The sequence below is a fragment of the Paenibacillus amylolyticus genome (genome assembly GCF_036894225.1).
In the GTDB taxonomy this organism is placed as follows: Bacteria; Bacillota; Bacilli; order Paenibacillales; family Paenibacillaceae; genus Paenibacillus; species Paenibacillus amylolyticus.
The window spans coordinates 4,786,726-4,902,068 of sequence record NZ_CP145892.1; the positions used below are offsets into that span (position 1 = coordinate 4,786,726).

Annotated in this window: 99 protein-coding genes and 1 other annotated feature (2 of these 100 only partly in view); of the genes, 15 read left to right on the forward strand and 84 right to left on the reverse strand. The window is 47.1% G+C overall.

The window, feature by feature from the left end; genetic code table 11:
• From glyS to V6668_RS21400, 18 genes are all read right to left on the reverse strand, one after another.
• Window positions 1–1,599: the 5' portion of a glycine--tRNA ligase subunit beta gene (glyS, locus tag V6668_RS21315; protein ID WP_338706596.1), read on the reverse strand. It extends 477 nt beyond the left edge of the window; the window shows 1,599 of its 2,076 coding nt (coding positions 1–1,599); its start codon is at window positions 1,597–1,599; its stop codon lies beyond the left edge, outside the window.
• The gene (glyQ, locus tag V6668_RS21320; RefSeq protein ID WP_017687252.1) at window positions 1,592–2,479 is read right to left on the reverse strand and encodes a glycine--tRNA ligase subunit alpha; all 888 of its coding nucleotides are present in this window, start codon (window positions 2,477–2,479) and stop codon (window positions 1,592–1,594) included. The genes glyS and glyQ overlap by 8 nt, the downstream gene beginning before the upstream one ends.
• Before the next feature lie 410 nt (window positions 2,480–2,889).
• Window positions 2,890–3,642, reverse strand: a complete 753-nt coding sequence (gene recO / locus V6668_RS21325; protein WP_211080806.1) for a DNA repair protein RecO — start codon at window positions 3,640–3,642, stop codon at window positions 2,890–2,892.
• 33 nt (window positions 3,643–3,675) lie between these two features.
• On the reverse strand, window positions 3,676–3,816 hold the full coding sequence (locus tag V6668_RS21330) for a YqzL family protein (protein ID WP_074095877.1): 141 nt from the start codon (window positions 3,814–3,816) through the stop codon (window positions 3,676–3,678).
• A gap of 104 nt (window positions 3,817–3,920) precedes the next feature.
• Window positions 3,921–4,820: a GTPase Era gene (era, locus tag V6668_RS21335; RefSeq protein WP_338706597.1), complete on the reverse strand. Its 900-nt coding sequence runs from the start codon at window positions 4,818–4,820 to the stop codon at window positions 3,921–3,923.
• A gap of 39 nt (window positions 4,821–4,859) precedes the next feature.
• Window positions 4,860–5,273 (reverse strand): cytidine deaminase, encoded by a 414-nt coding sequence (locus V6668_RS21340; RefSeq protein ID WP_338706598.1) that lies wholly within the window; start codon window positions 5,271–5,273, stop codon window positions 4,860–4,862.
• Between the two features lie 291 nt (window positions 5,274–5,564).
• Window positions 5,565–5,936: a diacylglycerol kinase family protein gene (locus tag V6668_RS21345; protein WP_017687246.1), complete on the reverse strand. Its 372-nt coding sequence runs from the start codon at window positions 5,934–5,936 to the stop codon at window positions 5,565–5,567.
• Entirely contained in the window at window positions 5,936–6,433 is a 498-nt protein-coding gene (ybeY, locus tag V6668_RS21350) for an rRNA maturation RNase YbeY (protein ID WP_036674804.1), read from the reverse strand. Before ybeY ends, V6668_RS21345 begins: the two co-directional genes overlap by 1 nt.
• A gap of 115 nt (window positions 6,434–6,548) precedes the next feature.
• On the reverse strand, window positions 6,549–8,798 hold the full coding sequence (locus V6668_RS21355; protein WP_036615038.1) for an HD family phosphohydrolase: 2,250 nt from the start codon (window positions 8,796–8,798) through the stop codon (window positions 6,549–6,551).
• Between the two features lie 16 nt (window positions 8,799–8,814).
• Window positions 8,815–9,786: a PhoH family protein gene (locus V6668_RS21360; RefSeq protein WP_017687243.1), complete on the reverse strand. Its 972-nt coding sequence runs from the start codon at window positions 9,784–9,786 to the stop codon at window positions 8,815–8,817.
• 6 nt (window positions 9,787–9,792) lie between these two features.
• Window positions 9,793–10,986 carry a sporulation protein YqfD gene (yqfD, locus tag V6668_RS21365; RefSeq protein ID WP_338706599.1) on the reverse strand — a complete coding sequence of 398 codons (1,194 nt, stop codon included), beginning with the start codon at window positions 10,984–10,986 and terminating at the stop codon, window positions 9,793–9,795.
• A complete protein-coding gene (gene yqfC / locus V6668_RS21370) occupies window positions 10,983–11,276 on the reverse strand; it encodes a sporulation protein YqfC (RefSeq protein WP_076318859.1) in 294 nt (97 codons plus the stop codon). Before yqfC ends, yqfD begins: the two co-directional genes overlap by 4 nt.
• A gap of 180 nt (window positions 11,277–11,456) precedes the next feature.
• Entirely contained in the window at window positions 11,457–12,056 is a 600-nt protein-coding gene (locus V6668_RS21375) for a hypothetical protein (RefSeq protein ID WP_076318858.1), read from the reverse strand.
• Between the two features lie 13 nt (window positions 12,057–12,069).
• Complete coding sequence (gene floA / locus V6668_RS21380; protein WP_036615045.1) at window positions 12,070–13,080, reverse strand: flotillin-like protein FloA; 1,011 nt, start codon at window positions 13,078–13,080, stop codon at window positions 12,070–12,072.
• Window positions 13,081–13,238: 158 nt separating this feature from the next.
• Entirely contained in the window at window positions 13,239–14,561 is a 1,323-nt protein-coding gene (locus tag V6668_RS21385) for an NfeD family protein (protein WP_051450046.1), read from the reverse strand.
• Window positions 14,562–14,843: 282 nt separating this feature from the next.
• A complete protein-coding gene (locus V6668_RS21390) occupies window positions 14,844–15,287 on the reverse strand; it encodes a GatB/YqeY domain-containing protein (protein ID WP_017687237.1) in 444 nt (147 codons plus the stop codon).
• Window positions 15,288–15,302: 15 nt separating this feature from the next.
• A complete protein-coding gene (gene rpsU, locus V6668_RS21395) occupies window positions 15,303–15,476 on the reverse strand; it encodes a 30S ribosomal protein S21 (RefSeq protein WP_005547957.1) in 174 nt (57 codons plus the stop codon).
• Window positions 15,477–15,708: 232 nt separating this feature from the next.
• Complete coding sequence (locus V6668_RS21400; protein WP_024628477.1) at window positions 15,709–16,068, reverse strand: histidine triad nucleotide-binding protein; 360 nt, start codon at window positions 16,066–16,068, stop codon at window positions 15,709–15,711.
• A gap of 221 nt (window positions 16,069–16,289) precedes the next feature.
• Between V6668_RS21400 and V6668_RS21405 the strand changes: the two genes are divergently transcribed.
• Both V6668_RS21405 and V6668_RS21410 read left to right on the forward strand, forming a co-directional pair.
• A complete protein-coding gene (locus tag V6668_RS21405; RefSeq protein ID WP_422395224.1) occupies window positions 16,290–17,240 on the forward strand; it encodes a PLP-dependent cysteine synthase family protein in 951 nt (316 codons plus the stop codon).
• A gap of 1 nt (window position 17,241) precedes the next feature.
• Window positions 17,242–18,375, forward strand: coding sequence for a bifunctional cystathionine gamma-lyase/homocysteine desulfhydrase (locus V6668_RS21410; RefSeq protein WP_338706600.1), 1,134 nt, complete (start codon window positions 17,242–17,244; stop codon window positions 18,373–18,375).
• Window positions 18,376–19,100: 725 nt separating this feature from the next.
• On the opposite strand, the gene V6668_RS21415 is transcribed toward V6668_RS21410, so the two are convergent.
• The 6 genes from V6668_RS21415 to V6668_RS21440 all read right to left on the reverse strand — a co-directional run bounded on the left by V6668_RS21415 (window position 19,101) and on the right by V6668_RS21440 (window position 34,196).
• Entirely contained in the window at window positions 19,101–19,445 is a 345-nt protein-coding gene (locus V6668_RS21415; protein WP_036674796.1) for a hypothetical protein, read from the reverse strand.
• Between the two features lie 593 nt (window positions 19,446–20,038).
• A complete protein-coding gene (locus V6668_RS21420) occupies window positions 20,039–23,458 on the reverse strand; it encodes an SMC family ATPase (RefSeq protein ID WP_338706601.1) in 3,420 nt (1,139 codons plus the stop codon).
• Window positions 23,455–24,639: an exonuclease SbcCD subunit D gene (locus tag V6668_RS21425; protein ID WP_036615059.1), complete on the reverse strand. Its 1,185-nt coding sequence runs from the start codon at window positions 24,637–24,639 to the stop codon at window positions 23,455–23,457. The genes V6668_RS21420 and V6668_RS21425 overlap by 4 nt, the downstream gene beginning before the upstream one ends.
• Before the next feature lie 53 nt (window positions 24,640–24,692).
• Window positions 24,693–29,120, reverse strand: coding sequence for a helicase-exonuclease AddAB subunit AddA (gene addA / locus V6668_RS21430; protein WP_036615061.1), 4,428 nt, complete (start codon window positions 29,118–29,120; stop codon window positions 24,693–24,695).
• A complete protein-coding gene (gene addB / locus V6668_RS21435; protein ID WP_338706602.1) occupies window positions 29,117–32,620 on the reverse strand; it encodes a helicase-exonuclease AddAB subunit AddB in 3,504 nt (1,167 codons plus the stop codon). The genes addA and addB overlap by 4 nt, the downstream gene beginning before the upstream one ends.
• Window positions 32,621–32,819: 199 nt before the next feature.
• Complete coding sequence (locus V6668_RS21440) at window positions 32,820–34,196, reverse strand: class I SAM-dependent rRNA methyltransferase (RefSeq protein WP_338706603.1); 1,377 nt, start codon at window positions 34,194–34,196, stop codon at window positions 32,820–32,822.
• Window positions 34,197–34,531: 335 nt separating this feature from the next.
• On the opposite strand from V6668_RS21440, the gene V6668_RS21445 reads away from it, so the two are divergent.
• Complete coding sequence (locus V6668_RS21445; RefSeq protein ID WP_076250688.1) at window positions 34,532–35,533, forward strand: Na/Pi cotransporter family protein; 1,002 nt, start codon at window positions 34,532–34,534, stop codon at window positions 35,531–35,533.
• 57 nt (window positions 35,534–35,590) lie between these two features.
• Here the strand turns inward: V6668_RS21445 and V6668_RS21450 are convergent, their stop codons facing one another.
• The 18 genes from V6668_RS21450 to gpr form a co-directional block, all read right to left on the reverse strand.
• Window positions 35,591–36,025: an NUDIX hydrolase gene (locus V6668_RS21450; RefSeq protein ID WP_036668572.1), complete on the reverse strand. Its 435-nt coding sequence runs from the start codon at window positions 36,023–36,025 to the stop codon at window positions 35,591–35,593.
• Between the two features lie 113 nt (window positions 36,026–36,138).
• Complete coding sequence (gene mtaB / locus V6668_RS21455; protein WP_338706604.1) at window positions 36,139–37,485, reverse strand: tRNA (N(6)-L-threonylcarbamoyladenosine(37)-C(2))-methylthiotransferase MtaB; 1,347 nt, start codon at window positions 37,483–37,485, stop codon at window positions 36,139–36,141.
• Between the two features lie 2 nt (window positions 37,486–37,487).
• A complete protein-coding gene (locus tag V6668_RS21460; protein ID WP_036615075.1) occupies window positions 37,488–38,252 on the reverse strand; it encodes an RsmE family RNA methyltransferase in 765 nt (254 codons plus the stop codon).
• 137 nt (window positions 38,253–38,389) lie between these two features.
• Window positions 38,390–39,070 carry a site-2 protease family protein gene (locus tag V6668_RS21465; RefSeq protein ID WP_338706605.1) on the reverse strand — a complete coding sequence of 227 codons (681 nt, stop codon included), beginning with the start codon at window positions 39,068–39,070 and terminating at the stop codon, window positions 38,390–38,392.
• 3 nt (window positions 39,071–39,073) lie between these two features.
• On the reverse strand, window positions 39,074–40,039 hold the full coding sequence (gene prmA, locus V6668_RS21470) for a 50S ribosomal protein L11 methyltransferase (protein ID WP_338706606.1): 966 nt from the start codon (window positions 40,037–40,039) through the stop codon (window positions 39,074–39,076).
• A 190-nt stretch (window positions 40,040–40,229) separates the two neighbouring features.
• Complete coding sequence (locus V6668_RS21475; protein ID WP_338706607.1) at window positions 40,230–40,622, reverse strand: hypothetical protein; 393 nt, start codon at window positions 40,620–40,622, stop codon at window positions 40,230–40,232.
• Window positions 40,615–40,794: a YfhD family protein gene (locus V6668_RS21480; RefSeq protein ID WP_017687220.1), complete on the reverse strand. Its 180-nt coding sequence runs from the start codon at window positions 40,792–40,794 to the stop codon at window positions 40,615–40,617. The genes V6668_RS21475 and V6668_RS21480 overlap by 8 nt, the downstream gene beginning before the upstream one ends.
• A 221-nt stretch (window positions 40,795–41,015) precedes the next feature.
• Window positions 41,016–41,384, reverse strand: coding sequence for a hypothetical protein (locus V6668_RS21485; RefSeq protein WP_017687219.1), 369 nt, complete (start codon window positions 41,382–41,384; stop codon window positions 41,016–41,018).
• Between the two features lie 240 nt (window positions 41,385–41,624).
• A complete protein-coding gene (dnaJ, locus tag V6668_RS21490) occupies window positions 41,625–42,749 on the reverse strand; it encodes a molecular chaperone DnaJ (protein ID WP_036615086.1) in 1,125 nt (374 codons plus the stop codon).
• Between the two features lie 129 nt (window positions 42,750–42,878).
• Complete coding sequence (gene dnaK / locus V6668_RS21495) at window positions 42,879–44,723, reverse strand: molecular chaperone DnaK (RefSeq protein ID WP_047843796.1); 1,845 nt, start codon at window positions 44,721–44,723, stop codon at window positions 42,879–42,881.
• 161 nt (window positions 44,724–44,884) lie between these two features.
• On the reverse strand, window positions 44,885–45,448 hold the full coding sequence (grpE, locus tag V6668_RS21500; RefSeq protein WP_036668567.1) for a nucleotide exchange factor GrpE: 564 nt from the start codon (window positions 45,446–45,448) through the stop codon (window positions 44,885–44,887).
• Window positions 45,449–45,492: 44 nt separating this feature from the next.
• Window positions 45,493–46,524: a heat-inducible transcriptional repressor HrcA gene (gene hrcA, locus V6668_RS21505; RefSeq protein ID WP_036615092.1), complete on the reverse strand. Its 1,032-nt coding sequence runs from the start codon at window positions 46,522–46,524 to the stop codon at window positions 45,493–45,495.
• Window positions 46,525–46,778: 254 nt separating this feature from the next.
• Window positions 46,779–47,249 carry an N-acetyltransferase gene (locus V6668_RS21510; protein ID WP_017687214.1) on the reverse strand — a complete coding sequence of 157 codons (471 nt, stop codon included), beginning with the start codon at window positions 47,247–47,249 and terminating at the stop codon, window positions 46,779–46,781.
• 118 nt (window positions 47,250–47,367) lie between these two features.
• Complete coding sequence (gene hemW, locus V6668_RS21515) at window positions 47,368–48,552, reverse strand: radical SAM family heme chaperone HemW (protein WP_036668565.1); 1,185 nt, start codon at window positions 48,550–48,552, stop codon at window positions 47,368–47,370.
• A 222-nt stretch (window positions 48,553–48,774) separates the two neighbouring features.
• Window positions 48,775–50,589, reverse strand: coding sequence for a translation elongation factor 4 (gene lepA, locus V6668_RS21520; RefSeq protein ID WP_215076479.1), 1,815 nt, complete (start codon window positions 50,587–50,589; stop codon window positions 48,775–48,777).
• Between the two features lie 145 nt (window positions 50,590–50,734).
• On the reverse strand, window positions 50,735–51,094 hold the full coding sequence (locus V6668_RS21525) for a hypothetical protein (RefSeq protein WP_338706608.1): 360 nt from the start codon (window positions 51,092–51,094) through the stop codon (window positions 50,735–50,737).
• Window positions 51,095–51,147: 53 nt separating this feature from the next.
• A complete protein-coding gene (locus V6668_RS21530) occupies window positions 51,148–52,443 on the reverse strand; it encodes a stage II sporulation protein P (protein WP_338706609.1) in 1,296 nt (431 codons plus the stop codon).
• Window positions 52,444–52,589: 146 nt separating this feature from the next.
• A complete protein-coding gene (gene gpr / locus V6668_RS21535) occupies window positions 52,590–53,591 on the reverse strand; it encodes a GPR endopeptidase (protein ID WP_036615103.1) in 1,002 nt (333 codons plus the stop codon).
• Between the two features lie 175 nt (window positions 53,592–53,766).
• Between gpr and rpsT the strand changes: the two genes are divergently transcribed.
• A complete protein-coding gene (gene rpsT / locus V6668_RS21540; protein WP_024628504.1) occupies window positions 53,767–54,039 on the forward strand; it encodes a 30S ribosomal protein S20 in 273 nt (90 codons plus the stop codon).
• A 188-nt stretch (window positions 54,040–54,227) separates the two neighbouring features.
• On the opposite strand, the gene holA is transcribed toward rpsT, so the two are convergent.
• The 3 genes from holA to V6668_RS21555 all read right to left on the reverse strand — a co-directional run bounded on the left by holA (window position 54,228) and on the right by V6668_RS21555 (window position 57,330).
• A complete protein-coding gene (gene holA, locus V6668_RS21545) occupies window positions 54,228–55,244 on the reverse strand; it encodes a DNA polymerase III subunit delta (protein ID WP_036668560.1) in 1,017 nt (338 codons plus the stop codon).
• A gap of 257 nt (window positions 55,245–55,501) precedes the next feature.
• On the reverse strand, window positions 55,502–56,785 hold the full coding sequence (locus V6668_RS21550) for a zf-HC2 domain-containing protein (protein WP_338706610.1): 1,284 nt from the start codon (window positions 56,783–56,785) through the stop codon (window positions 55,502–55,504).
• Window positions 56,782–57,330: an RNA polymerase sigma factor gene (locus V6668_RS21555; RefSeq protein ID WP_017687205.1), complete on the reverse strand. Its 549-nt coding sequence runs from the start codon at window positions 57,328–57,330 to the stop codon at window positions 56,782–56,784. Before V6668_RS21555 ends, V6668_RS21550 begins: the two co-directional genes overlap by 4 nt.
• Before the next feature lie 351 nt (window positions 57,331–57,681).
• On the opposite strand from V6668_RS21555, the gene V6668_RS21560 reads away from it, so the two are divergent.
• Window positions 57,682–57,984 (forward strand): hypothetical protein, encoded by a 303-nt coding sequence (locus V6668_RS21560; RefSeq protein ID WP_017687204.1) that lies wholly within the window; start codon window positions 57,682–57,684, stop codon window positions 57,982–57,984.
• Window positions 57,985–58,120: 136 nt separating this feature from the next.
• On the opposite strand, the gene V6668_RS21565 is transcribed toward V6668_RS21560, so the two are convergent.
• From V6668_RS21565 to V6668_RS21580, 4 genes are all read right to left on the reverse strand, one after another.
• Window positions 58,121–58,510, reverse strand: coding sequence for a hypothetical protein (locus V6668_RS21565; RefSeq protein ID WP_338706611.1), 390 nt, complete (start codon window positions 58,508–58,510; stop codon window positions 58,121–58,123).
• A gap of 1,133 nt (window positions 58,511–59,643) precedes the next feature.
• The gene (locus V6668_RS21570) at window positions 59,644–62,511 is read right to left on the reverse strand and encodes a ComEC/Rec2 family competence protein (protein WP_338706612.1); all 2,868 of its coding nucleotides are present in this window, start codon (window positions 62,509–62,511) and stop codon (window positions 59,644–59,646) included.
• A 102-nt stretch (window positions 62,512–62,613) separates the two neighbouring features.
• Window positions 62,614–63,132 (reverse strand): deoxycytidylate deaminase, encoded by a 519-nt coding sequence (locus V6668_RS21575; protein WP_017687196.1) that lies wholly within the window; start codon window positions 63,130–63,132, stop codon window positions 62,614–62,616.
• 39 nt (window positions 63,133–63,171) lie between these two features.
• The gene (locus tag V6668_RS21580) at window positions 63,172–63,807 is read right to left on the reverse strand and encodes a helix-hairpin-helix domain-containing protein (protein WP_338706613.1); all 636 of its coding nucleotides are present in this window, start codon (window positions 63,805–63,807) and stop codon (window positions 63,172–63,174) included.
• Window positions 63,808–63,991: 184 nt separating this feature from the next.
• Here V6668_RS21580 and comER point away from each other — a divergent pair, with 184 nt between their 5' ends.
• Window positions 63,992–64,837 carry a late competence protein ComER gene (gene comER, locus V6668_RS21585; protein ID WP_036615122.1) on the forward strand — a complete coding sequence of 282 codons (846 nt, stop codon included), beginning with the start codon at window positions 63,992–63,994 and terminating at the stop codon, window positions 64,835–64,837.
• On the opposite strand, the gene leuS is transcribed toward comER, so the two are convergent.
• The 17 genes from leuS to spoVAC all read right to left on the reverse strand — a co-directional run bounded on the left by leuS (window position 64,818) and on the right by spoVAC (window position 81,772).
• Complete coding sequence (leuS, locus tag V6668_RS21590; RefSeq protein WP_338706614.1) at window positions 64,818–67,262, reverse strand: leucine--tRNA ligase; 2,445 nt, start codon at window positions 67,260–67,262, stop codon at window positions 64,818–64,820. The two genes, comER and leuS, sit on opposite strands and share 20 nt — an antisense overlap.
• A 78-nt stretch (window positions 67,263–67,340) precedes the next feature.
• Window positions 67,341–67,610 (reverse strand) — a binding site (T-box leader).
• Window positions 67,611–67,722: 112 nt separating this feature from the next.
• Window positions 67,723–68,679 carry an aminoglycoside phosphotransferase family protein gene (locus tag V6668_RS21595; protein WP_338706615.1) on the reverse strand — a complete coding sequence of 319 codons (957 nt, stop codon included), beginning with the start codon at window positions 68,677–68,679 and terminating at the stop codon, window positions 67,723–67,725.
• 221 nt (window positions 68,680–68,900) lie between these two features.
• Complete coding sequence (locus V6668_RS21600) at window positions 68,901–69,671, reverse strand: class I SAM-dependent methyltransferase (protein ID WP_338708984.1); 771 nt, start codon at window positions 69,669–69,671, stop codon at window positions 68,901–68,903.
• A gap of 129 nt (window positions 69,672–69,800) precedes the next feature.
• Window positions 69,801–70,706, reverse strand: a complete 906-nt coding sequence (locus V6668_RS21605; RefSeq protein ID WP_315370658.1) for a CvfB family protein — start codon at window positions 70,704–70,706, stop codon at window positions 69,801–69,803.
• A complete protein-coding gene (gene rsfS / locus V6668_RS21610; RefSeq protein WP_036615136.1) occupies window positions 70,703–71,050 on the reverse strand; it encodes a ribosome silencing factor in 348 nt (115 codons plus the stop codon). The genes V6668_RS21605 and rsfS overlap by 4 nt, the downstream gene beginning before the upstream one ends.
• Before the next feature lie 17 nt (window positions 71,051–71,067).
• The gene (gene yqeK, locus V6668_RS21615) at window positions 71,068–71,634 is read right to left on the reverse strand and encodes a bis(5'-nucleosyl)-tetraphosphatase (symmetrical) YqeK (RefSeq protein WP_338706616.1); all 567 of its coding nucleotides are present in this window, start codon (window positions 71,632–71,634) and stop codon (window positions 71,068–71,070) included.
• On the reverse strand, window positions 71,618–72,208 hold the full coding sequence (locus tag V6668_RS21620) for a nicotinate-nucleotide adenylyltransferase (protein ID WP_076328126.1): 591 nt from the start codon (window positions 72,206–72,208) through the stop codon (window positions 71,618–71,620). The genes yqeK and V6668_RS21620 overlap by 17 nt, the downstream gene beginning before the upstream one ends.
• A gap of 15 nt (window positions 72,209–72,223) precedes the next feature.
• Entirely contained in the window at window positions 72,224–72,517 is a 294-nt protein-coding gene (gene yhbY / locus V6668_RS21625; RefSeq protein WP_017687186.1) for a ribosome assembly RNA-binding protein YhbY, read from the reverse strand.
• An 82-nt stretch (window positions 72,518–72,599) separates the two neighbouring features.
• A complete protein-coding gene (aroE, locus tag V6668_RS21630; RefSeq protein WP_338706617.1) occupies window positions 72,600–73,469 on the reverse strand; it encodes a shikimate dehydrogenase in 870 nt (289 codons plus the stop codon).
• A 42-nt stretch (window positions 73,470–73,511) separates the two neighbouring features.
• Window positions 73,512–74,639, reverse strand: a complete 1,128-nt coding sequence (yqeH, locus tag V6668_RS21635; RefSeq protein ID WP_036615146.1) for a ribosome biogenesis GTPase YqeH — start codon at window positions 74,637–74,639, stop codon at window positions 73,512–73,514.
• On the reverse strand, window positions 74,636–75,163 hold the full coding sequence (locus V6668_RS21640; RefSeq protein WP_036615148.1) for a YqeG family HAD IIIA-type phosphatase: 528 nt from the start codon (window positions 75,161–75,163) through the stop codon (window positions 74,636–74,638). Before V6668_RS21640 ends, yqeH begins: the two co-directional genes overlap by 4 nt.
• Window positions 75,164–75,273: 110 nt before the next feature.
• Window positions 75,274–77,487 (reverse strand): transglutaminase domain-containing protein, encoded by a 2,214-nt coding sequence (locus tag V6668_RS21645; protein ID WP_338706618.1) that lies wholly within the window; start codon window positions 77,485–77,487, stop codon window positions 75,274–75,276.
• Window positions 77,484–78,731, reverse strand: coding sequence for a DUF58 domain-containing protein (locus tag V6668_RS21650; RefSeq protein WP_179086484.1), 1,248 nt, complete (start codon window positions 78,729–78,731; stop codon window positions 77,484–77,486). The genes V6668_RS21645 and V6668_RS21650 overlap by 4 nt, the downstream gene beginning before the upstream one ends.
• A 3-nt stretch (window positions 78,732–78,734) precedes the next feature.
• On the reverse strand, window positions 78,735–79,691 hold the full coding sequence (locus tag V6668_RS21655) for an AAA family ATPase (RefSeq protein WP_036615157.1): 957 nt from the start codon (window positions 79,689–79,691) through the stop codon (window positions 78,735–78,737).
• 208 nt (window positions 79,692–79,899) lie between these two features.
• Window positions 79,900–80,250, reverse strand: a complete 351-nt coding sequence (spoVAE, locus tag V6668_RS21660) for a stage V sporulation protein AE (protein WP_036615159.1) — start codon at window positions 80,248–80,250, stop codon at window positions 79,900–79,902.
• A gap of 5 nt (window positions 80,251–80,255) precedes the next feature.
• Complete coding sequence (spoVAD, locus tag V6668_RS21665) at window positions 80,256–81,272, reverse strand: stage V sporulation protein AD (protein ID WP_338706620.1); 1,017 nt, start codon at window positions 81,270–81,272, stop codon at window positions 80,256–80,258.
• Window positions 81,269–81,772, reverse strand: coding sequence for a stage V sporulation protein AC (gene spoVAC, locus V6668_RS21670; RefSeq protein WP_370739100.1), 504 nt, complete (start codon window positions 81,770–81,772; stop codon window positions 81,269–81,271). The genes spoVAD and spoVAC overlap by 4 nt, the downstream gene beginning before the upstream one ends.
• A gap of 645 nt (window positions 81,773–82,417) precedes the next feature.
• On the opposite strand from spoVAC, the gene V6668_RS21675 reads away from it, so the two are divergent.
• Together V6668_RS21675 and V6668_RS21680 are read left to right on the forward strand one after the other, a co-directional pair.
• On the forward strand, window positions 82,418–83,491 hold the full coding sequence (locus V6668_RS21675; protein WP_338706622.1) for a M42 family metallopeptidase: 1,074 nt from the start codon (window positions 82,418–82,420) through the stop codon (window positions 83,489–83,491).
• 179 nt (window positions 83,492–83,670) lie between these two features.
• The gene (locus tag V6668_RS21680) at window positions 83,671–83,994 is read left to right on the forward strand and encodes a hypothetical protein (protein ID WP_074095924.1); all 324 of its coding nucleotides are present in this window, start codon (window positions 83,671–83,673) and stop codon (window positions 83,992–83,994) included.
• Window positions 83,995–84,220: 226 nt separating this feature from the next.
• Here V6668_RS21680 and V6668_RS21685 read toward each other — a convergent pair whose 3' ends face one another.
• Window positions 84,221–84,928, reverse strand: coding sequence for a metal-dependent hydrolase (locus tag V6668_RS21685; RefSeq protein WP_100527005.1), 708 nt, complete (start codon window positions 84,926–84,928; stop codon window positions 84,221–84,223).
• Between the two features lie 275 nt (window positions 84,929–85,203).
• Here V6668_RS21685 and nirB point away from each other — a divergent pair, with 275 nt between their 5' ends.
• From nirB to V6668_RS21705, 4 genes are all read left to right on the forward strand, one after another.
• Window positions 85,204–87,633, forward strand: a complete 2,430-nt coding sequence (gene nirB / locus V6668_RS21690; RefSeq protein ID WP_338706624.1) for a nitrite reductase large subunit NirB — start codon at window positions 85,204–85,206, stop codon at window positions 87,631–87,633.
• Window positions 87,634–87,690: 57 nt separating this feature from the next.
• Entirely contained in the window at window positions 87,691–88,017 is a 327-nt protein-coding gene (gene nirD, locus V6668_RS21695) for a nitrite reductase small subunit NirD (RefSeq protein ID WP_076254401.1), read from the forward strand.
• Between the two features lie 43 nt (window positions 88,018–88,060).
• Window positions 88,061–88,843: a formate/nitrite transporter family protein gene (locus V6668_RS21700; protein ID WP_076214272.1), complete on the forward strand. Its 783-nt coding sequence runs from the start codon at window positions 88,061–88,063 to the stop codon at window positions 88,841–88,843.
• A gap of 285 nt (window positions 88,844–89,128) precedes the next feature.
• Window positions 89,129–89,758: a YfbR-like 5'-deoxynucleotidase gene (locus V6668_RS21705; RefSeq protein ID WP_074095934.1), complete on the forward strand. Its 630-nt coding sequence runs from the start codon at window positions 89,129–89,131 to the stop codon at window positions 89,756–89,758.
• Here V6668_RS21705 and V6668_RS21710 read toward each other — a convergent pair whose 3' ends face one another.
• On the reverse strand, window positions 89,759–90,568 hold the full coding sequence (locus V6668_RS21710; protein WP_338706628.1) for a response regulator transcription factor: 810 nt from the start codon (window positions 90,566–90,568) through the stop codon (window positions 89,759–89,761).
• Between the two features lie 4 nt (window positions 90,569–90,572).
• Window positions 90,573–92,534 carry a cache domain-containing sensor histidine kinase gene (locus tag V6668_RS21715; RefSeq protein ID WP_338706629.1) on the reverse strand — a complete coding sequence of 654 codons (1,962 nt, stop codon included), beginning with the start codon at window positions 92,532–92,534 and terminating at the stop codon, window positions 90,573–90,575.
• Between the two features lie 93 nt (window positions 92,535–92,627).
• On the opposite strand from V6668_RS21715, the gene V6668_RS21720 reads away from it, so the two are divergent.
• The 3 genes from V6668_RS21720 (at window position 92,628) to V6668_RS21730 (ending at window position 95,731) form a co-directional block, all read left to right on the forward strand.
• Complete coding sequence (locus V6668_RS21720; RefSeq protein ID WP_338706631.1) at window positions 92,628–93,929, forward strand: ABC transporter substrate-binding protein; 1,302 nt, start codon at window positions 92,628–92,630, stop codon at window positions 93,927–93,929.
• Window positions 93,930–94,032: 103 nt separating this feature from the next.
• Window positions 94,033–94,905: a sugar ABC transporter permease gene (locus V6668_RS21725; protein WP_338706633.1), complete on the forward strand. Its 873-nt coding sequence runs from the start codon at window positions 94,033–94,035 to the stop codon at window positions 94,903–94,905.
• Window position 94,906: 1 nt separating this feature from the next.
• Window positions 94,907–95,731, forward strand: coding sequence for a carbohydrate ABC transporter permease (locus V6668_RS21730; protein ID WP_338706635.1), 825 nt, complete (start codon window positions 94,907–94,909; stop codon window positions 95,729–95,731).
• A 162-nt stretch (window positions 95,732–95,893) separates the two neighbouring features.
• On the opposite strand, the gene V6668_RS21735 is transcribed toward V6668_RS21730, so the two are convergent.
• The 15 genes in view from V6668_RS21735 to V6668_RS21805 are tightly spaced (at most 60 nt apart) and all read right to left on the reverse strand, a layout consistent with a single transcriptional unit that may run on beyond the window.
• On the reverse strand, window positions 95,894–97,222 hold the full coding sequence (locus tag V6668_RS21735; RefSeq protein WP_074095940.1) for an MFS transporter: 1,329 nt from the start codon (window positions 97,220–97,222) through the stop codon (window positions 95,894–95,896).
• Window positions 97,223–97,242: 20 nt separating this feature from the next.
• Complete coding sequence (locus V6668_RS21740; RefSeq protein ID WP_036615194.1) at window positions 97,243–97,878, reverse strand: TetR/AcrR family transcriptional regulator; 636 nt, start codon at window positions 97,876–97,878, stop codon at window positions 97,243–97,245.
• 60 nt (window positions 97,879–97,938) lie between these two features.
• On the reverse strand, window positions 97,939–98,706 hold the full coding sequence (locus V6668_RS21745; RefSeq protein WP_047843824.1) for an ABC transporter ATP-binding protein: 768 nt from the start codon (window positions 98,704–98,706) through the stop codon (window positions 97,939–97,941).
• A gap of 12 nt (window positions 98,707–98,718) precedes the next feature.
• Complete coding sequence (locus tag V6668_RS21750; RefSeq protein ID WP_338706638.1) at window positions 98,719–101,052, reverse strand: ABC transporter permease; 2,334 nt, start codon at window positions 101,050–101,052, stop codon at window positions 98,719–98,721.
• Window positions 101,053–101,087: 35 nt separating this feature from the next.
• Window positions 101,088–101,828 carry a thioesterase II family protein gene (locus tag V6668_RS21755; protein ID WP_036615200.1) on the reverse strand — a complete coding sequence of 247 codons (741 nt, stop codon included), beginning with the start codon at window positions 101,826–101,828 and terminating at the stop codon, window positions 101,088–101,090.
• 25 nt (window positions 101,829–101,853) lie between these two features.
• Window positions 101,854–102,738, reverse strand: a complete 885-nt coding sequence (locus V6668_RS21760) for a hypothetical protein (RefSeq protein WP_179086485.1) — start codon at window positions 102,736–102,738, stop codon at window positions 101,854–101,856.
• Window positions 102,735–102,998 (reverse strand): acyl carrier protein, encoded by a 264-nt coding sequence (locus V6668_RS21765; RefSeq protein WP_017687156.1) that lies wholly within the window; start codon window positions 102,996–102,998, stop codon window positions 102,735–102,737. The genes V6668_RS21760 and V6668_RS21765 overlap by 4 nt, the downstream gene beginning before the upstream one ends.
• A gap of 15 nt (window positions 102,999–103,013) precedes the next feature.
• On the reverse strand, window positions 103,014–104,093 hold the full coding sequence (locus V6668_RS21770; RefSeq protein WP_422395225.1) for an HAD-IIIC family phosphatase: 1,080 nt from the start codon (window positions 104,091–104,093) through the stop codon (window positions 103,014–103,016).
• Window positions 104,083–104,934, reverse strand: coding sequence for a 3-hydroxyacyl-CoA dehydrogenase family protein (locus V6668_RS21775; RefSeq protein ID WP_211080858.1), 852 nt, complete (start codon window positions 104,932–104,934; stop codon window positions 104,083–104,085). The genes V6668_RS21770 and V6668_RS21775 overlap by 11 nt, the downstream gene beginning before the upstream one ends.
• 28 nt (window positions 104,935–104,962) lie before the next feature.
• Window positions 104,963–106,282 (reverse strand): aspartate aminotransferase family protein, encoded by a 1,320-nt coding sequence (locus V6668_RS21780; RefSeq protein ID WP_338706640.1) that lies wholly within the window; start codon window positions 106,280–106,282, stop codon window positions 104,963–104,965.
• Entirely contained in the window at window positions 106,279–107,259 is a 981-nt protein-coding gene (locus V6668_RS21785; RefSeq protein WP_338706642.1) for an ACP S-malonyltransferase, read from the reverse strand. Before V6668_RS21785 ends, V6668_RS21780 begins: the two co-directional genes overlap by 4 nt.
• Window positions 107,256–108,407 (reverse strand): acyl-CoA dehydrogenase family protein, encoded by a 1,152-nt coding sequence (locus tag V6668_RS21790; protein ID WP_036615204.1) that lies wholly within the window; start codon window positions 108,405–108,407, stop codon window positions 107,256–107,258. Before V6668_RS21790 ends, V6668_RS21785 begins: the two co-directional genes overlap by 4 nt.
• On the reverse strand, window positions 108,404–108,661 hold the full coding sequence (locus V6668_RS21795) for an acyl carrier protein (RefSeq protein ID WP_036668520.1): 258 nt from the start codon (window positions 108,659–108,661) through the stop codon (window positions 108,404–108,406). Before V6668_RS21795 ends, V6668_RS21790 begins: the two co-directional genes overlap by 4 nt.
• Window positions 108,658–112,857 (reverse strand): beta-ketoacyl synthase N-terminal-like domain-containing protein, encoded by a 4,200-nt coding sequence (locus V6668_RS21800; RefSeq protein WP_338706646.1) that lies wholly within the window; start codon window positions 112,855–112,857, stop codon window positions 108,658–108,660. The genes V6668_RS21795 and V6668_RS21800 overlap by 4 nt, the downstream gene beginning before the upstream one ends.
• Window positions 112,847–115,343, reverse strand: the final stretch of a protein-coding gene (locus V6668_RS21805) for a non-ribosomal peptide synthetase/type I polyketide synthase (RefSeq protein WP_338708985.1). 14,285 nt of this gene lie beyond the right edge of the window; 2,497 of the gene's 16,782 nt are visible here — the last part of the coding sequence; the start codon falls outside the window, past its right edge; its stop codon occupies window positions 112,847–112,849. The genes V6668_RS21800 and V6668_RS21805 overlap by 11 nt, the downstream gene beginning before the upstream one ends.

Consider the following 115,343-nt stretch of genomic DNA (forward strand, 5'->3'; position numbering starts at 1 on the left):
ACCAAAGAAGTCTTGCAGATCTTTACGAACCTCTTCATCTGCACGTTTCAACAGGTTCATCTGGGCATGTACTTGAAGTGCTACTCCGAACACGTCAGACAATGTCAGCGGAAGCTTGTGATCCAGCAAAATCTGTACAATACCTGCAGCCTGACGGCGCAGCGCGTACGGATCCTGTGAACCCGTTGGAATGATGTTGATGGAGAAACAACCCACGATTGTGTCCATTTTATCCGCAGCACTGACAATGGCACCGACAAGAGAAGCAGGGGATTGATCTCCAGCGAAACGTGGCTGATAGTGTTCAAATACCGCTTTGGCCACTTCTTCTTTTTCGCCAGCTTTACGAGCGTAATCCTCACCCATCACACCTTGCAGTTCCGGGAATTCTCCCACCATCAGTGTCACCAGATCGAATTTGCAGATATCTGCTGAGCGGCTAACGGATTCAGCAACATCACCGGATACTTGCAGTTTGGCAGCAAGTCCATCGGCAATCTTGCGAATACGACGTACTTTATCTCCAACTGTTCCCAATTCTTCCTGGAAGACGATACTTTCCAGCTTCGACAATGCATCCTTAATCTGTAGCTTCTGATCTTCCTCATAGAAGAACTTGGCATCAGACAGACGTGCACGCAGAACTTTTTCATTCCCTTTGGCAATAACGTCCAGTGAATCACTTCCACCGTTACGTACCGTCACGAAGAATGGCAACAATTGTCCTTCATTGTCCAGTACAGGGAAATAACGCTGATGCTCACGCATGGAAGTAATCAATACTTCTTGTGGAATATTCAAGAATGAGGAGTCAAATGTCCCGAACAATACGGTAGGTGTTTCCACCAGGAACAGAACTTCCTCCAGCAAGTCTTCCTTAATCGCAATATCCCATTTTTTCTCAGCAGCCAGTGCCTGAATCTGGGATACAATCATCTGTTCACGTTCCTGGATATCAGCAATGACATGTTCGGAACGCAACACTTCCACGTATGAAGACGGAGTGGAGATCACAGCCTCCTTACCGAGGAAACGATGTCCGCGAGTTACATTACCCGACTTAACACCTGTCACTTCCAGATCGATAACCTCACTGCCGAGCATAGCCACAATCCAGCGGATTGGACGTACAAATTTGAAATCATAGGAAGCCCAACGCATGAATTTCGGGAACGTCATGGCATGTAATACAGAAAGTAATCCTTCACCAACTACAGAAGCTGTTTCCACACCTTTGCTGCTCTTTGTTGCATAGATATATTCCACACCGTTCAGTTCCTTGAACGTGAACTGGTCGGGTTCAACACCTTGACTGCGGGCGAATCCGAGTGCAGCTTTGCTCCAATTGCCACTGTCGTCCAGGGCAATTTTGCGTGAAGGACCTTTCACTTCTTCCTCGATATCTTCCTGCTTTTCAGCCACATTGTGAATCAAAACAGCCAGACGGCGCGGTGTAGCATATGCATTCACTTCACCATAAGCAATGCGGGATGCGTCAAGCCATTTCACGAGACGCTCTTGCAGCTGTGCGATTGCTGCGCGCATAAAGCGTGCAGGTACTTCTTCCAACCCGATTTCGAACAATAGATCCTTAGACATGCTCGGCTCCCCCTTTCTTGATCAGCGGGAAGCCTAGCTTCTCACGCTCTTCCATATATGTTGCAGCGACTTGGCGAGCCAGATTACGAACACGTGTGATGTAACCCGTACGCTCCGTTACACTGATGGCTCCACGTGCATCCAACAGATTGAACGTGTGGGAACATTTCAGCACATAGTCATATGCCGGGAATACCAGATGCTGCGCCATGGCCTTGTTTGCTTCTTCTTCATGCATGTTGAAGAGTGTAAACAGCATTTTGACATCAGATACTTCAAACGTATATTTAGAGTGTTCGAATTCTGGCTGACGGAATACATCACCATAAGTGATACCTTCCACCCATTCCAGATCAAACACATTCTCTTTATCTTGAATGTAAGAAGCCAAACGCTCCATACCATACGTAATTTCAACAGCTACCGGATTTGTCTCGATCCCACCGACCTGTTGGAAATACGTAAATTGTGTAATTTCCATTCCGTCCAACCATACTTCCCAACCAAGACCTGCACAACCAAGGGAAGGATTCTCCCAGTTATCTTCAACAAACCGAATATCATGTTTGAGCGGATCAATGCCGAGACGCTTCAGACTTTCCAGGTAAATTTCCTGAATATTGTCCGGAGAAGGCTTGATGATGACCTGGAACTGATGATGCTGGTACAGCCGGTTAGGGTTCTCACCATAACGTCCGTCCGAAGGACGACGGGAAGGCTCAACATAGGCCACTTTCCAAGGTTCGGGTCCAAGCGAGCGTAAAAAGGTCATCGGGTTCATCGTACCTGCCCCTTTTTCCGTATCGTATGGCTGGACAATAATACAGTTATGCTCGGCCCAGAATTGTTGCAGCGTTAGAATCATCTGCTGAAAATTCATAATCATGCTCCTTTTCAATGGTTTGTTAGCAAGCTTAGGACGGTGAAGACAACAATAAATAGCCCCCGTCCTACGCCTGTTGTACAGACGTAGGGACGAGAGCTATTCCCGCGGTTCCACCCTACTTGGCTTAGATCAAACAAGATGATCCTGTTCGTTCCAGCCCACTTTTCCGTGTCCATTCATGCTCCCGAGTGCCGTTTCAAAAACCGATTCAGCCAGGCTCCCACCATCCCCGACTCGCTCATTCATGATTCCCAAGTGTTATACAACGACTTGTCTCCATAAATGCAATAAATCCAGTCTTTTACTTTCTCGTTCAATGCATGTCTCATAAAGAGAAATTATATTTCATAATATATAAAATCTAGTATGAAGTCAAGATATAGTTTCACTTCCACCAAAACGCCTCAAATCCCGTACTTCTCCATCTGATCGAGGAAAGAACGGGATTTAAGATTCAGACCAAGCTGATGATCCATAAAGGCACGCATCAACTTTTTGATCTCATCACGGGTAGATTCACTCACTGATATATTCCCCAAGCGCTGCAGATCCAACTGTGCGAACAAACGCAACAACTTCAGAGCCTTTGGACTAACTGACATCGCTGGAGGATCAAAGTGTTTGCATGCTCGACACAAGACGCCACCAAGTCTGGGACTTATAAACAACTGCTCATCTGGTCGCTCCTGGTTGCAGGAGATGCACTCATCGAACTGTGGACCATATCCGGATGCCTGTAATATTTTCATTTCGTACAGACTTGTAATAACAACCGGATCTTTCTCATCCTTCAACGCCTGCAAACACGCCTTTAACTGTTTGAACCAAAAAGTACCTGTCTCTTCATCCTGAAGCACGCGATCCAATAGTTCACACGCATAAGAGGCATAGGAGGCCTTGACCAGATCTTCACGCAATTCATGATAGGATTCAACGATTTCTCCAGCATTCAGTGTACCTAGACCCGTATTGCGAAAATAAACATATTGACCAAACGTAAACGGCTGCACCAGTGCAGCATGTCGGCTCTTGGGCTTTTTAGCACCGCGCACGAGTACCCCTACTTTCCCGCCGCTTTCGGTGCAAAGTGTAATGATTTTGTTCCCTTCGCCGTAGTCCATGCTGCGGATGACAATGCCTTCCACCCTGTATAGCATGCCTCGTCACCTAACCATTCCCGAATCAGCCAGTTATCCTTCGGCTTCTTCATCTTCAATCACTTCCCTTGCATTATCCGACTCCTGTCCTAACGAGTTACACGCCTCGGTATATAACAAATAGGACTCCACGTCCCCCGTCATCGCAAAAACCTTCCACGAAAAATCTCGCATCGGAATTTCATCCTCTCTTCGGAAATGACGTCTGCATCTACCAAATAGGATGGAGTCTTGCAAGGTAAACTATGTGTTGCAATTACTGGATACAACTCGGATGATCAGTCGCGCCCGAAGCCAAGATCACGCAGAACTCGATCCTGATTTCTCCAGTCCTTTTTCACTTTGACCCACAGATCCATGAAAATTTTGGAGCCAAGCAAGTTTTGAATGTCATGTCGAGCTCGTTTACCCACTTCTTTCAGAAGGGCACCCTGCTTGCCGATAATGATCCCTTTTTGCGAATCCCGTTCCACAAATATGACAGCTGAGATATAAACGACACCGTTATCTTGCACTTTCATATCTTCGATCGTTACGGCAATGGAGTGCGGAACTTCTTCACGAGTCATTTGCAAAATTTTCTCACGAATCAACTCGGCACATACAAACTGCTCCGGATGGTCAGTAACCTGGTCGTCAGGATAGTACTGTGGACCTTCAGGCAAATACTTGCCGAGCTGTTCCAGTAATGTGCTGACATTATTGCCATGCTTGGCAGACACAGGCACAATTTCAGCGAAATCGTGTAATCTGCGATACTCTTCAATAAGTGGTAATAGCGCTTCCGGCTCAATTTTGTCAATTTTGTTCATGACGAGAATGACAGGCGTACGGATATTTTTCAGCTGTTCCGCAATATAGCGGTCACCACCGCCCATACCTTCGGAAGCATCAATCAAGAATAAGGCTGCTTCTACTTCACTCAGTGTGTTCAAAGCGGTCTGGTTCATATAATCGCCTAATTTGGACTGACGTTTATGAATCCCTGGTGTATCCAGAAAAACGATCTGTTGATTGTCCGATGTATATACACCGTGAATTTTATTACGGGTTGTTTGCGGCTTGTCCGACATAATTGCAATTTTCTGTCCGATGACTTGGTTCATCAAAGTGGATTTACCAACGTTAGGACGTCCGATAATGGCTACAAAACCGGATTTGAATTTTTGTTTTTTCATATGTTCCTCCTCAGGCGCCTAGGCCTGGAATGTATTGGTTTATTTTTTGGCGGAATTCAGATCAGAAGGCCCAAAAGCCCAAGGCAACAGTTCAGCAACGGTGGTCTCTTGCACATCACCTTTCAAGTTCCCCAAGATGACTTTCATATCGGGTTCACACAGTTCGTACATGACCTGACGACATACGCCACATGGAGCAATCGGACCATCCGTGTCTCCCACAATGGCAATCGCTGTGAAGCTGCGAGGCTTCTGCCCACCTGCAATGGCACTAAACATCGCTGTACGTTCAGCACAGTTACCTGGTGTATACGCAGCATTCTCAATATTACAACCATGATGCACATGACCTTCACTGTCAAGCAAAGCCGCGCCAACACCAAAATGGGAGTAAGGCGTATATGCCTTCGTACGTGCCTTAATTGCTTCTTGCATTAACAAACCGTTATCCATTAATATTCTCTCCCTTAGGGTGCAATATAAAGTTAGTACCTACGAATTAAGTTCAACCAAAGCCAATTTTACACTAGCCACTCCGAGTCCAGAATAACCCTTCGATCGCTGTTATCCCCAGATTTTTTGATTCACTTTTCAAAGTGAAAATCCGTGTATAAAGGCGAACGCTTCGCTTCTACAGGTTTATTTCTGTCCTCTTCGTTATCGTGTAACGTCTACAAGTTCAACTTAAAAAAAGGTCTAACTTCACAAATTTGTGTAGTATTAAAATCACAAAACAAATCAAAATCAGTACAAACCTAGCCAGCTCATCACCGGCTTAATGAAAACGATACAACCGATGATGACAGCGAATACCGCAGCCAGCAAAACTGCCCCGGCCGCGGTATCCTTTGCCGCTTTTGCCAGCGGATGGATATGGGGGTGTGCCAAGTCAACCGCTGCCTCTACAGCCGTGTTCATCAATTCAGTCACCAGGACCAAAAAGACAGCGGTCAGCACAAACATCCAATCCGTTCTTGAGATTCTGAAAAAAAAGCCGGCTACACACATCAAAATAGCCACTCCCGTGTGAACTCTCACATTACGCTGAGTCCGCAACCCATATGCGATTCCTTCCGCAGCATTGCGGAATACCAGACCCCAGGAGCGTCTTTTCATTATCGTGTCAACCCGGCCTGGGCCAATACCGCTTCTTGTTTGCCCATCATTTCAGCCTCACTCGCTTCATCCTGATGGTCGTATCCGAGCAGGTGCAAGAAACCATGGACAAACAGAAAACCAAGTTCACGTTCAAATGAGTGTCCATACTCTTCACTTTGCAGGATGGTCCGTGGTACGGAAATGATGATGTCTCCAAGAACATCCGGCATTTCTTCCATTTCTTCATCTTCGTCCAGCTCATAGATAATATCTAGTTCTTCATCCACCGTTTCGTTCATCGCAAAAGACAGTACATCCGTAGGACGGTCAATGCCGCGATAATCACGGTTCAACTCATGAATCTGCTCATCATTCACAAAAGTCAGAGCCACTTCCCCGTCTGCAACACCTTCCGCTTCTCCTGCGAGATTCAGCAATTGTTCCAGCATTGCAATCATCGGTTCTGTAATTTCTTTGTCCTGTTGTTCATTATTCCATGCCAGGTTAAGACTCATTCTTTCATAACTCCTGTCTGCTCATATTAGAGGTTGTTCAAAAAAAGCATTTCTAGCTTCATCCCATCTTCTCGGTACTGAAAACCGGCCTTTTTGAACACGAACTATTATTGAATTAGCCTGCTTCGGGTGAAGTTGGCTTTGGTTTCTTAATTTCCTCCGGATATTCGATCCTGGAGTGGAAGATACCCATCACCGTTTCCTTCAATGTTCTGGCGACGATATCCAGTTCACGCATCGTAAGGTCACAATCATTGAATTGATGATCGTCCAATCGTCCTTTAATAATCTTCTCAATCATGGACTCCACTTGTTCCACTGTCGGTTTGCGCAAAGATCTCACAGCAGCCTCTACACTATCAGCAATGCCAACAATAGCCGATTCCTTGGACTGAGCCTTCGGCCCAGGGTAACGGAAATCTTCTTCCGTGAAATCAGGCTCAACGCCTGCTTCTTCCGCCTGGCGCAGTGCTTTGTGATAGAAATAGTGGAGAAATGTCGTGCCGTGATGCTGTTCCGCAATATCCCGAATAGGTCTGGGCAGCTTGTAATCCTTCTGCATTTCCACCCCATCGCGCGCATGGGCAACGATAATGGATTTGCTCAGTTTAGGATCAATTGAATCATGTGGATTCTCCATATTGTTCTGATTTTCAATAAAATAGATGGGCCGCTTCGTCTTGCCAATATCATGATAATACGAACCGACTCGGCATAGCAATCCGTTAGCTCCTATGGCTTCTGCTGCTGCTTCGGACAGATTCCCTACCATAACGCTGTGATGATAGGTACCCGGTGTCTCCGTCAGCAACTTGCGAAGAAGCGGATGGTTCGGATTAGATAGTTCTACCAGTTTGAGCGCTGATAAAATGCCAAATGAAGTTTCGAAAAATGGCATCAGCCCAATGACCAGTATGGCAGTCAGCACGCCACCAGCAAATGCAAACCCAACGCCATACAGTGTCGTGGTTCGATTCCAATCTCCCGAGTCAATCAAAGCCAAGGTGAAGACGGCTATGGACCCGAACAGACAGACCATAATGGCCCCTTTCAGGATCGTTGATCGCTGGCTAGCCTTATGAGTTGCGAAGATCGCAACAAATGAAACCAATACAGCAAAGAAACCTAGTTCGAAGTCAAAAAGTTGACCCTGATGTGTATTCAAAATAATGCTGGACAACATACCGATCAAAATCGAACATACAAAGGCAAGCGAGGTATCCAGTAACAAGGCAATTAACATCGCTCCTACCGCAACAGGTGCAAGGAAGCCAACATAAGACCTCTCATTGGTCTGGATAATCGCCGTCACATGCATAACCACAATCGTAATAATAAAAATGAGAACAAGCATCAACAGCTGGGCATTATTATACTTAAAATGTGTTCCGCTGCCTTGCTGAATATACATCAGAATGGCTGCTGACAACAGGCAGGAAAACATAAGAAGTCCAAGCTGCGGCCAGTAGTTCACTTCATTTTTCAGCAAATCATTCTCACCCAGCAAAGTATACATCTCCGGGGTGATCATCTCACCCTTGGCAACTAATGTGTCCCCTTGCTTGATAAAGACGGTTTGCGTGTTCTCACGCGCCTGTACTTTGGCTTCCTTAGTTCCCTCTTCATCGTAGAAGCGGTTCGCGGTCACCACAAGGCGAGCAAGCTCTTGCACGACCTCACGTTGCGTACGCTTACCAAGAGAGCTGACACTCACCATCTCGGCTACTTTGGCACGAGCAGTGGTTGCATCGCTGATCTGATCCGTCATTAACCGGGCAACAATATCCCTCGCAACCGGCTTCATCTCCTGGATATCATCCGATGTCAGACGTGAGATTTTGATGTAAGTTTCTTCGGGAATACGGTAGCTTTGCTCCTGTACCACATTTCTGATTTCTTCCAAAAGAGTCTCGGAGTATGTACCGGCTTTCCGATTATTATTGATATAGTTGGTCACAAAATCCTTCTGGCGCTGTGGAATTTCATCCCGATAAATATCAATCTTATCCTGACTTGAAATCTGATCATCCTGATTTAATCGATCTACACGATCAAGCAGGGTAGTCATCAAATTTTCGTTTCGCAACTGGACAATCTGAAATATCGGCTGTACCCGTTCAGCAGCTTCTTCCTGTGCTTTGAGTGTGGCCTTGTTATTCGGAATCTGCATGGGCGCAGCAATGTCCACTTCACTCCGTGTCCCTTCCTGAATATCATAGCGCTCAGGGAGCAGTTTGGAAGCCAGACTCACGTAGAAAAGAATCACCAGAAACAAAAACAGAAGATAGCGTGCCCACACGCTATACTTCCATCCTGTAGCCTTATTCTGAAAAGATTTGCCTTTTGACGGTTCCTTCGAGGTCACTTTAGACAATCCCTTTCTATGCTTGATTTTCTGCGGCGTGGTTGTAAGCCACGATAATTTTCTGGACAAGGGAATGCCGTACAACATCTTGCTCGGCAAAATAGACAAATCCAATCTCGTTAACTTCGTTCAAGATCGTATTCGCTTCCACAAGCCCGGATTTCTTACCACGCGGTAAATCAATCTGTGTCACGTCTCCGGTGATGACCATTTTGGAGCCAAAACCAAGACGGGTTAGAAACATCTTCATCTGTTCCGGCGTTGTGTTCTGTGCTTCATCCAGAATGATGAAGGAGTCATCCAGCGTACGCCCCCGCATGTAGGCGAGTGGCGCGATTTCGATTAACCCTCGCTCCAGTGCCTTCGCGGTCTGTTCCTGTCCCATAACGTCATACAGGGCATCGTACAGTGGTCTCAGATAAGGGTCTACCTTCTCCTGAAGATCACCTGGCAAAAATCCAAGACTCTCTCCCGCTTCAACAGCAGGCCGTGTGAGTACAATGCGTTTGACGCTGCCTTCTTTAATTGCGGCAACAGCCAGTACAACAGCAAGGTAGGTTTTACCCGTACCAGCAGGACCAATGCCAAATACAATATCACGTTTTTTAATTGTAGTTACATAGTGCTTCTGTCCAATGGTTTTAACACGGATTGGTTTACCTCGGTATGTCGTTGTAATCTCGCCCTTGAACAGATCCAATAGCTGGTCTGCCCGCATATCCTTGGCAAGTTCAATCGCATACTTCACATCTCTCTCGGTTAACACATATCCATTGCGTATCAATTGCAGTAACACATCAAATAATTGTTCAAGCGATTCCACCTGCTGTGCGTTGCCAAAAATCACAATCTCCGCTTCACGGGATGCAATCTGGGCGGGAATCTCGGATTCAATCAGTTTAAGAAAAGTATCTTGGGGTCCAAAAAGAGATTGGCCCTCTCCCGCACTCTGGAGGGAGATTTGTATGCTGCGTGTTTGCTCTGACAAATATCCTCATTCTCCTTGACTATGGACTAGCGGAAGTTCTTCCGCAATGCTTTCTTCTACTTCAAATAAGACTTTCATATAAACTTTACCATTCTCTTTCTTCTCATGCAAAATTTTTTCACTTATAATTTTTGTTCCTTTGCCGTTTTTGGCGATAATATCGTTCCTTGCTCCTTCCAATCCTTTCGTTCTGGCCCATTCTATCGTCTGTTGTTGCTCATGCTCTCGGGTCTCCAGATCTTTCTCTGTCAGCCAACCCATGGGAAGTGTAAAGGATCGCCACGTCAATGGTTTATGATTACTCTCGGTATCAAATGAAGTGAATGGTGTACTACCGTACCCCCACAGTTGAATCGCCCAATTCCCCAGTACCATGTAAAAACGTTCTTTGCTCTCACCTGTCATTGTATTATGTTTTTGCACCAGCGGAACCTCTACCTGATACTCACGCCATACCAGACCACGAACTTCGCCTTTGGCAACGATGGTTTTGGTGTTCTCCTCATCCCCGAGAATCCCGGAGATCAATACCTGACCCTTTTTGACACGCATGTCCTTCTGAACAACAGGGCGTCCCTGCTCCGCATAGATTTGAGTGACCACAGCATCTGACTTACTGATCAGATGTCTGGGGTTCAGTAATGGTTCGCGCTTTGGTTGGGCAGATTCTACGACCTGAATGGTAATGGTTGTCCCCTCTTTGCTGACGCCAATCCAGGTTACATCCGGCAGAGCGAGTGCAAGCTGCCTGGAGAGCTTGTCTTGGCTTTGCAGACGGAACCCCCATTGCAAAGGATATATGCCCTCTTTCTTCGCTGCTGCAAGCACCTCGTCGGTGGGAATGGTGACGTTACCCTTGACCTCCACACTCCATACCATGGACGACAACGCAAACAAAGCTGCCACAAAAAACAGCATACCCCCAAGAAAGAACTTCCTCCGCAATAATCGGGCCGCAAAAAAGGGGAAACCGCTGCGATGGGTTACTTTCACCCTGCAGCCTGTCCGTTTCAACATAGGACGCAACCTGAAAAAATGCGGCAGCAGAATATTCATCTCTGCCACGCGTCCATCGTGAGCACGCAGGTCCCAAACTTCCAGTCCCTGCTCTGCCACCGTGTTGATTAATGTTTCAATGTCTCCCCCAGTGACCGTTATTCGGACTGCTCCCCGCAGTTTGTACAGACTGGGCTGCTTCATCCGTTCCCCTCCACTCCATTCATATGAATATCCAGAATCCTTCCTTCGACAGCTACTTCATCCGGCAAAATATTACGTATCACCAAGGCAGTTCCTTTGATCTCTAACTGGCCTTGGGAAAGAGCCAACACGATACGATCCGGCGTGAAATGGATGACACCGCGATGGTTCTCTATATACAGTTGCTTACTGCCGATCAGGGTTAACCGTGGCATATCATAAAGCACATCCTGCGGCAGATCCAACACTTCACTGGTCCATCTGCGCAGCTTGCGGCTGATCCGGGTCATTCGAAGGTCTTCCCCCTTCCTCTACAGTTCAACTTATGCGCAGATTCATGAATTTATGAAAATTCCGGGGCGTGTTAGGGACGAATGTTGAGAAAAAAGGATAGAACACAGAAAAAGCCGTCTCCGGCGGCTTTATGCTCACCAGAGACGGCTTTATTTCCGTCCAATAAATTGACTTGTTTACAGTTTTCCTCTTGTACCAAACGGTTGCTTGGAACGAGGGGAACCCAGTACTTCTGCCCACAGGACACCTGTGCGAATGTCTGCCGGACGAAGCGGAGACGCTCCCGATCCATCGCTGCTGGTCTCATCCCAACTGGAATCAGACACAACTGGCCGATTCGCAGAAGAGATGCGATTCAAGCGTTCTTCGATCAAACGTTGCTGTTCTTCCATGCCTCTCATCTGTTCCTCAAGTGAATTTGCCATCGCACTCATCGTGCCCTCACTTCTGTAGTCAGTTGCGGGGCGAGAAGATGCAGCAGGCTCCGAATACGGCTCATCATACTGATTCTCATATTGCACGTCATCATACCGATCATCATACTGTTCATCATAGCGGGGGTCTGTAGGTCCGGAAGACTGCTGCGGAGATGAATTGTCTCTTGAACGTTCATCCCGGCCTGAATCACCACTGCCTCCAAATGTAGGCATCCCGTTGGCAGGACGCTTTTTGTTCGGATCAGCCGATTTGGCAGCTTTCCCCAAGAAGGAGAAGAGTGCAAAACCGATGACGGCCACAATATACAAATTATCAAAAATCCATTCAAATAGGCCCATATGCACTCACCGCCTATCTTCCGTTTTTGGAATCACCCTGATCGTTGGAATTCGAACCTTCACCAGGTTTTCCCAATGTGTTGCGCATTTGAGTATCCGCTTCAATGTTCTTCAGGTTCATATAATCCATCACACCGATTTTACCGTTACGAAGTGCCTCAGCCATTGCCAAAGGTACTTGGGACTCGGATTCAACAACGCGTGCTCTCATTTCCACTACGCGTGCTTTCATCTCTTGCTCTTGGGCTACGGCCATTGCGCGACGCTCTTCGGCTTTTGCCTGAGCGATACGTTTGTCAGCTTCTGCTTGCTCTGTTTGCAAGAAGGCACCAATGTTTTTACCTACATCAACGTCCGCAATATCAATGGACAGGATTTCAAAAGCAGTACCAGCATCCAGACCTTTGGACAATACAGTACGAGAGATCAGATCCGGATTTTCCAGGACGTCTTTGTGAGAATTGGAGGAACCGTTCGTACTTACGATACCTTCACCAACACGGGCGATGATCGTTTCTTCACCAGCACCACCGACGAGACGGTCAATATTGGCACGAACCGTAACCCGCGCTCTAACTTTAACTTCAATACCATCTTTGGCAACCGCAGACACAATCGGTGTTTCGATAACACGTGGGTTAACGCTCATCTGTACGGCTTGTAATACGTCACGACCTGCGAGGTCAATCGCAGCAGCACGTTCAAATTCGAGTGGAATGTTGGCACGTTGTGCAGCAATCAGAGCGTTTACAACACGGTCAACGTTACCACCGGCCAAGAAGTGACTTTCCAGTTGGTTCATTGAGAGTTTAAGACCGGCTTTAGTTGCTTTAATCATTGGATTAACGATACGGCTAGGCGTTACACGTCTCAGTCTCATCGCTACCAGTGTAATAATACTTACGCGTACGCCGGATGCAATCGCTGAAACCCAGAGCATAACCGGGAAAAAGCTGAAGAATACGCTCAATACGATAATACCTACTACCGCAATGAGCAAAATCGTAATCATAGATGTGTCCATTTAATTTCCTCCATTTGCAATTTGAATTTGATAAAAATATTTGAGAATACACTCTTGAGTCCGCTGCTAAATGAAAGAATGCACCACCTTGCTGGCAGCTTCAGCTACGTGGTTATGTACATTGCCGAAGCGTTAATCCGCTTCGACAACAGAGCGAGTTACACCGGCAAAGCTTGCTGAACCACAATCCGGGTACCTTCCGCTTTAATCACAATAATCGGAGTATCGATGGGAATAAAATCTCCGTCGGTCACAACGTCAATTCGTTCCCCTTCAAACATCGCTGTTCCAGAAGGACGAAGTGGTGTCAGACTGATTCCTTGCAGACCAACCAGCTCTTTGCGTTCTGTAGCTGATGAATAACCCCGATCCGCAGACATGCTATCACTCAGTATGAAGCGATTCCATATCCCTCGATCCTTAAAGATAATTGAGATGATCGCAATGACTACCAGTGCTGCTCCAAAAGCGATACCTAGAGATACAAATGCATCACTCGTATCATAAGCAGCCCTTACAACACCGGCCACAAGCGCAATTGATCCCAAAATCCCCAGAATACCAAAGCTCGGAATAAACATCTCCAGAATCATCATGATGAGTCCAACGGTAAATAGCACCCATGTCTCTGCTCCGGCAAATCCCGCAATGTAATTACCCGAGAAATACAACACGAAACACACGATACCTACAATACCAGGAACTCCAAAACCAGGAACAATCAATTCAATGATCACACCCGCGATTCCGAGGAACAATAACACAGTCATCACAACCGGATTGGTAAGAAAAGAGGAGATATTCTCCGCTGTTGTTCGTTCTACCTTAAATACGTCATCCTGACTGTAACCGAGCCAAGCTGCCGCTTCTTCCGGTGTGTTGCTGATGTGGTCGGCATAACCAACTTTCAGCGCTTCTTCAGCCGAGAGAGCAATAATTTCACCTTTTTGCTTGGTTTTATTGATCTCTGGCATTTCAACAACGATGTTAACATCCGTCATTCCAGCTGCAATCTTGCCATCACGACCACTGATTTCAGCCGCTCCCTGCATTTTGCTTTTCCAGAATGCAACAAGCTTTGGATCATCAACATGTTTACCCGTACTGTCGACCATTGCTGCCGCACCAATCATACTGCCTGGTGACATTACGATCTTATCTGCATTCAGAGCCAGAAAACTCCCTGCTGAAGCAGCATCTCCACGAACAAATGCAACAGTCTCAATCGGACTGTCCTTAATTAGGGTACCCAATGCTTCTGCAGTGTCGACACGGCCTCCCGGCGTATTGATATCAAGAACGATCAGGCCAGCATTCATCTCTTCTGCTTGCTTGAACCCGCGTTCCATGAACTTGCCAAGTCCCTGCTCGATTGGTTTATCAACCGGAATAATATATACGGCACCACTCTTCTCAGCTGCATGCGCTGACGGTGATCCAATCCAGACAGGAAGCAACAGCGTCAGCAGCATTAAGAGCATCAATGGCCCCGTAAGCTTCTTCCGGCGCTTTCCCTTCACAATAGTCCCCCCTTTTCCATTAATGTTATACTGTCCAGCTTATGGTATTTATTACGTGCAATGCAACATTTCGTTTCAAAATCTTAAAATTATATTTGAAAACTCAATCAATTGCAAGAATAAAAATCCATAATAATATATATTAACCATTAAAAAGAAATTTCGTCATCCCAAGGACATGATGCCTTCTGATAAATGGAAAAAACACCTCCTGACAAGTCAGAAGGTGTTTATTGATTTGCTTTATTGCAGAAATTGTTGAACTGCTTGATTTACCAGTTTGCCGTCCGCTTTGCCTTTAACTTTCGGCATAAGGGCCGCCATGACTTTCCCCATCTCGGCTTTCGAAGAAGCACCGGTTTCCTGGATGGTCTGCTGTACAATAACTTTAATTTCTTCTTCGGTAAGCTGTGTGGGAAGGTACTGGATGAGTACTTCAATTTCCGCTTTTGCATTTGCCGCGAGATCTTCACGGCCCGCTTTGTCAAATTCTTGGAGGGCATCTTTGCGCTGTTTGATTTCACGACTCAGGATATCAAGCACTTCGTTGTCATCCAAATCTCTTTTCAAATCTATTTCAAGATTCTTGATCGTCGAACGAATCAACCGAATGTTGGAGAGTCTGAACTTGTCCTTACTCTTCATCGCTTGCTTCATATCTTCGTTCAATCGTTCGCTAAGATTCATGTAATTAAAATCCTCCTAAAACTTTCTCTTACGAGCAGCCTCGGACTTTTTCTTGCGCTTTACGCTTGGCTTCTCATAATGCTTACGTTTCTTCACCTCAGCCAATACGCCATCTTTAGCGATGGAGCGTTTAAAACGACGAAGTGCAGCATCAATAGTCTCGTTTTTGCGAACTTTAGTTTCAGACACCAGTTTTCCCTCCCTCCGACCAGACCGTCCAAGAGCAATAACACGGTTCATCATCTTACATTATAGGCGAAAGATAATAAAGGTGTCAACCTCAATGTAATGATCACTTATTTGAATCCATTTTATAACTCAAAGGTATTATGAAATGGATTCATTATATAAGCATTTGGTCACACATTCATGGATTTAATGCATATGACTAAATCCTCAATAGTAGTACCCATCAGCTCGTTTATTTGTGAGAATCGGACAGACTTGTTAACACGCCAAGTCTGGTACCACCCAACAAGTGGTAATGCAGATGATGAACGGTTTGTTCTCCATCCTTACCACAATTGTTGATTAATCGATATCCTGTTTCCTCCACGCCAAGACGCTTCGCCGCTTCTTGAGCAGCCAGATGAATCTCGCCGATCAATGGCAGATCTTCTGCAGTAACTTCATTCATGGAAGCAATATGTTTCTTCGGAATGACAAGAACATGTGTCGGTGCAGCGGGCTGGATGTCATGAAAAACGATAACATGGTCATTCTCCAGTACTTTATTGGAGGGAATGCTGCCCTCTACAATTTTGCAAAATAAGCAATCCATAGTTCATACCCTCCTTTGTATTCCAGTGTATGTATTCCCCTCTATCATACTAAAAGTAAAAACCCACGTCCAATCTTTAGACACACAACCAGGTATTCTAGGTCAACTCTCCATCTATCATCGAGCCGAACACTATACAACATTGGATTGTATACCAAGCTCTTTTATCGAAATATGGTTTTATCACGCACTTTTCCCAATTAAACAAATATGTATGGTTAATGACACACAAAAGGAGATTGGTTAATTTGACCGTTTATCAACATGTGCAGGAACTTATAGGTAATACACCTCTGCTTGAATTAACTCGTTATCCATTACCGGAAGGAATCCGCCTGTTCGCCAAACTGGAATTCATGAATCCCGGAGGAAGTGTGAAAGACCGGATCGGCAAGTTTTTATTGGAGAAGGCCTTGGCAAGAGGAGATGTTAAGCCAGGTGGAACAGTGATTGAAGCTACCGCTGGCAACACAGGAATTGGTCTTGCAATGGCGGCTGTAGGCCTGAATTTAAAGGTCATTTTCACGGTACCTCAGAAGTTCAGCTTTGAGAAGCAGCAGTTGATGAAAGCCCTCGGTGCTACGGTCGTCAACACACCCACATCCGAAGGAATCACTGGTGCCATACGCAAGGCGGAATCGCTGGCGAAAGAAATACCGGGTTCGTATATTCCAGGTCAGTTCTCCAATGCGGATAACCCACTCGCACATTATGAACATCTGGGCCCTGAGATTTGGCGTGATCTGAACGGGCAGGTGGATGTATATATCGCCGGAGCCGGGTCTGGCGGAACTTTCATGGGAGTATCTCGCTATTTGAAGGAGCAAAAACCGTTAATTAAAACATGTATCGTAGAACCCGAAGGTTCGATACTCGCAGGAGGTCCATCGGGACCACATCGTACAGAAGGAATAGGGGTCGAAACGTTATCTTCTTTTATGGATGTGAGTTACTTTGATGCCATTCATACGATCTCAGATGAAGATGCCTTTGAGCGGGTAAAGGATCTGGCCTTGTTGGAAGGCTTACTGGTAGGAAGTTCCTCAGGTGCAGCTATGCAAGCCGCATTAAACGAAGCTGTTCACGCAGCTCCCGGAAGTAACATCGTCGTTATTTTCCCGGATAGCAGCGAACGGTATTTAAGCCAAAATATCTATAATGGAGGACAATGAAATGAGACCAAAAACCAAGCTGATTCATGCAGGTATTGTTGGTGATCCACACACTGGAGCAGTGAGTGTACCGATCTATCAAGTAAGCACGTATGAGCAAGAATCGGTTGGCGTACACAAAGGATACGAGTATTCACGAACAGGCAACCCTACCCGTCATGCGTTGGAAGAAGTCATTAAAGAGCTGGAGGATGGCGTTCGAGGTTTTGCTTTTAGTTCGGGCATGGCTGCGATTCACGCTGTACTGTCTCTGCTGAAAACTGGAGATCACGTCATTCTGACGGATGATGTATACGGCGGGACTTACCGTATTTTCACCAAGGTGCTGAGTCGTCTGGGGATCGAGTCTACCTTTGTAGATACTACCTCACCACAAGCACTGGAAAAGGCTTTGCAATCCAATACAAAGGCCATTTATGTAGAAACACCTACCAATCCGTTACTCAAGGTCACCGATATTGCTGCTGTAGCGAAATGGTCAAAACAACATGAGTTGCTGTTCATCGTGGATAACACGTTTAGTACACCTTATTGGCAAACTCCGCTGGTTCTTGGGGCAGATATTGTACTGCATTCTGCAACAAAATATATCGGTGGGCATAGTGATGTCGTGGCAGGACTTGCGGTTGTCAACAGCGATCAACTTGGTGAAGATCTGCATTTTATTCAAAATGCAATTGGCGCAGTTCTCGGACCTATGGATTCCTGGCTGTTAATGCGTGGCCTTAAAACATTGGGATTGCGGATGGAAGCGCAAGAACGCAATACAGAGCAGCTTGTGGCATTTTTGAATCAACATCCAACAGTGAGCAGAGTCTATTATCCCGGGCTGCCCGACCATCCACAGCATAAGCTTGCTTCCACGCAAGCGAGAGGATACGGCGGTATGGTTTCCTTTGATGTAGGCAGTGCTGAAAAAGTAGATGACGTGTTAAGCAAAGTCCGTTATTTCACATTGGCTGAAAGTCTGGGCGCGGTGGAAAGTTTAATTTCTGTCCCTGCCCGAATGACACATGCTTCCATTCCCTATGAACGTCGGCAAGAATTGGGGATCACGGATGGTTTGATTCGTATCTCCGTTGGGATCGAGGATGTTGAGGATTTACTTGAGGATATGAAATCTGCATTAAGCTGAGGGCATTTTGAAGTCCATGCTGGCCGATACTCGCGAATGGGTAGTCGAAGATTTTCTAAGGAACACAGGACGTCTTATTTGGCGTTCAGGCTCTCATTTGAAATTATAAAGAACAGCAGGCACGATATTTCCCAAAACAACCTCAAAAAAATGCTGAAAGCGGCTCTTTATTCGGTTATAACGTGTATCAGATTCCTTAAAATTCTGAGGGCGCTTCAAAGCCTTGAATAAGATGCCTGAGATTCGTCAGAGCTCACATCATGCTCCGCTCCTCCAACCGCGGGTAAGAGAACAGCATCGATTCCACACGAATCGAAGCTTTTTATCGGAATAGAGAATTAAAGCTTTCCGGTGTCCTGATCGTTAGCTTGCACATATGAACGTTCTCGCATATTCAGGATTCAGTACACCCATTGCTGCTGCGGACACGTTAAGTGCTACCCGTTCATCTTCGATCTTACACTAATTAGGTTTTAAAAAAAGTCATGCCTTACAGAAGTTCGCTTCTGCACAGGCATGACCTTTTTGGATATTCGGTATGTTGCCAGTTGTATTGCAATGACTATCGCGATACATCAGGCTGAGACTACATATGTGATAAGACCTCTCTATTTCATGCTGTACGGTACTATGAATGAAACATCCATCCTCAGCTTGTTATTTTCAAGGATTTTCATAGGGTGGATAAGAATGTGTCACTTTAGTTATGACTGTTTTTTCTAATTTCAATAGTACGGTAAAAGGGTTAATGCTGTAAGCGCAAATAACGGGAGCACCAGTCGGTTAAAACGTCTACGGCCATAACCATAATACGGATAAGGTGTAGGGTAGCCGTAACCTGGATAAAATCCGCGAGTATGACCTATCGGATAGTTTGCTCCAGGCATTGCATTTGGAGCCCAGTTCGCATGATTCACCATGGCTTCCGGTCCAACGGGAACAGCCAGGTAGATCATTTCGTCATCCACATTTTCCATAATGCCATCGTAGTGCATACCGTCATTCATCTGTACACATACATAACGGTGCATGTGTTCCTTACATATTTTCTTTGCTTCCACTTTTTCCACTTGCCAACGCCTCCCTGATTCTGCTCTTGATCACCTTTTCATGGTATTCAGAACTGGGCGAATTGACACTACTGACGAAAAAACACAAAAAAAGAAGCACCCCGTGAGCGGCTTCCTTGGAAGGCTGCTGCGCGGACATCTATTCAGGAAACGTCCTGATCAGATGTCCGCCGGGGTACTTAAATAAAGCTTGTCGGCTTAACTGTAGTATAACAGCGGGATGAACCTGTATCTGTGATGTAACTCACTCCGCTAAGTTATAAAAGCAAGAAAAGAAATGAAATATTTTTACAAGATAATATTCCGTAATAGTGCGTGTTTAAAAAGGGCGGTTTTCAGTACCAAAAAGACGGGATAAAGCTAGAAATGGAGTAGCGGAGCATAGATAGAGCTACGTGAGCAACCGCAATATTTCCGAAGGAAACAACCTTCGTAAGCCCCTACTTATTTCGGCTGAATTCCATATTCGATGTTGATGATGCCGCTAGGCACCATTCGTAATCAAAAGTGGACTTTTTGAACAACCTCTAATATTCATTTTGCTTGGACTATTAGAGGCGCTTCTATGATCTATATTGCTTACACATTGCCCTCTACAGGGTCTCCAAGACCACACGTGAGCCGTTTCCGGCCTCACCTGCCGGAATCACCACAAGTTTGCGCGGCAAGCGTGCGCGCAGTTCAGGCACGTGACTGATTACACCAACAGCCAATCGGTCGTCATGCAATTTTTCCAAAGAAGTAATGACGGTATCCAACAGCTCAGGGTCAAGTGTACCAAACCCTTCATCCAGGAAGAAGAATTGGAGCGGGTACTGACCTCGCAGCTGAATCTGGGCCGACAGTGCCAAGGCCAGTGACAACGAAGTCAAAAACGTCTCGCCACCTGACAACGTTGATACCGGTCGTTTGACACCCCCGTTGGCATCATCACAGATTACAAAACCACCACCGGAATCCACCTCCAGTGAATAACGCTGTTTGGTCAGGAAACGCAGACGCTGAGATGCCGCATGACTAACCTGCATCAGTTGTTCTTCGGCAATATACTCGACAAAAGCATTGCCTCTGAACGCGGATTGCAATTTGCTGAGCAGCTCACCTTGACGGCTTACCTCCACCCGCTTGTTCTCCAGTTCGGTCCAGCGAACATGTCGCTGCTCCACATCCTCCAGATCACGTTCTGCACGTGCTTTGGCACGAAGGGCAGCCTCGTCCTCAATTCGGACCTGCTGCAAACGTTCGGTGCAGGCTAACCACTGTTCCTCCGATACGACAGCACCACCCAGCTTTTGTTCCAGTTCACGCAACTGGGATGCCAGTTCACGCTCACGTTCCCGGTGCTGCTGGATCTCCCCTGCCAGTCGCTCTGCTTCCTGTGAAGGAATTGCCGCGGATACAACTGCATCATCCGAGTCAAACGGAGATTGTTCCAGCAATTGCTTCCACCGTTCCTGTGCTTGTTGCAGATGTTCTGTAGCCGAGGCAGCTGCCTGCTGAGCCATAACGTCTTTTTTAGCTGATTCCTGCTTCAGCGTGTCCGCTTCTTTGAAGCGTTGTGCCGAGTCCGAAGCTGTTTTCCGCAGTCCATCCAGACGAGCCTGAGCCGCAGTAATCAGATCTTCTACCCGTTGCTCCCCAACCCACTGGCGCAAGCGTTCTTCCTTCTCGGCCAGCTGTTTGCTATTGCCCTGCCACTCCGTTTGCCACTGAATCAGTTGTTTATCCAATTCAACCAGCTTCTGCTGGAGAGATTGAATGATTTGGTCTTTTTCCTCAAGGAACGTCACGCTTTTGTTCAGACGTTCCTTGATGTCTTCGGCGCGCGCATCGCGCTCTTGCATCGCCTGATAAAGGGCCTTGGCCTCCTCCTGAGCGATGCCCGGTAGTTCCGCGGCCCAGCGGCTCTGCAAAGTAGCCGCTGCGGCCTCGCTCTCGGCCAGCTTACGCTCCGCCTGAGTGAGCCCGGCACGGCCGGCCTCTTGCGCAGCTGCCGCTTCCATGCGGCGCTGCTGCGCGCCCACAGCCGCCTGCTGCAACGCGGCGGCTTCGGCCTGGAGCGGCGCTGCTGCGGTAGCCAGCGCCTGCGCGGCTTCGCGCAGCGCAGCGGCACGCGATGCCCAGCCTGCCGGGGAGCGCCCGTGTTCGGGCGACCCGGCGGGCTCGGGCTCCGCTGCCGCAGGCGCGGCCTCGGCTGCGGCCGGAGCTTCGCCGGCCGCAGCGCCAAGCTGCGTCAGCAGGCTGCGACGTTCGTGCAGCTGCTGGCGCAGCCCAAAGCGCAGCTCCTGCAGCTCCGCGTGCAGGCTGCGCAGCAGTTCCAGGTCCGCATCGCCTGCGTGCGGACCTTCTCCCGGCGGCGCAACCGGGAGCGGGTGATGCGGCGAGCCGCACACAGGGCATGGCTCGCCGTCACGCAGCTCGGCGCGCAAGGCGGAGGACAGCCGGTGCAGCTCCTGCTCCCGCATCGTGCCACGTAGCTGTTCCTCCGCAAGGGCCAGCAGGCTTTGTTCGCGGCTAATATCCTGCTCACAGGCAAGCAAGGCCTCAAGGCCTGCTGACGCCTGTTCTACCAGATGCTGACGCTGATCACTCAGGCGTTTTTCTTCCTCAGCCGCCGCCTTCAGCTTGTCGGCTCCCTGTTCTGCCGATTGCTTATAGGCTTGCATGTCAGCCTTATTTTGCTGCAATTGCTCCGCGGCAGTATCCACACGATGTTTCAGTTCTAGCGCAGCTTGAAGTTGCCTGCGTTCCTCTGACTTCACTTCATTTGGCTTGAGGCTCTCCTGTAGTTCCTCTCGCCGTTTGCGTCCGCGCTGTTGCAGTTCCTTTTCTTTCTCAAGCTGCTGTCCCAGCGTAGTTTGTTCGCTCTGCCCCTGTTCCAGCAACTGCGCGAGGCGCGAGCAATCGGCTTGAAGTCCGTCCCGTTCACGTTGCAGCTCTTTCGCTTGTTCGAGTTGCTCCAGGCGCAGCAGAAGTTTCGGTTCTTCCTCAGTCATTTGCTTGCGTGCCGTCTCAGCCTTCTCCGCTTCCTGAACAGCCAGACGCTCATGTTCCAGTGCTTGCTGATGAGCTGTCTCGGCAGTATCCTGCCGCTGCTTCTGTGTAGCCATGGCATCTCGAACCGTCTGCAATGCAGGCAGTATTGCATCTGCCGCAACGGATTGTTTCAGCCGTTGTTCGCCTACCTCTATCTGTGGTTCTAGTGCTTTCAGCTTCTGCTGTTCATCCGTCCGGGCCTGCCGTTCGTGACTTAACTCACGAATTTTGCCCAGTTGTTCAGCTTCCTTCACAGCTTCATCCAGCGCTTTGCGGGACAATTCAGACTGCTGAACAGCGTTTTGAAGAAGACGTTTCGTTTCTTCCAGCGTCTCCTTGCTGGCATTCCCAAGTCCCTGTTGCTCCGCAGCAAGAGATTGGTGAACCATATCATTATCCTTAACCCGCCGACTTAATTTGATGGCCAGCTGATCCCCATACTTCTCCAGATGGAACAATCGTTGCAGCATCTGACGACGTTCACTGCCTTTGAGTGACAAAAACTCGGCAAACTTCCCTTGCGGAAGCACCACTGCCCGTGTAAAATCATCCATCTTCAAACCGATCACATCTTCAACGCAGCGATTCACATCTGCCAATTTGTCGGCAAGTACCTGTTCTTCGCCATTAACCGTCTCTATGAATTTGCTGATCGTGTTACTCACCGAAACTTCATTATTTCGTTTGAAACGTCGCTCTACCCGGAACCTTCGAGTGCCTTCCGCCGACATCAGTTCAAATGTAAAAGCAACCGACAACGAATCCTCTGCATGATTCATAATGCCTTGCGTCCCGTTCACCGCGCGTTCCACTTTTCCGTACATGGCGAGTGTGATGGCATCGAGCAAGGAAGATTTACCACTACCCGTTGGACCGAAAATACCGAATAGTCCCGTCTCCGTCAGCACGGTAAAATCAATCTCCTGCATCTCCCGATAACTTTGCAGTCCGGCAACTTTTAATAGAATTGGCTTCATCTTTCCTCGACCTCCTCACGCACACCCGGCTCGTCTTCATCCACAAGTTCCAGGAAAAGCTGTACTAGGCTGTCTTCCGGCTGTGCACCACCGGTCTGACGCTGATAGAATTTACGGAACAGTTCATGTACAGGTAGCTCGGATCGTTGCTCCAAAAGTCCTGCTGCAGCCATCTCGGGATACACGGGGCGTATGTGAATGATACCTTCATGTGATTTTCGCAGCTGCTGAATCTCCTTCAGGGACATTGCCTCATCCAGCCACACTTCCATGTCGATAAAAGCCTGTGGATCACGCCCCTCATCCAGCCAGCGATATACTTCTGCCAGACCACCACGGGCCTGCCAACGTACAAGCGGACGCCCGGACGTTAACAAAACTTCTTCTACCTGTGCTGCTCCACCCGGCGCCAGATCAACCATCGTGACAGACTTGCTCTGCCCTGCTTCCGAGAAGCTGTAGGCGAGAGGAGAACCGCTATATCGAATCACACCGTCTCCTTTGACAGCCTGTGCACGATGAAGATGCCCAAGCGCCGTGTATTGCGCACCAGTCGATAAAGATGATGGGTCCACCGTGTAGGCCCCACCGATCTGAATCGGACGTTCCGAATCACTCTCAAGTCCGCCGAGCACATAGATATGGCTCATGGCCAAGTTCACGGTATCCGGGCGAAAAGAAGCTGCCAGACGCTGCATTAACATGCCCACCCGGTGACTGTATGCCTGACGAAGCACATTTTCGTCCCCATCTGTTGTCAGCAGTTCATTCAATCTGGCTTCAGAAGGATAAGGTAATGCGGCAATCTGTGCAATTTCTCCGGTTCGCTTTGCATGGATGGTTACCGCTTCTGAAGTAGGCATCCCTACGAGTGTAATGCCCTGTCTGTTCACAAGTGGAGTTACAGAAGCTACACGTTCTGGCTGATCATGATTCCCTGCAATCACCACAAGAGGTCTTCCATGCTCCGTCAGACGTGCTGCAGCTTCATAAAAAAGTTGTTCCGCCGCTGCGGGAGGATTAACCGAATCATACACATCTCCGGCCATCAATATGGCATCTGCCTGTTGCTCATCAGCGACCCTGACGAGTTCATCAACGAAATCTTCCTGTTCACGCAGTCGGCTTCGTCCTTCCAGCGTTTTTCCCAAATGCCAGTCCCCTGTATGCAAAATACGCATCGTCCGTTCCACCCCTCTCCCATATGAAATCCATGGTTTTAAATTCCGATCTTTTACAATTTCACTGCATGTCCACCATCAAAAAAGTACAGCCATTTCCGGTCAACTTTCCGACCCAATATATCTTCAATGGCCCGTCCATACAGATCTAGCTGGAAGCGATAATTTTTGGTGAGTTCATCCAAACCACCACGATGCTCCAATACCCGATCCGTCTTGTAATCAAGCAAGACAAGCTCGCCGTCCACCTCATACAGACAATCGATAATCCCCTGTACAAGCACGGTTTCATTTTCAATCGTTGCCTGCATTTTGCTATCTTCATTTATTATCTGCATATCTGAGTTCGCCGCCCGTTCATGTAGCCATTCCACAGGAGACTGATGTGCCGGAAGTCCATACACAAACGGAATCTCCCGTTTCACCCACGCTGCACGCAATAATTCTTTCCCTGGTTCTGTATTGAAAAATCCGGCCAGTTCTTCAGGTTCGATAGCCGCAGCATGATGGGGCAGCAAAATCTGAAGCTTAATCAATCGCTCAATTGTCTGTTCAATAAGTTGTGAATCAACAGATGATCCATCTATAGGAAGATGCTGCATCAACGTATGATACACGTTCCCCCGTTCTGCCCCTGTCAACTGCGTTGCCTCCATGAATTTGGGACGACGCAGGTGCAGTTTGAAAGACGTACCTGCAGATCCCGCATCCTGAAGGTTCACCGTACCGTTTGAATCTGTCCATGATCCAGTCTCACGCTCGTTAGATTCATCGGATACGCCACGTAGTACATGGCCTGCTTCATCTTTGGTGTAATTGATTTCTGGGTTGTTGTGAGCCAATAATTTCTCGGACTGTTCTCCCAGTTCCTCCATCACCTCTACGGACTGGATATCCTGCATCGCAAGTAACGTTTTCAACTCCGTGACAGATGTACTGGCTGCTACTTGAGTTGCTGCTTCATAGGGGTACGTCCATGAAAGTCGTTGATCAACCTCGTTGATCAGCCGTGTCTCCTCTTGTTGAAGAGCTACTATGTCTGCACCTTCATCTCCAATGTTTTGGTTAGCCGTATCTTGTGCACTCTTCGTCAGCTCTTCTACAGTTGAAGATGTAACCAACTTCACGGGTTGGACGGCTTTTAGTGCAGCAATTCGTTCTTTCCGTACCTCATTTATCCCGTCTTCTTCTCCGAGTGTCAGATCTACCACATGGTCACGGGATACCTGATCGGCGGAAATAATAGAGATCGCCCATCGTGATTGATCATCTGCAAGACAAGCTGAGAACGAATCATTGCTTCCAGCAAGTTCACGCAGCACAGCCGCATCTGGATGTCTCATCAGGGATGGTCCAATCCAGTCCAGGTAACTCCGTCCAGCAGCAAGCAGATAGTCTGGCAATGCCAATTCAGGGCTATCCTTGACCTGAGACCACGCGAGCGCTTTTTTCGCGGCATCTTTTACAGTACCCAGCAAAATCATTTTCTCTTTGGAACGGGTCAACGCAACATACAACACACGCATCTCTTCAGCAAGCAGTTCAAATTGCGCACGACGACGAATCGCCAGATTGGCTAATGTAGGATAGGCAACCCGATTCTCACGATCCACAAACCTCGGACCAAATCCCAGTTCCTTATGCATTAGAAACGGTGCGTTCAAGTCCTGCTGATTAAACATCTTGGATATGCCACCGACAAAGACAATTGGAAACTCCAAACCCTTACTCCGGTGAATCGTCATGATACGTACGGCGTTGTCCTGCTCACCAGAGCTACTTGCTACAGTTCCGAGGTCTCCCCCGTTTTCCCGCAGTCTGGAAACATAGGTCAGGAAACGGAACAAGCCGCGATTCGCAGTTGATTCCTCATATTGTCGTGCGCGGTCGTACAATGCCTTAAGATTACTTTGACGTTGCAGCCCTCCTGGAAGACCACCAACCCAGTCCAAATAACCGGTTTCCCGATACATACGCCAGATCAGTTCACTTAGACTGCCTTGCCTTGCCTCAAGTCTCCACTGCTCCAATTGACGCATAAAACGAATTAACTTTTGCTGTAATTCCGAGCCTGAGATCTCCGTTATGCCCAAATCCTCACTTGCATGTCCCGCAACACCAGCATCTTGCATTCCATCTGTATGCAATGTATGCACATCGGATTCATAGACATCATCCAGGATCTCTGCCTCGACTGAAGCTGCTGTCTCCCGCTGTCCCTGTTCCATCTCTGCCCAGGCTTCCGGCCACTGCAACTGGACCATATTGGAATCAGGATGATTATCCTGCCGGGATTGTTGTACAGCATTAGTGGAGGAATCGCTCCAATCTCCCGCAGCCGATATAACCGCATCATAGAATGACTGTCTTTTGTCACCAAGCCGAATCTGTGCCAGTTCCTCTTCATCCAGTCCAACAATCGGGGAACGAAGCACGGAAGCAAGCGGAATATCCTGCCTTGGATTATCAACAAGCTGAAGCAGAGACATCATGATTTCCACTTCTGTAGCCTGAAAATAACCCTTGCTCTGTTCTCCTCCAGCAGGAATTCCCTGCTGTCTGAACTCCTCAATCATGAGCGGAGCCCACATCAATGTTGAACGCAACAAGATGACCATGTCACCGTAACGTGCCGGGCGCATCGTTTGCAGAGCTTTGTCATATACATGAAGGGCAGGTTTGTCCGTGTCTCCAACCATCTCCCGAATACGCCTTGCGATTGCCCTCGCTTCCAACTGGGCTGTTTCAAGTTCGGCACTCTCCAGTTCTGCGGAGACCGATGCATCCCCATTCTCATCCGTACTCTCTGTCAGATCAGGACCACCACCCTGACGATCGATCAGCATGAGTTCAGGTGTATACGCCTCATCACCAAGTGTTTCTGACGGGAAGGTAGCCCCATATGCCAGTTGAGCTCGTTCATCGTAAGCAATCTCTGCCACACCTTCGTTCATGAGTTGCCGGAATATCATATTGACCGAATGCACGACTTCTGCTCGACTACGAAAATTCCGCGCAAGATCAATACGTTGACCTGTACGATGCAGACGTTCTTCCACCATTCCGTCCTCATTTGTGCTCGCTCCATATTGGCGATACTTGTTCATAAACAGACCTGGCTCAGCCAACCGGAAACGGTAGATACTCTGTTTGACATCACCGACCATGAATCGGTTACCCGGGTTTTCTCTGGAGATCAGTTTCACGATATCTTCCTGAACCGTATTGGTATCCTGATATTCATCAAGCAACACTTCATCGAATCGCGAACGGTACTCCATAGCCGCATCGGAAGGCATCGACAGTTCAGGCGTTGAATCCTCATGTCGCAAAATGTGAAGACAGTAATGCTCCAGATCACTGAAGTCAACTTGCCCACGTTCCTGTTTGGCCTGTCGATAACGTTCTCCAAATGTACTAACCAACCTCGACAACTCCTGCATGAGTGGTGCCGCTTGCTCCAACTCCTGCCAGAACGCAAACGCACTTCTCCCGAACAATGAACCTTTCAGGTCGGTAACTGCCTTTTTCGCAGCCTCACGGAGTTCCTTCACCTGATCTTGTAAAGCAGGGTCCGTCTGATCTTTCTTGCAAGGTTTCAATTTGCCAAATGTAGCGGGTTGAAACACTTCAGGCAACCTTTCCCATGGCATAACCTGGGCCGCAGACAACAGTTCTTCTACCATCACCAGGTCTTCTTTTAACGTATCTGCATAAGGTGCCGGACCTTCAGGCTGCATGGAAATATGAATGCCTTGACGGAGCAATCCTGCTGCACCACTTAAAGCAAGAGCCGCATCACGCAAAATACTCTGAACCCATGCTGAATGTCCAAGTGCCTCTACACTTTCCACCTGAAAAGCAGATGCCATCTCCGAGAGCCAATGATCCGGCCAGGAATGACTGCGGGAGAAATCATACAAACGTTGCACCAGTCGATGCATCGCATCATCGTTTCGTTCTCCACTGAACCAGTCTACTAATTCGCGGAATGTACTCCCTTCATCTTCTTCGCCATACTTTTCCTCAAATAGTTCTTCAAGCAGTTCCTGCCGCATGATTTCCGCTTCATTTTCATTCAGGATACGGAAAGCCGGGTTCAACGGAATTTGCTGATAATAACGGCGAATGACTTCCATACAGAATGAATGCAGCGTTGTAATAGATGCTCGTCCAAGCAGCGATAGCTGCTTACGCAGATGCTCTTCTCCAGGCTGTTCTTCCAGCGCACGTTCCAACGCTTCCCGAATCCGTTGTTTCATCTCGGCGGCGGCCGCTTTGGTAAACGTAGCTACAAGTAAACGATCCACACTGTATCCTCGGGAGGGATCTGCGATCTTGCGAATAATTCGTTCAACCAGCACGGCTGTCTTGCCTGATCCCGCCGCTGCGGCAACCAGTATGTCTTCTCCGCTTTCCGAGATGGCACTCCACTGGTCATCACTCCAGAAGCTACCCTCCGGTTTTGGCATATTCGTCATGATGTTTCCCCTCCCTTGGTGTGAGATAACATATCCCAGATTTGCTGTTTGCCCGGTTTGGACAACAGGTTATACTCATTTCCTTCTATATTCTCATCAAACTGACAAACAGGCTTATACGGACAGAACGTGCACGCCACTTCCTGCTGAATACGATAAGGCTCAATGGCCACATCCCCATCCGTAATTCGGGTACCAATCTCACGGATATTACTGCGAACCGAAGCAAGCAACGTATCCCATTGCTCTGGCGTAGCTACAGCGGCGCTGCTATAAAAGCTTCCGTCCGCCTTAAGGGCAACTGGAATAATTGCTGAATACCCCTTATCCAGGGTGTTGTCCATTTGAGCGATTGCGTCCCGATCCGCCAGCAGCAAACCTTTCATTTTGAACCGTTTCAGTAGTTCTTGTCCTGCCTGCTCTGATGTCATGCCGTTTGCGGATTGCAACAGCGGGTTATGCACATGGAAATACAACGTTCCTCCCGGCATCGCCGTTTCCCCAAGCCATTCTTCGGCAGCACTAAGCAGCACCTCCAGATAGGTGAGCATTTGCAATGACAGACCATAGTACACTTCATGTAACTTGAGGTCCGTCTGGCTTGATTTATAGTCAATGACACGCAGGAGCAGACCATTCTCTCCTTCTGCGACATCTACACGGTCAATTCGACCCACGATCTCCATCACACAGCCGTTCTCCAGTTCAAAACGTAGTGGCGGCAGTGTTTTATCGGGTCCAAAATCAAGCTCCAATCCAATCGGTTCAAAACTTCCACGTCTGGACTGTTCACCAAGAATAACCGATGCCCGGCTAACAATGTCCTTCAATTTGCGGAAAATATAACCGTATCGCTTGGTGCTTAGCAAAATCTCCCCTTGCAGCTGTGGTGCAATCTGCTCCACAGTTTGCTCGGCTTCCTGACGACACTGGTCTGGAGTCAAACTACCCCAACTACGATTTTCTTCGCGCAATCGCATAGCCAACTGGCTTAGTGCAGCATGAAACAGCTGTCCGATATCAGGAGCCTGAAGGCGGTACAATTGCCGTTCTTTGAGACGCAGCCCATGCGAAGCAAAATGGGAGAACGGACAAGCGACGAACCGCTCCATTCGCGAGACACTCGTCCTCACCTCTGTACCATACAGTCTGCGACTGGTAGCTGTACGTAGTGGTAATGCCCGATTACGATAAAAGATTGATCCCATCAACCGTTCCAGCTGAGGTCTGCTTGTCTCTCGAGATACATGCCAATTGTAGACCGCCCACCACATTTCAGGGATTTCTTCTCCGCGGCGCCATTTGCGCAATTGTCCAATGAGCGTTGACAGACTCTGACCCGGATGGGTGACATAGGACCAATGCGCTTCTTCCGAGTTCGCAACCGGCGGTTGAGCGAGCAATGGCTGTTCTTGTAAACCAAACATCTTCCGTACATGACGGACAATCTCGGAAGGAAGCAGTGCTTTCCCCTCATCATCAGCAACCGGGTAACTCAGCCACAACTGGCTGCTTGCCGCTGTAAGTGCCGTATAGATCAGGAAACGTTCATCCAGCATCTGCCTTGTTGCACCTGGTCCAAGCGCCACGCCTCTTTCCGTCAGTAACGATCTCTCCAGTTCCGTTAATACGCCATCATCCTGAGGTACGGCAGGTAATTCACCATCAACCGCGCCAAGGATAAATACGTATTTGATGTCCTGAAGTCGTGTACGGTCCATAGAACCAACCAATACCTGATCAAGTGCTGGTGGTACCAGACCCAGCTTCAGTTCCGTCAATCCGGTCTCAATCATCCCGGCAAACAGCGTGATATCCAGCCGTTCATTCCCCATCATATCGACCATCTGATCCAATAAATCCAGCACAGCTCCCCACATCTGCCGATGTTCTCTCGACCGTTCGGGGTCACCTTGTGCCTTAGCTTCAGCAGACATGTTATCCAGCTTCCATGGGATTTCAGCATCTTCCAGCAATCTGTATAGTGCCTCGCACTGGGCTTTGGCTGTCTTTGCCTTTTTCATTCGTTTCTCAAAAACACCCAAAGAATCTGTAATGACCGTTCGGCAGCTCTCCATTAAAGAAAGCATCTGGTCCCGTCCTCGACTACGGCCATCCTGACCGTTGTCTTCCAGCGACAGGCTTGGTACATACTTCCACGGTTTGCCGTCAGTCCAGCGATACCCGTGAATACCACAAGCCAGTACATAATTCTCAAGCTGGTCCATATCTTCACGAGTGATGGAACCATCACGCGGAAGCAGCAGATCCGTTTTGACACAACGAAATACATCCTCGTAACGCCAGTGGCGCCGAACAATATCCAGTGCGGAACGGATAAACTCGGATAATGGATGATGAAGTTCATTTCTTCTGCGGTCCAGAAAGACGGGTACGCCATAATCCCTGAATAGAGGTTCAGCTATATCAGCGTAGGTATCCAACTGACGAACAAGTACCGCCATGTCCCGATAACGCGCACCTTCGTTTTGCGCCAGACGCCGCATCTCACGCAGTGCTCCCTCCATCTCAGCTCGTCGGTTCTCCGCTGCAACCAGTCGGATTCCGGAATCAAGGCCATCACTTTTCCAACGAATTCGGCGGTCGAAACCAGCCTCCAGATGAGCAAGTCCCGGACGATCCTTGTATCTCGGTGGAATCTCCGAATCTAGCACGGTTATATCGCTCGGTACACCCAGTTCGTCAGCCATCCCTTTCAGGCGCGCATAGGCACTCGCCGTAGGATAGAACAGTTCCAGTTCTCCAGGCAGCGCACCATGATCATAAGGGCGATCCAATGTCAGGGCAATCGTCACGGATGAGGATTGCAACATCAGCCGACCAATCACACTCATCTCCTGTGGTGTGAATCCCTGAAAACCATCAATCCAGATCTGGGCATCCTGCAGCAATGCACTTTCCGACAAACGATCTGTCAGCTCGGTCAACGTGTCTTCATCATCAATATATAAATTGGTCAGTTCCTGTTCATAGTCACGATATATCAGATTCAAGTCATGCAACTTGTCCTCCAGAATCGGCGAAGTGGATGAGGTATTCCCTCCAGACATCCCTTCTTCCAGCAATGATGGATCAACTTCATAACGTTTAAATTCACTATATAAGTCATTTAATTCGCCTATAAAACCCAGCTGGCTGCCGGATGCACCAAACAGCTTTAATTCTTCCTTACGACGCTGGATTACTTTATAGAGCAGCATCTTTTTGCCCTCGGCTCCAATCGGAATACGAGCAGAACCACCTGCTTCTTGCATTACACGATAGGCTAAACGGCGAAAGCCAAGCACTTCTGCACGCATCGTACCTTTAATTGCTCCAGAAGACACCAATGCCTGCTCTGTTCGAAAAGAACTCTGTTCGGGAACGAGCAAAATCAAAGGTGTGCCTTGCGGTTCTTGTTGAAGCAGGGATGTAATTTCCCGGGTAATCAGCGAGCTTTTGCCGCTGCCTGCCCGGCCAATAACAAAACGAACGGACATGTCTAATCCTCCAAACCACACGTACAAGATTTTAATTCCCAGTATAACATATCTGACTTGGTTCGGAACATACGTTTGCCACTATCCGGTAAAACCGGAGATCATCTCCGTTAACACAGCAAAACAGCAAAAAGCCCGCAGCTATCACACTGTGGACTTTTGACTTGATCTATACTTGATTGGAACGAAAATCATACGATTAATTCTTTTTACTGCGCACTTCGAAAATAGCAAATTTCAGGTAATGTCCTTCATCCACGCCCAAAATTTGTGGGTGATCCTTACCGGCTGCTTTCCAGTCGATCAAACGAAGCACTTTGCCTGCATCTTCCGCTGCATCAGCAATCGTGTCCAAGAAAAGATCAGGACGCATGTGATACGAACAGCTGGCTGTTACCAAATATCCACCCTCATTGACCAGTTTCATTCCTTGCAGATTGATATCTTTATAACCGCGACATGCACCTTTAACTGCTGATTTCGTTTTGGCAAATGCAGGAGGATCAAGGATGACCACATCAAATGTTTTACCGCCAGCTGCAAGCGCTTTGGATGTATCCACTTTCTGTTCGCCTGCACGTGCACGTGAGGTACGTTCATCCAGCCCTTTCACTTGTTCACGCAAGTACTGGAATGCATCAGCAACTACGAACTCGACCCGGTCAGTGAAACCGTTCAGCTCCACATTTGTTCGTGCACTCTCAATGGCATGCTCCGAAATATCAAGACAAGTCACTTTTTTGGCTCCATACTTGCAAGCATTCAACGTAAAGCTACCCGTGTGTGAGAAACACTCCAGTACAGTGGCACCATCCCAATATGGGAATGTAACTACTTTACCACTTTTATTCACAGGCAAGAGCTGCTCTGTGCCATCCTGCTCGGTCGTTTGTAGTGTGATTCCACTCTTGTAGCCCCAACCCTTCATAAGCGGTTCGATGGCTGCACGATTCTCGCGTTGGTCGAAGAAGTAACCTGTCTTCTGCCCTTCCACGATATCCACTTTAATTAGTAGTCCATTCTCTGTAACCGTGACATGTCTTGGGCAATCTCCGTACAGTGGACCTTTGGTCTGCTCCAAACCTTCCAGTTCACGAATCGAGACATCACTGCGCTCGTATATACCTTCCGGCTGCATTACTTCAATGAGTGCCTGTACGATGGCTTCACGGCAACGATCCATGCCAAGTGTAAGCAACTGTACAACGAGAATGCTGCCGAATCGGTCAACGATTAAGCCTGGCAGAAAATCAGCTTCGCCGTAAACGAGACGGTATGCCTCTCCATCCTGGATAAAACGTTCCCGGTGACGCAAGCAATCGCGGAAACGCGCTGCAAAAAACGCGGTGTCCATCTGTTCGGACTCCAGAGGTTGATACGCTACAACCCTTACAGTGATCTGAGATGCAGGATTGTAATAACCTGTCGCCAGATAGCGACCTTGATGATTCAATACATTGACCAGATCTCCCGGTTCCGGGTTTCCGTCAACAGAGGCAATTTCATTGTTAAATATCCATGGATGTGCATGTTCAAGCCGCTTTTTGCGACTGCGTTCGAGTGTAACTGATGGCAAGGTAGATCCACTTCCTTTAATTTAATAGTTCAAAAGATAGGTTTGGTGCGGCGCGCAGGTGGCGTTCCGGGTTCGAATCGATCTTCCGATCGCTGTTGTCTCCAGATTTTTTTGATTCCCTTTTTTAAAGGGAAAATCCGGAGACAAAGGCGCACGCTTCGCTTCTTCAGATTCGATTTCGTCCCCTCCACTACGTTTGCACGAATCACCGTATCTTTCGAATTGGGGTGGGGTAATTTAGGTCGCTTCCCTCTGAATTCCTTTAGGCTTGTCATGGTTGTCTTTTCTTACTCATAGGATGAGTTAAGGAACCGGACGGAAGGAATGATATTTCTATGTTTAGAGATGTTATATTGCCCTTACTCTATGGGCTTATTATCTTTTTTGGTGGCATGAAGCTGATGGAAACGGCCTTGCAACGCATGGCAGGGCCCATGTTGGCAGATTGGCTCAATCGTGCCACCTCTGCTCCATGGAAAGGCATGGCCTTCAGTGCAGGCGCAACAGCCCTGTTACAGAGCAGTACTGCGGTCACCGTACTCACCATTGGACTGGCTAATGCCAGATTAATTACCTATGGACGCACGCTCGGCATCATCCTTGGCACCAACATCGGGACATGCCTGACAACGGAGCTGGTCGGACTGCAGATCGGACGTGCTTCCCTGCCGCTACTCGTCCTGTCGCTGACGGGCTGGGCCATGTTTGTTGTTCTTGGTGAACGCAATCTGGCCGCTCCTGAACGCACGCGTCAGACTCTGTTTAACATCCAGTACAGCTTCCTCGCAGCTGCGGGATTTGCACTTGTTATGACAGGTATTCAGGTGATGCAATCCATTGCCTTACCCTTGCGGAGCATGGGCGTATTTCAATGGTTTCTTGACCGCTCGGCCGACAGCTTGTGGTGGGGCTTCCTGGCAGGTGCCTGTCTGACAGCGCTCATTCACAGTAGCGCTGCTGTCATTAGCATGGCGATTACGCTCGCAGCCACAGGGGTATTACCTGTGGAGATCGGTATCGCCATTGTGATCGGATCCAACGTAGGGACCTGTATCACCGCTGTAATCGCTGCCGCGGGTGGAGCATCCGCAGGCAAATTTGTCGCAGCCTCCCATGTTGTATTAAACATTGCGGGAGCGCTGCTGTTTATGCCGCTGATCGGCCAGCTGCATGCAGCTTCGGCTTGGCTGTCAGCGGACAACGGGGCACAGATTGCGCATGCCCAGACCCTTTTTAACATCACCAGTTCACTGCTTGCTTTACCGTTCTGTTACTTGCCAATCTGGCACAAAAAACCACCGGTCCACGCCCCCGCGGCGAAGTCACCCGTGGCTTGATGATCTGCCTATCCAGACCCACAGAGCGCGCGGCTAACTGACTCGAACAATAGTGCGTTATACGTTAACGCCTAACTTGTTCAGGGCTACACGCAAGATATCATCGTTATTATCATATCCGCTCTGCTGCTGTAAGGACCATGCTTCTTCCGGAGCATACCAATCCACACCCTTGATTTCTTCAATCTGAGGCTGTAGATCACCACTCTCGGCTTCAACGAGATAATAATGAACTTCTTTGTCCACCGGGCCAAAATCTGCATGTTGGTACGTGTAAGCAATGATATCAACCGGCTCTACAATGCGGCCCACCATACCTGTCTCTTCCAAAATCTCGCGCAGTGCCGTCTGTTCGATTGTTTCTCCATCTTCCATTTTGCCCTTGGCGAGAGTTGTTTTACCATAACGATCTACGATAAGCTGAATTTGAAGACGTCCGTCTTCCCCTGTTCTATAAACAACTCCGCCTGCTGAAATTTCTTTTTTGTTCATCGTGCTCTCCCCCATCAACTTCGATATCTTTATCTTATTTTTTGCAAAAGAAGGACCTCATCTCCCCGGGTAAGCTCCCCAAGGAAATGAAATCCTTGTTTCTGACGCCTCGATTACATCGCGGCGGACTTAAGATTCTCTTCCAGCACACGTACCAGCGTAGCCTGACTCTCGTTGACGCCGGCTTTAACCACTTTGACTCGGCACACTTTACCGACCATATCCATCGTTCCGTCAAAGACCAGTTGAATGTAGTTGTCGCTATAACCGTGCAGCTTGCCACTTCCCTCGCGGCCTTTGGCTTCACCTTCGGGAATAACATCCAGTACCTGTCCAACAAACGGCTCAGCGTACTCCAGCTGCATCTGTTCAGACAAGTCAATCAGTTCATGCACACGTGCATTTTTGACTTCTTCGTCCACCTGATCTTCCATTCGTGCTGCTGGTGTACCCGTACGCTTGGAATAAGGGAATACGTGCATTTCGGAAAAACCGATCTTCCGCATCAACTCATAGCCATTACGGTACATCTCATCCGTCTCACCTGGAAATCCAACAATGATGTCTGTTGTAATCGCTACATCCGGCATTGCTTCCCGAATGCGAAGCATCTTGTTGTAAAACTCTTCTGTCGTATATTTGCGGCGCATGCGTTTCAACACCGTATCATCACCCGCTTGCAGCGGAATATGAAAGTGACGAACGAGTTTATCGGAACGTTTGATCACGTCGAGCATACGGTCGTCAATCTGACTGGCTTCAATCGAGCTGATTCGAATACGCTCCAAACCCTCTACCTTATCCAAATCCCACAGCAGATCGGTCAGATCATAGTTCTCCATGTCATCGCCATACCCACCTGTATGAATACCGGTCAGAACAATCTCCTTGTATCCGGCGTGTACGAGTTGATGCGCCTGTTGAATAATGCTGTTCGCCTCACGGCTGCGTGAGAGACCACGCGACCACGGAATGATGCAGAACGTGCAAAAGTTATTGCATCCATCCTGAATTTTCAGGAAAGCTCGGGTACGATCAGCAAAATCAGGTACATCCATTTCTTCAAATACACGGGTTTTCATAATATTACGCACTGCATTAACGGGTTGACGGGACTCCTGAATTTCATTAACATATGGCAGAATCTTGTCACGGTCCTGTGTACCGATAACCAGATCCACCCCTGGGATGTCCAGAATCTCTGCCGGAGAAGTCTGCGCGTAGCAGCCTGTAACGGCCACAATCGCCTCCGGGTTGCGCCGAATGGCACGACGAATAATTTGACGGCTCTTTTTGTCGCCGGTATTGGTTACTGTACAAGTATTAATCAAGTATACATCCGCTGTCTGTTCATCAAAGTCCACTTGATCGTAACCTTCGTTTTTGAACAATTGCCAAATCGCCTCTGTATCATAGAAATTAACTTTGCAGCCTAAGGTGTAAAACGCCACGGATGGCATAATTACATTCCTCCCATTTCTCCGGATTCATATAGCACGCAAGTTAGTGCTGCCATTCCAGCTGTCTCAGCACGCAAAATGCGTTTGCCCAGTCCAACAGATACAGCACCTGCCTGATCAGCCTCTGCCGTCTCCTTCTCAGAAAATCCACCTTCCGGTCCAACCACGATCAAAACTTCTGCACTTGCATCAGGTGCAAGCTGCTCTATAAACGGCTTCAATGCATCTCTCAGCTGTTTACCATTTTCTTTCTCATAACAATAACATACAAGGCTATAGCCCTCAAAAGAAGATAACAGCCCTTTCCAGGAAAGCGGCTGCTCGACGGATGGAATACGATTCCGGTGACTCTGTTCGGCAGCTTCCTTGGCAATTTTCCGCCACCGCTCCAACCGTTTGCCTTCTTTCTTGGCATCATATTGCACAATCGTACGTTCTGATAGGAAGGGTACAAATGATACCGCCCCAATCTCAGTACATCTCTGGATGACTGTTTCCATCTTGTCGCCCTTGGGCAAACTCTGTGCCACGGTTACACGAATCCGTGCTTCATGGTCCATCTCGAGAGGTTCCACAATATTGGCTGTCACTTGGCCCACTTCAATACTCTCAATTTCCACGAGTGCTTCTCTGGAGTTTCCGTCACTGACAATCAGTTTATCTCCAGGTTTACCACGCATGACCTTGCCAATATGGCGTGCATCATCACCTGTGATAATCACAGCGTGTTCATTAAACTGTTCTGCAGATACAAAATATCGCTGCATTAGTCAATCCACCCATTCTGTCCTGTTATGACTGGAATTCACCCCGCCTGATGGCAGGCGTGAATCCAATCGCCACAGATGATCATACAACTTTTACGTGTTTATGACCAGTATTCCGGTTCATAAACAATGCGCTTTTAGCGATATAATTCGATAATCACCTTTGCCAGATCCACATACATCGTTTGCGCAAACTCATACAAAGGTTGAATCGTCACATTTTGCAACGGAGGTATAACAAGAATTAATAGGAAGATAAAAATAGACCATTGCTCCACCCCTTGCAGCTTGAGGCTGATTGAAGGTGGCAGTAGATCCTCTAGAATCCGATAACCATCCAGTGGTGGCAACGGAATCAAGTTAAACAGGAACAGGAAAAAGTTGGTTAAGTTAAAGATAGCGAAAAACGTCGTGATTGCTGTGAGCAGACGCTCATTATCAATCCCACCGAGTGCTCCCGAACCAACCAGTGAAGCATAGATGATTGTACCGATGATCGCGAGCAACAGATTGCTCAGAGGCCCTGCTGCAGATACGATGATGCCCATCAATCTAGGTTTGTCGAAGTTAGCCCGATTAACGGGAACTGGACGTGCCCAACCAAAGCCGGCAATAATGAGCAGCAGCACACCTAACAAGTCAAAGTGTACAACCGGATTCAGCGTGACCCGACCCAACAGCTTCGCTGTTGGATCACCAAATTTGTTAGCAAAATACGCATGCGAGAATTCATGCACCGTAAATGCGATCAGAATGGTCAGCAGGAAAAACGGAAGCTGATCGATCGGATAACGAAAGAACGAATTCCAAAAGTCCATACGTTACCCCCTTCTGGCTACAAATGCCAGCCAATCCTCATCACGGTGGATCGCACTCACTTCAAATCCGGAGGCTACCAGTGCATCATGCACAACCTGCTCTTTGTTCTTCCAAATGCCGGATACAATATAGGTGCCACCAGACTCAAGCGCATTATAGACATCGTCTACGAACAACAAAATGATCTCAGCCAGAATGTTCGCCACGACAACCTTAACCGGCAGTTGTACACCAAGTGCAGGGTCCTGACTCCCAAGGACGGACAACAGATCACTCTCTTTAACCGTAATTTGTTGCTCCAGCCCATTCAGTTCCACATTCTCCCTGGCACTAATTACGGCAACTGGATCAAGATCGAGCGCCAGTACATGTTTTGCCCCAAGTTTTATCGCTCCAATAGCCAAAATACCAGAGCCTGTACCTACGTCAATAACTTCCTCGCCGCCCTGAATAACCGTTTCCAGTGTGCGCAAGCAGAGGGAGGTCGTTGGGTGGGTTCCTGTACCAAAAGCCATGCCTGGATCAAGCTCAATAATTTTCTCATCTGGACTTTCAGGCGTATACTCTTCCCACGTTGGCTTGATCGTCAAACGTTCCGATACACGTACCGGCTTGAAATATTGTTTCCAGGCTGTTGCCCAGTCATCTTCATCCACTGTACGCGTCTCATAACGAACCTCACCTGTATCAATTCCGAATTCGGAGAGTTCCTCAACTCTCGGATTAACTTCTGACTGTAATGCAACCATATCCGTACCTTCGGAGAAGTACCCTTTGATGACTGCAAAGCCTTCCGGAATATCATTCAAAGGAACGTCGTATAACTCACCATATGTCGTGTCCCGTTTTTTATTTAAAGTACCGGACTCTTCAATCGAAACCCCTCCAGCACCCGCTTCATGTAAAAAATTAGAAATCATCTCCACAGCTTCTTCTGTGGTATGTATTGTTAGTTCATGCCATAACATACTTGGTTTTTCCTCCTCATTATTCAAACATCCCAACTATTGTACTACACAAGCTAGCCGGAGCACAAAGCCGCACCAGTAAAAGAAAAACAAAACAGGATATCCGCAGCCTGACTGCTCGAATATCCTGTCATCTATTCATACATATCTTTTTCATATACTTAAGCATTTTGCATAATTTGAATCTCAGTTAGCAAAAACGCCCACCATTCTGAGTGATCATCTCTGCGGCTTGCGGGAGCGAATCGTTGGATACGGACACGGTCAGCAAAATTTCTTGTTTTAGCCTGTTGGCCGAGTCCTCTTTGGGTGTATCATACACCTGACCATTGGACAACATTTCCGTTTCATCACTAATCAAAGCAAGTACATTCAGTTCGCCACTAAATCCTCCGACGACGGCCGTAGGAGAATTATCGGAGCCCGTAACATCGTTTGAGCCCAATGCAGACGCTTCATTGCCAAGGCTCTCAATGCTTAATTGGTTCGGGTGTAACAATTCCAGGGCTCTGCGTGCAGACTCAGCCTCAGTCCAGCTTGTAAAAACAGCTTCGAGAGTCACTGCCGAGCGATCTTCAGTCATGAAGCTCCCGTCCCTGACGTCGATCAGCCGCTTCACTGCGGCGTAGTGCTTCTATATCTTCATGATCCGCAGCTTCAGCGCTGAATTCCACGTCCTCATTTTTCGCGGATTGCATACGTTTCATCTTTTCCGTTTTTGTTAAGATCTTGCCTGGACGTTCATGTTCTGCCATTGTAATGCTCCTCCTTCAAATTAAAATGAACTAATATTTGTTACACTGTAAGACTCCGATTGTAGCCCCATCCTCCGATCGCTGTTATCCCCAGATTCCTTCAACTCCCTCCTTAAAGGGAGAAATCCGGGGATAAAGGCGCACGCTTCGCTTCTTCAGATTGGTTCTACACTCTCCGTTAAAGTGTAATTATCTGTCCATCTTATATACATTTCCTGAAACTAGATCATTCCACCGGCTTGTTCGATTATAGACATAGCGCGGTGATGTACCGATTCATCTACGATGACAGTTAGTAATACATCTCTTCCTGTAGGGCCACCCTGTCCACCATCACTCATGCCGCTTGCAGAAGGGTCCGCCGCAGCCATAATTCCAGCACTGGCATTTGTTTGCATCGAATCGGGCACCCATGATGAAAAACTGCCGGAAACGCCCGGCTTGTAGGAAGCCCCGCTTGGTCCTACACCCGCATATCGGCTGAATCGATTAATTGACAGGTCCTCCACTCGCAATGCCTCCAGTTTTTTGGCCGCCCCTTGAGCCTGCTCCGGGCTGTGAAAGTACGCCAAAATATTTTTCTCGGTCATCCGCTTCACCTGCTTCCCTAATTTCTCGCATATCAGCTATGCATATCATTCTCGCCATGCTATCTTTCCGCAAGTTCGCTCAGAATATACCGAAATGCTCCCACAAATTGCTGTCGTTCTTTGTAGCATAAATCCATGGATTTCACAAAAACCACTGAACTACTAAAAAAGGCGTACAAAAAAGGACACCCCGCGGTAAAAACCGCTGTGGTGTCCTTTTGAACTTACTTTATTTTATTCTCAGTCGCCGCGGAAGGCGCGTTTCACTCTATCAAAGAAAGATTGTTCATGCTCATGTGTTTGTTCTCCATCCAGCGAAGCAATTTGGCGAAGCAGATCCTTCTGCTCGTCATTCAGCTTACTAGGTGTAACCACAACCACTTTCACATGCTGATCCCCCTGCCCCATACCGCGCAGGCGTGGTACACCTTTGCCTTTGAGGCGGAAATACGTTCCCGTTTGTGTACCAGCTGGTACTTTCAACTTCACTTTCTCGGTCAACGTTGGGATCTCAACTTCATCTCCCAGAGCTGCCTGAGCAAAGGTAAGTGGGATTTCGCAATAAATATCGTCGCCTTCACGCTCGAAGAAATCATGTGATTTCACGCGAATGACAATATACAGATCTCCCGCTGGTCCGCCACGCAGGCCGCCTTCACCCTCACCTGTCATACGCAGTTGCGCGCCATCATCTACACCCGCTGGAATGCGAACATGGATTTTGCGTTGCTTGCGGACTTTACCGCTACCACTGCACGTTGTACATTTTTCTTTGATAATTTGGCCCGAACCGCTACAGTTCGAACATGCACGACGATTAACCATACGACCAAACGGTGTATTTTGCACGACTTCCTGCTGACCGCTACCTTGGCAGACCGAGCAGGTTTCCGGTTTCGTTCCAGGTTTGGCACCTGAGCCATGACAGGTATCACAGCCTTCGGTACGCGGAATCGTAATATCGGTTTCTTTACCGAATACAGCTTCCTTGAACTCAATTGTCATCGTGTACTGCAGATCATTCCCCCGTTGCGGAGCATTTGGATCACGTCGTCCACCGCCACCGCCGCCAAAGAACATGTCGAAGATGTCGCCAAATCCGCCGCCGCCAAAATCACCGCCACCACCGAATCCACCTTGATTCGGATCGACATGACCATATTGATCATATTGTGCACGCTTCTGACCGTCACTCACTACGTCGTAAGCTTCTTTAACTTCTTTAAATTTAGCTTCCGCATCAGCAGCCTTGTTTACGTCAGGGTGATACTGACGGGCAAGCTTACGGTAAGCCTTTTTAATCTCATCGTCGTTAGCCGTTTTACTAACGCCAAGCACCTCATAATAATCACGCTTTTCAGCCACTCTTCCACCCCCATATCATTCACCATATCGCACATCGTGACAAAAGGAAAGCCAAAGCGCGGGAGCCCCGGCTATGACTTTCCCTCTAATTCGAACGTCACCGATGTTTAATTCGCGTAGAACTACGAATTAGTTTTGTTTTTTATCTTCATCCACAACTTCGTAATCAGCGTCTACGACGTTGTCACGTTTAGCAGAACCTTGTTGCTCTTCAGCACCTTGTGCTTCTTGCTCTTGCGCCTGAGCTTGCTCATATAGTTTCACGGACAGTTGTTGAACGATCTCTGTCAGTTCTTCTGTAGCAGCTTTGATATCTTCCAGGTTGTCGGAAGCCAGAACGCCTTGCAGTTTTTCTTTGGCAGCATTCGCTTTTTCAACTTCGCCAGCATCTGCTTTTTCGCCAAGATCTTTGATCGTTTTGTCAACAGAGTAGATCAATTGATCTGCACTGTTTTTCGCTTCAACGAGTTCTCTGCGTTTTTTATCTTCTTCAGCGTGCAACTCAGCATCTTTCATCATTTGCTCAACTTCAGCATCGCTCAAACCGCTGGAAGAAGTGATTGTGATTTTTTGAGTTTTGTTCGTACCTTTATCTGTTGCAGATACGTTAACGATACCGTTGGCATCAATATCGAAGCTAACTTCGATCTGTGGAACGCCACGTGGAGCTGGTGGAATATCACCCAACATGAAACGTCCAAGCGATTTGTTACCCGCTGCCATCTCACGCTCACCTTGCAGAACATGAATCTCAACGCTTGGTTGATTGTCTGCATACGTGGAGAACACTTGAGATTTGCTTGTAGGGATCGTAGTGTTACGCTCGATCATTTTAGTGAATACGCCACCCGCTGTTTCGATACCCAGGGACAATGGCGTTACGTCGAGCAATACAACGTCTTTCACGTCACCTGTCAGTACGCCCGCTTGTACAGCAGCACCCAAAGCTACAACTTCATCCGGGTTAACGCCTTTGTGAGGCTCTTTACCCGTCAGTTTTTTGATTGCTTCTTGTACTGCTGGAATACGTGTCGAACCACCAACCAATACGATCTTGTCGATATCGTTAGGCGTCATACCCGCATCACTCAATGCACGACGAGTTGGTTCAAGCGTACGCTCAACCAGACCTTCAGAGATTTCTTCAAATTTCGCACGGCTCAGGTTCAACTCCAAATGCTGAGGAACGCCATCAGCAACTGTGATGAACGGCAAGGAGATCGTTGTAGTCAATACGCCGGAAAGTTCTTTTTTCGCTTTTTCCGCTGCATCTTTCAAACGTTGAACCGCTGCTTTATCTTTACTCAAGTCAATGCCTTGATCTTTTTTGAATTCACTTACGAGGTAATCAATGATCACTTGGTCAAAGTCATCCCCGCCTAGTTTGTTGTCCCCGCTAGTTGCTTTAACTTCGAAGAAGCCATCACCCAGTTCAAGAATGGATACGTCGAACGTACCGCCACCCAGGTCATATACGAGGATCGTTTGGTCTTCGGATTTCTCCATACCGTATGCCAAAGCTGCTGCTGTTGGCTCGTTGACGATACGCAGAACTTCCAAACCTGCAATCTTACCCGCATCTTTAGTCGCTTGGCGCTGACTGTCATTGAAGTAAGCTGGTACAGTGATAACTGCTTGAGTTACCGTTTGACCCAGATAAGCTTCAGCATCGGATTTCAATTTTTGCAGAATGATTGCAGAGATCTCTTGTGCGGAGTAGTCTTTGCTATCGATTGTTTCCTTGTGGGAAGTACCCATGTGACGTTTGATCGACATGATGGTACGATCCGGATTGGTGATGGCTTGACGTTTTGCTGTTTCACCAACAACGCGCTCTCCATCCTTTTTGAAACCAACTACGGATGGAGTTGTACGTGCGCCCTCCGGATTTGGAATTACGACAGCCTCGCCGCCTTCCATTACTGCTACGCATGAGTTTGTTGTTCCTAAGTCAATACCAATTACTTTGCTCATCCGAAAATTTCCTCCCTCAACAATTTAAAATGAATGGGTCTGATCTGACCCTTATTTAGATGTTCATGTTGCTAATCGTGCTCTATGTGTACAAACCTTTATATTAAACTTCGCCCACATTGTTCAACCATGGAGCCGACTCATTCCTTCCTATAAGGAATTTATGAGCTGACTTTAACCATAGCTGGACGAAGCACTTTATCTTTCAGCATGTAGCCTTTTTGGACTTCCTCAACAACGATACCTTCTTCGTACTCGTCGCTCTCCACTTGCATAATTGCTTGGTGGAATTCAGGATTGAACGGTTGTCCTACCGATTCCATAGCCGTCAGACCTTCATTATTCATCACGGTTTCCAATTGACGGAAAATCATTTGGATGCCCTTGGAGAAAGATTCGACCTCTGCTCCTTCAGGTACAGTAGCCATGGCGCGCTCGAAGTTATCAATAACCGGTACCAGTTCGGTGACCAGCTTCATCGAAGCGTATTTAGCCAATTCTTCTTTTTCCTTCTGCGTACGACGACGGAAGTTATCAAAATCAGCCTGTGCACGGACATAACGCTGTTGTTGCTCCTCAGCTTCTGCCTTCAGACGTGCAAGCTCATCCTGCTCCTGACCAGCCATCTCTTCAGCTTGTGCTTCTGCAGCGCCAGCTTCATTAATAGGCTCCTGCTCAGTTGCTGTTACCTCTTGTTCTTCTGTAAATGATTGCTCCTCTTTCAAGATGTTCACCTCCTTATACGAATGAAATGGTTCATTCCCGAATCTTATTTGAAACGATGTGTTAGCATCGCCGTCAAGTCACGGGATAGTGTATTTAGAATATGAATGACACGTGCATAATCCATCCGCGTGGGTCCTAGAATACCGATCGAACCCAAAGCCTCACCGTCCAATGAATAGGAGGCTGTAATAAGGCTGCAGTTGGCAAAGGCTTCATGATCATTTTCAGTGCCGATTCGCACTTGAATACCAGATCCACCCGGCACGGGCATCATCAATTTCATGAGTGTTGGTGTCTCTTCCAGCAGGTCAAGAATATCTTTTACCTTTTCGATATCTTTAAACTCCGGTTGAGTCAACATATTAGTGGCACCACTGAGGAACAGACGATTATCATGTTCATTGTCAAAGGCACTGTTGAGCACCTGCATAACTTCCTCATAACGTGTAATATGCCGTTCCATCTCTTGCCCAAGTTCGGTATAAAGACGGGATTTCAATTTGTAGATTGGTACGCCCACAAGTTTGGTATTTAACAAGCGAACCACATTTTCCATCTCAGCTACCGAGATTTCTGGTGGAATCTGAACCGTCTTGTTCTCCACTTGACCTGTATTGGTCACGATGATTGCCACAGCTTCACTCTCGTTCAGCGGAAGCAATTGAAAGTGACGTAAGGACGTATGGAATACTTCCGGTCCCAGCAGGATCGAAGTATAATTCGTCATATGTGACAAAATATTGGATGCATGCTGAATAACTTGTTCCATGACGTTCAGTTTTTCAGCAAAGAACGACTTCAGATCATCCAACTCCTGAGGCTCCACCTGATTCCAAGGGACCAAATGATCGACATAATATCGATAGCCTTTATGAGAAGGAATGCGTCCTGCCGATGTATGCGGCTGTTCCAGGAAACCCATATCTTCAAGGTCCGCCATTTCATTACGGATCGTCGCCGGACTGTATCCAACATCTCCCCTTTTGGAAATACTCCGGGACCCTACGGGCTCAGCTGAACGGATATAGTCATCCACTATAGCGTTCAGAATCATTCGTTGACGCTCTGTTAACATGGTGAGTATCCCTCCTTCTGACTGTACTGTCCCATGTCGTTAGCACTCCGGTTAGATGAGTGCTAAGCGGTAATACAAAAATACCAAACTGACGTGAACATTGTCAAGTGAGTTTGATGAGTGGGCTCATCTATTTATAGTATAGACCAATGTCGACGAGTCCTAACAACTTTATTGAACATACTTTGAAGTAAAAAAGGACTGCATGTAGGGCAGAGGCTGACTCGGCTCGATTCATGCAGTCCATTCAGTTGTTATGCTGAAACGTTAAGCTCTTTTAATACCGCGATCTCATCGCAACAATCCTGCTTGCTGCAATGAACACAGTCGGTCCATACTTTCTCAGGGAAAATCTCTTTTTCCACTACGGCAAAGCCGTTTTTGAGGAAGAAGGATACTTCATATGTCAACGCCATAACCTTAGGAATCTGTTGTTTCTCCGCTTCTTCTACAAGTCGGTCCAGCAATCGGGAGCCAATACCGAGCCCTTTGTGCCCTTCCGAGATACCGAGTGATCTGACTTCCACCAAATCATTCCCCAGACGACAAAGCGATCCGCAACCCACCACTTCACCATCAACTTCGGCTACAACAAAGTGCTCCAGCTGTCGGTGCAGTATTTCCCGTGATCGCGGAAGCATGATCCCACGCTCTGCATAGCCCTTAATCATTTCATACAGTGGTTCAACATCTTCCGGCACGGCTTTTCTGCATATTACCGACATCCTGCTCTCCTCCTATTACCAAGCTTTCCAGAGGAAAGCTGACTTCGTAGTTGTTAAATTAACACGCTCTGTAAAATCAATATGAATAAATATACAACAGAGCGTATAGAATTTCAAGCTATGAATTCAGCGATATGGACCCGATAAACTCCGCAAAAACGTCATTTCCGAACAGGATACCCTGCTCGCTCAGTCGGAAGCCGTCTGCCGTCCGCTCAAGCAACCCTGCGTTCAACATTTTGCCCAAAGGCTTCGCAAACACTTCTTCCATGGACTCTCCGAACTGTTCGCTAAAGCGTGAGGCCGAAGCTCCCTCCAACATTCTCAGTCCAACCATCAGATAATCTTCCATGGCTTCGGGGCGAGCAATCTCAAAATGATCCAGACGAGGCAGCCCTGCTCGTGAAGCTTCAACATAAGGATTTATACCTTTAATATTCATATGCCGTTCGCGGCCCACATATCCATGCGCACCTGCACCCAGACCATAGTAGTCCTCATTACGCCAGTAGGTAATATTGTGACGACTCTCAAAGCCCGGCTTGGCAAAGTTACTAATCTCGTATTGTCCATAGCCCGCTTCTTTCATACGTCTCATTAATAGAAGATACATCTCCAGCTCATCATCTTCATGAGGAAGTGGTAACTGGTTCTTCTGATACAGGGTATGGAAAAGTGTATTCTCTTCCACTTTCAGGCTGTAGATGGAGTAATGCGGCAGATCCAGTTCCAGCGCTTTGTCGATACTCTCATTCAACATTTCAACAGTCTGGTTTGGCAAACCAAACATCAGGTCAATGGACAGGTTATTCAAGCCTGCTTTTCGAGCATTTTCCAAACTGCGATATACATCATCCGTATTATGAATACGGCCAATGCCTGTCAGCAGATCATTCTGAAAAGCCTGCACGCCAAAGCTGACGCGGTTGACGCCGCCTTCTTTCATCGCAGCGAGTTTCTCCGCATCCGTTGTTCCCGGGTTGGCTTCCATCGAAAATTCAATATCGTCTGCCCAATTTGGGAAATACGTCTTCACGGAACGAAGAAATACGGCCATCTCATCCGGTTTCAGAGCCGTTGGCGTACCCCCACCTACAAATATGGTCTTGATCTCACCCGGTGGATTGGCCTTAACTGTATGTTCCATCTCACGTTCCAGCGCTTCGAGATATTGCATCACGGGCTGATCTTTCAGAACGTAGGAGTTAAAGTCGCAATAAAAACATTTATTCGTGCAAAAGGGAATGTGAAGATACACCGCTTGGGGCGCACCTGTCTTCCGGCTGTGTGCTGCCAATGTCATGGCAAGTCCCCCTCTATTTGAAAAAAGGAAAGCCATCCGGCTTCCCTTTCAGCTTAGTTATTTAATATTCTGTGTTGTAACCATGTTTGCAAGCAAACGTCCTACAATTCAATTTCGATACACACATTCTGTGTTGTACCCGAGACAAAATATCGTTTATCCTTTCATACACAAATTATTGATGTACCAAAAGGATTCACGTGACGTTTGCAAGCAAACGTCCTAGTCATCAATTTTCAGTACCGCCATGAATGCCTCTTGTGGCACCTCAACGTTACCAACCTGCTTCATCCGCTTCTTACCTTCCTTCTGCTTCTCAAGCAGTTTCCGTTTCCGCGAGATGTCACCACCATAACACTTGGCAAGTACGTTTTTACGCATTGCTTTTACCGTCTCACGAGCAACAACCTTGGTACCTACAGATGCCTGAATTGGTACCTCGAACATTTGTCGTGGAATCAGCTCGCGCAGTTTCTCACAGACAATGCGTCCGCGGTTATAGGCACGGTCACGGTGAACGATGAAGGACAGAGCATCCACCTGTTCGCCATTGAGTACAATATCCATTTTCGCCAGATTGGACTGACGGTAACCGGACAGTTCATAATCCAGGGATGCATATCCTTTGGTACCGGATTTCAACTGGTCAAAGAAGTCATATACAATCTCGGACAACGGAATCTCATAGGTAATGGTAACCCGGGTTGTGTCCAGATATTCCATATTTACATATTCACCGCGTTTAGTCTGACACAGCTCCATAATGGTGCCTACGTAATCATTCGGTACGATAATATCTGCCTTGACGTATGGTTCCTCGACGTAATCAATCCGTCCCACCTCAGGATAGTTGGATGGGTTGTCGATTTTCATCACTTCACCATTCGTTAAGGTAACGTGATAGATTACACTTGGTGCCGTTGTGATCAACGGAATGTTAAACTCCCGCTCGATCCGCTCCTGGATAACGTCCATGTGAAGCAGTCCAAGGAATCCGCAACGGAATCCAAAACCGAGAGCACTGGATGTTTCCGGTTCAAAGCTCAGAGACGCATCGTTCAACTGCAATTTCTCCAACGCTTCACGCAGATCAACATAGTCCGATGTTTCGATCGGATAGAGACCACAATACACCATTGGGTTAATTTTACGATAACCCGGCAAAGGTTCCGGTGTTGGATTTTTGGCATCCGTTACCGTATCCCCGACTTGTGTATCGCCAACATGCCGGATACCTGCAACGATAAATCCAACATCCCCGACGTTCAGCTCGTCCACGATGGTCATACGAGGTTTGAACGCTCCAACTTCAATGACTTCAAATGATTTACCCGTTGCCATCATTTTGATTTTGGAACCGGATTTGATTTTGCCGTCAACAACACGCACATATACGATTACACCTTTGTACGGGTCATAGTGCGAGTCAAAAATCAGCGCTTTCAAAGGCTGCTCAGGATCACCAGTTGGTGCCGGAACACTTTTCACCACTTGCTCCAAAATTTCTTTGATTCCGATTCCTGATTTGGCCGAAGCCAAAACCGCATTACTTGTGTCCAAACCAATAACATCTTCCACTTCCTGCTTCACCCGTTCAGGATCAGCGCTCGGAAGGTCAATTTTGTTAATAACCGGTAAAATTTCAAGATTGTTATCCAATGCCAGATACACGTTGGCAAGTGTTTGGGCTTCAATTCCCTGAGCCGCATCCACAACCAGAAGAGCACCTTCACATGCAGCAAGACTGCGTGATACTTCATACGTGAAGTCTACGTGTCCCGGTGTATCAATCAGATTCAATAAATACTCTTCACCATCGTCCGCTTTGTAAGTCAAGGCTACTGCTTGTAGCTTGATCGTTATTCCACGTTCACGTTCAAGGTCCATCTTATCCAGAACTTGTTCCTGCATTTCACGTGAAGTGAGCGCACCTGTGTGCTCCAAGATCCGGTCCGCAAGTGTTGATTTGCCGTGATCTATATGTGCAATAATAGAAAAGTTACGAATTTTACGTTGTCTTGCCCGAATGTCAGTCATTCCTTACCCCCAGAAACAGCCTAGTGTCAATCACTTCATTATAACAGTTGAAGCACACTGCATCAATCCCGTGATGTCTCAACTTTATAATAAAGTGTCAACATGCACTCCCAGAGGTTATATTGTACCTTAAAATTATAGTATTTTATTCAGCAACGCCGCTAAAAAGAGAGACAACCCACTTGATCCCACTGTGTGAGAGATTTTGCAATAATCCAGCCGTTTTGTCTGCCAACACATCAACCGGAGCCTTATTTTGATCTGCCCCAAGCACTTGGCTTGGTGACTGAACAGGTACAAATGGTGGTTCTTTAATTTCCTTTTGGACAGGTGCAGTCGTAACAGATTCGGTCACCGATGAAGTTGGCTCAGTTGTCACAACGGTTGACGTGCCGTCTGATGGATTGCCCATATGAAAGTTGCTGCCAGCCAGCTGCATTCCAAACAGAACACCCAGCAACATTAATACAGCGATGGATAACAGTCTTTTACCGAATCTGGACATGTGCATTGCCTCCTGTCACTCTCTACTATTTTTCCTTTTTACATATATGGTTCCTATCCACCCTGCGACGAGGTTTTGGCACTGGCTTTGTCCACCTTCTGATCTTCCCAATACACTTGGGCAATCATGTCCGCTAGAATCTTCGATGTCCGTTGGAGCTCAGCTCCTGTGTTGTCGATGCCGCCAATCTCAATCAAAATGCTGTTGGGTGAAAGGGTTTGGTTATACTCTCCATTGTTGGCTCCTCCACCATCTTTGCCCCACACACCACGGGATACCCCAGGATACTTGGCTTCCAGTTTCTTATGAATTTTCGCTGCAAAGGCTTCATTTTGCCGCCAATTCGGATTTTCATGTCCAATAATGAAATACACTTTGGCGTAACCCAAGTCATTAATAATGGTTGTTGTTTTGCCATGACGCTGTGAATCGCGATGAATGTCTATGAGATACGTCAGATCATCATTTTGGGAGAGTGCCGCTTTTACCGTTTGACGGGAGTATTTATAAGAATAGTTCCAGTTGTAGTCCTTAACTTTAGTGGGGTAATCATCCTTGGCGTGTTCTACGCCGATTCCCAGCTTCTCCAGACTGTCTGAGAGGTAGGTTCCCACTTGAAATACATTGCCTGTTGATTTGCCTGATGATGGATTATCACTTTTCGTACCTAGCAGTGGGTTGTAGCCTTCCCGTGGATGGGAATGATAGATAAGAATTGACTTTTTGCCTGTTGTCGGTGAGCCTGAATTGTCTTTCTCACCATTCTTCGCTGGGGGATCCTCTTTACCTTCTCCATCTCCAGGCTCACTCGACTCAGGTGGATCCGTATTGTCCTGGCCTGGTGGAACATGCAGCTCACTACCGGGTTTTCCTCCACCTGCGGAAGCCGTATCCGTAAGACCGGGACCAGGCTGATAATCTTCGGGAGCCTCGGCTTTTTCGTTACCAGATCCAGGACGGAGAAGAACAGGTTGGTTGGAACCCATGCCCGGCATTTCTCTCGCAATCAGGCTCTTCGGATCTTGAGGATTTACATTCGTTAGTAATTGGAAAACAAATGAGGTGAGGTTTTCACCGGATATAGCAGAGGTCTGTTCCTTCTGGGTGAGATGAGGCATCTCCATACCGAGCATATCGACGAAAAAGCGGCTTGATACGGCACTCGCAAATCCTTTCATGGAAGAAACGGGTGAATTATTCAAGCGTTTCTCTGCCATTCCCCCGAGACCAAGTACGACAAAAAACAAAGCAGATATGATCATAAGCAACAACAACGTACGGCCCATGGCCAGCACGTGCAGACATCTTTTTTTCCACTTCCCAATATTCCAGGCCAATATCTTGTTCATTCTGCTGTCTCCTTCCCTGCTGGACAACTCTTATACTTCAACTCTATGAGCCCGCCCAATTTGATAGAACAGGAAAATGAAAGATTCCAAAAACAAAAAAAAGAAAGTCCGATAGATTCGGACCTTCTTCTCAGCAGTTTTAAGTTTTAATGTGTATAGGCCGCTACGTTATCTGGATTCACAGCATCATGGAGTGCCGCGTTAAGTCCTGTAGCAATAACATTGGCAATTCCCTCAATAAACTCATCGATTTCCTTTGGGGTAACAATGAGGTCATGACCTAGTGGCTCCAGTACCTCTTTCACCAGACTCAAGCGATCTTGCTCACCAATGTCGTCCAGCATACCCATGATCTGTTTGGTCTGATCCGTTTCCTGGCGGAAGTGTGAGCGCATCATCTCAATCACATTGTTCACAATGGTGGACGCATAACATACGGTTGGTACTCCGATGGCGATGCAAGGCACACCTAATATCTCACGGGTCAGGCCACGCCGTTTGTTCCCAATACCGGAACCAGGGTGAATACCAATGTCCGCTACCTGAATCGTTGTATTTACACGTTCCAAGGAACGGGAGGCCAGCGCATCAATCGCAATAATGGCATCCGGCTTGGTCCGATCTACTATCCCCTGTACGATGTCACTGGATTCAATGCCCGTTGTACCTAACACGCCGGGAGCAATCGCGCTGACTTCCCGATACCCTGGCGCAACCTGATCTGGTACCAATTCGAAATACTGACGCGTCACCATCAGATTTTCCACAACAAGTGGCCCGAGTGAATCCGGGGTGACATTTAAGTTGCCCAAGCCAACAATCAAGACCTTGGATGTTTTGTTAATTCCGGCCTTAACCATAAAATCTTCCATTTCACGGGTGAACTCGGCAGCAACTCGCTCCTGTAACTCGGTATCACCATTCCGTAGTGAAGGTACTTCCAAAGTGACATAATGACCTTTCACCCGACCAATAGCCGTGGCTGCTTCTTCAGTCAGGACATCAATACGTGTAATCGTAATGCCCTCTTTTTTCTCTACATCTTCCTGTAGTCCGGGAATCGTCTGTTTCTGTCCACCTTGCGCCATTTCCTTGGAGTCGATCGCCAAATCGGTACGAACTGTATAGTTTTGCAAATCCAGTGTCATTCTGTCCTTGCCTCCCTTACCGCATTTGAGCATATTGTGTGGGAAAAAGGGTTTCTTTATACAGCATGTCGAACATCGTAGGAATATCTGTTGCATTTTACATGCTAGCGTGATAGAATATTTTAAGTTGTGAAACGTTTGTATTCATGCAAATGCCTTACAGGAGGTGAATGTAATGCCAAACATCAAATCCGCTGTTAAACGCGTAAAAACGAGCGACAAGCGCCGCGCACTCAACGCTTCCCAGAAGTCTGCACTCCGTACAGCTGTTAAAGCTGCTGATGCTGCTCTGGTAAGTAACGAAGTTGATACTGCAAAAGCTGCGATTCAAGCTGCTTCCAAAAAGCTGGACAAGGCTGTAACTAAAGGTCTGGTTCATAAAAATGCTGCAGCACGCAAAAAGTCTCGCTTGGCGAAAAAACTGAACGCTCTTTCCGCACAAGCGTAAGAAGCGTTACTTATACGATCCAATGGAAAAATCCTGAACAGCATAGGCTTTCAGGATTTTTTAGTATCTGATTCGATAAGTATAAGACAAACATAAAGCGACCTTTATTCCGATGATTTAACTATCATGGAGCAAAGGTCGCTTTGTTTGTTATTCACACTAGTAATCTATTACGTTTACTTATCCATTCATGCACCAAGTCTCAATAAGAACAGTTCCAGACCAAGAACTTTATCCACCGCTCCTGTTTTCATCTGGTAATCCAGTTCGCTGAGGTGACTCAAAATCATTCTCAGACGTTCCGGCTGAAACTTACGGGCTTGCTCACCTGCAATCTTAACAGCATACGGATGCAGACCAAGCTGACTGGCAATCTGCTGCTGGGAGTAACTTTGTTGTCCCAACTCTTTCACCTGGATCATGATCCGAAACTGGCGTGCGATTAAAGCCGCAATTTTAATCGGTTCTTCCCGCTGCTTCAGCAACTCATAGAAAAGAGCCAACGCTTTCTCCAGTCGCAAATTAGCGAGTTCCTCCACTAGCGAGAATACATTCTGCTCTGTACTACGGGCAACCAGTGACTCGATATCAGCACGTTTGATTGTCCCCCCATTACCCGCAAACAAACATAACTTATCTACTTCAGCAGACAGGGTCTGAAGACCTGTTCCTGCATAGCTGATCAACGTTTCCGCCGCTCCCGTCTCCAAGGAAACATCCCGCTGCTTCGCAAGTTTCACTATCCAATTCAATAACTCTTCTCCACTGAGTGGAGCAAAAGCAAGAACTACTGCCTGTTTCTTGACAGCTTTCACCAGTTTCTTACGCTCATCCAGCTTATCCCCTTGGGCCAGGAAAACAATCGTACTGTAATCTGCCGGATTTTCCATATATGTAAGCAGACGATCAACCTGATGTTCAATCTTGGATTCTTTACCTGCGGTGAACAGGCTCGCATCCCTTACAATAATTAATTTGCGTGGAACCAGAAAAGGTACGGTCTCTGCTTCTTCAATAACGACCTCCACAGCCGTTTCAGACAAATCATATGGAATAATCGCAAAATCACGATGTTCTTCTTCAATAACCTGTTCTTTTAACATATCCGTAAATTGCTGTATCTGGTACTTCTCCGTTCCGTACAGCACATAGATCGGTGCCGTTTCTCCATTACGTATTGCCTTTGTTGCACTTTTTACATCCATTCACGGCGCCTCCTTATCCCTCTTATCCTACCAGAAAAAGCGCAAGACAACAAAGGGACCTTACATCCAGTTATGGATGAAGGTCCCCTGTCCTACATCTATATAAACGCTGACACCGGCAGTTCTAGAAAAAGCCGGTGCGCGGTCATACGACGTCAGTTGCTTGAACTGAGATAGGACGTTTTGTTACTTCCACTATATGCTTGTCATACTGAAAATGTTCTTTCGTTTTAGAGGAGCGCACTCCCCATTTTTAATTATTTCGCAGGAGCTCCACCTGAAACAGCAGGTACATTAAACGAGTTCTTCGCCGTTGTTCCGTCCTTGTCCGTTTCGTAATTAAATAGGGTACCATCCTTTGACCAACTCGCTGACTTCAGTGTCCCCTCTATGCTGCGTTGTTCAACCAAATTTAGAACATCCGGTTCGCTCACAGGTTTGGAGTATATGCTGATTTGATCACCAATAAGCATAACTACATAGGAGCCGTCAGGTGATTTCCATTCTTTTGGTGCTGCTGTTGTAGCCATTCCCTGATCCGGTCCTGCTGCGAATCCTTTGTTTCCTCCAGAAGCGTCTGCACCTGCACTGGAATCAGGTACAGTGTTACCTTCAACCGGAGCATCTTCAGTTATATTAGGTGTTGTATCCTGAGAAGTGAAGGATTGCGCATCTCCATTTTCTGTTTCTGTTACTCCACTCTCTTCCCCATCTGCAGAAGATTTAGGAGAATCTCCTGATCCCTGAATTCTCTGCTCAGAATCTTGGTTTTGAGCCGGATTCTTCTGATTATCGGTCGAAGGAGTTCTGGACGAATTATCCTGCGGTCCTTTATTCGGAGCAGGCGTTGATTCAGTGGCCGGTTGTTTAGGTGTCGGATCTGACTGAACTTCAGGCTCCTGTACCTCATCTCCACCGTTCTCTTCAGGCATTGTTTCTACGTCTTGGTTATCTGGTTTAGTTGGTGAATCATTCGATTGACCCACAAACACATCGTTGCTGCTTGGTTGGGACGAAGTGGCAGGATCATAATTTTCAATATTCTTGCTTAATGAATTCTCATCCAAATTGCCGCCCTCTTGAGAAGCTCCAGAGCTCATCAGCATGGAATCGGCATTCTCAATCTGTTCAGGCGGATTCCCCCAGATGGCGAATCCCAATATAACTGCCGCAGCCGCTGCACCCATGGACATACGTCCTGCCATCGAGTTAAGCCATTTTTGCTTCGTTTTCCGCTCACTTGAACGTTGTAAATTCTCAAATGCAGCGGGGACAGGATTCATTTCCTGTATGGTGCTACTTTGTTCCTTCCGCGCTTCGTCAATGGCATCGAGCTGTGGCATAATCGCATCAACCAGACTAAATTTCGGGCTTACTTGCGGTAATTCTTCCAGTTCTCTGGAAAGAGCTCTGAGTAAACTAAAATTCTCGGCGCACTCCGGACACTTTGCCACATGCTGTAGCATCTGCGCGGTTTCCGCCTCGCCCAGATCATGATCCAGATAGCGGTGCATCCATTCCACCACCTCATCGCATTTCATCCTGTCACACCACCTTTCTGATATTCCTGTAGTAGATTCTGTAACTGCTGTCTGGCTCTAAATAAATAAGATTTCACCGTATTCAACGGAAGATCGAGACAATCCGCAATTTCATTGTAGGATAAGTCCTGCAAATATCTTAGAACAATAACGGTACGATGATGCTCGGGAAGCTTGTTGATCGCATCCTGAATGTCCTGGGCCACATATGTAGACATGACCTCGTACTCCACATCCTGATTATCCTGAAAAACCATGTCATGTTCGTCAATGGAGACAGACGGTTTGGTTCTTCTGAATTTATCAATACAGATGTTCGTGACGATGCGTTGTACCCATGTTTTGAATTGGGCCTTTTCTTCGTATGAATTGATTTTGGTGTAAATTCGGATCAACGCTTCCTGCGCAGCATCCAAAGCGTCCTGTTCATTATTTAGAATGTAATATGCGGTCCGATAGACATGTTGTTCAATCTCCCGCAATAGGGTAATTAGAGCGTCGCGATCGCCCGATTGAGCGGCTCTGATGAGTTCCGGCTCTACCACAAAGGATCCCCCTCTCCCTGCAACCTTACAGACGTGATCATCAATAAAATTGTTGCAAAGTTAAGTATTTTTTTAATTTGCCATAACAAAATAACGGCGTATGTATTAGGGCCGCTGAAATCTTCTCTTAGAATAACAGAAATTGCATAACGAGTCACCAAACGTATCCAAAAGGGATTCCATTACTTACACGACTCAATTCAAATGCAATGGCATACATTATAGATAAGCACTTTTTTGGTTCCTAAAATAAAAAAAGTCGAAATTTGTCCAAATTTAAGCTGATTTTAATGCAATTTTCATGAAAATAGTGTATTGTAAATTTACATTCATAAACACGAGGTGATGAGCATGCCAGCTCTTGCGAAAATTCAAGCTTTAAAAGAACAAATGCCCAAAGAATATCAAAGTATTTCCCACTTTGTTGAACATGCATTGGAGTCCATTGATACTCTGGTCGAGGAACATCGGAAGTACGTAGCTGCACAGGCATTATACGGCGATAAAATCGTTGGATCGGAAGAACGCTTGTACAGAGAAACCGTACTGGATGTCAGAGCACAGCTATTGATGACTCTTGAGAAAACGGTAGAAGATCTGTTGCACAAGGGCGACAAACACTGGAGCAAACACTTTAAGGATGGCGTAGAGTAGTTCTTATATTTCTTCTACATTTTGAAAAAATGGCCCGTTTTCCGATATTCTCCCTCCTGGAGTGTAACGGAAAGCGGGCTTTTTTTGTGCTGTGCTGTAACTTGCAATCAATTGAAGTGATTAATTGGTATATTTATCAGTAAATTGCCATCAGTTTGCCATTGAGAAACCCTAAAGCTCTTATGCCTGCGGAGCTGGCATACACCCAAACCTCGATTTTGCCTTTTGAACTCGTTTCATACGTAATGCTCGATGGATCTCCCCAAGCAAGGCGCACCTGAGTTATGTTCATTCCTAAAGCTACTTCTCCAGCAATGATTTTATTCCAAGTGGACTTGGACCAATTGTATTTCTTATACGAGTCAGAAGAGAAGAATTGGTTGGAATCGGCAAGCATCTCCGTCACACTGGAAGGTGCACCTCCTGCGTAGGCAGAACCGGTTTTTCCTTTTGCATTACGGAAGATAATAGAGTAACTTCGATCACCGTATTTAATCTTTTCAATTTTGATATCTGATATGGTCACTTTGGTATCTCTAGCCCTTCTTCAAGGCGGGCCTAACTAATATTCGGTAAAAATAACCATAATCCTGCAATAAAATTACTTAACACTAATAAAAACCGCAACTACAACCATATTTTCACACGAAATTAACGAATAACATACAAATACTTCTATTCAATAATCTAAAATGGCATATAAACGTACAACCGCAACAAAATTTCAATTGAATATAGGGTGATTAAATGAATCTAAAAATGTTTTTCAAATACTTCCTGGGATTCTTTCTACTCAGTAGTGCTTTATTCATTGTATTTAATATGATAATTTGGCATAAAAGTTGGGATCCAATTGATCATATACTAAACTTTTTCAGCGCAACTATAATTAGCTTGCCGATTAGTATCTCAAAAGCAAGAGAGTGAGAGTCGTTCCTCCCTAGTCAACTACACTAACTGACAACCAAACTATCCTCATAACGCATAACGATTGAAATGTGTTATTATCATGAAATTCAAAAAGAAGTCGTTCGCAGCGGAACGACTTTTTTCTGTTATTGGTTAACCAAATACTACTTTCTCAATGTCCCTCACTCATTCTTTCTCAGCCTGTGTATGCTAAAATATAATAACTCCCTAAGTCTATCAGTTGTTGAATATAGTTATTCAAGATGGAGGTTAATGCTCATAATGACAAAAACCCATAGAATCAATAGGCCACGCGGAAAAATAGTTGCAGCTGTATTAACTGCAGTGTTCATTTCACTTGCAATGGGGATATATCACTATGTCCCTATAGATGAAAGATTAGAGAATACCTACTATTATTCATTCGGGTATACATTTGCGGTTGGATTATTGATTAATCTCGCTATTTTACTTTTCTTACTTACGCCACTTTCTATATTGGTGGATGGATTACTTTTATACAGAAAAAAAGATAATACGTATAAAAGATTGCTCGTTGCAATCGTTGCATATGGTCTATTAGGCTTCATAGGTGGGATCATCTACTCGATATTTACACGTAACTTCAGTACTTTTTCTGCTCAAACTATCCACATTATTGTATGTTCTCTTGTCTTTTTAACCTTCCAGTTGGTATTAAATCGGAGTTTTCTTCACTCATCTTCATACCGATAAATAGATTGCCTGCCTTCACTCAACTCCAAACAACTTGTATCGAACATCAATCTTCCCATCTTTCACTCTCATCTGGACCTCACCCATCTGATCTGTCCGATAAATATCTGACCCGGTAGCCTCCAGACGTTCCATCACTCCCGGATTGGGATGCCCATATGTATTGTTAACTCCTGCAGATATCACAGCGGTTTTGGCGCTCCAGTATTGGAGCCAGGCTTCGGTTGACGACGTTTTACTGCCATGATGAGCGACCTTTAGAACATCAATGGAGACAGATGCTGAAGCATCTTTTGAATCAACCTGCAACGGTCGTGTAAGTATCCTTTGTACAACTCCCTCTGTAACTCCAATATCTGCAACATTCTGTTCAAACTGGGCAGCCAACGAGCCATCCTGAATCATATAGAGCAGGTCCTGCTCGGCTGCTGCATCCATATCTCCGGTGAACAACATGGAAGCCCCCGCCATTTCCAGCAAAAAGACAACGGAATCATGATTTTGGTGTTCAGATACAGGCAAATTGCCTGATTCATTTACATCCATATGTGCCAGATCCGGAGCTATAAAATGTAAACTTGTCTCTTTATCAGCCTTATAGGACATGCCCTGCTGAATGGCGTACAGAGGAATTTTACGTTCCATGGCTGTGTCCAGTAATTTATCAAAGTTTTCTTTACCACTGGTTGTGCCATTAAATATGAAACGTTTAACCGGAATCTGTTCCAGCACAGCCTGTAGTCCTCCGGCATGATCCTGATCGGCATGTGTGACAATTACAGTGTCCAGTTGATGGATGCCTCTCTTTTTCAATAGAGGAACAACCACCTTGGCTCCCACCTCATACGGATCACGCCTTGTTTTCCACGATTGTTCGTTGTTCCCAAAACTAACTGTTCCCCCGCCATCCACCAGAATGTGTTTGCCTTCCGGGGTTGTAATCAATGTGCTGTCCCCTTGCCCAATATCCACAAACTGCACGATGCCGGTTCCAGCAGGCTGCGGAGTCTGATATGCCCACCATAATCCAGCAATAAAGCTGATTGCGAGCAACCCGCACAACCATTGCTGAGCTTTACTCATTCGTTCATGTGCATAATATCCTGCACCTCGTGTAGTAAATGCACTTGTATACTCCGGCCAGGCAATACTGGCTCCTAATGTCGTTAATGAAGTTTCTTTTCCATCTACACGGTTCTTACCTTGATCCTGTACCACGGTAGACATCGAAGAGCGAATGCCCATATTCGCCATTGAAACTGAAGGTTGCCCCCTCACAAGAGGAGCCGTCTCTTCCTCAACAAACGCTGTTTCTTGCTGCTCACCATTGCCACGATGCAACAGGTAGAGTAAGGCATACAACACAGCATAATAGGCGGCAATCCATAACAAGGGCGGTGTTTCCCAGATCAATACAAAACCTGGCAGGCTGTTCATCCACTCCACGCTTACAAAAGTCAGTTGATTCAGTTGCATCGCTATCCATGCGAGGGGTTTCGCCAAGGGAACCCATATGAATGACAGTAACATGGCGACCGTCCCCAGAGGTAATACAATGGCACTAATCAAAGAAACCAGCAGAAAGTTGGCCACAAATGAGAGTAATGAGAATTGATTGAAATACAGAATGGTTACTGGGAACGAAATCAACTGAGCGGTCACTGTAACGGATGCCGTTGCAGCCAGAGATTTCGGCCAGCCGCTGAACAGCCGGTTAATCAATGGCATGTAGATCATCAAACCTGCGGTCACGAGAAAGGATAACTGGAAGCTCACGCTTAGCAAAAAGTACGGGTCCCACCACATCATCAGCAACGCTGCTGCACTGATCATCTGAAGACCGTCTCTGGCGAGACCACGACGTGCCATGTACAACCCAATCATGGACATAATTCCTGCCCGAATCACTGAAGGTGAACCTCCGGATAACAGTACATAAGCTGGCACCAGGATCAGAACAATCGTGAGTGCCGTCTCTCTGGTAAGCCTTAGCCAAGATAGAATGAGAAGCAACGAAGCAACATATACAGCGACATGGGTTCCGGAGATTGCCAGGATATGCGTTAGACCGAGTTGTGAAAACTGACCATAGGTACCTGGATCGATATCAGTAGCCATCCCGATAATAAGACCCTTCATATATCCAGCATGAGGCTCAGGAAATAACTGCTCAACCGCCGAGCCCAACTTATGCCTAGTCCAATCCGTCCACCTTAGTATGTTATATTGCCCAAGTCCCTCAGGAGCAACTGCTGTTACCGAACTGGCTCCTTTCACTTTGAACAACCAGTGGATATGCAGGGTGCGCAAGTAACTGCGATAATCAAATCCGCCAAAGTTCCTGGCTTCACCAGGAAGGACAAAAGAACCATTAAGCGTAATCAAATCGCCCCTCTTCCAGCCCGCTGCTACCTGTTGTTCTTCTTCCTCCAACAGTCTGACTTGTACCATCAATTGTTCATCTATTTTGAATGCAGATGATGCTGTCAGATCTGCATCTGCTGACGAATCCGATGTTGCCAATATTGAAGACATCTGAATCTTAAAGTCAGCCCGATCTCCATCAATACGTACATCTGACACAAGCTCACCCTGAATTTCAGCTGACCATCCGTCCAACTCATGAGCAGCGATATGCATGGTCTCCGGCAGACTGCTATGATTGCTTACGTCATTCCACTCCCAATGTGCAGCACCTCCAATAAAGGCAGCGAGTAAAAATAAAACAGACCATCCACGCACATCCATAAAACGAAGCAAAAGTGGCAGACATGCCAGAGCTCCAATTAACCCCCAGATTAACGTCCAGCCTGTTAACGCGCTTGCTATCCCGCTCCCGCACAACCAACAAATCGTAAAACTTAATAATGGTCTGCCTTTCATCTCTACCCCTCCTTCATTTCACCCGTTGAACGCAGAAAAACCCCCGGAAAGCCAATTCAGGCTTGCCGGAGGTTCTCCCTCACGTATTCGATCATATTTACATTAATTGCTCACGGTCATCATCGTTTCCCGCGGGGGCTGGTAATTCTCCAGCCTGCGGAACGTTATGCCCTTCTGTTCCATCATATTGGTAACCTTGCCGGTATCTTTAGGATAAGAACGATGAAACACGATTTCTGTAATCCCGCTATTCGCCAGCATATTGGCACATGTCCAGCACGGTTCGTCGGTCACATACACGGACGAGCCTTCGCGGTCGATTCGATCTGTGAATAAAAGTAAATTTTGCTCCGCATGAATTGTGCGAATGCATCGTTGTTTTTTCACCATTTCTTCTTGCCCATCGGTCACGACCAACTCATACTCTTCCGATATCATGCAACCTGCTTCAGAACAATCCGGGACGCCGGTGGGTGCACCATTATAGGCTGTTCCCAGCAGTTTCTTTCCCTGAACAAGAACGGCACCCACATGACGACGCGAACAGCGGGAACGGGTGGAAACCATATACGCGATGTCCATAAAATACGTATCCCAGTCCTTGCGTACCTCTGTACTCATGCTGCTTTCCTCCCGCTTAATACATTTTTCATTCTAATATTACCGGATCTGCACATACGGCGCCATCTTCTCCAGCATCTTCATCCCAATTCCTTTGACCTTTGTCAGATCACTGACTTTTGCAAAAGGACCATGTGCATTCCGATAGTCCACAATAGCTTGAGCTTTCTTCTCTCCGATTCCGGGAAGCTCTATAAGCTTGGAGACAGGAGCGGTATTCACATCAATCTTGCCATTGTCGCTAGCTTCCTCACGAACTACAGGTGGATTACTGTTCGAGCCCGTCTCGGAGGTAACCGAAGGATTCGAATTCGTACTTTGCGTAACTGGTTCAATCGAATTTGAGGTGTCCGGTGGATTATTATTCGTCTGACTTGTAGTTTGAACAACTGATTCACCTTCAACCCCAATGCTCGCAAGCTCTTTAGACTCTTCTGCCTTTGTCACATTCCCAGTCTGCATCCCACTTGCATCCGCTCCCGAAGATGCTCCTGTATTGCCCTGAACCGAAGTAGCCGACTGTACAACAGGGAGTTCCTGCTCTATCGTCGGCTTCTCGGTGCCGAGCTGCAAGGGTTCCCAGCCACTAGGTGGTTGTTCACTTTTGCCCGACAATAATATAAGTATACTTCCAACCACCGCAGCAGCAATAGTCATCCCTTTGTTCCATCTCATTCTTCCACACTCTCCCTGAATTCAAAATCATTCATTTCGAACACGGGCGGTGCTTCCGAACCGTTGAACTTTCCTGATGAAACAAGTTGTGCATTTTTCATGTCATGTGAAACAGGTCCTCACGCATAGAATAGAGGGAATGAACTGCGCCAGTACCGTAAAGCATGAAAGGAGGCCTGAAACAATGAAGGTTGGATTTATCGGAACCGGCAGCATGGGCAGCCTGCTAATCTATGCCCTGATCCAATCGGGTGCACTTGAGCCCCGGCAGATCGCGGCCAGCAATCGAACCCCGTCCAAAGTACGTCAGTTATCCCTCCGTTACCCCGGTCTGCATGAATCCCAGAGCAATCGGGAAACGGTGATCCGAAGTAATATCATCTTCCTGTGCGTGAAGCCGCTTGAATTCAAACATGTTATTGACGACATCCTGCCTGTCGTGAATCCCAATCATATAATTGTCTCGATCACCAGTCCCGTGCAGCTGCGACATCTGGAATCTTCACTTCCTTGCAAAGTCTCCAAGGTAATTCCCAGTGTCACACACCAAGTCGGGAGTGGAGCATCCCTCTGCATACATGGCGAACGAATGACCAGTGAAGACCGCGCTGTGTTGGAAAGTCTGCTCAGTCATATAGGCAGGCCGTACCAAGTGGATGAAGCCTGTACACGCATCACATCCGACTTCTCCAGCTGCGGACCTGCATTCATATCGTTCTTTTTGGAACAGTGGATCGAAAGTGCAGTGAAGCTGACAGGCATCAAAAGGGCAGATGCCTGCGCTCTGGCTGGCGAAATGCTCCTGGGAACAGGCAAGCTGCTCACCGAAGGAGGATACACCCCGCAAGAGCTTCAGGCTCGTGTCGCTGTACCTGGCGGTATTACCGCTCAGGCACTTGCACTGCTGAAGGTTAGTCTTGACGGCGTTTTCGACAGCCTGATCCATACGACACATGACAAATATGATGAAGATTTGTTAAAGCTGGATGAACTATTCCGAGCCGGTGAGATTAACCGGCAACAATATTAACGAGTTTGCCTGGAACGGCAATGACCTTGCGAATGGTCTTGCCTTCCAGCGCCTGCTTAACAGGTGCCAGCTCCATCGTAAAGTCCTGCATACCCTGTGCATCCAGATCCTTCGCGATCGTAGCACGAGTTACAATTTTACCATTTACCTGAACAACGATTTCTACTTCCGCATCCACTGTCATGGACTCATCATATTCAGGCCAAGCCACGTAAGAGATTCCACCTTCATGACCCAAACGGCTCCACAGTTCCTCTGCCATATGTGGTGCCAGTGGTGACAACAGCTGCACAAATTTCTCCATCGCTTCACGAGGCAGTGTGTCCGCTTTGTATGCATCGTTGATGAAAATCATCAGCTGGCTGATGGATGTGTTGAAGCGCAGATGTTCCAGATCTTCCGTAACTTTTTTGATCGTTTTGTGAGCAGTCCGTTTGAACTCATCCGTTCCACCGTCCACCGTAATCTTGTCATTGATGGCTCCTGTGTCTTCGTTAATGAAGAGACGCCATACACGTGACAGGAAGCGGTGCATGCCTTCAACCCCGTTTGCATTCCACGGTTTTGTCGCTTCCAATGGTCCCATGAACATCTCGTACAGACGCAATGTATCTGCGCCGAATTCATTGACGATTTCATCCGGGTTAATGACATTACCACGTGATTTACTCATTTTCTCATTATTGGTACCCAGGATCATACCTTGGTTCACCAGTTTGTGGAAAGGCTCTTTGGTATCCACAACACCCAGATCATACAGCACTTTGTGCCAGAAACGAGCGTACAGCAAGTGAAGTACGGCGTGCTCTGCTCCGCCAATGTACAGATCAACTGGCAGCCACTGCTGCTGTTTCTCCTTAGAGATCAGTTCCTTGTCATTGCGCGGATCGATAAAGCGCAGGTAATACCAGCAGCTACCCGCCCATTGTGGCATGGTATTGGTCTCGCGACGTGCCTTCATTCCCGTTTCCGGATCTACCGTATTCACCCACTCCGTAACATTCGCCAGTGGTGATTCTCCTGTACCCGAAGGTTTGATCTGGTCGATATCAGGCAGCAGCAGTGGAAGTTGATCCTCAGGTACTGTCTTCATCGTTCCGTCTTCCAGATGCAGAATCGGGATTGGCTCACCCCAGTAACGCTGACGGCTGAACAGCCAATCGCGCAGTCGATAGGTTACTTTCCCTTGCCCTTTACCATTCTCTTCCAGCCAAGCAATCATCTTGGCAACCGCTTCTTCATTATTCAGTCCGTTCAAGAAATCGGAATTCACATGCGCGCCATCACCCGAATACGCCTCTTGTGTAACGTCTCCACCTTGAATAACTTCGATGATATCCAGACCAAACTGTTTCGCAAATTCCCAGTCACGTGCATCATGACCCGGAACTGCCATAACCGCACCTGTACCGTAACCAGCAAGAACGTAATCAGCAATCCAGATCGGCAGTTTTGCACCATTAACAGGGTTGATTGCATAAGCTCCAGTGAATACACCTGTTTTGTCTTTGGCCAAATCTGTACGTTCCAGATCACTCTTACGAGAAGCCTGCTCCTGATAAGCCTGAATAGCTTCACGTTGGTCATCGGTTGTAATTGCTTCTACCAGTTCATGTTCTGGAGCAAGTACTGCAAAGCTCGCACCGAACAATGTGTCCGCACGGGTAGTGAACACCTTGATGACTTCCTCGCGACCTTCAATGGCAAATACAACTTCTGCACCTGTCGATTTACCGATCCAGTTGCGCTGCATATCCTTGATGCTTTCAGACCAATCCAGCTCTTCCAGGTCTTCCAACAGACGCTCTGCATACTCGGTAATTCTCAGAACCCATTGACGCATCGGTTTGCGTACAACCGGATGTCCTCCGCGTTCACTCTTGCCATCAATAACCTCTTCATTAGCAAGTACCGTTCCAAGGGCTTCACACCAGTTAACTGCAACTTCATCCACATAAGCCAGACCTTTGTTGTACAGCTGAATAAAGATCCATTGCGTCCATTTATAGTATTCAGGGTCCGTTGTGCTGATCTCACGATCCCAGTCATAGGAGAAACCAAGCGATTTGATCTGGCGACGGAAATTGTCAATATTACGGAATGTAATATCCCGTGGATGTTCACCTGTATCCAGTGCATGCTGCTCAGCAGGCAGACCAAAAGCATCCCAACCCATTGGGTGCAATACGTTGTAACCGCGCATACGTTTGTAACGGGAAACGATATCCGTTGCCGTATATCCTTCCGGGTGACCTACGTGCAGACCTGAACCGGATGGATAAGGGAACATATCCAGTGCATAAAATTTCGGTTTAGCAGGGTCCTCACCCGTTTTAAACGTTTTATTTGCATCCCAATATTGCTGCCAACTTTTTTCCATGACTTGTGGCTGATAGCCGTGTTTCGGCTGGTTATTCTCACTCATCTATTGTTCCTCCTTCAGGTTATTCACTTTAGCTTTAATTGCAACAAAAAAACCTCAGCATCCCGTAGCGTTTGCAGCGCTAGGGACGAGAGGTTGAATTCCCGTGGTACCACCCTAGTTAGCGGACGAACGTGCTTCGTCATCCACTCCCTTTGGACCTGTAACGGCGGTTAACCGATGCGGATTTCCATTCCTGAACCCAAGCTTTATACAAGTAGGTTAAACAGAATGGTGTAATCACCGCATTTCTCCAAGGCGAGTTCGCAAATCACTGTCAACCGGCTTGCACCAACCGCCGGCTCTCTGTTATGTACAGGAATTACTACTGATCCTTATCATCGAAATATGTATACAATATCGGGACCATTATATAAAAAAGCAAGCCCAAAGTCAATATTACACGTTATAATCGCCATCTTGAAGTCCACAGTACGTACCGTTCAATAATACTCGTTGCTGTTCAGGATAACCGAAAACGCTCAATGCCTTCCTCCAGATTATGAATGGTCCAATTCACATGTTCCTGATTATCATATTGACGATAAGCGCACTCAATACGCAGCACCAGGTCAAAGTACAAGTCATAGAGACTTCTTCTTTTCAGCTCACTTTCAGTCGTAATCGCATGCCCATACCCTTTCACAAAACCAGGCGTATAGTTAAAATGACTGAAATAATGCTCCATCAGAGGATCTGCCCACAGTGAACGTTCAAAATCAATAATCGCTGTGATGCGACCCGCGTCCACTAGTACATTGCCATCCCACAGATCCCAACTGATAAGCACAGGTTCTTTGACATCGTCCAGCACATCCGATTTTTCTTCAATCAGGCGTCTCAATTCAGGGTAATCGATCGAAAATGTAATCCCGGCTTCTTCCCCGTCGGTAAGAATGTCATCCATCAGATTCATAAATGCTTCTTTCCATGTGGAATATCGCTGTTTTTGCTCCGAGAAATATCCAAACTTCTCACCCTTGATTTCATTAATTCGACGATTGTACCGACCCAGCTGGTGTTCAATGACTTCCTGCTCTTCCGCAGAATATTGATCCTTGACCTGATTATAGGGCGCTCCAGACATGTACTCCATGATAAAATAACGCGCTGAAGCCATAGTTAACGAATCATCATAAGCCAACACTTGGGGTACGGGAACATCCTGTAGCTCCGTAATGAGGCGTAGTGCCTCAACTTCGGCAATCATGAGATCCTGTTCACAGCGCATCAGATTTGTCGAAGCTGACGGTGCAATTTTGAGTACCACTCGCTGTGCGTCACTCAGTTTAATGAGATATGCATGATTGGCCCAGCCATCCACCATTTCCTTGTAGTCCTGTATACTTGCAGAGAAATGCTGCTCTATTATGGCATTCAACTGTTCTGACGAAAGTCTTGTTTTATATGTACTTTCCATTTTTACACCTCACATTGACAATTGATTTATCTTCTCAGAAAACGCTTTCTATCCGACTATTATCGCCTCCTTTACTTTAACTGGCAATACTTTTTGTCACGTGATTATGTCTTTTCTTGCATTCCTTTATCCTATTTAAGACTATTGCTATTCATTCTCCATAAAAAATCAAACAAAAAACTGCCCTTATGCACCATAAGGACAGTTCTCATTATTCGCTCTTACTTCACAGCCACGTAGAACAAGCGCTGTGCGCTGTCTCCGGCCTCTTTCCATTCAAAATCCGCATATACCTTCACGTCTCTAAAACCTGCCTTGGACAATTCCAGCTTCATCCAGTCCGGATTATATGCACGCTGGACATGAACTTCTTCAAACCGCTGATACATATCCTTATTACCATCATCCACACACGAAAAAATACTGAGATGATGCTCAATCTCACAGCGATCCTGGTCCAGATCACAAGTCCAAATATAAGATACGGAGCGCTCATCCAGTACAAAAGGCTGCTCCTCATCATAACGAATAAGGGTACTCGGATGATGCACATCAAACAGGAACGTTCCACCAGGCTTCAGCATTTCGTATGTCCGCTGGAAAGTACGAACGACATCTTCTTGTTCAAGCAGGTAATTGACGCAATCACAGAAAGATATCACCGAATCCACAGGTTCCGGAACTCGCCATTCCCGCATATCCTGCTGCACCCAACGGACACTGCCCTCGCGATACAAGCGATGACCCTGAGGCGTAGCCTCCATCTTGCTGCGTGCAACCGACAGCATATCTGATGAGAGGTCAATGCCTGTAACTTCGAAACCGGAGTTCACGAGCGGGATCGTAATGGAGCCCGTTCCACAGCCAAGTTCAGCGACACTTTTGGGCATTCCATGCTTTTCCCATGCTGTTCTTGCAAACCTTATCCAGTCCGGATAAGGCATATCTTCCATTAATTCATCATACACATAGGCAAATTTCCGGTAAGACATGTCAGGCACCGCACTTTCAATTTCATTTTCCAATCCTGTTAACAAAAGAAAAAGCAGGGGCATCCGGTGTTTACCCAGCCTATCCCTGCCTTATCCGAGTTCCATATTACAACTATTTAATCAGGAAGATTACGTGTTTTCACTTTGATCCGCAGGAGCAGATTCGGACAGATACGTCCAGCTTTCCTTTTGGACCACCAATCCGTCTTTCATCAATTTGCCCAAGGCACGCTTGAAGGCAGACTTACTGATGCCAAAGCGTTGCTTGATGATATCCGGCGGAGTTGCATCCGAGTATGGCATGCCACCCATAGGGCGTTCTTTCATGAAAGCGAGCAGCTTGTCTGCATCTTCGTTACGTCCAACTTGTTTGAGTTGAGTCATGGCCAGATTCACACGTCCGTCTTCACGTACCAGTGTCACCCGACATTTCACTTTCTCACCAAGACGCAGCATATGACTACGTTCAGATGAATGAATCATACCAATCGCGCCAAAGCCCAGTACACCGCCCTCTACAAGTACAAAAGTACCCATCTGCAGTGGCTTGTATACCGTCGCTTCAACCCACTCGTTTAACCATGAAGTTGGCGCATGGAAAGACAATGGTGAAAGCTCACGTTCCCCGGCCAATTTGGCACGCAGACGTCCCTGCTTGTCATGTTCCATGATGACAAAGACTTCATCCCCCACTTGAGGACGCAGTTCTTCCAGTTCAGGCAATTCACGAATAGGAAGCAGCAATTGCCGTCCAAGGCCCATTTCCAGGAAACAGCCCAGTCGTGGGTGAACATCAGCCACAACCAGTCGTGCCATTTCGCCAAGCATGAGATAAGGCTTTTTCATCGTTACGGCCAGACGATCTTCAGTATCAAAGAACACAAATACCTCAAGCGTCTCACCAATTTTAATATCCCGTGTTAACTCGGTGTAGTGAAGCAGTACATCTTCCGATCCTGTCGTCAAAAAGAAGCCAAACGGAGACACTTCACGTGAAACCGGCAAAGAGACGACTGTTCCAGCAATCAAACTCATACAGTTTCCACCACTTTGGCATCAGACCATAGTCGTTCAATGTTGTAGTATTCACGCTCGTCGCGGTGGAAGATATGAACAACAACATCGCCCATGTCCATCAATACCCAACGTGCGGAATCCATACCTTCGATACCTTTGATCGTCGCTCCGGCTGCATGAGCCTGTTTCCGAATTTCAGTGGCAATGGCTTGTACCTGTGTATCGGAATTCCCGTGACAAATAACAAAATAATCTGCCACCAGGGAAACATTAATCAGATCCAACGCTACAATGTTGGATGCCTTTTTGTCGTCAGCGGCAGCAACCGCCATATTCATAAGTTCTTTCGATGATACTGTCATGAACCAACCTCCATAATCTATAATTGTGCAATTAAGTCATTCCGCGACAGCATGGTCAAAGGATAAATGACACGTCGTTGCGAGATCAGCAAGCTGATCGTCGAATCGAATCCGGCAATTAAACCTTCCTCCAGACTACGTTCAGCCTGTTCGCGAATGTGATCTACTCCCGGGAAATCTCGTCCCGGTTCAATGTAATCGGCAAGACATACCACTTTGTCCAGCAAGCTCATGCCTACCCGACCCGAGGTATGCCACCGGATGGCATTAATAACTTCGGAATCTTCCACACCGTAATCACGCTCGGCTACAAAAGCACCGACTTCGGAATGCCAGAGCTGCTTGTCATGCTGCAGAAGTTCCTGGTTTAATCCGTTATCACGGATGACCGCTTCCATCTCCGCTACGGGCCAGTACTTCGCCACATCATGCAATATCGCTGCCAGATCCGCTTTTACAGGATCAGCACCATATTTTTCAGCCAACTTCACTGCCGATTCCATCACACCCAGTGTATGCTTCCAGCGTTTCTCCGGCATTTGTCCGGATACGGCTTGAATCAGTTCCTCACGGCTTAGTCCCATATAAACCGCTCCTTACAATGTATTGGTGCACTTCATCGGGAATCATGAAGCGTACCGAATGTCCTTTGGCCAGACGTCTGCGTACGGCTGTCGATGAAATATCGACCAAGGGCATCTCGGCCAGCAGGACCCGATCCTGTAACTCGTCTGGTAAATCATCCAGATGTAACTGGAAGCCCGGCCGACCAACTCCGATAAAGGTTAAGCGTTCTGCAAGCTCTTCAATCTGCTCCCATTTGGGAAGATAGTTCACCATATCCGCCCCGATAATGAAATAAAATTCATGTTCAGGATGGCGACGCCACAGTTCCTTCATCGTATCGATGGTATAAGACACTCCGCCCAATTCCATCTCGATATCCAGCACCTCATATTGCTGCACACCCTTCACAGCCGCTTCCGTCATATCGAGACGTTGCTGTCCCGAAGCTCCGGCTCCGCGTTTGTGAGGTGGAACATGGGAAGGCATGAACCAGATCTCATCCAGTGCATGTGAATCCCTTGCCGCTTCAGCTGCCAGGAGGTGTCCCATGTGGATCGGATCAAACGTACCACCCATGATGCCGATCTTCACCTGCGTCACGCTCCCTTATCTAGGTAGTTCGATTTGTTTGTTATCGCGAGATTCTTTGTACAGGATGATTGTGTTACCAATCAGTTGTACAAGCTCACTTCCCGTTTCACGGGCAACTTCTTCTGCCATCTCTTTTCTGTCCTCGTCATTGTTGTTCAACACTTGCACTTTCATCAATTCGCGCTTCTCAATCGCATCTTCGATGTGACGGAACAGGTGCTCATTGGTTCCACCTTTACCAATCTGAAATACAGGGGTCAGGTGATGTGCCTGTGACCGCAAAAAGCGCTTTTGTTTACCGTTTAACATGAATACTCCATACTCCTTATGTTGAGCAGGCCCTGATCGACAGCGCAAAAACTGTCCGGACCTGACCATTCAATTATTATTTTCACACTTCAAAACTGTTTAGTACCGCTCGTCTCATTGTCTCCACAGGAGCGGGAATGCCGAGCCAATGTTCAAAGGCCACTGCGCCCTGGTATACAAACATACCCAAACCACCGTGCACCGTGCATCCTCGCATCCGCGACTCTCGAAGCAGACGGGTCTCCAGCGGATTGTAGATCAGATCACTCACCGCTGCTCCTTCACGGATCAGTGCAGGATCAACTGGTACGTCATCCACATGAGGATGCATTCCGGCAGCCGTTGTGTTAATCACGATATCAGCCGTAGCCAGTACCGTTGCAGCGTCTTCCATGCCACTGCCCGAGATTTCTCCCAAGCCATGGCCTCGTAAATCCGAAGCAAGTGCAATAGCTCTGTCCGCTGTACGGTTCAGAATGTGGATGCGTTCAGGCTTCTCCAATGCAAGTGCATATATGACACCTCTCGCTGCTCCACCTGCGCCCAGTACAGCAATACGTTTACCCGCAAGCTCAGGCACAGCCTCTTCCTTCAACGATCGGACATAACCAATACCATCCGTATTGTACCCTGTCAGTGTTCCACCTTCATTAACGATGGTATTCACCGCACCAATCAGGCGAGCACTTTCATCGATCACATCGAGATACTGCATCACCTGCTCTTTGTGCGGGATGGTCACATTAACACCACGATAGCCCAGTGCCACAATTCCGCGAACTGCCGCTTCCAGTTGATCCGGATGAACATGCAGTGGCATATACATTCCATTCACTCCTGCAGCCTGCAGAGCCGCATTGTGCATTGCCGGAGACTTGGAGTGAGCAATAGGATCACCCATAACACCAAGCAACACGGGAAGTGAAGAGTTGAATTTGTTCTGCTCAGACATAGGTCCGCCTCCGATCCATCTGATGTACAGCTTCTGAGATTACTAGATCAAGGATGGGCGGATCTGTACACGAATGCCTTTTGGAGCATGAACAGCAACAAGCGCTCCAATATCGCCATTAACCTTAATCCAGCCCAGACCCGAGATGAATACATCCGATTGACTGCCGCGTTTGATGCGGAATTCATGTCTGGTCCATTCAGCCATCTCTGCTGCATCCTCACGGGTTGGCGGAGACAACAATTCTCCCAGATGGTCGCGGTACAGATCATCTGCACGCTCCAGCTTCGTCCGGTGAATATCAAGCGCAGTGCTGATAAAACAAGTGAACGACTGGCGATCACCTTCCACAAAGTCAAATCGAGCCATGCCGCCAAAGAACAGCGTCTGACCGGAATTCAACTGATACACAGCGGGTTTAAGCGGTTTTTCCGGCATGATGGCAGCGAGATCCTTACGTGAAACAATCTCGCTGAAACGCCATGGATACACGATTCCAGGCGTATCAATGATATATTTTCCATCATCCAACGGAATGTTCACCATGTCCAGCGTTGTTCCCGGATAACGGGATGTGGTCAGTTCCTGCTCCAGATCGCTGTAATCACGGATCAGACGGTTAATCAGTGTGGATTTGCCCACATTGGTGCCGCCAACCACATATACGTCACGATCTTCGCGATACGTTCCAACAAGCTCAAGCAGACGGTCGAAGCCCTGATTTTGCTTTGCACTGCACAAGACTACATCCACGGTACGCAAACCCTGTTCTTTGGCTTGCTTTTGTACCCAGTTGCGAATCTTGTTCCAGTTAGTTACTTTCGGAAGCAAGTCCGTTTTGTTCACAGCAAGCAATACCGGATTGTTGCCTACAAAACGTTGCAGACCGGAGATAATACTGCCATCAAAGTCAAACAAATCAACGATATGGATGACAAGTGCATCCTTATCCCCGATTTTGCTAAGCAGCGCCAGGAATTCGTCCTGATCCACCGTAACGGATGATGACTCATTGTAGTTTTTGATGCGGAAACAGCGCTGGCATATAACCGGTTCACGATCCAATGCCTTCTCGGGGATAAACCCTGGTAATTCCGAATTTTCTGTTTGCAGATGCACGCCGCATCCGCTGCACCTTACGGCAAGATTGCCGTTATGCGGTTCTGTCATTTCTTCTTTTCCTCCTCAAGCCATAAGCCTTTCCTGCGTAAACTCGTTAGAGCAATCCGTTCCACGCGTCGATTGAAGCGGGTCATAAAACCTTCGTCCCCAATGGAGATTGGCAGTACCAGAACGGTATATAACCCCATTCGGTTCCCTCCATAAACGTCCGTAAGCATCTGATCGCCTACTACAATCGTGTTTTCAGGAGATAACTCCATCATTTTCATTGCTCTACGAAACGGTACATTCGATGGTTTGCGTGCACTATGCACAAACTGGATATCCAGCGGGGTCGCAAACAGGGATACACGATTCAAATTGTTATTGGACACAATCATCAGCTTGAAACCTGCCTCTTTCACACGTGCAAACCATTCAATCAGTTCGGGCGTAGCGTCAGGGGCTTTGGCTCCAACGAGTGTGTTATCCAGATCAGTTATAATTCCACGGTAGCCTTGAGCGTACAGCTCTTCCAGATTAATGTCAAAAACCGTGTCTACACGCAGCTTGGGCATTAACATTTTAAACAAAGAAGTCACCTCAGTTTCATACGACACACTATATCACAAATCCGTCTTTCCTGAAAATGCATACAGCGCCTGATGGCATAGGAAAAAAGGAAAAACGGGACGGGCAACAACTATGCCCGTTCCGCTTTCAGTTCCTTCCGCAGCTTCAAGGCGGTCTGATAGACGCCCTTCCAGTCGTCGGCAGTTACGGACGCCGGACTGTAACGAGTCTGTTCAAACTTCGTGAGAAGCTCATACAATGTTGCTTCTGCAGCAGGTTTTGCCTGGCTCCAGCGGGCTACCGATTCCCGAAGTGTCTCGTCTCCGCTCCGGGTCAACCCTTTGCGTTTCACATACTGAATCCAACGCTCGGTCTCTGCCACTACCTTCTGTTCAGGGGTGAGCGGTCCACCTGTCCGTAGACGAAGCAGGAAGAATCGCATGGAGAAACGATTACGCCAGAACATGTATGCTACCCACAATACAATAATGGCTCCTGCAGCCCAGATAACAAAAGTCGGGATGGCAGACGATGTCTGCTCAGGTGCAGGGGTCTGCTCTTCCTCTTGTACCGGCTCCTCTTCTGGCTCTTCTTCAGGCTCATCTACAGGTTGTACATCAGGCTGTTCCGTCAGCAGCGGCATATCAAAGCCCGGCGTTGCTTCAACAGGAATCCAGCCATACTCACCAAAATAAACCTCTGCCCAGGAGTGTGCATCTGCATTGGTAACGGTGTAGGTCGTCTCAATCTCCGCACCAGGTTGACGTGGGGCCTGCATGTCCGAATTCAGGGACAATTGTCCAGGCGCATAACCTTTAACCCACCTTGCAGGAATGCCCTCCGAGCGCGCCATCATCACCAGCGCAGTGGAGAAATAGTCACAGTAGCCTTCCATAATATCGAACAGGAAACCTTCCACAAAGTCGCTGCTTACTTTTCGAGATAAATCCGGATTGTTTGTGTATTCAAAATTAGTTTGTAAATAGTTTTGCAGTAATGCCACTTTTTCATACGGAGTATTCGCAGATGCCGTTATCTCGGCTGCCAGATTCGAAACCCGGTCAGGGAAACGGGATGGTAACTGCAAGTACATATCATCTGCCGGATTACTGTTATACAGATCTTCAAATGACTTCGTACGAAGCTCATCTTCCACAATCACAGGGGCTTCCGATACGATAGTATACGTCTTGGGATACTGCGGTTGCTGACGGTCTGTCACCACGTGCAGTTCAGCCTGTTCAGCATTCCACAACATCCGTTCCGTTCTGTCCTCACCATTAATGGAGCTCACTTCCGAGATCGAATAAGCACCAAAGAGAATCGGATAGACATTATCATTCAGCATCGTTACGTTCTGAGTCACTTGTTTGGTATTCACATTACCGGATTCTTGGTTCTCCAGAGGCTGTCCAGCTTGAACATTCTCTGTCGTACCCCGTCCACGGTCATCCCAACCTGTGCCTGTATACTCAGCACGTGTCTCACCGCGCCAGTAACTACGCTCATTGGTCGTGACAGACATGACAGGGGTATAGTCGAAGTTAAAACCTCCACCAAGCTGATTGTCTTCCCTGCTGTATCCCGATTCGGTAGCCGCGGGAATATCAAGGTTTCCGTTACCAGCCTGACTTGTGGAAGTTCCGGTATAGTTACGCCACGCCGTATATGGGTCCGTCAAGGTGGGTGGAATCTCCGGCATATTAACGCTGGCTACAATAATCAAAGAAAAGATAATGGCAATATTGGCCAGGACTTTATAAGGATACCGGATGATTCGTTTCCAACCTTGAGGATACTGTAGCTGATAGTTACGGAAATGCTGACATACGAGCCATCCCATCCCCGCAAACATCACCCACGCGATTTCAATCCAGAGTGGAATCTGGGTGAAAGAATCGAGAATCCCCATCGAAATGATGTTGACACCTAGAAAAACAAGAATGCGACGTGTGGTGGTCACGAGTCGAAGCGCAGCTTCAAGCATCACCCATGCACACAGGGAGAACCAGATGTACGGCGTCATGTGTAATATGAATTGTTCCGCTCGGTCCGTTAAAGAGCCATAAGGGATGTACACCGTGTAATCAATCAGCGTTTTATGCAAAATGTAACCAACAACGACCGCCTTGATGATCGCCCGATAGATCGTTTTGAAGGGCAGAATGACCTCCAGTACACTGACCGCTGCAAGTGTCCATAACACCAGAGAAGTTGTCTCCGTGTACCACGATTCCTGCGTAAATGAAATCCACTGCATTCCAATCAGGAAAATCCAGAGCAATGACGCTGCATGATACCAGGATCGCTTGCCTGTAACACTTTCATTTCCTTTTGTACTCATACAGAACCTCCCCCCATCACCGTTGGAAGCTCCTGCAAGTGAGAAACAGTGAATGACCTCGTGCCTCTTCCACGCAACATGGCATTCCACTCGGCACTCCGGCGAGATTCACTGGTATCGATCAGAATATGACATGGCGTCATGCCCCGCGTATCGGCCCAGCGCAACAGTTCCATTATTTTTTCATCCTTCTGGGGAGAAATCACGACAAAGTAAGCTCCCTGAGGCAGTTGACGTGCAATTCTTTCCACGCCGGGCAACAGATGGGTATCCTGACCGTTATATTGAATATCCACCAGATGATGCATCATCTTCTGTCGTTCCATCAGACTTTCACTGGGGGCCATGAAGGATGTCTGGTCTGACAATGTCAACAACCCCATCCCCATTCGTTCCCTGACACCATACTCCAGCAGAGAGGCAGCCGTGGAAACGGCAATTTCAAATGCATCCCCATGTTCATAACTTGATGCCAGCGCATCCAAAACCAGAACGGTTTTGGGCACAGACTCATGTTCAAACTCCTTGGACTTCCAGTTCCCTGTCTTTGCCGTTGCATTCCAGTGAATGCGGGAAAGTCGATCTCCGTATACGTAGTCACGTACACCATTGATCTGAGTGGTCTCTCTCCGTGAGCGGGTTAACGCCGTCTGAGGACCGGATAACCGTGATTTGCGGTCGTAAAGCTGCCAATATGGAATAAATACCGTTCTTGGCAGTACGCGAAACTCACCTTTGGCCTTAAACTTTCCTCGATGTTCAATCAGTCCGAATATGTCCTCGCTGGCACATTCCGTTTCTGAAAAAACATACTTCCCCCGCTCAAGTGGTGGCGTCTGGAATGACAGCTCCCCATTACCTCGCATATTGGGAATCAAACTTTCCTTGAACGACCACGATTCTCCGTTATGCCGATGCAGCATTTCACGCACAACAACATAGGGAAGCGGGAGGAATCCCGGAATCGTCAGACTCAGCTGTACTTGAACCTGGTCACCCGCATGCAGCAATTCCTCGTGGTCTGGACCAGAAGATAACCTACGAACTCCTTGAGCACGTCTTACCCCGCTAAATCCAGCAATGGCAAGGTATACACAGAGCAGGGTCACCATCGACAGCAACATAAGGGATGTCTTCCCGCCCTGAAACAAAACATAAGCCAGACAGCACATCCACACCATTGCGATGCTCCATACGCGTGGGTGGCGTAACCCTCTATTCACTGTTCTCAAAAGCGGCTTCATGAACTATTGCCCCATGGAGACGGGCACGCGTACTTGCTGGAGTACGGCATTCAAAACGGCCTCGGAACTCATACTGTCCAGTCTCGATTCGGGACGAAGCACAATACGATGAGAGATCACATAAGGGGCCATCGTTTTCACATCATCCGGAAGCACATAATCACGTTCCTGCAAGAATGCAAAGGCTTTTACGGCCATCATGAACGATATGGCTGCCCGTGGGCTGGCACCCAGCAATACAGATGGGTGGGAGCGGGTTTGACGAACAACATCCAGCAAATAGTCCATAACCGGATCACCGATAAAGACCTCTTTAATCTCCTGCTGAATTGCCGAGATCTGGTCCATATGAGTCACGGATTCAAGGCGATCTACAGGCTGACCGAGCTGATGCTGTTTCAATAGGATTTTCTCAATTTCCTTATCGGGATAACCTAGACTTATTTTCAACATAAACCGGTCGAGTTGTGCTTCCGGCAACGTATACGTACCTTCAAAATCAATCGGATTCTGAGTTGCACAGAGCATGAATGGATGTGGCAGATCATACGTATCGCCATCAACGGTTACGCTGCGCTCCTCCATCACTTCGAGCAGAGCCGATTGGGTTTTTGTTGTGGCCCGGTTAATCTCATCAGCTAGCAAAATGTTGGTCATCACAGGACCTGGCCGGAAATAAAAACGCTCATCCTTCGGATGGAACACAGATACGCCCGTAATATCACTAGGTAAAATATCAGGATTACATTGAATACGTCGGTACTCACCGCGCATGGATTTCGATAATGCCTTGATTAACTGCGTTTTGCCAGTTCCCGGTACGTCTTCAATCAGAACGTGCCCGCCTGCAAGCAAAGCTGTAAGTAAAAGTTGAATTTCAAAGGATTTCCCCATAATGCAGGATTCCAGATTAGAACGAACTGCGGATATGATTTGGATCGACTCTTTGCGCACAGGCATGTGGTCTAACCTCCTAAAAAAGCATACAGATTTCCTTTTATTGTACATGATCCAGAGTCACGAGTACACTCGAAGGAACTCACAATTTGTTTCCAGCCCGTCAGATTCACCGCAGTTCTCGCATGAATACGACAAAAAAGCCCCGGATAAAAGTTATCCGGAGCCTCTGCTGAATCGCAATATGTTCAAGGAGATTCCTCATTCTATGTTAGCCTTTTGGTCTAACGACCAATGCCGCGAGAAAAGAAAAGATGATCGCTGACGATATTCCCGCAGCAGTCAGATCGAAAATCCCTGTAATCACACCCAGCCATCCCTCTTTTTCCAGCTCCGTCAATGCCCCGTGCACCAAGGAATTACCGAAACTTGTGATGGGGATGGTAGCACCCGCACCTGCAAATTTAACCAAGGGGTCATACACGCCAAATGCATCCGCAAGCGCACCTGTCACAACAAGTGTACTCATGGTATGAGCTGGCGTCAGTTTAACCCCATCCATTAGAAGCTGTCCGATAACACAGATTAAACCGCCAACAATAAATGCCCACAAGAACTGCATTACCTTTATCCCTCCTTTTCTATGGCTACGGCATGTGCAATACAAGGAATACTTTCACCCTGCTGGTACGAAATCGGAGATAACAGCGCCCCGGTAGCAACAACGAGCACCCGTTTAAGATCACCCTTCTGCATCCGGTTCAAAATGTGACCATAGGTGACGGTGGCAGAACATCCGCAGCCACTTCCCCCGGCAACCACATAAGGCTGTTTCTCCCGATCATAGATCATCAGGCCGCAGTCATTAAAAAGCGTCTGTTCCATTGGAATGCCTTCTTTTTGCAAAAGCTCTTTCGTAATTGGCAGACCGACGGAAGCCAGATCCCCGGTCACAATGAGATCATAATAGCCGGGTTCCAATCCCGTATCCCTGAAATGAGAGATTATAGTGTCGGCTGCTGCTGGCGCCATGGCTGAACCCATATTAAAGGGATCTTTGATGCCCAAATCCATAATGCGTCCAATGGTGGCTTTGGTAACAACGGGACCATCACCAGTACGGGAGACCACACCACACCCTGCTCCTGTGACGGTATATTGCGCATAAGGCGGCTTCTGTGAGCCATACTCCGTCGGATACCGAAATTGTTTCTCCACCGTACAGTTGTGGCTCACCGTTCCTGCAAGGACATAATCGCCAGCTCCGGAGTCAACAATCATGGACGCTAACGCTAACGTTTCCATGGAAGTAGAACAGGCTCCAAAGACACCCAAGTAAGGCACACCCAGTTTTCGCGCTGAAAAGGAACTGCTGATAATCTGGTTCATCAGATCTCCACCAACAAAAAATTGAAGCTCTTCCTTGGTGATATTTGCATTTATCAAAGCCAGTTGGGAGGCCTGTTCGAGCAGTTTACGTTCTCCCTTTTCCCACGTTTTCTCGCCGATCTCGAGGTTGTCGTAGACATAATCGAAATCAGATGACAGTGGACCCTCGCCTTCTTCTGGTCCTACAACTGCGGATTTACCGATGATCCGCGGACGATTCTCAAACTGCCATGTCTGGCGACCCAATCGTTTCACAGGTGCCCACCTCCAAATCCCAAAAAGGCATAAACGATCCCTACGACAAATGCTGCCACGACACCAAACACAATAACGGAACCAGCAAGTTTAAACATGTTGGCCCCTACACCGAGCACCAGTCCTTCAGCACGATGTTCCAGTGCAGCAGAACACATGGAATTGGCAAATCCGGTAACCGGTACAGCCGTTCCCGCTCCTGCCCATTGAGCCATTTTATCGTAAACGCCGAGACACGTTAGAATAACCGATATGAGAATCATGACTGCCACCGTAGGACTGGAAGCTTCCTTCGATGTCATGTCGAAACCGGCCATAAAAGCCTCTTGAATGGCCTGTCCAATCAAACAGACGGTACCCCCAACCAGAAATGCTTTGAGGCAATTTTTCAGGATTGGACGAGGCGGCTCATGTTTTTTTGCGACTTTTTTGTACTCCTTTTCATCCATGGACAGGGACGATGATTTTTTTTCGCTTCCGGATGTAGATTGAGCTGGCAAGTTACAAGACCTCCTCTATGTGAAAATGGTTCAAAGCTACGGCTGAATGCCAATGTGTGTAATCCTATATTCATTGTTTGTTAATAATCGGAAGGTTATGTATCCGGCGACAGACAGCATATGTTTCCAACAAGATTATGTTGTGAAAGCAAAGTGGGAATACGCCGGATCTGAGGACTTTTAGATAGTCTATAAATAAAGAAGAACAATCACGAGCAAGATAAAAAGAACGATAAACAGTACTTTTTCCGTGCCCTCTTCTGGAGGCTTCATTGGATATTTAGCTCCTTCCTGTAGACAGACAAACAAATATTGAAATAAGAACTTCACAAAATGATGACATCTCCTCCATATATTCATATTCATTGAAGTGGTATCAGGACTACGACTACAGCGGATAGAGTCATGAAACTTGGACACGGTAAGTGCCCAAAATATGCCTTAAATACGTGACATAAACATGGACAATCACTTGCGCAAGGTTCATACTGTAATGTGACCAGTGGTTAAATAACAAGTCCTCAGCATATTAAAGTGCGTGTTCAAAAAGATAAAAGACTTTTTGAACTACATCTTAAAGGACAACAGGCGGGTAGCCGTTCTACTGTGACCTGAAATACATACCAACAGAGGAGTTGTTGACACATGAATGAAAAAACGATGGATATGTTTCGTACGTTGACGGAATTTCCTTCAGCATCCGGTTTTGAACGTGAGCTTCGCGGCTGGATGAAAGATAAGTTTTCCGCTTATACCGATGAGTTCGTCCAGGATCGCCTGGGGAGTCTATTTGGTGTATTACGCGGGGAGGAATCCGGTCCTAAAGTTATGGTAGCCGGACACTTTGACGAAGTAGGTTTCATGACTACTGGCATTACCGAAACAGGTATGATCAAGTTCCGTCCACTGGGTGGATGGTGGAGTCAGGCTGTACTGTCTCAACGATTGGAAATCATCACACCTGATCGTCGGATTACCGGAGTTGTAGGTTCTACACCTGCACACTTGCTGGACGAGTCCCAGCGGAACAAACCTGTGGATCTGAATTCCATGTATCTCGATATTGGAGCAGACAACCGTGCGGAAGCAGAATCCTGGGGCATTCATCCAGGGATGCAGATCGTGCCGATCTGTGAATTTACGCCTATGGCGAACCCGAAAAAAATTATGGCCAAAGCGTGGGATAATCGTTACGGCGTAGGACTTGCACTTGAACTGGTTGAAGCGCTGCACAAGGAAAAACTGCCTAACACGCTTTATGCTGGTGCAACGGTTCAGGAAGAGCTGGGGCTTCGCGGTGCACGTACGGCGGCCAATCTGATTCAGCCTGATATCTTCTTTGCACTGGACTGTAGCGCGGCGAATGATATGACAGGTGACAAACAGTCATTTGGACATATCGGAGAAGGCGCATTGCTTCGTATTTTTGACCCGGGTATGTTCACCCATCGCGGAATGGTGGAATATGTTCAAGATACGGCTTCATCCAATCAGGTTAAAATGCAGTATTTCATCTCACCAGGTGGTACCGATGCAGGTCAAGTTCACCTGAGTGGCATTGGTGTACCATCAATAGTTGTTGGTATCTGCGCACGTTATATCCATACCTCTTCTTCCATCATTCATACGGATGACTACGATGCGGCCAAAGAACTGATCGTGAAACTGGTCAAAGGTCTTGATCGGACAACGATGAATACCATAATTAATAACGCGTAGTAAAGGTTAAACGGAAAGTCCTTAAATAGGATGTACCTGAAAGAGATGTCCCGTCAGACCGGGATGTCTCTTTTTTTGTAATCAACTAGATTAATAGGTCGAACATTATGGAGAATGCCACATAAGATATACGATAATGGAAGATCAATAACCAAACACCAACCAGTGGGGGACCTGTTATGGCAGTGGGAAGGAACGGAAAATCAAATAAAGGTTCTAACAAAAAACCAAACGCTGCTAACACCCTCCTTAATGGAAGCCTCAAAGGGAAAAATCTCGAACTGATTGTAGCGGCGCTATTGGTGAGCGGAAAGTTGAGAGTGGATGCCGTCACGTTGTTTCGTGAGGCTACATTGGTTGTAGAATTGGTTGGTCAATATAAAACACTTCAAAAGGTCACACCCTCCAATTCAGACAAACTGGTACAATTCCTGGATGAAACTGGCGGCGATATGACGCTTAATGATGTTATACAGGCATTTCAGCAGAGGATCAATTCTTAATGGCCAAGAAATGAGGTGGACATCATGTCCGAGTTTGATGGAACCGGGTTTGCCGAACTGTTAATTGTGCTTATTCTTGTTGTTTTATTTGTATTTGGCTCCTCCGATATTGAAAGTTTATCCAGCACTCCAACAGCGACTTGATCTCATAACCCTCTTCTCATGGCTTACAGGTAAAATAAGATAAGAGAAATACCAGTCCTTATGTAGGACTGGTATTTGGTCATTACAGAAATAATGGCGAGAACGCGAACCACGCCAAAATGAGTGTGAGCACAATGCAGACATTCTCTACAACGGCCCCACGCTTGGTCCCTGTACTCATCAGATTCACCCGTATGCGCCACTTGAGCGGTGGTAACGGACGAATACCCCGATTGGTGAGTGAATCGGCCAACAGATGCATCGCATATGCCGTGCCTCCCGCTACCCAGATCTCCGGGCCCTGCTGCTGGGTCGTGCTGTAGAGTAAACCAGCCCATACCGCAGTTCCATATAAGGTATGCGTTAATCCCCTATGAGTTAGCGTGGTGCACAGCATAAGCAGGCTGCCTGCAATCAGATTCCACGGTGCGAACGCGTGACCATAGAAAACCAGCCCAAGTCCAATCGCAAACATCAACACTTTGCGAAGCGAACGCGAAGGCAGGAATGACACAAGCGCAATGAGGATCGCAAGCAACAGGTTCCATGGTTTGGCATGAACATAGAAGTACACAAATACAGCTGTGGGCAACAGAATCGTCTGTAACAACCTGATCAGACTGTTAGGCAAGGCTCTGGATACCAGCAGCGAATTAGGCTCATCAATGTCAGGCAATAAAGAACCAATCAGAGCAACCGTAACTGCTGGCGCGGTCACTGGCATACCGGCCAACTGCAGAACAGAAAGCGACACGCCTGTCCCGATAATAAGGTGGGATCTTCCCATCATGATGCAAAAACGTCCTTTCGAAGAAATCGGGAACAATACGGCCCAGTTCCGATTTTACAACGAAAACAAAATAAGAACAATAGTTCGCATTTCTTATTTGTATGAAAATAAATATAACTTTCTGTGATGGGGCTCACACTATTATATTTATGACTCTTCTATCTTTATTAGTGAATTAAATCACATAAACTATCGTCAACTACTTGTATAATTTCAAATATAAACCACTAAAATTGTTGGTAATGTACAGCGTCTATCCAAGGAGGCATACACACATGAACGGAAAAAAAGAGAAACTCGTTATCATAGGTAACGGAATGGCAGGAATTAGTACCGTTGAGCAAATTTTAAAATTAACTACGCGATTTGATATTACCGTTTTTGGCACAGAGCCCTATCCTAACTACAACCGCATTATGTTGTCTTATGTACTGGAAGGAAGCAAAACACTGGACGATATCGTGCTGAACGACCTTCACTGGTATGAAGATTACGGCATTACGCTGCACACAGGCACAACGGTTACACGAATCGATGCCGAGACACACGAAGTTGTGACTGAAGATGGAACTCGCGTTCCTTATGACAAAATCATCATTGCAACAGGCTCCAACTCCTTCATTCTCCCCGTACCGGGACATGACAAAGAGGGTGTTGTTGGTTTTCGCGATATCGCCGATTGCAATGTCATGCTGGAAGCTGCTAAGCAGTATAAAAGAGCGGCCGTTATCGGGGGCGGACTGCTAGGCCTTGAAGCTGCCAAAGGGTTGGTACAACTTGGCATGGAAGTTACCGTAGTGCATCTGATGGAAGATCTGATGGAGCGTCAGCTTGATCCGCAAGCTTCATCCATGTTGAAGGCAGAACTCGAACGTCAGGGTATCCGGTTCAAGATGGGTGCGCAGACTTCCGAACTGCTGGGCGGCGAACGCGTTGAAGGGATACGTTTTGCAGATGATACGGTTCTGAATGTTGATTTTGTGGTCATGGCTGTAGGCATCAAACCCAATACGGCTGTAGCCCGCGAAAGCGGTATGGAAGTGAACCGGGGTATTGTCGTGAATGACTATATGCAGACTTCACTTGAGAATGTGTATTCGGTCGGGGAATGTACAGAGCACCGCGGGGTATGTTACGGCCTCGTTGCCCCATTGTTTGAACAAGGTATGATTCTGGCGAAACATATCTGCGGTGTGGAGACCGCTCCTTATGAAGGTTCAGTTGTATCCACGAAATTGAAAATTTCGGGTGTGGACGTGTTTTCAACTGGTGAATTCATCGACAGCCCAGAGCACACCGTCATTTCGCACAAAGATGACTGGAAACGGACCTACAAAAAAATTCTGCTTCGTGATAATAAAATGGTCGGCGCTGTTCTCTTCGGTGACATTACGGATTCTGCCGAATTGCAGAAACTGATTAAAAATCAAACCGAAATGACCGAAGAATTGTATGGTTCACTCATGGGTACAGGCTGCGGCGGTCATAAGAAAGCAACCTCTGTTGAAACGATGCCCGAGGACGAAATCGTCTGTGGATGTAACGGGGTAACCAAAGGAACCATTGTTGATGTAATTACAAACCAGGGCCTTACCACTGTTGATGAAATCAAAGCCTGTACCGGTGCAACACGCTCTTGTGGTGGGTGTAAACCGGTTGTGGAACAGATTCTGCAATATGTACTTGGAGACAGTTTCAGTACTGGGGCTAAACAGGGCATCTGCGGATGTACTTCCATGGGACGGGATGAGATTGTAGCCGAGATTCGTGAAAAAGGATTACAAACGACCAAAGAGGTCATGAATGTACTGGGTTGGAGTCAGCCAGAAGGTTGTTCCAAATGTCGTCCGGCGATCAACTACTACCTTGGCATGATTGCACCAGACACACACGAAGATGAGAAAGAATCCCGTTTTGTTAACGAACGGATGAACGCGAATATTCAAAAAGATGGAACGTATACGGTTGTACCTCGGATGTACGGCGGGGTGACTACACCAGCGGACCTCAAACGCATCGCTGACGTTTCAGTCAAATATGATGTGAAAGCAGTCAAAGTTACCGGCGGTCAGCGTCTCGACTTGATTGGTGTTAAAAAAGAAGATCTGACCAAAGTCTGGGCTGAACTGGATATGCCTTCAGGTTATGCATACGCCAAATCGCTGCGTACGGTCAAAACATGTGTCGGCTCCCAATTCTGCCGATTCGGTACACAGGATTCCATGGCCATGGGTGCTCGCATCGAACGTAAATTCGAACGTCTGGATCTGCCAGCCAAGTTTAAATATGCCGTCAACGGTTGTCCGCGAAACTGTGCAGAGGCATGTACCAAAGATATCGGTATCGTTGGTAACGACGGAGGCTGGGAGATCTTCATCGGTGGTAACGGCGGTATTAAAGCAAGACTGGCTGATCCCTTATGCAAAGTGAAAACGGATGAAGAGTTGATTGAACTGTGCGGCGCCATCATGCAATATTACCGCGAGACAGGTAACTATCTGGAACGGACGTCCGAGTGGGTGGAACGCATGGGTCTGGAGCATATTCGTTCGGTTGTTGTGGATAACCTTGAGGAACGTAAAGCGTTGATGCAGCGGATTGAATTTGCACTTGAGCATGTTGAAGAACCTTGGCAAAAAGCGATTCGCAATGAAGAAGGCCAAAGTAAAATGTTCCATGGCATCGAAGTATCAGCTCGTCCATAAGTAAGCTTGCAGATTAATACTGCCGGAATGTTAAATATAGATAAGGAGTGGTTTAAGATGACGACAAAACAATCAGGCACCTACTTCCCTGCCGGAGTAGTTGAAGAATTCCTGCCACGAATCGGAAGAGTAGTTGAGATTAAGGACCATCAGCTTGCTGTCTTTCTTGCATCGGATGGTACCATCTTCGCTGCGGATAATCACAACCCCCATCCTAAGGGTGGGCCGCTGGCTGAAGGCATCGTGTCCGGGCATTATCTGTACGATCCGCTGTATGATTGGAAAATTGACCTGACTACAGGTCTTGTGCAAGCACCGGACAACGGTCAAGTACAGATGTATCCGGTAAAGGTAGAGAACGGCCAGGTTTGGATCGAAATATAGCGAAACGTTCAAAGATTGATGCAAAATAATGGGGGAAACCGTGATGTATACACCAAGTGTTGAGGGAATTATTGAAGCTGCGGTTAAAAAACGGGATCAAATGAACGCAAGCCTGTCACGATATATGGTTGCTGCCTTGATGGCTGGTGCCTATGTAGGGCTTGGCATCGTTCTGATCTTCAGTATTGGTGCTCCGCTCCTAGCGGCACAGTCACCACTGCAAACCATGTTGATGGGCATGTCCTTCGGACTCGCGCTCACGCTGGTCATCTTTGCCGGATCGGAACTGTTTACAGGTAACAATATGTTCTTTACCATGAGTACACTGGCAGGCCGAACCACAGTGAATGAAACGCTGAAGAACTGGGGGCTCGTCTTTGTTGGTAACCTGCTCGGCGCAATTCTATTAAGTCTACTCATTGTCGGTAGCGGCCTGTTCAAAACGGCCACACCGGAACATCTGTTATTCGTTGTCTCTGCCAAAAAGATGGCGGCGCCCGTGTCTGAGTTGTTCTTCCGAGGCATTCTCTGTAACTGGCTCGTCTGTCTGGCGATCTGGATGGCAGCTCGCTCCAAAGAAGATATCGCCAAACTTGTTCTGATCTGGTGGTGTCTGTACGCATTTATCGCAAGTGGTTATGAGCACAGTGTTGCCAATATGACTTTGCTGTCTTTATCCTGGTTGCTGCCAAACCACCCGGATACAATCACGATGGCAGGCTGGTTCCATAACATGATTCCGGTAACGCTTGGTAATATTATCGGCGGTGCCCTCTTTGTTGGAATGGCGTATTGGTATACTTCTCCGGTACGTAAAAAGTCATAATTCTTGATTCAACTGCACTTATGTAGCCTAGAGCACAACATCTACACACACTGAAGCCACGATGGATGCCGAACTCACGTTCAGTCACACATCGTGGCTTTTTATTGTTTGTCGATAAGCTGCTACTCTCTTGTACGTTTCCCTTTCATCCTCTCGTCCTTCTATAGAGAATTAAAACTTCATTTTACCTTCGTCGCTATCCGCGTTAATCCACAGTTGACATAACTGGCGTATAGTCGACTCATACTCACACTTATACTCAACCAGCAAAGGATGATCGCTTATATGGGAATTCACACATACTTCAGGTCACTGAATGATCTTGAACGTATTATTCGTACACCTGGCAAATTCAAATTCGAAGAACACAGCGTATCCGCCCATTCCTGGAAAGTCGTACAGTACGCCAAAACGCTCGCAGATATTGAGGAGCAACATGGAACCACCATCGATTGGAAGAAATTATACGAAATTACGAGCAGTCATGATTATGGCGAAATCTTCATCGGTGATATTAAAACACCCGTCAAACATTATTCACTGGAGCTTCGTTCGATGCTGCAAAAGGTGGAAGAAGGCATGGTTGAACATTTTATTAATGAAAATATTCCTGAAGAGTTCCAGCCTATTTTCCGCAGACAGCTGCGTGAGGGCAAAGACCAATCGGTTGAAGGACTGATTCTCGAAGTCGCAGACAAGATGGATCAAGTATATGAAGCCTTTGCTGAGCTCCAACGTGGCAATACGGAGAAAGAATTTATCGTTATGTACCGTTATGCCTTGGTCAAAATCAAAAATATCGACCTCCACTGTGTGCAGTATTTCCTGGAACAGATTCTCCCCGACATGATCGAAGAAGGTATCCGCTCCCCGTTTGATATTCGCAAAATAACCGAAGAAGCTCTGGCCCAGTAATCAGCTCAAGTCAACATGGTGCTCATCATCCATGGACAGGGCTTTTTTTCGTTCTTGCAATTGCAGTCGGTACTCGCTAGGGTACATGCCCGTTTTGTTTTTGAAGATCCGGCTGAAATAGTGGGAATCACTATACCCTACCGCTCCACCAATGGTCTTGATATCCATATTCTCATGAGTAACGAGCATGCGTTTTGCTTCATTAATCCGCAGACCTGTCATATATTTTAGCGGAGTCTCACCCGTTACTTTTTTAAAACACTTTCCTAGATAGTCCACACTAAAATGCATCTGTCCCGCCATGTCCTGAAGTGTAATCTCATGCATGTAATTCTGCTTCAAATACAGCTTAGCGGCCTCTGCGATATCCTCCGGCTTCACCTGCTCATCCAGCACGGCACTGACATGGGCAAGCGAATCCACTGCACTCCCAAGCTTCAATTCCATTGCATCCAGCAATGTACGAAGCTGTTCTTCGGACAATGGTTTGAGCAGATAATCCTCCACCTTGTAACTGATCGCTTGCCGTGCATATTCGAATTCATGATAACCACTCAGAATGACAATTTTCACATGCGGATAGGCAAAGTACAGATGTTTGGCGAGTTCCAATCCATTCATTACCGGCATCTGTATATCAGTTACAACCAGATCAGGTACGGAATGTTCGATCAGCTGTAACGCTTCCTGACCGTTCCTCGCCTCACCGATCACCTCGAACCGGGTGCCCAGTTCCCTGAATTTGCGTGAGACATTACGGCGAATCAGGGCTTCATCTTCCACAATAATCGTTCTATATTTGATTGTCATGGGTTCAGTCATGCTCCTTTCGAATGGAACCACCTATGGTAATCTGGACACCGCCGGAAGGCTTGTTCGTAATCTGCATGTGGGCTGCCGTGCCATACCATAATTTCAATCGGACCCATATATTTTTGAGTCCCATGCCGTTGATTTCGAGGTCAGGCATACGCTCCCACTCCTGTGACTGTTCGATGTAATGCATGATCTTGGCAAATGCCTCGGGTTCCATGCCAGGTCCGTTGTCTTCCACGTGGATCTGCCAGGTCTGCTGTACCGCATCCATATCTCCAGTAATATTCAGTTTCCATGGAGGGGTATCACCCAGTCCATATTTCATGACATTTTCGAGTAGTGGTTGTACCATCAGCATCGGAACCTGGATATACTTCATCTCTTCCGGAATATGAAACTCGTAGTGCAGATCATCCTCAAACCTAATCTTCATACACTCCAGATATCGCTCACAATAATCCAATTCTTGAGACAGGGGAACCCCGTTCTTACCCGGAGTAGGAATATAACGTAGCATAGACGCAATATTGGCGCAGAACGCGACAATCTGCTCATTCATGCCTTCTTCCGCCATGATGCTAATATTAGTGATGTTGTTATAGAGAAAATGCGGGTTCATCTGGGATTGCAGCGCCAGTAATCTCGCTTCTGTCTCCTGAGATTTCATCGCCAGCCTGTCCTGAAACGATTGCACAAGCTGTTGATTCAGCCGGATAAACGTATCATTCAGCTCATCCATCTCCCGAATAGAACCGGGATGCTCCAGCTTGAACAACTGACCGGAATCCTGACCCGACACCAGATCATTCACACCCGTTTTCTGAATAATGCGCTGCAAACGATGTAGCGGCAAAGTAACCCGTTTGGAGATCAGATACGAGAGAACCAGAATCAGCATGAGAGTAGCTAACGTCGCACCGATAAACATCACAGCCATCCGGTTGAGACTCGCAAAAAGGGACTGTTTGGACTGCATGACAATAACGGTCCATCCCGTCTCCTGTGACGTCATGTACGTCATCATCTGTTTGGACTGACTCAAAGGATCGCTAATCTCCTGCATCGTATCAGGCGGAAATGAAAGATTTTGAATCAAGTCCACATCATCGAAATGGCCTGCTTGAGAAGCATCGGCAGCCGAAGAAAGTGGAAACAACCTTGTATTTTGTTCATCCACTACATAGATCCGAAGATCGTTGTTATTCGCCTGCAATTCATTCAAATGCTGAAACAGGGTTCCGGCATCCTGCAAAATCTCAACAACACCCTGGCTGACATAATTGCCATCTTTGTATACACGGGTAAGAGAAATGTAAGGTTGATCCGATTTCCCCTCACCGGTCGGCATGGGCAAAGCTCCGCCCTCTAACAGTTGAATCACCCGCCAGCCGCTCCGCTCCCAGGTTTCCTTGTACCACGGTCGCTGAGTCAGATCTACAGACAGTTGACCGTTGAATGCACCCGCTCCCAGCATCTTGCCATTCACATCATAGATATTGGCCTGCTTGGCTGTATTGGAGCTGCTGATGATCGCAAGAATGACATCAATTAATGTGGTTGTATCCTTATACAATGCCGGATCACTCGTCATTGTCTGCTCGCTATTCTCCGCTGGTGCCAAGTAGTGACTGAAGTGTTCTTTGACCAGATTGGAGTACACGATATTCATGGAGAAGTTGTTCATTTTCACCACTTCCTGATCCAAGTTACTGACGATTGATACCCCCAGTTGTCTCTGCTGTTCTTCACTTCGATGACGGATGTCACTCGCGAGAAAAACATACAGGAGTCCTGCCACAATGAGCGAAAAAATAATGAATACCGCAGAGTAATAGGCAAACAGACTTTGCTGAAGCGTTCCAAATCGATATCGCAATCCCCACACACCTCGTCCTATGATGATATCTGTCACACCATTCGAAAATGTCCACCCAACAGAACGCTTTTGTCTATTGAGCACATCCCTTGTTCACAGTAAAGTTATCCACATAAGAATACGCTTACATTAAGCGTTTCGGCAAGTGACAATTTTCTTTATATTCCGGGAGGTTCAATGATGAGAAAACGATTTCTATTTTCGCTTGCAAGTGTGCTCCTGCTCTCCACTCTGCTGCTTGCCGGGTGCAACTCAGGTAAAAGTACGGAAGGTTCGGGTAAGGTGACTCTCACGTTTGGAACAAGTCAATCCGGTATTCCGCGTACAGGCATCATGCAGACGATGGCCAAGGAATATGAGCAGGAGACGGGTGTCAAAATTGACTTCCAGGTCGTACCTGACGCACAGTGGCGTGACCTGATCAAGGTGAAGCTCGCTTCTGGCGAAGCACCTGATATTTTTAATGTCGATGTGGACCCACTGAGCATGCCGGCCAACGTAAGACCGGAGGAAAATGCCATTGACCTGACCAATGAGGAATTCACAGGTCGGATGTCTGAAGAGATTTTGCCAACTGTCAGTCATAATGACAAGGTGTACGGGGTTTCTTTTGCACCAACGAAAATCTGGTATGTGTACTATAACAAACGTATCTTCCAAGAGCTCGGCATAGAGCCTCCTACATCCTATGCCGAATTCAAGGCCATCAGCCAGAAAATTAAGGATAAAGACATCATTCCGTTCTATCAAGCACCTGCAAGCGGGTGGTATCAGGTTCTGCCTTTGTTCGAAACGGGACCTAACTATGAGCAAACAACAGCGGGAACCTACGAGAAATTAAACAACAATGAGATGAAAGTCGCAGATATGACGCAACTCAAGACGGTCATTGAACAGTTGAAAGAATTTGCGGATCTCGGTTATTTCGGCAAAGACTTCTTGTCCAATACGGTAGAAGCGGGCATTGAAGCGTTTGGTCAGGAGAAAGCAGCGATGTTGCTGCGGGTGCCAGGGACGGAAAAGGAAGTTTCCGAAGCGTATCCGGAAATGGAAGACAATATGGGATTCTTCGTCATGCCATGGGGAGATAATCAGACGATTGGTGTGAACCCGGGCGGATCGGCTGCGATGTTTGGTAACAAAAACAGTAAACATCCCGAAGAAGTGCTGAAATTCTTCCGCTGGATTACCCAGCATGATCATCTGCAGCGTGTGTTCGATGAAGGTGAAGGCAATCTGACGATCTGCTGGCCGGAAATCGAACCAAAGCTGACACAGGACTATATTGATTATGAGAAAAATCATGAAAAAGGTACGGTCATGCAGGCCGCTGTGAAATACATTGATCCACAATGGATGGATATTGGCAAGGACTTGTCAGGCATGTTCGCTGGCGCAATGACACCGGATCAGATTCTGCAAAATATTGATAAACGTCGTGCTGAACAAGCCAAAGTGCTGAAAGATGAGAAGTGGTAGTAACAGCGCACATCTCAGATAAATATAAACGCTGAACAACGTTACATGCAGCGGGCGTTTGCCCGCTCATGTATTTTGGCAGGAAGGAAAGGTGTTACCGGTTATGAATGCAAAGAAAATCTATCCCTGGTATTTCTCATCTGGAGCGATTGTATTATATCTGCTGTTCATCGTTGCTCCCGCCCTGCTGGGCATCTATTACTCCTTCACCGACTGGAACAGTTATAGTTCGGAGAAGAACTTTATCGGTCTGGAGCATTTCCGCACCATTCTGGCGGGGGATCCGACCTATCTGCTTTTTATCAAAAACACAGTCCTCTTCACCCTGGTTACATCCATCGCCAAGACCGTGCTGGGCTTATTTCTGGCTCTACTCTTGGTTAGCGGTGTAAAGGCCGCCAATCTGCATCGGATGATTATCTTCTCACCACAGGTGCTATCGTTCCTGATTGTTGGACTTGTGTTCAAAAGTCTGCTTGACCCCAACAACGGGTTCGTTAACGTAACCCTGCGTTCCATGGGACTGGACGTTCTCGCCCAGAACTGGCTGGGCTCCCTGACCTGGGCCATGCCATCCATTATGGCAGTGGATACGTGGAAAGGCATGGGATACATCATGGTGCTGTTCATCGCCGGACTGCTCGCCATTCCCCGTGATTATTACGAAGCAGCATCCATTGATGGCGCCGGATCCGGGCAGAAGCTGTTCCGAATCACGATTCCGATGCTGATGCCTACCATTACCATCGCCACGGTGCTTAATATTACATATGGGCTGAGAGTTTTCGATGCCGTATACGTGTTAACCAATGGTGGACCCGGTAACGCAACAGATGTGATTAACACAGCGGTCTATTCCTCTTTTGCCAAAGGGTATTGGGGACTCGGAAGTGCACTATCCACCATCCTGTTTGTCATCATGGCAATCATCTCCTTTTTCATCATTCGTTTGATGAACCGAAAGGTGGAATACTGACATGCCATTGAGAAAAAGATTGGCTTCGATCGGGTTAAATGCACTCGCCTGGCTGCTTAGCCTGGTGGTCCTGATTCCTTTTGTCGTCATTGTACTGAATTCATTCAAGTCGGACGCCGAGGCCAAAGTGCTGAAGCTGACGCTGCCCGAGAAGTTTATCTTCGAAAATTACAAAATCGTCTATGAACAAGGACACTTGGGAGGTTCCTTTTTCAACAGTCTGCTGCATTCCGGGGCTTCTTCCCTGCTATTGGTGTTTGTTGTGGCTTTCTCGGCCTTCACGTTATCCCGTAACCATTCGAGGTTCAGCAAGTTTCTGTACTTCTTCCTGATTCTTGGCATCACGCTGCCACTCAACTACATTCCGCTGATGGAAGTGATGAAGTCGATGGGTATGATCAATTCACATGTCGGCATGATTCTGCTCTATACGGCTATGGGTATTCCAATCTCGCTGTTCATTACATATGCGTTTGTGTCTAACATCCCGAAGGAGCTGGATGAAGCCGCGATCATGGACGGATGTAATGGGATCAAACTGTTTCTGAGAATCATTGTACCTTTGTTAACCTCGGTGCTGGTAACGGTATTTGTTCTTAATTTCCTGAGTGTCTGGAATGAGTTTACTGCCCCACTCTATATGTTGAATACAGTGGAGATGTGGCCGATGACGCTGGCTGTATATAACTTCTTTGGACAATTCAGTGCCCAGTGGAATCTGGTCAGTGCCGATATCGTGCTCACGTCATTGCCTGTGTTGATTGTGTTCCTCATTGGGCAAAAGTATATTGTAGGAGGACTAACTTCAGGGGCGGTTAAAGGGTAAGCTCCACCGAACAATCCAAATACACAAACACTCTTGTCTAAGTACATCTTCTGACTCCTCAGCACAAAAAAGCCCTTGTCTGCTCATCGTGTGAATAACTTCTTCGTACAGAAGAAGTATCACACACTGCTGCGGACAAGGGCTTACGCTGTTGGATTCGAATTAATCGTGCGCCAACCCGCCAACATCGGATGGAGCCGCTATATCTGGGCTCTGCTCCAGAGATTTGATCATTTTCAAACGGGATGTGATTATTGCGATCAGAATAACAAACAGACCCGCGATGATAAACAGAAAGGCAATACCTCTGCCTGGCCCAGTTCCAATAATTTGACCAACAGACGAAGCCAGTGCTCCCCCCTCCATTAGTAACGGATTAAACACATGGTCGGCCAGAAAACCAGCCAAACTGTACGCGATAATAAACCCGAGTTGTGACAGAATACCAATGATTCCCCATACCCTGCCCTGCTTATCGTTGGCGATATTGTTTCGCACCAGTACATCTGCGCTCATATTGACAAACGGCAGCGATGACAGGAACAGAAAACCTGCGAAGATAATAAAATAAATGTTGGTGGATATCCCCAGAAGCGAGAAAGACAAGCCGCACAAAATCAGCCCCATCACAAGTACACTTGCATATCTCTTTGTTATTGTAAATATGCCGATGCACAAGCTGCTAATCAGCATGCCGATGGCGCTAACAGACTGAAACGTTCCAAGTGTCTTTGCATCCGTGAATGACAGAAGCATCGGACCAATGAGTGTCTCCAGGAATCCCAGATAAAAGGTGACAAGTGAAATAATCACCACCAGCAACAGTACTCCCTTGTTGGTTACAACTTCTCTCCAGCCCTCTTGAATATCGGTGATCCAGTTTTTTCCTTCTCGATCCTCTCGCTCCACCTTCATGCTCTTCCGAATAACCAGCACAGCCAGAATGGCAACCAGGAATGTCAGAATATTAATGACCAGAATGACTTCAATAGTTGTTATACTAAGCAGAATGCCCGCAATGATCGGTGAAAACAGAAACTTCGAGGATTCAGCCAGTTGTACAAGACCGCTTCCTTTCGAGAATTGTTCCTTATCCAGCAGGTCCGTAGCAGAGGCCTTATATGCCGGGCTCTGCAACGCGGAAAACACGGAACTAAAGGCCACTCCCACATAGATATGCCATAATTGGATATCACCTGTGAGCATAATGGACAGAATGAAAATCAAACCGGCTGCCGACCCCAGGTCGCCGATAATCATCATCGTTCGACGGTCGAATCGGTCTGCCAGTACCCCTCCAATAGGTCGAAGCAGGATATTCGGCAGAAACGTGAATAAGGTAATCAATGCAACACTTGTTGCCGTATTCGTTTTTTCGAAGGCATACACCCCCAGGGAGAAGGCTGTAAGTCCAATCCCAATCATGGAGATGAGCTGACCAAACCATACGACCAGAAACTTTTTAAATGATTTTTGAACGGTATGTTCCATGGATAATACTCCTTTCTCGGCTAACCTTGATTCGGAAAATAAAGACGAGTGACGTAGGCGAAGCTTCCTTGTTCTGCTCCCAGCACACGTTCCATAATATGTGTGAATGCTTCAACCTTTTTTTGGAGTTCTTCCTCCTCCCATTGAAAGATGCCTCGATCCAGCAAAAATTGTGACGATACGAGCAGGAATTCGATGGATTCCTTTGGGTTAGGTGTATGAAATACCCCCTCCTGAATGCCCTGCTCTACCACCTCGGCCAAGATGGGACTTAATCGAATTACCGTCTCTACAAGACTCTTTTGGTGCATCTCCACATTATGAACACTGTGCAATTGCTCGATGAGATCATGTTTTCTGCCGTCAGGCTGATTCTGCGCCATCATGATGCGAAAAATTTTGTCATGGGCATTCAGTTTGGGATCGGACACCACGTGCCTGGCCGATGCCTCCCCACTCAGAATAAAACGCATAACGATGGCGTTCATAACCTCTTCCTTGGACTGAAAATAATAATAAAATGTACCCTTGGCAATGTTGCACGCCTGAAGGATATCCATGACCGTAGCTTTGGTGTACCCCTTTGTTATGAACAGAATCTCGGCGGCATCCAAAATCTCGTTCCTGCGTTCTTCCGGGTTTTTTATCAGTCTCATATCCTGACCTCCGATACGTTCGACCGACTGTCGGTCTATTGTAGTCATGGAGTTCTTTTTTTAGAACCCCATTTCAGTCAACCATTGCGCCAAATGGCTTTCCCTTGTTTTTAGATCCTGACGCTCTCTTGCATATTTTCCAATATTTCTGTCTGCAACCAGCTTACCGTCCATCATAAACAGTACACGTTCCGATCTGGCAGCGACTTTCACATCATGGGTCACCAGCAGAATGGTTGTACCCGTTGCATTAATATCGCCCAGAATATCCATGATCTCATACGTTGATTTGGAATTCAGCGCCCCCGTTGGTTCATCGCCGAATAAAATATCTGGATTATTGATCAGCGCACGGCAGATGGCAATCCGTTGAAGCTGTCCGCCTGAGGCTTGGGTGATGTTATGCCCAGCAAGCTCATCAATCCCCATTTTTTTCATTAATGACATTGCCCGTGTATTAATCGTTTCTCTGCTGCTATTCTTGGCTAGATACGCGGAAAGTACGATATTGTCTAATAGATTCAGATTCTTGAGCAGATGAATATTTTGAAAGATGAATCCCATCTTGGTCAAACGTAGACTTGCCAGATCCCTCTCCTCAAATGCCGATATTTTTTTGCCATTAAAATAGACACTTCCAGCACTAATCTGATCCATACCACTTATGTTGTACAGTAAGGTAGACTTGCCTGAGCCAGATGGCCCCATGATGGAAACAAATTCTCCCTTTTTTAATTGAAGGTTGATATCTTTCAAGATGTTATGTTCTTCATTCTCGCCGATCGCTACGGATTTATTCACGTCTTTAGCCTCAAGTATAGTTGTCATCGTTGATCCTCCCTATTCGACAATCATTTTGGATATGCTCGTTTCCTTGATCGATTGGATGCTAATCCATGCTGTTAGTACAATCGTGCCTGCAAGTAACAATGGACACAAAATATATGCCTGTAACGGGTTAACAACAAAGACAATATTGGAAGCACCAAACGTCGACATAATGGCACTAACTAGCAATGGACCCAACGTATTGGACAATATCGTTCCAGTAACAACCCCTAAGATTAATATGACAAGTGACATCACGACATACTTGAACTTGATTTTAGACAAGGCAAACCCAAGGCTTCTTAGTACAGCAATGTCGTTGTTGTCCTTGGCTACTAACATCTGAAGGAACAGTGCTGTAATTAAAATAGATATGAAGACACCGATGACCAAGGCCAGCATCGTCACCATTTTCAATTGTTGGATGGTTCCGCCTAACGTCTGATCCAGATAACCTTGAAGATCGGTTACTTTGGCTGGCGAGAAAGCCGCCTCATATTCAGCAATTTTGGTAGCCATGTCCCCGCGATTATTCAGATCCAAACTGACCACATACCACAACACACTATCCTTGTTGTAAGGTAATAAGGCCTTCGCCGTTTTCCCACCATTCGTTACGTCCTGGTATATTCCGCTGACCGTCATCATCTGGTCCTTGCCATTAACCAGCAAGGTAAGTTGCTCACCAGTCTTCAGGCGCAGCTCGCTACTGTTGGCATCAGATAACGCAATTTCATTCTCGGTTGTTGGCGCATTACCGCTAACATAAGACAATGGGAAAATACTGAAATCTCCAGTTTCTACACTCAGATTGTCGTAACTTCCTTCCGCATTTTTAATCTTGAACTGACTTGTTACCAATGGGGAATACGTTTTAATGTCTTTATCATTTTGGATCTGGGCAACCAGATTGTCATAACGCTGCTCCACATCATCTGTGTGCCTCAAGTCAATGCGAATATCACTTTGTCCAACACCCATATAAGAAATAAAACTTGGCGCCTGCAAAGTGTTCAGGAAGTTGACCGGCACAATCATGATAAATGAACTGACTACAAAGACGAACAACAATAATCGGAACATCTTGATTCGCTGTATGACTTCCTTCAGACCAAGAAAGACAGGTACGGAAGACCAGCGATTGCGGGACAAACTAAGCCGGTTTCGAATGATCTGTGTATCTCCCAGGCTCCCGGTACGGAGAGCATCCACCGCGGAGATGGAACGAAAACGCCGCAGTACCGTTCGACAGAACAGAACAACCATGGCAAATATTATTCCAGCGGCTAATAACGGAATCGCGAAATGCAACAGGGTTGCAGGTGCTTTTCCCATATACAACATGATGTTGGAAACAAATAGTCTGTTAACGCCAAGTGATGCAATGTAACCAAGCACGGATGCAAATCCGGCCATAAATACATACTTCATCAGATACAGTCTCTTAATATCCTTCTCTGCGATTCCAATCGCTTTCATGACACTAATCTCACGATAATCCTCTTCGATGGTCGCAAGCATCGTGAATCGGATGCAGAGCATGGCAATCAGAATCAGCACAAGACTGACCAGAATAATAACGGCTGCAATAACTCCGTCGGTCATGGCATTCAGTACCTGGAACAGCCCATAGGTTACGACTGGACCCGCATTGGGAAGTCCGGCATTTTGGTAAGCCTGGGTAAATTCACTTGTCAGTCCGGGATCGGTCAACCGGAATTCAATGAGATACTCCATCTCTCCGATGCTCTGCTTCAGTTCCTGCAAATTCCCTGCACTCACGATAAAACGTTTGGAGTGCACAACCGATGGATTCATCTGAGCATCACGGACAAAATCAACGATGGTGTAAGAACGCTCAAATTGACCATTATCGATCCGAACCTGGTCGCCCACGCTCAATTTTTTTTGCTGCATGTAATATACCGGAACCGCGATCTCGCCATCGTTGACCTGAATAATCTCACTGTCCAGATTCAACAAATAGTCGAAACCCTGATTCTGTGTAACATAGTCAATGTCCATAACACTGTTCTTTTCAGACTCTGCTCCGAGAAACAGATTAGAGCCGTCAATGTTGACCATTTCCACAATCTGATGCTGCTGGACCATGGCATTTTCTTCAGCCCATGTGTTCACTTTGGCTTGATCGATTTCTCCGGCATGCATTTGCACAAAGTGTGGTGTTTTGGATTCAGAAAATAGATATTGGATGGAACTCGTCAGTTCCATAATCATTCGTGACCCCGAAGATACCAGCAAGGCGGCCAGCAGTACAAAAATAAACAACGCAGCCGTAATCCCTTTTTTTCTCGTTATATCGTTTCTCAGCATTCGTAGCAGCATAAACGAACATGGCTCCTCTCATCTACAAGTTGTTCCTATTTATCTGGAGTCATAAAGCTTGTCAGACAATGCGCCACCGTTGAAGGTTGATGCATCATGAACATGTGAGCACCCTCTTTGATGGTTTGAAGCTTCATGGATGTGCCAAAATATCGGCCCCATCTCAACGCTGATTGAAGGGTAACGGTACGATCCCGTTCTCCCCACAGATACAACACCGGCAATGAGAGCGGCTCATATTCAAGCGTTGCTGCAGATTCCAGCATCCTGAAATCCGCCCGGATGACGGGCAGAAAATAATTCAATAATTCTTTTTCATGTATCAGTTCTTGCGGGAGAGCTTCATAGGAAAACAGATGATCAATCAGATTTTCGTCTGACATCCGATCATAATTCTGCATCCCGCATTCGTCAGGCGTGTTGCAGGCAGATAACACAAGCCGTAACGTTTTAGCTACATCTGGACGTTCCTGACATAAGCGCTGCGCAACGAAGTAGGCTGTAATCCCTCCCAGACTATGTCCAAATAACAGACTGCCGGGCTGTATAACATCCAGGAGCTTGCTGGTATACAGTTCTACGAGTTGCTGCATATGCTCCAGGGGTGTTTCGGTGTTCAGACCATGACCCGGGGGCGTAAACGCCCAAATTTCCGTGTCAGGAAGGTACGGCACTAGGGGCTGAAAACTGTTGGAGTTGCCACCGAGATAAGGAAAACAGACCATTTGTCTGTTTCCCTCCCCCTTTTGTAGCTGCTCCAAATAGATCGGTTCCATCACTTATCCACCACCATAACCAGGCTTACTTTCTTTCCAGAACATATGCAGGGAATGTCTGAAGTGAAGTATCCACATTTTTGCGCTTGAAGATGACATGTATGACAATAGCCGATATTGCAAAAAAGAAGAATTGCATAATTTGAACTTGCGGATTAAAGTAGTACAAATCAATTTGACTTCCTGTGGCTACAAGCCAGAATGCAAGCAGATAAAACAGAAGTGTACCTTTGGTAGCATTGAAGATATAACTTTGGAACACGATAAATGCCATAAGCTGAACAACGTAGTATATGTAAGTGGTTGAGGTGCCAAAAGAGGAAATCAAGTATCCCGGAAGCACCCATAATCCGAACAACAGGCCGGTAATCAGACCACTTGTTATATTATTTTTTAACTTCCCTTGCAAGAATGGAAGCAAAAATCCGATCCAGCCAAACAGCCCACCAATCAGCCCCGTCTCCTTGATCAGATTCACAATCCCCAACCAGATCATTTCAGGTACACTATATGTCAGTTCAGGGACCGGTATGCCGAATAACAAGGAACCAAAGTGCATTGTTGATGCAAAGATGATGGAAATTCCAATAATGAGCGGTATCCAGAACAGGTCCTGTCTGCGCGGAACCAGCTTCATAAACATTCCTTTTAACGCTTCCGTTCCGCCCATCACATAACATGTAATTAATCCGGCAATGGAAGGTGAATACAGAGCAACGATCGCAAGTGGATGCATCAAGGTTAACTCACCTGTTATGGGTACAATAAAATCCGCAAAGAACATGAACAAACTTGCGATTCCATAACATGTGCCAAAGGAAATTCCCAAAAACAAATACATATATTTGTTGGACGGGCTGGTTGCCGGACTTGTGACTGGACGAATGGATGCCTGATTAGCTGTAATCATAGTGCCGCCTCCTTCTCAGTCAACTTTCTCTCAATAAGATCATGCAAACGGTTAATCGTGCAGAAATTAGCCAAATCCAGATCTTCATTTGCTATCTCAATCTGGAATCTACGCTCTACAAAGTCCACCAAACGCATCGCAAAGAGCGAATTGACGAACCGCTGCTCAAAATAATTGTCATTATCATTAATTTGAGTGTCCTCATGATCCATGGTGAGGTTGTTCCCGATAAACTCCCGAATTTCCTGACGATAATCCACTGCCCTTCCCCCTTGTTATTGATGTTGCCCCTCGGGCACTAAAACCTCAATGTAATCTGGAAACTCTACAGCCTGCTGCAAATCATGATAAAACAGTACTCTTCCTTCCTGATCTGCAGATTGCTGCTTGAAACCGGCAAAGCGATAGCTGATATTCATCATCCGGTTCCTTCCGGTATCCCTGAAGTCTGCAAGCATCTGTTTGCCCTGCTTCTGAGCTTCACGCATGATATACGTTAGCAGTACACTCCCTGCTCCCCTGGACATCACTCTGCAAGACATCAGAAGCATGTTTAGCCGCCATACTTTCTGCTGCATGTGAATAAGTGCAAGCCCAATTTTGCCATACGTCCCGTATTTGTCTTCGAGTTCACACACCAATAACATATGGTCCTGCGAGGTCATCAGTTGGTGCAGTTCCTCGTAACTGTAGGTAATTCCCGTTGCATTTAGTTGATTGGTGCGAACGGTAAGTTCCTCTGCACGTTGAAGATCATCCTCAGTAGCCTCGTAGATGGAAAATTTCATGCCAAGCGTAGCCAGAAATTGTTCTGAAGGTCCCTCATACTGTTCCTCAGCCTGTTTACGGAGTGTATCCGCCTGGTACATCTGCCTTCTGCACGCAGAGTCGGCTGTAATGAATCGAGGCATCAGCCTTGGGTCATCAAGCATGGTTTCATATTGATCCGCATGAAGTACCTGGATGTCAGCATGTACACTTTGCACTTCTTCCAGTTCAAAAGGTTGATCATCCACAAACAGAATGGCATCCATGCCGATATTAATGTTCTGCTGAATCCGCTGAACAGAGACGGACTTCGCATCCCAATGGATTTCGGGATATAGAAAATATTCGGCGATGCCCAGTTCGTTTAGTTTCGCCCAAGCTAGCTCTGCATCATTTTTACTGGCAACAGAGTGCAAAATACCTCGCTGGTCCAGTTTTTCAATCACCTCCTTTAAGCCCGGCTTCAGTTGCACATCTGCAGATTCAAGCAAAACCCCATCCCATATGGTGTGGTCCAGATCCCAAACGATACACTTGATATCCTTGAGCTTTTCCATGGTCATGCCACCCTTCATCTTAGTAGGCATAGAATCCTTGACCCGTCTTCCGCCCCCACTGTCCTGCATCAACCATTTTCTGCAACATCGGACAGCATCGGAATTTGGGGTCCTGATAGCTGTCGTACAATACTTTCAATGAATGCACGACCGTATCCAGACCAATCAGATCCGCCGTCTCCAGCGGCCCCATCTGATAATTGAAGCCCTTCTTCATAATGGCGTCCACCTGCTCGGGTGTAGCGATTCCATCCTGTACAATGTACGCCGCTTCATTCATTAACAAGTGCGAGAGGCGATTAGAGACAAACCCGGGCAGATCCTCTATGACAACTGGACTTTTATCAAGAGTTTCCAAAAACGCTACCATCTCATGTTCCGTACCCTGTGTTGTATGATGTCCTTTAATCACCTCCACCATGGATTTAACGGGAACTGGATTCATCAGATGCACCCCAATGACTCGACCTGGGTCAGGCAAAAATGAAGCGAGCTTTGTCACGGAAATACAGCTTGTATTTAGCGCAAATAAAGCATCCGGACGAACCTTGTGGTATAGTCGTGCGTAAACTTCCTTTTTCAACTCCAAGTTTTCGGTTACATTTTCAATAATGATACTTGCCTCTTCCACCCCTTCATCTTGTGTCTGGAACGAGATCCGTTCCATGATCTGATCCAGGGGCACCTGACCGTACCCTTGCTTCAGAAAGCAAGCTGAACGATATTCACGACGTATAACATCAGGGGCGTGTTCGATGACCGACGCCGAAATATCCTGCAAAATTACACGATAACCAGCCCTCGCGACATCCAGTGCTGTGGCGCATCCCATCACCCCTGCGCCAATGATTGCAATGAGTCGATTATGCATACCTAATCACCTCCTTATTGAGCTACCATTAGATCAGCTCGTCGTAGATCTCTTTCATTTCTGCAAGCGCTGCAGGGACACGCTCACCGAACCAGGCAACATCTTGCATATCAAGCAGGATATTCGGATACATCCGCGAGAGCGTAGATACCAGAACACCGTGCTCAGCAAGCTTGCTATTTAACAAAATATCAAAAGACATCAATTCAAACGTATAATCAGCCGTATCCGTTAGCGGTTCCGTGCAGCAGTGATAAGAAGCACAGCCAGACGGCCCTTGAACAATTAAAGGCAGACCTACCTTCGCTGCTTCCTGGCAGAGTATGTCATGCATCATCTCAGCGTGGCGGTTCATGCTGTGCATCGCCTGTCCTCCATTGCGTCCCAACATTTCCAGCGTAGCTTTTACAGCAGCTGTACCTAATGGATAGCCATTAAACGTACCCGCATGAATTACTTTTTTGTCTACAAGCAACTTCATGATATCCGCTCGGCCAACCAGGGCTGACACCGGAACTCCGCCACCCGCGATTGCCTTCCCAAGTGTAGTCAGATCAGGCGTTACACCGAATAACTGTTGGGCACCACCGAGACCCATACGGAATCCTGTTATAATCTCATCAAAAATGAGCACGACCTGGTACTGATCACATAACTGTCTGACTTTTTGCAGATAACCCGGAGCAGGCATGACTCCGCCTCCATTTACACAAACCGGCTCCATGATTACTGCTGCAATGTCGTCTCCATGCTGGCGAAATAGTTCCTCCAGGCGGGGTGCGTCATTCCATGGCAAGAGGTAGGATTGAGATTCCATGGCATCCCTTGCCCTCCCCTTTGTTCCTTTCATGTCACCAGGATAGTCTGAAGGTACAGGCAGACCTGTACGTGCAGTCTTGCCACCCATAATATTGTCCGCATTGCCATGATAATGGCCTTCAAAACGTACAAAGCGATTTTTACCTGTCCACGCCCGGGCAAGACGAAGTGCATTCTGGACAATCTCCGTGCCTGATAACCCAAAACGAATCATCTCTGCTGAAGGTACATATTGATGGATCAGTTCCAGAGCCTCTGCATCCAGATCGCAATGACTTACGGAAAGAACACGGTCAATGGTATCCTTCAGACACTCGTTATACTCCTCGTTGCCGTGGCCAACAATGAGGGCACCAAAGCGGGCATATAGATCCAAATACTCGTTGCCGTTCATGTCCGTCACTCTGCTTCGGGAAGCATGCTTGAAATGGAGCGGCGTCTCTTCCCAAGGAAGGTGAAAATTATAGTGCACACCACCAGGCAGCCATTGTTTCACCCGCTGATTGTACTGCATCATCTCCGTGATCATCCCTTATCGCCTCCCCCACTTGTCTGGTTTACTGCTTCATATCGCTCCAGTAACCTGGACCGATCTTGCGGATCATCCAGCGAATAGGCTGCAGGCAAGGTCTTATTCTCAGCCAGCATATTTCTTACGCTCTGGCCTGGACCGATATCGATCCATACCGTCGCTCCCAGATTTTGAACACGTGCCAATGCCTGATTCCAGCGAATGGGTTGCAAAAGCTGGCTGCTCAGCAGCTTAGGAATGTCCTCGGCTCCGCGAATGAACTCACCATGTACTGTAGAGCATATGGGAAACACCGGTGCAGAGAAGGAAATCCCTGCAAGCATCTCTTCAAGCTCAGGCTGAATGAACTGCATCAACTCGCTATGATAAGGTGCATCTGCCTTCATTGGCATCATGCGAAAAGGAATGAATTCCCCACCGTAGCCATCCACCTGATCATCCAGCAATTGAAGACCCTTCGCAGTACCTGCGACGACAAACTGTCCCGGTGAATTATAACCGGAGATCGTCACATACTCGTTCTGACGAATATTCCCGACTAATTCTTCAAGCGCTTCTTGGGTTACATCAACGACAATACCCGCTCTCCCTTTTTGCTCCTGAATGGAGCGATGCATCAACGCACCACGCTGAGCTGCAAAACGGATTCCATCAGCAAATCGCAATGCTCCCGCCGCTACTAAAGCCGAAATCTCCCCCAAACTGTGACCTACTGCATAATCTGGAGTCATTCCAGTCCGGCGAACAAATGAGTCAAATAAAACGTAGCTTGCCGTCAGTACAGCAGGCTGAGCATATTCAGAGACCGTCAATTGATCCAGGGTCCCTTCCATAACCAGTGCCTTCAAATCAAATCCGATCACCTCGCTCGCTTCCGCAAAGATCTGATTCGCCTCCGGCTCACTGTCCAACAACTCGCTACACATTCCGATATACTGGCTGCCCTGGCCGGGAAATAGCGCACAGAACGTCATACGCTACCGCCACGCTTGTAATAGGCTTTTAATCCGTAATGCGAGATCATCTCCTGTTGCATCTGAGAGGAACCTTCAATAATCTCCAGAATTTTGGCTTCCTTATACAGCCTGGCAACAGGATATTGGTTACTAATTCCGTTCGCACCATGAACCTGTAGCGCATCACTTGCAACTTCAACAGCAACTTTGGACGTAAAATATTTGGCGATCGTTGTCTCCATGGCGGCCTGCGGGTCCTTGGCTTCTCTCAGCTCGGCTGCACGTAAACATAATGCTCGTGCTGCATGGACTTTTGTCACCGCATCTCCAATCATGCCGCGAATCAGCTGAAAATGACTCAGCTTCTGATCAAATTGCTTCCGCTTCCTTGAGTAAGTCACCATGGCATCCAGCGCTTCCTGCGCAATCGCCAGCCCTGCCCAGGCAATGCTATATCTGCCCTGGTCCAGCGCCCCGGTTACGATGTACTCAAAACCTTCATTCAGACGTCCAATAATGTGATTCTTTGGTACACGCACCTCATGGAGATCAATCTCAGCTATACCTGTCTCTCCCGCAACCATGACACCTTCAATAGGTTGGGTCTGTACACCCTCAAACTGGCGTTCGACCCAAAAAGCAGTGCTTCGTCCCTGATTCGAGGCAATAATGATAAATACATCTGCCAGATGTCCAAACGTGATCCACTTCTTTTTTCCATTCAAAACATAACAGTCCGATTCTTCTCTCCACTCGGTCTTTACACTTTTGGCATCCGAACCAACTTCCGGTTCAGTCAGGCCAAAGGCAGCAATCCATTCTCCCTTCACCAACTTGGGCAGCCAGGACGATTTTTGCTCAGGCGTTCCGAAACGTACCAAAGTTTCACTTACAAGTGAAGTATGTACCGTTAACAAGCTGCGAACGGCTGGAAGAGCCTTGCCAAATACTTCAGTCAACAGCCCGTACGCCTTAGGGCCGAGACCCATGCCGCCATATTCAGCCGGGATCGAGGCAGCCAAGTAACCTTTTTCAGCCATGGCACGGATCAATGTTCTGGGAATGGCTTGCTGTTCTTGAATCTGTTGAGCATAAGGACGAATTTCACGGGCAGCAAACAATTCAGCTTCATGAATGATCTCTTGCTCTACATCCGCTTCAATCATTCGGCAACCCCCTCTTGAAGAAGAGATTCATTGAGATAAGCGGCGAACTCGGCAATTGTTTTGTATTCAAACAACGCAACCGGACTGATGTCAACTTGAAGATGCTTACGCGCACGGTTAATGATCTTGAGCGCCTGCACAGATGAGACACCAATTTTCAGAAAATTCATCTCTTCATCGATGTCCTCTGGCTCCTGATTCAACGCTGCAGCAATCTCGCTTTTGAGAAAAAGCTCAATTTCTTCTTTTGTCATATCATGACCTCCGTTCCCTGATTCACATCTATCCAATGTACATACGGCTCGAATGGGTGTGCTGGCAGATGTACGATCTGGCCAGAGCCATTCGGATGTAACTGTTCCCAATCCAGCGCAGCACCACGTACATAAAGCTGTCCCAGCAATAAAGCAAGCTGATCCTCCATGGTAAGTGTCGGCTCGGTAGACAGGCGGATGAAGCTCTCCTTGCCACTGTATTCAAGCTGCTGCACTGTCTGATCTGCAGCAATCATAATTACAATGTCGGCGTTTGGCATCTTGCCAGGTGTGTCTTGCAGACTGTCTAACGTCACTCTGTTGTTCACTGGAGTGGATTGGCTTGCATGAGCGCTGTGATGTTCCTCGCCATCCAGATGTAAACTGGATACAAGTTCCTCTCCTGCAGCTATTCCTCGAATCTCTTGAATGGAAGGGACCAGACGTACAAGTGTCTCAAGCAAAGTCACCCAGTAGTTCAAGGTTGATACCGTATCTTCATTAGAATCGTCTGGCCTGATTACCTTACGAGCTTGAGCCTCATCTTCTCCGCGAATCTCATGCCCCCCAACCACAATATTGACACGAGCAGCTCGGTTTCTAGGCTTGAAGCCAAATTCCATCTCTTCGATGTTCCACTCTCCGGTTGAGCTGACAGCTACTGCTGCACGATACCGATAATGTTTTCTATATCTGTTTCGGGTAAAACAAAGATCCTCTAGTGCTAGGTCCGCATGTTTCTTCACATATTGCTCCGTGTTATCAATCAGCTTTTTTAAAGCCTGCTCTGATTTCGCAGAGAACGTTAACAACTGGCCACGTGCCGGGGCAGCTGTACGGACAGGGGCTTTCCATTCTTCCAGCACAATGTGGGCATTCGTACCTCCCAGGCCAAAAGAACTGATGCCTGCCTTCCGTGTCTTTCCTTCAGGTACATCCCACGTTTTATGCTCGCTAACGATATGGAACGGCGATTGCTCCAGTCGGAGGGCCGGATTCGGATTATCCATATGCAGACTTGGTGCCAGTTCCCCATGCTGCATACTGAGCAGAACCTTGGCAAGACTGGCTCCACTGGAGGCTGCAAATAAATGACCAATATTGGTTTTGACTGAACCTAATCCAATCGAATTGTCGCTTGTATATCCCTTTTCCCGGAACAGTCGGAGCAAGGCATTCACCTCGATCGGATCTCCAATCCTTGTCCCCGATCCATGTGCTTCAATATAAGAAATCTCGCTGGGGTTTAGGTTGGCGTCGCGATAAGCGGCACGGAGTACCTCATATTGCCCCTGAGGGTTGGGTGCCATAATGCCCAGGGAATATCCGTCGTTATTCACCGCTGTCCCGCGAATCACACCATAAACATGTTTATTGTTGCGAATTGCCTCTGTTAGCGGCTCCAAATATACAACAACAGCACCTTCTCCCAAGACTGAACCATCTGCTTCCCGGTCAAATACCTTCGTATGTTGAGTGGAAGAACAGATTCCAGCATTGCGTGATAGTTGATGAACATGCGGTGTAGCCAAAATGTTCGCTCCACCTACAACTGCCCCAGAGATACGCTTGTCCTGAATGGCCGCCACAGCTTGTGTCAGTGCTACCAGAAAAGAAGAACATGCTGTATCTATGGACAGTGCCGGCCCTGTAAAATTGTACATGTGTGAAATGGAGGCCGCTGCAATATTGGACATATTGCCTACCATAGCGTGAGAATGAACAGCCTTTCCAAGACTCCGGTTCATATAATCAATAACCAGATCGAAGTATGTGCTTGGGTTAATCCCTACATACACACCCACATCACGCTTATCCTCATGATCCACGAGCATACCTGCATCCTCCAGCGCCTCATGAGCAACTTCCAGCAGCTTGCGATGCTGCGGATCCATAAATGCAGCTTGTTCAGACGGGATTTCAAAGAACTCATGATCAAACGTATCCGGTTGCTTCAGTTCCCCAATCCAGTCATCCCAACCGGGTTGCTTGGAACGTGTTGCACGCTCTAAGCTAACCCGGTCAACACTATCTAACCCGTTAACCAGATTGCCCCAGAACTGCTCTTGGGTGTCGGCATCAGGCAGACGCAGAGACAGTCCGGTAATAGCAATAGCACGATGTACATTCAGGTGATTATCTGTTGTTTCAGCTTGTTCAAAGCCCTTCGTTTCTGCTGGAAGTTCCTGCAGATATTCCACCATCTCACGTACTGTACTGCAAAAAACAAGTAGTTCTTGTCCTAATTCACGTCCCATATGTGCAGACAGCTTGTCAAGTAATTGATAAGAGAGAATGGAATTGCCTCCAAGTGCGAGAAAAGAAGTATCCATCTCAATCTTTCCTGCGGGCAATTGAAGAATTTCGGCCCAGGCTTTACGTACGGTATATTCCAAAGACGATGCGGAAACCGTCTCGTGTCCTTGCTGTTGTGTGTTTTCGCGAATCAGCTCTTCAATGGCCGCGATGTCCTTGGTAAATACTCCACGCTCATATTCGTTTCTCAGCATGAAGCGCTGGACCTTGCCACTCGTCGTTTTGGGAATAACCTTGATTGGGAGAACATGGGTGATCTCAATACCCAATCCAGCCCTCATACGTTGGATCAGATCCTGTCGCACCTCCAGAAACTGTGGAGCGCCCGATTTGTATTTAACAAATACAAGCAGTTCCTCTACTTGTTTGAGGCTGTTAAAGTGCCCGACTACCGTCAGATTCCCTCTCGGAATGCTGCTATTCTGGTACAAAATTTCTTCAAGATCATGCGCATAATGGTTCTGTCCCCGAATAAACACAATGTCCTTGATTCGTCCGCTTACAACCAGGGAGCCGTCAGCCATATAACCCAAGTCTCCAGTGCGAAGCCACCCATCCACATACATTTCACGATTGATCTCCGGAAGACTGTAATATCCGGAGGTTACCGATTCCCCACGAATCTGGATTTCGCCAACAACCCGCTCATCCAGCACTTCACCCTGTTCATCCGCAATCCGGATCTGAATCCCTGTCATGGGATATCCTTCATGAACAAATTCGATCACATCCGAAGTATGGCTATCACTGCTAGGTAGCTGGACTGGCACAGCCAGTCCTTCCTGCACCAGCCGTGTACGCGAAATACGTTCAATTCGTGGCTCTTCCCCCAGTCTGGAGGTACATACACCTACTGTCGCTTCTGCCATGCCATATGCAGGAAACATCATATTGGGACGATAGCCACAAGAGCTGAATTTTTTGACAAATCGCTCGATAACAGACGTTGATATAGGCTCTGCACCATTCAAGGTCATACGCAGTGAAGACAGATCAAGCGTTGAGAGCTTGGAATCCGGGATCTTCTGAACCATCCATTCGAAACCGAAATTGGTACAGCAAAACCATTTTCCCTGATGCTCCGTAATCTTGCGCAAGAACAGATAAGGCGACCGTACGAAGGTATAAGGTGACATCACCATGATGTTGGCTCCACTCAGGACGGGTGTCAGATGCTGTCCAAATATCCCCATATCATGCGTATGCGGCAACCAGGTAAACACATTATCTCCTTCTTCAGCTCCAAGAAAAGTCTTGCATGCAATACTGTTGGCGATAATATTGTGATTTGTTAACTGCACACCTTTGGGAATTCCCGTGCTTCCTGATGAGAATTGCAGGAACACAATGTCATCAGGAGAGGTTGGGCATAGATCAGCCATCTGCTGGCCTGCTTGAAGCTGGTTCACGCTAATCAACATAAGACCTTTGAATACCGGACTTTCCGCAAGCTGTTTATACTTGGGCATGTAGGCTTCCTCGACGATAACGACTGGACGCCCGAGTACCTCCCACACTTTCGTGAATTTCTCCAGACCGGCTGAGCCTGGTTCCCAGGCAGCCGGAGGACTAACCGGGGCGACAATAATGCCCCCCAGCATACAAGCCCAAAAGGTACGGTAAAATTCCTGTGACTGGTCAATTTCCAAAATAACAACCTGTCCTTGTTGAATGCCTTGCTCCTGAAGAGACTGCAGGTACTTGCGCGACTGCATCAGTAATTCAGGATATGATTCAAACTGTTCGTCACCTGAAGAGCTGATATAGGTCATTCCCTTTTCTGGATGAGTATCTGCAATGTAGATTAGCATCTCAGCCACTGTTGAATAATGTTCTGGCACAATCAGCTCGGGTCCTCGCTGTATGGATTTACTGGACATGTTGCACCTCCTTTGCCTCATTGTGAACTACCACTCTCACATCGCTACCAAGCTTGTCATCAATCAGCTGTTTCATACGTTTGATGTCCAGACCAGCCTGACAGGCCAGATGTACGTACAGACACTCTTCGTCGTAGCGAATAACCCATTCGAATTGGGCGAGTCCCGAATTCGAATCTTGGTCATCCGACGACTGAGACGACATTGAGATCGCTTCGCTGCTGGAGATGAAGCCTTGATAATTAAACAGAATCATCTGACGCGGCTCCTGTTCTGCTTGCCTGTAGGCAGTTCCCAATTGTTCCTGTATGCCATCATATTGTGCCGAGAGGGAAGAATCATGTGTAAGTGCCATAAAGTTAATGCTGTGTCGCTTCGTAAATTCCAGACGTTCCAACAGATCTTCCTGTGTGAATTCACTGTCTACCAGCGCTGGAATCAGATCTAGGAATTCTCCCACATAATCATAGTAGGATTCTTCGCCATACTCCCTTCCGTAATGCACCAGGGCTATTGGCAATTGGCTTATGTTCAGATAAGCCGCAATGATGTTGGAAAAAGTTTCAAAGCATGTCCACCAAACATCTGCAGGCTCCTTCCCTGCAAGGGACAACTCGACAGTCATCGCTGAAGGCGACAATGTTTCTGTTTCCTTCAACTTGTTCATGACGATGGTGTTACATCTATTCCATGCCTGAAGCGAAAATTGTTTCTCCATTTCATCTTCTGATACCCCTATGGGGCCTTGAGACAGAAAATTTACATAATCCTCATAATTTCGTACTTGGTACAGAAGATCACTCTCGATCTCTATACCTTGCGGTCTATATAATGCCTTCGATTCAAGTTGCTGCTTGATGATCTGGGCACTCATACCATCAAACGCAAGGTGATCAAAACTCCAAATCAGCTTATGCTCTGTGGCTCCTGTACGCAAAATACACAGACGCCAAGGTAGTTCCTTCAACGTATACGTTTTGTGTAACAGAGACTGAACCAGTTTGTACTCCAACTGCTCAATCGTAGCCGAAGCATAATGACGAATATCAAGATATGGGATAAGCTGTTGCAGCATGTCCGCCGCTAACGACATATCACATGGATGCCAATACAATTGTTCTTCCTCATATATCATGCTGTGCAGCAACTGATGCCGGGATATAACCCCAAGAATCAGGTGTTTTACAGCTTGTTCATTCAATTCGCCTTCCAGCGTTGTTGTAAATCCGCTTGCTCGTGAAGTCGTAGAAGCATGTGCTTGTTGAATTGGAGATAGTGGGAATTGACCCATAGGGGTCATGCCCGCCATAAAAGATGAAACCTGATTGCAGCTGTTTAAGACATGCAGGACCAGGCTGTCCAGTTGTTTCTCATGAAGTGTTATGTCCTGTGGTATGACTATCGGGGACTGAATATGCAGGCTATCTTCGGACCAAACTGACGCCGGAGGATTAATATCTACCAATTTGGCAAGTCCTCTAACTGTCGGATATTGGAATAATTCGTTCACATTGATGGCAATTCCTTCTTTTGCCAAAATTTGAGTGAATGCAATCGCTTTGAGCGAATGCCCCCCATTTTGAAAGAAGTGATCTTCCACACTAATGCCTGGATTACCCAGGATCTGTCGCATGGCGGCAAGAATGACACGCTCTGTTTTTGTCCGAGGTGAACTCATCTCCTGCTGCTCTTCAACCAAATGCTCGGACAATGCTCTTCGGTCCACTTTGCCATTGGCATTAATCGGGAGATGATCCATTCGAATAATGCGTGCAGGTACCATGTACTCTGGCAGCTGCTGGTGAAGTTCTCTTCGAATATACTCAGCATCTGCTCCAGTATCGGTTGTATAAAAAACGGCAATGTATAGACTTCCTGATGATTCTGTAGCTGTCATGACAAAGGCATCACGAACTCCCGAAAGACGCTCCACGCAGTTGCCTATCTCCGATAACTCAATGCGGAAACCTCTAATTTTGACCTGGAAATCCGAACGTTCAATAAAAATCAGACTGCCGTCAGCCAGACGTTTGACGATGTCACCTGTCCGATACATTCGTTCTCCCTTGCGGAAGGGATCATCAAGAAAGTGTTTTCTGGTAAGATCCTCACGGTTAAGATATCCAATACCTACCGCATCCCCACTGATATACAGTTCACCTGGAACGTTCGGTGGCACAGGCTTCAGCTCATCATCCAGAACATACAAGGCTGTGTTAGACAGGGGCTGACCTATGGGCAGTGAGCCAGTATAAGGCTCTGTTTGCTGTAATAAGTGGTAGGAGGCAAAAAAGGTTGCTTCCGTTGGCCCATATCCATTTAACAGCCTGCCCGGTCCCACGCATGCAAGCGCTTTGTTGGCATGACTCACCGATGCAGCTTCACCACCAAACATCACTCTACGCACATTCTTCAAGCAATCAGCATCCCAATCCACCAGCATATTAAACAAGGATGTCGGAATATAAAATACTGAAATCCGTTGC

What these genes read in the sequence shown, in the direction of transcription:
- glyQ (WP_017687252.1), bottom strand. Translation starts at nt 2,479, where the DNA reads ATGAATTTTCAGCAGATGATTCTAACGCTGCAACAATTCTGGGCCGAG.
- recO (WP_211080806.1), bottom strand. Translation starts at nt 3,642, where the DNA reads ATGCTATACAGGGTGGAAGGCATTGTCATCCGCAGCATGGACTACGGC.
- V6668_RS21330 (WP_074095877.1), bottom strand. Translation starts at nt 3,816, where the DNA reads ATGCGAGATTTTTCGTGGAAGGTTTTTGCGATGACGGGGGACGTGGAG.
- era (WP_338706597.1), bottom strand. Translation starts at nt 4,820, where the DNA reads ATGAAAAAACAAAAATTCAAATCCGGTTTTGTAGCCATTATCGGACGT.
- V6668_RS21340 (WP_338706598.1), bottom strand. Translation starts at nt 5,273, where the DNA reads ATGGATAACGGTTTGTTAATGCAAGAAGCAATTAAGGCACGTACGAAG.
- V6668_RS21345 (WP_017687246.1), bottom strand. Translation starts at nt 5,936, where the DNA reads ATGAAAAGACGCTCCTGGGGTCTGGTATTCCGCAATGCTGCGGAAGGA.
- ybeY (WP_036674804.1), bottom strand. Translation starts at nt 6,433, where the DNA reads ATGAGTCTTAACCTGGCATGGAATAATGAACAACAGGACAAAGAAATT.
- yqfD (WP_338706599.1), bottom strand. Translation starts at nt 10,986, where the DNA reads ATGAAGCAGCCCAGTCTGTACAAACTGCGGGGAGCAGTCCGAATAACG.
- yqfC (WP_076318859.1), bottom strand. Translation starts at nt 11,276, where the DNA reads ATGACCCGGATCAGCCGCAAGCTGCGCAGATGGACCAGTGAAGTGTTG.
- V6668_RS21375 (WP_076318858.1), bottom strand. Translation starts at nt 12,056, where the DNA reads ATGGGCCTATTTGAATGGATTTTTGATAATTTGTATATTGTGGCCGTC.
- floA (WP_036615045.1), bottom strand. Translation starts at nt 13,080, where the DNA reads ATGGACACATCTATGATTACGATTTTGCTCATTGCGGTAGTAGGTATT.
- V6668_RS21385 (WP_051450046.1), bottom strand. Translation starts at nt 14,561, where the DNA reads ATGCTCTTAATGCTGCTGACGCTGTTGCTTCCTGTCTGGATTGGATCA.
- V6668_RS21390 (WP_017687237.1), bottom strand. Translation starts at nt 15,287, where the DNA reads ATGAATCTTAGCGAACGATTGAACGAAGATATGAAGCAAGCGATGAAG.
- V6668_RS21400 (WP_024628477.1), bottom strand. Translation starts at nt 16,068, where the DNA reads ATGGATTGCTTATTTTGCAAAATTGTAGAGGGCAGCATTCCCTCCAAT.
- V6668_RS21405 (WP_422395224.1), top strand. Translation starts at nt 16,290, where the DNA reads ATGACACACAAAAGGAGATTGGTTAATTTGACCGTTTATCAACATGTG.
- V6668_RS21410 (WP_338706600.1), top strand. Translation starts at nt 17,242, where the DNA reads ATGAGACCAAAAACCAAGCTGATTCATGCAGGTATTGTTGGTGATCCA.
- V6668_RS21420 (WP_338706601.1), bottom strand. Translation starts at nt 23,458, where the DNA reads ATGAAGCCAATTCTATTAAAAGTTGCCGGACTGCAAAGTTATCGGGAG.
- V6668_RS21425 (WP_036615059.1), bottom strand. Translation starts at nt 24,639, where the DNA reads ATGCGTATTTTGCATACAGGGGACTGGCATTTGGGAAAAACGCTGGAA.
- addA (WP_036615061.1), bottom strand. Translation starts at nt 29,120, where the DNA reads ATGACGAATATGCCAAAACCGGAGGGTAGCTTCTGGAGTGATGACCAG.
- addB (WP_338706602.1), bottom strand. Translation starts at nt 32,620, where the DNA reads ATGTCCGTTCGTTTTGTTATTGGCCGGGCAGGCAGCGGCAAAAGCTCG.
- V6668_RS21445 (WP_076250688.1), top strand. Translation starts at nt 34,532, where the DNA reads ATGTTTAGAGATGTTATATTGCCCTTACTCTATGGGCTTATTATCTTT.
- V6668_RS21450 (WP_036668572.1), bottom strand. Translation starts at nt 36,025, where the DNA reads ATGAACAAAAAAGAAATTTCAGCAGGCGGAGTTGTTTATAGAACAGGG.
- mtaB (WP_338706604.1), bottom strand. Translation starts at nt 37,485, where the DNA reads ATGCCATCCGTGGCGTTTTACACCTTAGGCTGCAAAGTTAATTTCTAT.
- V6668_RS21460 (WP_036615075.1), bottom strand. Translation starts at nt 38,252, where the DNA reads ATGCAGCGATATTTTGTATCTGCAGAACAGTTTAATGAACACGCTGTG.
- V6668_RS21465 (WP_338706605.1), bottom strand. Translation starts at nt 39,070, where the DNA reads ATGGACTTTTGGAATTCGTTCTTTCGTTATCCGATCGATCAGCTTCCG.
- prmA (WP_338706606.1), bottom strand. Translation starts at nt 40,039, where the DNA reads ATGTTATGGCATGAACTAACAATACATACCACAGAAGAAGCTGTGGAG.
- V6668_RS21475 (WP_338706607.1), bottom strand. Translation starts at nt 40,622, where the DNA reads ATGACTGAAGATCGCTCGGCAGTGACTCTCGAAGCTGTTTTTACAAGC.
- V6668_RS21480 (WP_017687220.1), bottom strand. Translation starts at nt 40,794, where the DNA reads ATGGCAGAACATGAACGTCCAGGCAAGATCTTAACAAAAACGGAAAAG.
- V6668_RS21485 (WP_017687219.1), bottom strand. Translation starts at nt 41,384, where the DNA reads ATGACCGAGAAAAATATTTTGGCGTACTTTCACAGCCCGGAGCAGGCT.
- dnaK (WP_047843796.1), bottom strand. Translation starts at nt 44,723, where the DNA reads ATGAGCAAAGTAATTGGTATTGACTTAGGAACAACAAACTCATGCGTA.
- hrcA (WP_036615092.1), bottom strand. Translation starts at nt 46,524, where the DNA reads ATGTTAACAGAGCGTCAACGAATGATTCTGAACGCTATAGTGGATGAC.
- V6668_RS21510 (WP_017687214.1), bottom strand. Translation starts at nt 47,249, where the DNA reads ATGTCGGTAATATGCAGAAAAGCCGTGCCGGAAGATGTTGAACCACTG.
- hemW (WP_036668565.1), bottom strand. Translation starts at nt 48,552, where the DNA reads ATGACATTGGCAGCACACAGCCGGAAGACAGGTGCGCCCCAAGCGGTG.
- lepA (WP_215076479.1), bottom strand. Translation starts at nt 50,589, where the DNA reads ATGACTGACATTCGGGCAAGACAACGTAAAATTCGTAACTTTTCTATT.
- V6668_RS21525 (WP_338706608.1), bottom strand. Translation starts at nt 51,094, where the DNA reads ATGTCCAGATTCGGTAAAAGACTGTTATCCATCGCTGTATTAATGTTG.
- V6668_RS21530 (WP_338706609.1), bottom strand. Translation starts at nt 52,443, where the DNA reads ATGAACAAGATATTGGCCTGGAATATTGGGAAGTGGAAAAAAAGATGT.
- gpr (WP_036615103.1), bottom strand. Translation starts at nt 53,591, where the DNA reads ATGACACTGGATTTGCAAAACTATACAGTTCGTACCGATTTGGCGATC.
- rpsT (WP_024628504.1), top strand. Translation starts at nt 53,767, where the DNA reads ATGCCAAACATCAAATCCGCTGTTAAACGCGTAAAAACGAGCGACAAG.
- holA (WP_036668560.1), bottom strand. Translation starts at nt 55,244, where the DNA reads ATGGATGTAAAAAGTGCAACAAAGGCAATACGTAATGGAGAAACGGCA.
- V6668_RS21550 (WP_338706610.1), bottom strand. Translation starts at nt 56,785, where the DNA reads ATGAAATGCGATGAGGTGGTGGAATGGATGCACCGCTATCTGGATCAT.
- V6668_RS21560 (WP_017687204.1), top strand. Translation starts at nt 57,682, where the DNA reads ATGCCAGCTCTTGCGAAAATTCAAGCTTTAAAAGAACAAATGCCCAAA.
- V6668_RS21570 (WP_338706612.1), bottom strand. Translation starts at nt 62,511, where the DNA reads ATGAAAGGCAGACCATTATTAAGTTTTACGATTTGTTGGTTGTGCGGG.
- V6668_RS21575 (WP_017687196.1), bottom strand. Translation starts at nt 63,132, where the DNA reads ATGAGTACAGAGGTACGCAAGGACTGGGATACGTATTTTATGGACATC.
- V6668_RS21580 (WP_338706613.1), bottom strand. Translation starts at nt 63,807, where the DNA reads ATGAGATGGAACAAAGGGATGACTATTGCTGCTGCGGTGGTTGGAAGT.
- comER (WP_036615122.1), top strand. Translation starts at nt 63,992, where the DNA reads ATGAAGGTTGGATTTATCGGAACCGGCAGCATGGGCAGCCTGCTAATC.
- leuS (WP_338706614.1), bottom strand. Translation starts at nt 67,262, where the DNA reads ATGAGTGAGAATAACCAGCCGAAACACGGCTATCAGCCACAAGTCATG.
- V6668_RS21595 (WP_338706615.1), bottom strand. Translation starts at nt 68,679, where the DNA reads ATGGAAAGTACATATAAAACAAGACTTTCGTCAGAACAGTTGAATGCC.
- V6668_RS21600 (WP_338708984.1), bottom strand. Translation starts at nt 69,671, where the DNA reads ATGTCTTACCGGAAATTTGCCTATGTGTATGATGAATTAATGGAAGAT.
- V6668_RS21605 (WP_315370658.1), bottom strand. Translation starts at nt 70,706, where the DNA reads ATGAGTTTGATTGCTGGAACAGTCGTCTCTTTGCCGGTTTCACGTGAA.
- rsfS (WP_036615136.1), bottom strand. Translation starts at nt 71,050, where the DNA reads ATGACAGTATCATCGAAAGAACTTATGAATATGGCGGTTGCTGCCGCT.
- yqeK (WP_338706616.1), bottom strand. Translation starts at nt 71,634, where the DNA reads ATGGGACTAAGCCGTGAGGAACTGATTCAAGCCGTATCCGGACAAATG.
- yhbY (WP_017687186.1), bottom strand. Translation starts at nt 72,517, where the DNA reads ATGTTAAACGGTAAACAAAAGCGCTTTTTGCGGTCACAGGCACATCAC.
- aroE (WP_338706617.1), bottom strand. Translation starts at nt 73,469, where the DNA reads ATGTCTGAGCAGAACAAATTCAACTCTTCACTTCCCGTGTTGCTTGGT.
- yqeH (WP_036615146.1), bottom strand. Translation starts at nt 74,639, where the DNA reads ATGACAGAACCGCATAACGGCAATCTTGCCGTAAGGTGCAGCGGATGC.
- V6668_RS21645 (WP_338706618.1), bottom strand. Translation starts at nt 77,487, where the DNA reads ATGAGTACAAAAGGAAATGAAAGTGTTACAGGCAAGCGATCCTGGTAT.
- V6668_RS21650 (WP_179086484.1), bottom strand. Translation starts at nt 78,731, where the DNA reads ATGAAGCCGCTTTTGAGAACAGTGAATAGAGGGTTACGCCACCCACGC.
- V6668_RS21655 (WP_036615157.1), bottom strand. Translation starts at nt 79,691, where the DNA reads ATGCCTGTGCGCAAAGAGTCGATCCAAATCATATCCGCAGTTCGTTCT.
- spoVAE (WP_036615159.1), bottom strand. Translation starts at nt 80,250, where the DNA reads ATGCAGTTCTTGTGGGCATTTATTGTTGGCGGTTTAATCTGTGTTATC.
- V6668_RS21675 (WP_338706622.1), top strand. Translation starts at nt 82,418, where the DNA reads ATGAATGAAAAAACGATGGATATGTTTCGTACGTTGACGGAATTTCCT.
- V6668_RS21680 (WP_074095924.1), top strand. Translation starts at nt 83,671, where the DNA reads ATGGCAGTGGGAAGGAACGGAAAATCAAATAAAGGTTCTAACAAAAAA.
- V6668_RS21685 (WP_100527005.1), bottom strand. Translation starts at nt 84,928, where the DNA reads ATGATGGGAAGATCCCACCTTATTATCGGGACAGGCGTGTCGCTTTCT.
- nirB (WP_338706624.1), top strand. Translation starts at nt 85,204, where the DNA reads ATGAACGGAAAAAAAGAGAAACTCGTTATCATAGGTAACGGAATGGCA.
- nirD (WP_076254401.1), top strand. Translation starts at nt 87,691, where the DNA reads ATGACGACAAAACAATCAGGCACCTACTTCCCTGCCGGAGTAGTTGAA.
- V6668_RS21700 (WP_076214272.1), top strand. Translation starts at nt 88,061, where the DNA reads ATGTATACACCAAGTGTTGAGGGAATTATTGAAGCTGCGGTTAAAAAA.
- V6668_RS21705 (WP_074095934.1), top strand. Translation starts at nt 89,129, where the DNA reads ATGGGAATTCACACATACTTCAGGTCACTGAATGATCTTGAACGTATT.
- V6668_RS21710 (WP_338706628.1), bottom strand. Translation starts at nt 90,568, where the DNA reads ATGACAATCAAATATAGAACGATTATTGTGGAAGATGAAGCCCTGATT.
- V6668_RS21720 (WP_338706631.1), top strand. Translation starts at nt 92,628, where the DNA reads ATGATGAGAAAACGATTTCTATTTTCGCTTGCAAGTGTGCTCCTGCTC.
- V6668_RS21725 (WP_338706633.1), top strand. Translation starts at nt 94,033, where the DNA reads ATGAATGCAAAGAAAATCTATCCCTGGTATTTCTCATCTGGAGCGATT.
- V6668_RS21730 (WP_338706635.1), top strand. Translation starts at nt 94,907, where the DNA reads ATGCCATTGAGAAAAAGATTGGCTTCGATCGGGTTAAATGCACTCGCC.
- V6668_RS21735 (WP_074095940.1), bottom strand. Translation starts at nt 97,222, where the DNA reads ATGGAACATACCGTTCAAAAATCATTTAAAAAGTTTCTGGTCGTATGG.
- V6668_RS21740 (WP_036615194.1), bottom strand. Translation starts at nt 97,878, where the DNA reads ATGAGACTGATAAAAAACCCGGAAGAACGCAGGAACGAGATTTTGGAT.
- V6668_RS21745 (WP_047843824.1), bottom strand. Translation starts at nt 98,706, where the DNA reads ATGACAACTATACTTGAGGCTAAAGACGTGAATAAATCCGTAGCGATC.
- V6668_RS21750 (WP_338706638.1), bottom strand. Translation starts at nt 101,052, where the DNA reads ATGCTGCTACGAATGCTGAGAAACGATATAACGAGAAAAAAAGGGATT.
- V6668_RS21755 (WP_036615200.1), bottom strand. Translation starts at nt 101,828, where the DNA reads ATGGAACCGATCTATTTGGAGCAGCTACAAAAGGGGGAGGGAAACAGA.
- V6668_RS21760 (WP_179086485.1), bottom strand. Translation starts at nt 102,738, where the DNA reads ATGATTACAGCTAATCAGGCATCCATTCGTCCAGTCACAAGTCCGGCA.
- V6668_RS21770 (WP_422395225.1), bottom strand. Translation starts at nt 104,093, where the DNA reads ATGCCTACTAAGATGAAGGGTGGCATGACCATGGAAAAGCTCAAGGAT.
- V6668_RS21775 (WP_211080858.1), bottom strand. Translation starts at nt 104,934, where the DNA reads ATGCATAATCGACTCATTGCAATCATTGGCGCAGGGGTGATGGGATGC.
- V6668_RS21780 (WP_338706640.1), bottom strand. Translation starts at nt 106,282, where the DNA reads ATGATCACGGAGATGATGCAGTACAATCAGCGGGTGAAACAATGGCTG.
- V6668_RS21785 (WP_338706642.1), bottom strand. Translation starts at nt 107,259, where the DNA reads ATGACGTTCTGTGCGCTATTTCCCGGCCAGGGCAGCCAGTATATCGGA.
- V6668_RS21790 (WP_036615204.1), bottom strand. Translation starts at nt 108,407, where the DNA reads ATGATTGAAGCGGATGTAGAGCAAGAGATCATTCATGAAGCTGAATTG.
- V6668_RS21795 (WP_036668520.1), bottom strand. Translation starts at nt 108,661, where the DNA reads ATGACAAAAGAAGAAATTGAGCTTTTTCTCAAAAGCGAGATTGCTGCA.
- V6668_RS21800 (WP_338706646.1), bottom strand. Translation starts at nt 112,857, where the DNA reads ATGTCCAGTAAATCCATACAGCGAGGACCCGAGCTGATTGTGCCAGAA.